The organism is Vibrio sp. 2-Bac 85 (assembly GCF_037546705.1).
GTDB lineage: Bacteria > Pseudomonadota > Gammaproteobacteria > Enterobacterales > Psychromonadaceae > Psychromonas.
In genome coordinates this window covers 1-115,343 of the sequence record NZ_JALAAB010000016.1, presented here as the reverse complement: position 1 = coordinate 115,343, position 115,343 = coordinate 1, and the positions used below count along the sequence as shown (strand labels likewise).

The 115,343-nt window shown below is 38.4% G+C and carries 83 protein-coding genes and 2 tRNA genes; 37 read left to right on the top strand and 48 right to left on the bottom strand.

Annotation, left to right across the window (positions count from 1 at the left end):
• Positions 1–48 precede the first annotated feature (48 nt).
• A complete protein-coding gene (locus MT390_RS15520) occupies positions 49–633 on the top strand; it encodes a thymidine kinase (protein ID WP_499442050.1) in 585 nt (194 codons plus the stop codon).
• A gap of 169 nt (positions 634–802) precedes the next feature.
• Here the strand turns inward: MT390_RS15520 and MT390_RS15515 are convergent, their stop codons facing one another.
• From MT390_RS15515 to tig, 6 genes are all read right to left on the bottom strand, one after another.
• Positions 803–2,701 carry a SurA N-terminal domain-containing protein gene (locus MT390_RS15515; RefSeq protein WP_499442049.1) on the bottom strand — a complete coding sequence of 633 codons (1,899 nt, stop codon included), beginning with the start codon at positions 2,699–2,701 and terminating at the stop codon, positions 803–805.
• Between the two features lie 80 nt (positions 2,702–2,781).
• Positions 2,782–3,057: an HU family DNA-binding protein gene (locus MT390_RS15510; RefSeq protein ID WP_028869511.1), complete on the bottom strand. Its 276-nt coding sequence runs from the start codon at positions 3,055–3,057 to the stop codon at positions 2,782–2,784.
• A 155-nt stretch (positions 3,058–3,212) separates the two neighbouring features.
• Positions 3,213–5,570 (bottom strand): endopeptidase La, encoded by a 2,358-nt coding sequence (gene lon / locus MT390_RS15505; RefSeq protein ID WP_166373214.1) that lies wholly within the window; start codon positions 5,568–5,570, stop codon positions 3,213–3,215.
• A 164-nt stretch (positions 5,571–5,734) separates the two neighbouring features.
• Complete coding sequence (clpX, locus tag MT390_RS15500; protein WP_166373216.1) at positions 5,735–7,030, bottom strand: ATP-dependent protease ATP-binding subunit ClpX; 1,296 nt, start codon at positions 7,028–7,030, stop codon at positions 5,735–5,737.
• Positions 7,031–7,049: 19 nt separating this feature from the next.
• Positions 7,050–7,673, bottom strand: a complete 624-nt coding sequence (gene clpP, locus MT390_RS15495; protein WP_028869508.1) for an ATP-dependent Clp endopeptidase proteolytic subunit ClpP — start codon at positions 7,671–7,673, stop codon at positions 7,050–7,052.
• Between the two features lie 114 nt (positions 7,674–7,787).
• The gene (tig, locus tag MT390_RS15490; RefSeq protein ID WP_166373218.1) at positions 7,788–9,095 is read right to left on the bottom strand and encodes a trigger factor; all 1,308 of its coding nucleotides are present in this window, start codon (positions 9,093–9,095) and stop codon (positions 7,788–7,790) included.
• 618 nt (positions 9,096–9,713) lie between these two features.
• Between tig and MT390_RS15485 the strand changes: the two genes are divergently transcribed.
• Positions 9,714–10,070: a VOC family protein gene (locus tag MT390_RS15485; protein WP_499442048.1), complete on the top strand. Its 357-nt coding sequence runs from the start codon at positions 9,714–9,716 to the stop codon at positions 10,068–10,070.
• A gap of 224 nt (positions 10,071–10,294) precedes the next feature.
• On the opposite strand, the gene MT390_RS15480 is transcribed toward MT390_RS15485, so the two are convergent.
• From MT390_RS15480 to recC, 5 genes are all read right to left on the bottom strand, one after another.
• Positions 10,295–10,918, bottom strand: coding sequence for a MarC family protein (locus MT390_RS15480; protein ID WP_166373222.1), 624 nt, complete (start codon positions 10,916–10,918; stop codon positions 10,295–10,297).
• 243 nt (positions 10,919–11,161) lie between these two features.
• Complete coding sequence (gene ybaK, locus MT390_RS15475) at positions 11,162–11,623, bottom strand: Cys-tRNA(Pro) deacylase (protein WP_166373224.1); 462 nt, start codon at positions 11,621–11,623, stop codon at positions 11,162–11,164.
• 114 nt (positions 11,624–11,737) lie between these two features.
• Complete coding sequence (gene recD / locus MT390_RS15470) at positions 11,738–13,918, bottom strand: exodeoxyribonuclease V subunit alpha (RefSeq protein ID WP_499442047.1); 2,181 nt, start codon at positions 13,916–13,918, stop codon at positions 11,738–11,740.
• Positions 13,912–17,850, bottom strand: coding sequence for an exodeoxyribonuclease V subunit beta (recB, locus tag MT390_RS15465; protein WP_499442045.1), 3,939 nt, complete (start codon positions 17,848–17,850; stop codon positions 13,912–13,914). The genes recD and recB overlap by 7 nt, the downstream gene beginning before the upstream one ends.
• Positions 17,851–17,852: 2 nt before the next feature.
• Positions 17,853–21,305, bottom strand: a complete 3,453-nt coding sequence (gene recC / locus MT390_RS15460; protein ID WP_499442044.1) for an exodeoxyribonuclease V subunit gamma — start codon at positions 21,303–21,305, stop codon at positions 17,853–17,855.
• Between the two features lie 824 nt (positions 21,306–22,129).
• On the opposite strand from recC, the gene MT390_RS15455 reads away from it, so the two are divergent.
• The 12 genes from MT390_RS15455 (at position 22,130) to MT390_RS15400 (ending at position 33,567) form a co-directional block, all read left to right on the top strand.
• Positions 22,130–22,651 (top strand): hypothetical protein, encoded by a 522-nt coding sequence (locus MT390_RS15455; RefSeq protein WP_499442043.1) that lies wholly within the window; start codon positions 22,130–22,132, stop codon positions 22,649–22,651.
• Between the two features lie 130 nt (positions 22,652–22,781).
• Positions 22,782–23,696 (top strand): hypothetical protein, encoded by a 915-nt coding sequence (locus MT390_RS15450; protein ID WP_499442041.1) that lies wholly within the window; start codon positions 22,782–22,784, stop codon positions 23,694–23,696.
• Between the two features lie 41 nt (positions 23,697–23,737).
• The gene (locus MT390_RS15445) at positions 23,738–24,121 is read left to right on the top strand and encodes a hypothetical protein (protein WP_499442040.1); all 384 of its coding nucleotides are present in this window, start codon (positions 23,738–23,740) and stop codon (positions 24,119–24,121) included.
• A gap of 916 nt (positions 24,122–25,037) precedes the next feature.
• A complete protein-coding gene (locus tag MT390_RS15440; protein WP_236546735.1) occupies positions 25,038–25,409 on the top strand; it encodes a type II toxin-antitoxin system RelE/ParE family toxin in 372 nt (123 codons plus the stop codon).
• Positions 25,402–25,704 (top strand): helix-turn-helix domain-containing protein, encoded by a 303-nt coding sequence (locus MT390_RS15435; protein ID WP_160062604.1) that lies wholly within the window; start codon positions 25,402–25,404, stop codon positions 25,702–25,704. The genes MT390_RS15440 and MT390_RS15435 overlap by 8 nt, the downstream gene beginning before the upstream one ends.
• Positions 25,705–26,416: 712 nt before the next feature.
• On the top strand, positions 26,417–26,929 hold the full coding sequence (locus MT390_RS15430) for a peptidoglycan-binding domain-containing protein (protein WP_499442039.1): 513 nt from the start codon (positions 26,417–26,419) through the stop codon (positions 26,927–26,929).
• Between the two features lie 1,063 nt (positions 26,930–27,992).
• Positions 27,993–28,172, top strand: coding sequence for a hypothetical protein (locus MT390_RS15425; RefSeq protein ID WP_499442037.1), 180 nt, complete (start codon positions 27,993–27,995; stop codon positions 28,170–28,172).
• Positions 28,139–29,089: a transporter substrate-binding domain-containing protein gene (locus tag MT390_RS15420; RefSeq protein ID WP_499442054.1), complete on the top strand. Its 951-nt coding sequence runs from the start codon at positions 28,139–28,141 to the stop codon at positions 29,087–29,089. Before MT390_RS15425 ends, MT390_RS15420 begins: the two co-directional genes overlap by 34 nt.
• Before the next feature lie 89 nt (positions 29,090–29,178).
• Complete coding sequence (locus MT390_RS15415; protein WP_499442036.1) at positions 29,179–30,123, top strand: transporter substrate-binding domain-containing diguanylate cyclase; 945 nt, start codon at positions 29,179–29,181, stop codon at positions 30,121–30,123.
• Positions 30,124–31,251: 1,128 nt separating this feature from the next.
• Positions 31,252–31,944, top strand: coding sequence for a hypothetical protein (locus MT390_RS15410; RefSeq protein ID WP_499442035.1), 693 nt, complete (start codon positions 31,252–31,254; stop codon positions 31,942–31,944).
• A 367-nt stretch (positions 31,945–32,311) separates the two neighbouring features.
• Complete coding sequence (locus tag MT390_RS15405; RefSeq protein ID WP_499442033.1) at positions 32,312–33,265, top strand: DnaJ C-terminal domain-containing protein; 954 nt, start codon at positions 32,312–32,314, stop codon at positions 33,263–33,265.
• On the top strand, positions 33,262–33,567 hold the full coding sequence (locus MT390_RS15400; protein WP_028870060.1) for a chaperone modulator CbpM: 306 nt from the start codon (positions 33,262–33,264) through the stop codon (positions 33,565–33,567). The genes MT390_RS15405 and MT390_RS15400 overlap by 4 nt, the downstream gene beginning before the upstream one ends.
• A 140-nt stretch (positions 33,568–33,707) precedes the next feature.
• Here the strand turns inward: MT390_RS15400 and MT390_RS15395 are convergent, their stop codons facing one another.
• From MT390_RS15395 to fdhD, 9 genes are all read right to left on the bottom strand, one after another.
• A complete protein-coding gene (locus MT390_RS15395) occupies positions 33,708–34,145 on the bottom strand; it encodes a DOPA 4,5-dioxygenase family protein (protein WP_499442032.1) in 438 nt (145 codons plus the stop codon).
• A gap of 65 nt (positions 34,146–34,210) precedes the next feature.
• Positions 34,211–37,354 (bottom strand): EAL domain-containing protein, encoded by a 3,144-nt coding sequence (locus tag MT390_RS15390; RefSeq protein WP_299660699.1) that lies wholly within the window; start codon positions 37,352–37,354, stop codon positions 34,211–34,213.
• A gap of 3 nt (positions 37,355–37,357) precedes the next feature.
• The gene (locus tag MT390_RS15385) at positions 37,358–55,768 is read right to left on the bottom strand and encodes a cadherin-like domain-containing protein (RefSeq protein WP_499442053.1); all 18,411 of its coding nucleotides are present in this window, start codon (positions 55,766–55,768) and stop codon (positions 37,358–37,360) included.
• A gap of 159 nt (positions 55,769–55,927) precedes the next feature.
• Complete coding sequence (locus MT390_RS15380; RefSeq protein ID WP_499442030.1) at positions 55,928–56,881, bottom strand: efflux RND transporter periplasmic adaptor subunit; 954 nt, start codon at positions 56,879–56,881, stop codon at positions 55,928–55,930.
• Positions 56,882–57,148: 267 nt separating this feature from the next.
• Entirely contained in the window at positions 57,149–59,305 is a 2,157-nt protein-coding gene (locus MT390_RS15375; RefSeq protein ID WP_499442029.1) for a hypothetical protein, read from the bottom strand.
• 3 nt (positions 59,306–59,308) lie between these two features.
• On the bottom strand, positions 59,309–61,093 hold the full coding sequence (locus MT390_RS15370) for an efflux RND transporter periplasmic adaptor subunit (RefSeq protein WP_499442028.1): 1,785 nt from the start codon (positions 61,091–61,093) through the stop codon (positions 59,309–59,311).
• A gap of 715 nt (positions 61,094–61,808) precedes the next feature.
• Positions 61,809–63,074, bottom strand: a complete 1,266-nt coding sequence (gene glyA / locus MT390_RS15365) for a serine hydroxymethyltransferase (protein ID WP_166372694.1) — start codon at positions 63,072–63,074, stop codon at positions 61,809–61,811.
• A 403-nt stretch (positions 63,075–63,477) separates the two neighbouring features.
• Positions 63,478–65,781 (bottom strand): FdhF/YdeP family oxidoreductase, encoded by a 2,304-nt coding sequence (locus MT390_RS15360; protein WP_499442027.1) that lies wholly within the window; start codon positions 65,779–65,781, stop codon positions 63,478–63,480.
• Positions 65,782–65,809: 28 nt separating this feature from the next.
• Positions 65,810–66,655 carry a formate dehydrogenase accessory sulfurtransferase FdhD gene (gene fdhD, locus MT390_RS15355; RefSeq protein WP_499442026.1) on the bottom strand — a complete coding sequence of 282 codons (846 nt, stop codon included), beginning with the start codon at positions 66,653–66,655 and terminating at the stop codon, positions 65,810–65,812.
• A 361-nt stretch (positions 66,656–67,016) separates the two neighbouring features.
• Between fdhD and MT390_RS15350 the strand changes: the two genes are divergently transcribed.
• The 3 genes from MT390_RS15350 (at position 67,017) to ettA (ending at position 71,383) form a co-directional block, all read left to right on the top strand.
• On the top strand, positions 67,017–67,967 hold the full coding sequence (locus MT390_RS15350; RefSeq protein WP_166372691.1) for a bile acid:sodium symporter family protein: 951 nt from the start codon (positions 67,017–67,019) through the stop codon (positions 67,965–67,967).
• A gap of 578 nt (positions 67,968–68,545) precedes the next feature.
• Entirely contained in the window at positions 68,546–69,235 is a 690-nt protein-coding gene (locus MT390_RS15345) for a hypothetical protein (protein ID WP_499442025.1), read from the top strand.
• 468 nt (positions 69,236–69,703) lie between these two features.
• On the top strand, positions 69,704–71,383 hold the full coding sequence (gene ettA, locus MT390_RS15340; RefSeq protein WP_166372689.1) for an energy-dependent translational throttle protein EttA: 1,680 nt from the start codon (positions 69,704–69,706) through the stop codon (positions 71,381–71,383).
• An 85-nt stretch (positions 71,384–71,468) separates the two neighbouring features.
• Here the strand turns inward: ettA and MT390_RS15335 are convergent, their stop codons facing one another.
• From MT390_RS15335 to tyrS, 10 genes are all read right to left on the bottom strand, one after another.
• Complete coding sequence (locus MT390_RS15335; protein ID WP_166372688.1) at positions 71,469–72,065, bottom strand: PEP-CTERM sorting domain-containing protein; 597 nt, start codon at positions 72,063–72,065, stop codon at positions 71,469–71,471.
• A gap of 305 nt (positions 72,066–72,370) precedes the next feature.
• On the bottom strand, positions 72,371–73,531 hold the full coding sequence (locus MT390_RS15330) for a cytochrome-c peroxidase (protein WP_499442024.1): 1,161 nt from the start codon (positions 73,529–73,531) through the stop codon (positions 72,371–72,373).
• Position 73,532: 1 nt separating this feature from the next.
• Positions 73,533–74,441, bottom strand: a complete 909-nt coding sequence (locus MT390_RS15325) for a sterol desaturase family protein (protein ID WP_499442023.1) — start codon at positions 74,439–74,441, stop codon at positions 73,533–73,535.
• A complete protein-coding gene (locus tag MT390_RS15320; RefSeq protein WP_499442022.1) occupies positions 74,431–75,462 on the bottom strand; it encodes a hypothetical protein in 1,032 nt (343 codons plus the stop codon). The genes MT390_RS15325 and MT390_RS15320 overlap by 11 nt, the downstream gene beginning before the upstream one ends.
• Entirely contained in the window at positions 75,459–76,859 is a 1,401-nt protein-coding gene (locus MT390_RS15315) for a di-heme oxidoredictase family protein (RefSeq protein WP_499442021.1), read from the bottom strand. Before MT390_RS15315 ends, MT390_RS15320 begins: the two co-directional genes overlap by 4 nt.
• A 136-nt stretch (positions 76,860–76,995) precedes the next feature.
• Positions 76,996–78,327, bottom strand: coding sequence for an imelysin family protein (locus MT390_RS15310; protein WP_299660737.1), 1,332 nt, complete (start codon positions 78,325–78,327; stop codon positions 76,996–76,998).
• Positions 78,328–78,473: 146 nt separating this feature from the next.
• Positions 78,474–79,346 (bottom strand): FTR1 family iron permease, encoded by an 873-nt coding sequence (locus MT390_RS15305; RefSeq protein ID WP_166372682.1) that lies wholly within the window; start codon positions 79,344–79,346, stop codon positions 78,474–78,476.
• Positions 79,347–79,350: 4 nt separating this feature from the next.
• Positions 79,351–79,767, bottom strand: coding sequence for a cupredoxin domain-containing protein (locus tag MT390_RS15300; RefSeq protein WP_166372681.1), 417 nt, complete (start codon positions 79,765–79,767; stop codon positions 79,351–79,353).
• 459 nt (positions 79,768–80,226) lie between these two features.
• Positions 80,227–80,907 carry a hypothetical protein gene (locus MT390_RS15295; protein ID WP_166372680.1) on the bottom strand — a complete coding sequence of 227 codons (681 nt, stop codon included), beginning with the start codon at positions 80,905–80,907 and terminating at the stop codon, positions 80,227–80,229.
• A gap of 11 nt (positions 80,908–80,918) precedes the next feature.
• Positions 80,919–82,190 (bottom strand): tyrosine--tRNA ligase, encoded by a 1,272-nt coding sequence (gene tyrS, locus MT390_RS15290; protein WP_166372679.1) that lies wholly within the window; start codon positions 82,188–82,190, stop codon positions 80,919–80,921.
• A 421-nt stretch (positions 82,191–82,611) separates the two neighbouring features.
• On the opposite strand from tyrS, the gene mtnN reads away from it, so the two are divergent.
• Together mtnN and MT390_RS15280 are read left to right on the top strand one after the other, a co-directional pair.
• A complete protein-coding gene (gene mtnN / locus MT390_RS15285) occupies positions 82,612–83,307 on the top strand; it encodes a 5'-methylthioadenosine/S-adenosylhomocysteine nucleosidase (protein ID WP_499442020.1) in 696 nt (231 codons plus the stop codon).
• Positions 83,307–84,293 carry a cobalamin biosynthesis protein gene (locus MT390_RS15280; protein WP_499442019.1) on the top strand — a complete coding sequence of 329 codons (987 nt, stop codon included), beginning with the start codon at positions 83,307–83,309 and terminating at the stop codon, positions 84,291–84,293. The genes mtnN and MT390_RS15280 overlap by 1 nt, the downstream gene beginning before the upstream one ends.
• A gap of 340 nt (positions 84,294–84,633) precedes the next feature.
• On the opposite strand, the gene bamJ is transcribed toward MT390_RS15280, so the two are convergent.
• From bamJ to MT390_RS15235, 9 genes are all read right to left on the bottom strand, one after another.
• Positions 84,634–85,248: a BamJ family beta-barrel-assembly machinery protein gene (gene bamJ / locus MT390_RS15275; RefSeq protein ID WP_166372676.1), complete on the bottom strand. Its 615-nt coding sequence runs from the start codon at positions 85,246–85,248 to the stop codon at positions 84,634–84,636.
• A 167-nt stretch (positions 85,249–85,415) separates the two neighbouring features.
• The gene (locus MT390_RS15270) at positions 85,416–85,976 is read right to left on the bottom strand and encodes a bifunctional adenosylcobinamide kinase/adenosylcobinamide-phosphate guanylyltransferase (protein WP_166372675.1); all 561 of its coding nucleotides are present in this window, start codon (positions 85,974–85,976) and stop codon (positions 85,416–85,418) included.
• Between the two features lie 96 nt (positions 85,977–86,072).
• On the bottom strand, positions 86,073–86,540 hold the full coding sequence (locus MT390_RS15265) for a DUF2127 domain-containing protein (protein ID WP_499442018.1): 468 nt from the start codon (positions 86,538–86,540) through the stop codon (positions 86,073–86,075).
• A 158-nt stretch (positions 86,541–86,698) separates the two neighbouring features.
• Positions 86,699–87,214, bottom strand: a complete 516-nt coding sequence (locus MT390_RS15260) for a DUF1003 domain-containing protein (RefSeq protein WP_166372673.1) — start codon at positions 87,212–87,214, stop codon at positions 86,699–86,701.
• 234 nt (positions 87,215–87,448) lie between these two features.
• Positions 87,449–87,539: transfer RNA gene (locus MT390_RS15255), tRNA-Ser, on the bottom strand.
• 215 nt (positions 87,540–87,754) lie between these two features.
• A complete protein-coding gene (locus MT390_RS15250) occupies positions 87,755–88,756 on the bottom strand; it encodes a hypothetical protein (RefSeq protein ID WP_499442017.1) in 1,002 nt (333 codons plus the stop codon).
• A 462-nt stretch (positions 88,757–89,218) separates the two neighbouring features.
• The gene (locus MT390_RS15245) at positions 89,219–89,452 is read right to left on the bottom strand and encodes a DUF4282 domain-containing protein (RefSeq protein ID WP_499442016.1); all 234 of its coding nucleotides are present in this window, start codon (positions 89,450–89,452) and stop codon (positions 89,219–89,221) included.
• 437 nt (positions 89,453–89,889) lie between these two features.
• Positions 89,890–89,980 (bottom strand) — tRNA-Ser (locus tag MT390_RS15240).
• A 131-nt stretch (positions 89,981–90,111) separates the two neighbouring features.
• Complete coding sequence (locus MT390_RS15235) at positions 90,112–90,750, bottom strand: PilZ domain-containing protein (RefSeq protein WP_166372671.1); 639 nt, start codon at positions 90,748–90,750, stop codon at positions 90,112–90,114.
• A 224-nt stretch (positions 90,751–90,974) separates the two neighbouring features.
• Between MT390_RS15235 and leuS the strand changes: the two genes are divergently transcribed.
• The 5 genes from leuS to ggt all read left to right on the top strand — a co-directional run bounded on the left by leuS (position 90,975) and on the right by ggt (position 97,806).
• On the top strand, positions 90,975–93,563 hold the full coding sequence (leuS, locus tag MT390_RS15230; protein ID WP_499442015.1) for a leucine--tRNA ligase: 2,589 nt from the start codon (positions 90,975–90,977) through the stop codon (positions 93,561–93,563).
• Positions 93,564–93,774: 211 nt separating this feature from the next.
• Positions 93,775–94,302 carry an LPS-assembly lipoprotein LptE gene (locus tag MT390_RS15225; protein WP_299660779.1) on the top strand — a complete coding sequence of 176 codons (528 nt, stop codon included), beginning with the start codon at positions 93,775–93,777 and terminating at the stop codon, positions 94,300–94,302.
• Between the two features lie 5 nt (positions 94,303–94,307).
• Positions 94,308–95,306 (top strand): DNA polymerase III subunit delta, encoded by a 999-nt coding sequence (gene holA / locus MT390_RS15220; protein ID WP_499442014.1) that lies wholly within the window; start codon positions 94,308–94,310, stop codon positions 95,304–95,306.
• Between the two features lie 24 nt (positions 95,307–95,330).
• Positions 95,331–95,978, top strand: a complete 648-nt coding sequence (nadD, locus tag MT390_RS15215) for a nicotinate-nucleotide adenylyltransferase (protein ID WP_499442013.1) — start codon at positions 95,331–95,333, stop codon at positions 95,976–95,978.
• Between the two features lie 34 nt (positions 95,979–96,012).
• Entirely contained in the window at positions 96,013–97,806 is a 1,794-nt protein-coding gene (ggt, locus tag MT390_RS15210) for a gamma-glutamyltransferase (RefSeq protein WP_499442012.1), read from the top strand.
• A gap of 12 nt (positions 97,807–97,818) precedes the next feature.
• Here ggt and MT390_RS15205 read toward each other — a convergent pair whose 3' ends face one another.
• Together MT390_RS15205 and MT390_RS15200 are read right to left on the bottom strand one after the other, a co-directional pair.
• On the bottom strand, positions 97,819–98,805 hold the full coding sequence (locus MT390_RS15205) for a lipid A deacylase LpxR family protein (RefSeq protein WP_499442011.1): 987 nt from the start codon (positions 98,803–98,805) through the stop codon (positions 97,819–97,821).
• A 106-nt stretch (positions 98,806–98,911) separates the two neighbouring features.
• On the bottom strand, positions 98,912–99,607 hold the full coding sequence (locus MT390_RS15200; protein ID WP_166372665.1) for a PilZ domain-containing protein: 696 nt from the start codon (positions 99,605–99,607) through the stop codon (positions 98,912–98,914).
• A 383-nt stretch (positions 99,608–99,990) separates the two neighbouring features.
• Between MT390_RS15200 and MT390_RS15195 the strand changes: the two genes are divergently transcribed.
• Entirely contained in the window at positions 99,991–100,302 is a 312-nt protein-coding gene (locus MT390_RS15195) for a hypothetical protein (protein WP_166372664.1), read from the top strand.
• Positions 100,303–100,688: 386 nt separating this feature from the next.
• Here MT390_RS15195 and MT390_RS15190 read toward each other — a convergent pair whose 3' ends face one another.
• The 4 genes from MT390_RS15190 to MT390_RS15175 all read right to left on the bottom strand — a co-directional run bounded on the left by MT390_RS15190 (position 100,689) and on the right by MT390_RS15175 (position 102,952).
• The gene (locus tag MT390_RS15190; RefSeq protein ID WP_499442010.1) at positions 100,689–101,111 is read right to left on the bottom strand and encodes a GNAT family N-acetyltransferase; all 423 of its coding nucleotides are present in this window, start codon (positions 101,109–101,111) and stop codon (positions 100,689–100,691) included.
• A 127-nt stretch (positions 101,112–101,238) separates the two neighbouring features.
• Positions 101,239–101,562 (bottom strand): putative signal transducing protein, encoded by a 324-nt coding sequence (locus MT390_RS15185; protein WP_499442009.1) that lies wholly within the window; start codon positions 101,560–101,562, stop codon positions 101,239–101,241.
• Between the two features lie 184 nt (positions 101,563–101,746).
• Positions 101,747–102,223 (bottom strand): acyl-CoA thioesterase, encoded by a 477-nt coding sequence (locus tag MT390_RS15180; protein WP_166372661.1) that lies wholly within the window; start codon positions 102,221–102,223, stop codon positions 101,747–101,749.
• A gap of 321 nt (positions 102,224–102,544) precedes the next feature.
• Positions 102,545–102,952 (bottom strand): MerR family transcriptional regulator, encoded by a 408-nt coding sequence (locus MT390_RS15175; protein ID WP_499442008.1) that lies wholly within the window; start codon positions 102,950–102,952, stop codon positions 102,545–102,547.
• Between the two features lie 109 nt (positions 102,953–103,061).
• On the opposite strand from MT390_RS15175, the gene MT390_RS15170 reads away from it, so the two are divergent.
• From MT390_RS15170 to MT390_RS15150, 5 genes are all read left to right on the top strand, one after another.
• Positions 103,062–103,697: a cation efflux transmembrane domain-containing protein gene (locus MT390_RS15170; protein ID WP_166372660.1), complete on the top strand. Its 636-nt coding sequence runs from the start codon at positions 103,062–103,064 to the stop codon at positions 103,695–103,697.
• 178 nt (positions 103,698–103,875) lie between these two features.
• Entirely contained in the window at positions 103,876–104,508 is a 633-nt protein-coding gene (locus MT390_RS15165; protein WP_499442007.1) for a glutathione S-transferase, read from the top strand.
• Between the two features lie 240 nt (positions 104,509–104,748).
• Complete coding sequence (locus MT390_RS15160; RefSeq protein ID WP_499442006.1) at positions 104,749–105,276, top strand: cytochrome b; 528 nt, start codon at positions 104,749–104,751, stop codon at positions 105,274–105,276.
• A 49-nt stretch (positions 105,277–105,325) separates the two neighbouring features.
• Entirely contained in the window at positions 105,326–105,889 is a 564-nt protein-coding gene (locus tag MT390_RS15155; RefSeq protein WP_499442005.1) for a YceI family protein, read from the top strand.
• Between the two features lie 374 nt (positions 105,890–106,263).
• Positions 106,264–107,697 carry an anti-phage deoxyguanosine triphosphatase gene (locus MT390_RS15150; RefSeq protein ID WP_299660828.1) on the top strand — a complete coding sequence of 478 codons (1,434 nt, stop codon included), beginning with the start codon at positions 106,264–106,266 and terminating at the stop codon, positions 107,695–107,697.
• 207 nt (positions 107,698–107,904) lie between these two features.
• Here the strand turns inward: MT390_RS15150 and MT390_RS15145 are convergent, their stop codons facing one another.
• Positions 107,905–108,858 (bottom strand): GlxA family transcriptional regulator, encoded by a 954-nt coding sequence (locus tag MT390_RS15145; protein ID WP_499442052.1) that lies wholly within the window; start codon positions 108,856–108,858, stop codon positions 107,905–107,907.
• Between the two features lie 99 nt (positions 108,859–108,957).
• Here MT390_RS15145 and MT390_RS15140 point away from each other — a divergent pair, with 99 nt between their 5' ends.
• The 5 genes from MT390_RS15140 (at position 108,958) to MT390_RS15120 (ending at position 112,372) form a co-directional block, all read left to right on the top strand.
• Positions 108,958–109,518, top strand: coding sequence for an HD domain-containing protein (locus MT390_RS15140; RefSeq protein ID WP_499442004.1), 561 nt, complete (start codon positions 108,958–108,960; stop codon positions 109,516–109,518).
• 402 nt (positions 109,519–109,920) lie between these two features.
• Positions 109,921–110,937: an IS110 family RNA-guided transposase gene (locus tag MT390_RS15135; protein ID WP_499442002.1), complete on the top strand. Its 1,017-nt coding sequence runs from the start codon at positions 109,921–109,923 to the stop codon at positions 110,935–110,937.
• A gap of 419 nt (positions 110,938–111,356) precedes the next feature.
• Positions 111,357–111,557 carry a transposase gene (locus MT390_RS15130; RefSeq protein ID WP_499442000.1) on the top strand — a complete coding sequence of 67 codons (201 nt, stop codon included), beginning with the start codon at positions 111,357–111,359 and terminating at the stop codon, positions 111,555–111,557.
• A gap of 31 nt (positions 111,558–111,588) precedes the next feature.
• Entirely contained in the window at positions 111,589–111,837 is a 249-nt protein-coding gene (locus MT390_RS15125) for a hypothetical protein (RefSeq protein ID WP_499441998.1), read from the top strand.
• Between the two features lie 358 nt (positions 111,838–112,195).
• Complete coding sequence (locus MT390_RS15120; RefSeq protein WP_166372648.1) at positions 112,196–112,372, top strand: hypothetical protein; 177 nt, start codon at positions 112,196–112,198, stop codon at positions 112,370–112,372.
• Positions 112,373–112,542: 170 nt separating this feature from the next.
• On the opposite strand, the gene MT390_RS15115 is transcribed toward MT390_RS15120, so the two are convergent.
• Positions 112,543–114,042 carry an FAD-dependent oxidoreductase gene (locus MT390_RS15115; protein WP_499441997.1) on the bottom strand — a complete coding sequence of 500 codons (1,500 nt, stop codon included), beginning with the start codon at positions 114,040–114,042 and terminating at the stop codon, positions 112,543–112,545.
• A 172-nt stretch (positions 114,043–114,214) separates the two neighbouring features.
• Here MT390_RS15115 and MT390_RS15110 point away from each other — a divergent pair, with 172 nt between their 5' ends.
• Both MT390_RS15110 and MT390_RS15105 read left to right on the top strand, forming a co-directional pair.
• Positions 114,215–114,418: a transposase gene (locus tag MT390_RS15110; RefSeq protein ID WP_205963096.1), complete on the top strand. Its 204-nt coding sequence runs from the start codon at positions 114,215–114,217 to the stop codon at positions 114,416–114,418.
• A gap of 349 nt (positions 114,419–114,767) precedes the next feature.
• Positions 114,768–114,905 carry a hypothetical protein gene (locus MT390_RS15105; protein ID WP_240923673.1) on the top strand — a complete coding sequence of 46 codons (138 nt, stop codon included), beginning with the start codon at positions 114,768–114,770 and terminating at the stop codon, positions 114,903–114,905.
• A gap of 23 nt (positions 114,906–114,928) precedes the next feature.
• On the opposite strand, the gene MT390_RS15100 is transcribed toward MT390_RS15105, so the two are convergent.
• On the bottom strand, positions 114,929–115,343 hold a 415-nt coding region (locus MT390_RS15100), incomplete at its 5' end, for a LysR substrate-binding domain-containing protein (protein WP_499441995.1).

The following is a 115,343-nucleotide window of genomic DNA, read 5'->3' as shown; positions in this document are numbered from 1 at the left end:
TTCTTTGCAGTTTGGGTATATTAATCAGCTTGATAACAGGACTTTATTTTGGCACAACTTTATTTTTATTACTCCGCAATGAATGCAGGTAAATCAACGTCACTATTACAATCATCATATAACTATCGTGAACGAGGCATGAATACATTTGTATTAACTGCAGCCATCGACAATCGCTCTGGTATTGGTAAAGTTTCATCACGACTCGGCATTGAAAGCGATGCGCATATCTTTGCAGCAACGGATAATTTAGCTGAAATGATCGCTGAAGTACATCTGCAGCAAAAACAACACTGCATTTTAATCGATGAGTCTCAATTCCTAAGTAAACAACAAGTTAGAGAGCTTACCTATGTTGTGGATATATTAGATATTCCAGTACTTTGCTATGGTATTAAAACAGATTTCCAAGGTGAACTATTTCCAGGCAGTCAATATTTATTAGCCTGGGCGGATAAATTGATCGAGTTAAAAACAATCTGCCATTGTGGTCGTAAAGCTAATATGGTTTTACGCTTGGATGGAAATGGTGAGGCAATTCAGGAAGGTGCTCAGGTTGAAATAGGTGGAAATGAAAGTTATGTCTCTGTTTGTCGTAAACACTTCAGGAAAGTATTTTGGGATAAAGAGTGATAAATTTTACTGAGTCTACATAATCTCAATTCGGGGTAATAAAACAAAATCAACAAGTTACACATTAAAAAAGCGACTCATTGAGCCGCTTTTTATTTATCTAGGTTTTATAGAATAACTTATTAATTATGAAAAATAGTTTATTAAGTCATTCATTAGACATTAGGACTTATTGTTCACCCGCATAGCTAATATCAGCATTGTCTAACAAGTACGTCACTAATGCTTGATAAGTCGCTTCAGAAGTACTGCGCTCTAACATAGTTGATAATTGCGTTTTAGTCTGCTCATTCGCTTCTGCATTATCCACATCAACAATGTCAGATAACTCAATAACTGCAAAATCACCTTGTGCAGTAACCACGTAATCACGTGTCACATTTTCAGCTTCTGGTTTAGCTAATTGGAACAAACGTTGAATAACCTGAGCATCATAATCGCGGCTATAGCGTGCTAGCGTCAACGGTGCAGTGAACGCGATACCTTTATCCGCTAATTCAGCTGCAATTGATTCACCAGCGTTTAATTTAGCCATTAATGACTCTACAAATTGTTGTGCTGCAGCTGCTGCTTTTTGCTCTTCAAGTTGTAATGTAATTTGCTCAGAAACGTCAGCTAATGGTTTAGTCGCTGCGTCTTTGTGAGCTTTAACTCGCACTACAATTGCTTGAGAATCATTAAGTTCAATAATCTCAGAGTTTAAACCTTCAGCACGGAAATCTTCACTAAACACTTGATTAAGTACATTACGGTTATCAACTGAACTTGGAGCATTATCAGCTGAGAAGAAACCTGTTGTTTGAATCGCTACACCAACTTCAGCAGAGGCTTCTTCTAAGTTATCAGGAGACTCGAATGCGACTTCACTTAAACGTTGGTATAAGTTGTCGTACATCTCTTTCATCTTATCGTTTTTAAGCGCGATTTCGATTTTAGATTTAACTTCATCCAACGGTAATGTTGCTTTTTCCTGTGCTTCAATTAATTTGATAATATGAAAACCAAATTCTGATTTAACAACATCAGATAGAGGCGCATCAGTTGTTAACGAAAAAGCACTTTTATCAAATGCAGGATCCATAACACCACGCTCGAACCAATCTAATTCGCCATTATTTTTACCAGAAAAGACATCATCTGATTTTGTTTTTGCTAATTCAGCAAAATCCGCACCCGCTTTTAATTCATCTAAAATAGCTTGTGCTTTATTTTTCGCTTCTTCTGAATCACCTTGAACCAGAATATGAGCTACTTTACGACGTTCAACACGTTGATATTGATCCGCATGTTGTTCGTAGTAAGTTTCAATATCTTTCTCATTCAGGTTAACTTCTGGTGCTAATGTTGCAGCATCTAACAGAATGTATTCAACATCAACTTGCTCAGGATTTTGAAACTGCTCGCTGTTATCTGCATAGTAGGTATTGATTTCATCTTCAGACACAGAATCTGTAGTCATAAAATCAGCACTTTTTATATTCAAAATACGTGCAACACGTTGTTGACCTTGCAATTGATAAGCTTGCTCGACTTCTAATGGTAAAACAAACTCACTACCCACTAATGATTCTAATAGTTGTAGTCGTACTAAGTCAGTTTTAAAGTTTGCACTGAATTGTGCTGGAGCTAAGTTATTGTTACGTAATAAAGACAAGTATAAGTTGTTATCAAATTTACCATCAACTTGGAATTCAGGCATATTTCGAATAGCTTCTTTAACTTGATCATCGCCGACACGTAAACCCATTTCAGTAACGGCTTGTGCAATTAAACGCTCAGTGATTAATGTCTGTGTAGCTTGAGCACGAATCTGTTGTGTAAAACCAGGTGTAGAAGCGATCAAGTCAAACTGTTCGCCGTATTGCTGTTGTAAACGCGCTCTTTCATTTTGATAAGCTTGTTCAACACTTTGTTGTGAAATACCTTCACCGTTAACCGTGACAACTGCACTTTCTGAAGTAGTCCCTAAATAGCTACTCACCCCCGCCAAAGCAAAAGACAGGATGATCACCACTAAAATACTTTTAGCTACGATCCCTTGAGAGCCTTCGCGCATTTTATCTAACATAATATTTTACTCTTTAAGACTTAAAAACAAAAAAGCGCATCATAGGACGCGCTTAATGCATAACGGTGCAATAAAAACGCTTATGCGTTGATAGCATCTTTTAATGATTTACCCGCTTTAAATGCAGGTACTTTTGCTGCTGCGATTTGAATGGGCTCATTAGTTTGTGGATTACGGCCTGTACGTGCAGCACGCTCTTTTACTGAGAAAGCACCAAAACCAATTAGTGATACGCTGTCGCCTTCAACTAAAGCTGTAGTAACGCTGTCGATAAATGCATCTAATGCGCGACCAGCTGCAGCTTTTGAGATATCTGCGCTTTCAGCGATGTTATCGATTAATTGTCCTTTGTTCATTTGTAAATCCCCTGTCTATAATAAATTGGTGCTATTTTAAGATTGAATGGCACATAGTAAAAAAATACAGGGCTAGGCTACTGTTCTATTCAAATTCAAGCAAGTAAATTTGAATAAAATTAGGTAGATAGCCCTTATTTTATGCGGTTTGTCACCTATTTTTCAGTTTTTCCGATAGAAAAACCTTTAATGCTATCTTGTAAAGCGATTTCTAATACTTCATCTATCCAACGAACTGGCTTAATTTCTAGTTGGTCCTTAATATTATCAGGGATTTCTTCTAAGTCACGTGTATTTTCAAACGGAATCAATACCGTTTTAATACCACCACGACGAGCCGCTAATAATTTTTCTTTTAGACCACCAATTGGAAGTACTTCTCCACGTAACGTAATTTCACCTGTCATCGCCACATCAGCACGAACAGGAATACCTGTTAAGCTAGAAATTAACACCGTACACATTGCTGCACCAGCACTTGGGCCATCTTTTGGCGTAGCACCTTCAGGCACGTGCACATGTATATCACGTTTTTCATGGAAGTCGCTATTAATACGCCATTCTTCAGCTTTCGCACGCACCACTGTCATCGCAGCTTGAATAGACTCTTTCATCACATCACCTAATGAACCAGTGTAAGTTAACTTACCCTTACCCGGTACAGAGGTTGCTTCGATAGTTAATAAATCACCACCAACAGATGTCCAAGCAAGCCCTGTAACTTGGCCAACTTGATTTTCAGAGTCTGCTTTACCGAAGTCATAACGACGTACACCTAAATAATCTTTTAGATTATCAATAGTAACATCTACTTTTTTCAGTTTTTTGTCTAATAAAATATCTTTCACAACTTTACGACAAATTTTAGAAATCTCACGCTCTAAAGCACGTACACCGGCTTCACGCGTGTAATAACGTACGATACCAATTATCGCGCTATCATCAATTGAAATTTCTGATTCTTTTAGACCATTACGCTTAATTTGTTTGCTTAATAAATGGCCATTAGCGATGTTAAGTTTTTCATCTTCTGTATAACCAGATAAATGAATCACTTCCATACGGTCTAAAAGTGGACCTGGAATATTCATTGAGTTAGACGTCGCAACAAACATCACATCAGAAAGATCGTAATCAACTTCAAGGTAATGGTCATTAAAGCTATTATTCTGTTCTGGATCTAACACTTCTAATAATGCAGAAGCAGGATCACCACGCATATCGGAAGCCATCTTATCAATTTCATCTAATAAGAATAATGGGTTTTTAACGCCCACTTTAGTCATTTTTTGAATCAACTTACCCGGTAACGAACCAATATAAGTACGACGATGACCACGGATCTCAGCTTCGTCACGTACACCACCTAATGCCATACGTACATACTTACGGCCAGTTGAGCGCGCAATGGATTGGCCTAAAGATGTTTTACCAACACCTGGAGGCCCCACTAAACATAAAATAGGGCCTTTCAATTTATTAATACGTGTTTGAACTGCTAAATATTCTAAAATGCGCTCTTTGACTTTTTCCAAACCGTAATGATCTTCATCTAAGATTTCTTGTGCTTTAGCTAAATTCTTTTTAACAGGACTGCGTTTCTTCCACGGTACATTCACTAAGCTTTCAATGTAAGTACGTATAACACTTGCTTCCGATGACATCGGTGACATCATTTTTAGCTTTTTAAGTTCAGATAACGCTTTTTCTTTTGCTTCAGCTGACATGCCAGCCGCTTCAATTTTTTCTTCTAATTGCTCAAGGTCACTTTGACCTTCTTCACTATCGCCGAGCTCTTTTTGAATCGCTTTCATTTGCTCGTTAAGATAATACTCACGTTGGCTGCGTTCCATTTGTTTCTTAACACGGCTACGAATACGTTTTTCAACTTTTAGAATATCTTCTTCATTTTCCATCATACCCATTAGATATTCAAAACGTTCAGTCACATTAGTTAACTCTAACGCCGTTTGTTTATCTTCTAGGCTTAATGGCATATGCGCTGCAATTGTATCTGCCAAGCGCTCTGGTTCGTCGATACCATTAACAGAAGCAAGTACTTCAGGTGGAATTTTTTTATTGAGCTTAATATATGACTCAAATTGTCCTAATACGCTACGTATCAGCGCTTCTTCTTCTTTCTCATCGACGCCTTCACTTTCTAGCAGCTCAACTTCAGAAAAGAAGTATTCTTCATGATCTATGTTACGAAGAATAGTGGCTCGTTGCACACCCTCGACTAGCACTTTGACCGTGCCATCGGGTAATTTTAATAATTGTAAAATATTAGCAACCGTACCCACTGAGTATAAATCCTCTATTTTAGGATCATCTAGTGAAGCTTCAGTTTGTGCTACTAATAATACCTTTTTGCCCTGCTCCATCGCAGCTTCTAAACAGCTGATCGATTTTTTTCTGCCGACAAATAATGGAATAACCATGTGCGGGTAAACAACGACATCACGGAGTGGTAAGACAGGTAGCGTCAACAGCTGGTCTGTTTCTAATTTCATATTGTCCCCAGAAAAAGTATTGAAAATAAATACATGAAATGAATGCACGCGTAAAAATATTTTTACTTGTATCCAATATTGGGGATGTTAAGTTTTTTTTCAAGCTTAGAAACAAAAAAAGAGAGCATAATGCCCTCTTTTTTTATTTTATTGTTATTAATTGCTTATTTATCAGACGATACGAGTTTATTTTCTTCTTCTGAGTAAATTAACAAAGGTGATGCATCACCCATAATAACGTTTTCATCAACAACCACTTTGATTACATTTTCAACTGAAGGCAGGTCATACATCGTATCTAATAACACAGCTTCAACAATAGAACGTAAACCACGTGCACCAGTTTTACGGTTCATCGCTTTCTTAGCCATCGCTGTTAACGCTTCAGGACGGAATTCAAGTTCAACATTTTCTAAGCCGAATAAAGCAGCATATTGTTTTGTAATTGCATTTTTAGGTGCAGTTAAAATTTCAACTAATGCTTCTTCATCTAATTCAGTTAATGTTGCAACTACTGGTAAACGCCCGATAAATTCAGGAATCAAACCATATTTTGCTAAATCTTGAGGTTCCACTTTCTTGAACGTATCACTTAATGACGCTTTAGCATCTTTATCGCGCACGGTTGCACCAAAGCCAATACCTGCACCGGTGTTAATACGTTGCTCAATAATGCTATCTAAACCAGAGAATGCGCCGCCACAAATAAATAATATTTTAGATGTATCAACTTGAATAAATTCTTGGTTTGGATGCTTACGCCCACCTTGTGGAGGAATAGAAGCAACGGTACCTTCAATCAGTTTCAATAATGCCTGCTGAACACCTTCACCAGAAACATCACGAGTGATAGATGGATTCTCAGATTTACGCGTTATTTTATCAATTTCATCAATATAGATGATACCGCGTTGCGCTTTCTCAGGATCGTAATCACATTTTTGTAATAGTTTTTGAATGATGTTTTCAACATCTTCACCCACGTAACCAGCTTCAGTTAAAGTGGTTGCATCTGCCATTGTAAATGGTACATCTAATAAACGAGCCATGGTTTCAGCCAGCAGTGTTTTACCACTACCAGTTGGACCAATCAGCAAAATATTAGATTTGCTTAACTCAACACCATCGGCGATATCACCGTGTTTTAAGCGTTTGTAATGATTATAAACAGCAACAGATAGCACTTTTTTTGCTAAATCTTGGCCAATAACATAATCATCTAATGACGCACGGATATCATGGGGTGTTGGTAATTTTTTATTGCTGTTAGTACTGGTTTCAGCATTACTTGTAAGCTCAGCAATTTCTTCTTTAATGATGTCATCACAAAGATCAACACATTCGTTACAAATATACACAGAAGGTCCTGCAATCAGTTTTTTAACTTCATGCTGACTTTTACCACAGAACGAACAATACAATAGGCTGCTATTAGCATCATTGTTGTTTTTATCGGACATAGTTATCGTTATCCCTTATTTATGCTCTGCGAGTTAAGATTGAGTCAACAATACCATAGTCAACTGCTTCTTGAGCTCGCATAAAGTTATCACGGTCAGTATCCTGAGCAATAACTTCAATATCTTTACCCGTATGGAATGCTAATAACTCATTCATACGCTGTTTTGTTGCTAAAATTTCTTTTGCATGTATTTCAAAATCAGAAGCTTGACCTTGGAAACCACCTAGTGGTTGGTGAATCATCACCTTAGCATTAGGTAATACATGACGTTTACCTTCAGCGCCACTTGCTAATAAAAATGCGCCCATACTAGCGGCCATTCCCATACAGATAGTACTTACATCTGGTTTGATAAATTGCATTGTATCGTAAATTGCCATGCCAGCGCTAATCGAGCCACCTGGTGAATTAATATAAATGTAAATATCTTTTTCTGTGCTTTCAGACTCTAAAAAAAGTAACTGCGCAGTGATCACGTTAGCCATGTGATCTTCAACAGGACCGGTTAAAAAGATAACACGTTCCTTTAATAGTCGAGAATAGATATCATATGAACGCTCACCTTTTGCCGTTTGTTCAACAACCATAGGGATAAGTGCGTTACTGATTTGTTCCGTATTTCCAGCAAATGGGTTAGTCATATTCCATCCTAATTATTTATTTTTATTGTTTGCGTTAAAAATGAAAATGGCCCGAGTGAAATCACCCGAGCCATTGAAATGTATAACCACTTGAATTAATAGTTAAAGAAACTATTAAGCAGCAGGTTTATTCATTACTTCATCGAACGATTTTTTTACTTCAGCTACTTTAGCTTTTTCAATGATAAAATCAACCGCTTGCTCTTCTAATGCAACATTTTCCATGTTTTGCATTAGTTCTTTGTTGTTTTTGTAATATTCAACAACTTCAGATGGGTTTTCGTAAGCAGAAGCAGCATTTTCAATTAATGCAGCAACTTTTTCTTGGTCAACTTTTAATTCGTTAACTTTGATTACTTCACCTAGTAAAAGACCTACTTTAACACGTTTTTCAGCTTGCTCAGTAAACAGTTCAGCTGGTAACTCAGGCAAGTTGCTTGGGTCCATTTGCTTACCGTAACGTTCCATAGCTTGTTTACGTAATACGTTAACTTCACCATCAACTAATGCTTTAGGCACTTCGATTTCGTTGTTTTCAACTAATGCAGTTAATACGTTGTCTTTAGCAGTATTTTTTAATACTTGCTCAAGTTCACGTTGCATGTTTTTCTTAACGTCTTCTTTAAGAGCAGCTAGGTCACCACTTTCAACGCCGAATTTTTTAACGAATTCTTCTGTTAACTCAGGTAATGTTTGCTCTTCAACTTTAGTTAAGTTGATTGCAAATTGTGCTGTTTTACCTTTTAACTGTTCTGCATGGTAATCTTCAGGGAAAGTTACGTCGATGTTGAACTCTTCGCCTGCTTTTTTACCAACGATACCTGATTCAAAACCAGGGATCATACGGTTACTACCTAAAACGATTTGGAAACCTTCCGCTTTACCGCCTTCAAATAATTCGCCGTCAATAGAACCTTCAAAATCAACAGTTACTTGGTCATCGTTTTGAGATTCACGCTCAACGTCATTCCATTCAGCATGTTGCTTTTGTAATGTTACTAACATTTTATCTAAATCAGCATCTTCAACTTCAGCAGTCACAGTTTCTACTGTTAATGCGTCTAATTCATTTAATGTTACTTCTGGGTAAACTTCAAATGTTGCAGTGAAAACAAAATCTTCACCTTTTTTACGAGCAACAGGAGCTACAGCAGGTGCGCCAGCTGGGTTTAATTTTTCAGCAACAATAGCTTCATAAAAGTTGCGTTGCATGATTTCGCCGCCAACTTCTTGCTCAACAGCTGCGCCAAAACGCTTAGCAATAACTGATGCTGGAACTTTACCTGGACGGAAACCATCAACACGTTGTGTTTTTGATAAATGACGTAGACGTCCGTCAAATTCTTTATCGAATGTTTCAGCAGCAACAGTAATTGTTAATACGCGCTCTAGGCCTTGTGTAGATTCAACAGAAACTTGCATTTTTATTCCTTTATCTTTTACGTTAAAAATTGTATTTACTGATAAAAGCCTATTTATTTATTCGCTTTCATCACTAAGGTGTATTTGCTTAGACTAACCGCATGATAAAATAACACCTTAATCAAAAATCATTTTATGATTTCTATAGTGAAATTTAAGACGCGCCATTATAGACACTGTTTTGCTGATAGTCGATAGGTAGCAGATAGTAAAAACCGAGTGCTAGCTCAGTTTTTTAGAAGATCAGTGCTATTTTTGGCAATTCATAAAAAAATAAGTGCTAAAAGAGCAAATAGTTTTAGACCTGTGATCGCTTTCTGTTTATAAATTTTATGATTCAGCGATAGTAACTGCTTAAATACTTGCAGGCCATTGCATAGGTACTTGTTTAGATACTTGTTTAGTAATTCGTAAATGCTTGCTTAAATAACGCTCACATTCAAAGTGGTTAGCAACTGACACCATCAAATATCTTTAATGTTCACCAGCATATAACAAGCGAGAGCAAGACTAAAAAAATTAAACCATGCTATTTAGGTAAATTAACAGCATTAACATTTTTAAAGCACCGGATTCAACATTGAAGCACTTATCATTTCAATCTAAGAGGGATAAGCCATGACTAAAAGCGACAAGATAAATTACCTTGAATATCCAGCGAAAGATTTAGCGGCCACTAAAACTTTCTTTACCCAAGTTTTTAACTGGCAATTTACTGATTATGGGCCAGATTATATTGCGTTCGTCGAAAAATCAGGACTTAACGGTGGTTTTTATCGTTCTCCGCTAATCTCAAGTTCTGCAAACGGCGCTGGCCTGACAGTATTTTACACTATGGAAATAGCTGCGCTTGAGCTAAAAATAGTGCAAGCCGGCGGTAAAATAAGTACCCCGCTGTTTGCGTTTCCGGGTGGTGTGCGCTTTCATTTTACCGAACCAAGTGGCAATGAATTCGCCGTTTGGTCTGAATCCTAAGAAAAGTAGCTCATTCAATACATAGCTTTAGTGACTAAGTCTAATCGCTTTAGCTAATAAGCCTATTAATGCGTTATTAAAGGGCTTGTTACAGCGCTTAGCGCAAGCTTTGTTAGCTCTTTCATTACATAGTTTGTTAAAAACATAGCTTGCTAAAAACAATTTTAAATAACGCTTAAATACTGTGTTAACTTTTTATTCAATAGCTAACACCGCACTATTTTTTATTGAGCGACCAACCCACCAACAAAAAATCCTTGGATCCCAGAGAATACAATTTGTGCGCCAATAGCAGAAACAAATAATCCTGTGATTTTAGGTAATACCTCTAAACCTTGCTGACCTAATAAACGTTGGATTTTATTAGAAAACAACAGCACAGCTGCCACCGAAACTACAGCAGCAATCAAGGCTAATACCACCACAATCGTATCGGCTAATCCATCTAACTCAGCACCAATAACCATCAATATACCAATCATACCTGGACCAACTGTTACCGGAATAGCTAATGGAACAATGGCAAAATCAACACCGCGTTTATTAGAGCCTTCTGGTCCTTCAGGCACTTCTGTGCCGCCTTTGATCATTTCTAACGCACTTAAAAATAACACAGTACCAGCACCAATTTTAAAGGCATCTAATGTAATACCAAATAAACTGAAAATATATTGACCGAAGATCAGGAATACTAAGCTAATGATGAGCACAGTAATGCTTAATTTAAGAATTATTTGCTTCTTTTCCGATGAGGTTAATCTTTTACTCATGATCAAAAAAACAGATAACACAAAAAACGGTGTCATCATAAAAAATAGTTTTAAATATAGGGTAATTACTTGTTCCATCTACTGTCTCATTAACAATTAAAAAAGTGTTTCCGACGCTACGCCAGAAAATTCAGCGCATGCTAACATAGACGTATTGAGAAGCTAGATAGTATTTAAAATAAATCTGTGTTTATGAGGAAATGAGTCAAGGTTTAAACCTGTCAGCGAAAGGATCTATTTTACGATCAACTGTCCCCTTCAACACAATGTAGATGCAGACAGAATCTAGACCGGAGCGCTAACAGGAGTAAATAAAAAACATTAAGTTAAATCAACAAAGCGAGCCGATAAAAGATCTGCTAAGTCTTGCGCTGCTAACTGTATCTCTAACCCTCTTTTACCTGCACTTACATAAATAGTTTGTTGTGCTAATGCACTTTCGTCAATCAAGGTTGGCAATTGTTTCTTTTGTCCAAGCGGGCTGACGCCACCCAGCACATAACCCGAAGAACGTAACACATCATTTTTATTCGCCATTTGCGCTTTCTTAGCTTTTAATGCCGACGCGACGGCTTTTAAATTAAGTTGTTCCGTCACTGGTAGTACTGCCACCACTAATTGTTTATCAACTTCAACCACCAAGGTTTTAAAAACTTGTAGTGGGTCCACATTCAATTTCTCAGCGGCTTCTAAACCATAGGATTCAGCTTTTTTGTCATGTTTATATTGATGTACTTGAAACGTTATTTTATTTTTTTCTGCTAATAATATTGCCGGTGTCATTTTTACTCGCCTATTATCAATAAATTAAGTATCTACCCATTGCCCAATTAAAACTGCTTGCTGTTTGCGAACATAACGGTTTGCTAAAATAGCTATTTTCTCAGTAAGTACTCATTAATTTGTGCTTAATCGTTCGGTTAAACGGCTATTTCTACTTGCTCTATTCCTCACTGAACTGGCTACTAATGAAAGATCAGCAATCAGCGTTAATTGTTTTTTTGCACGTGTAATACCCGTATAAATCAACTCCCGATTCATCACAGGTAACGCATAGTCAGGCAAAGCCAGCAAGGTATGTTTAAATTCTGAACCTTGGCTTTTATGCACCGTCATTGCAAATACCGTTTGATGAGTAGGTAATCGACTAGGTTGAAAGTCAGCCACGGAACCATCAGGCATCACGAAATAAACCCTTAATTGCCCACTTTGATCAGCTAAACACACGCCAATATCGCCATTAAACAATCCAAGGTGATAACTGTTTTCAGTCACCATCACAGGACGACCAAGATACCAAGTTTGTGTGAGGTCGAAACGACGTGCTAATAAACCCGCCTTTTGCAATATTTTTTCACAGCGATGATTTAGATTATCAACACCCCATTCCTGCTCACGCGTCGCACAGAGAATTTTAAAATCATTAAATTGCTGTAACAATTTTTTTGCTTGATCGCGGTTATCGTCATTAATCGCGCATATATCAGATAAATAAGGGCCATAACCCTCAATCACTAGCTGTTCAAAGATGGCATCACTTTGAGGATCATTAGGATAATAATTTAGATCATCGTATTGTTCACATAGTCGCAATAGTTTGCCTGCAGTAATACCGCCTTTATTGATCGCCGATGCTAAGTAACCAATGCCGGAGAATTGATCAAAACGGTAGCTCTTTTTCAATAAACATAAATTATCCGACATTCTTGTTTGGGATACTGCTGTTTGGGATATTGTAGTTTTAGTCGTAGCAGCTTCGGATGCAGCAGCTGTCGCAATGTTTGCTTGATCTAATAAACTATCGAAACCAGTTAAATCTGCTAATTGCTGTGCTTTTTGTTGGCTATAACCCGATTCAATAAACGAACAAATATCACCTAATACTGCGCCCGCTTCAACGGAAGCTAATTGGTCTTTATCACCGAGCAAAATTAAACGAGCATGATCCGGTAAAGCACTCAATAGCTTAGCCATCAAAGGTAAATCAACCATAGAGGCTTCATCCACCAGCAGCAAATCTAATACTAACTTGTTGTGTTCGTGGTGACGAAAATGGGCGCTATTATTACGTACGCCTAATAAGCGGTGAATAGTACTAGCATCAGTAGGAATGAGCTGTGCAACGGTTTTATCTAAATCCAAATCTGCTAATGCGTTAGTAATCGATTCCGTTAAACGTGCCGCTGCTTTACCCGTTGGCGCTACCATTTTTATCATTAAATCTGGCTCAGCATGTAATAACAAAGCCAAGAGTTTAACCACAGTGGTGGTTTTACCTGTGCCTGGACCACCTGAAATAACACAACGCGCAGAGGTTAACGCCAATGCCGCGCTTATTTTTTGCCAATCACAACGCACGTGATTGCTTATTAGTGTTGCTAATGAGTTTAAATCGTCCGCGCAGTTTGCTTTACTGAAAACAGCGGCAACCGCTCCCCAATCAACGACAGCATTATCGATAACATCTAAAAACTTTTCACATAAAATCTGTACCGATTGAGTGTTATCTTGTTGCCATGCCTGCCATAAATAAGTGTACTGAGGTTTAAACAACTGTTCTAAATATGCTTTGCTTTCTTCACTTACTTGTACAGCAATAGGCTGCAAAAGTTTATTTGAAATAAGTTGCTCAAATTCAGCGTAACGTGCCATGAATAAAGCGTCATACTGCAAGCGTAAAGGCGCATCGTCACCACAACAAATACTTTCATTTAAGGCATAATGCATTTGTTGTTGATCATGAAAAATACAAGACACCTGTAGACGTTCACTTTCAACCTTTGAATCGATACCAAGCTGCAAACAATGCTGATGGAACAAACTACCTATTTTATCGATAGGTAAACAAATATGACCGCCACCGAGTTGCTGGCTCACTAGCGCAGCCGCTAATTGCATTAAATTATCAGCCCCTAATTGCGCCATAAATTTTGCAAAATGGAAGTCTATTGGGCGAATTTGTTGATTTAACTGGCAGCGCTTTAATAACGCTAACATATCCTGTTCACTTGCGCTGAGCTGTTCGCTTATGATCCCTTGTACCGACTTAGTGCCAAGGTTATTATTTTTATCTAGCATGACAACTCCTCTCGCAGTTTTTCTGCGCTTAACTCACCGCTTAATAATTTATCTAATTTATCAATCAGTTCAAACTTTGGTTTAGTGAAATAAGAACCTGCATTGTGCTCTCCTTGCATTCCCCGTAAGAAGGTATAAAACACACCGCCAATATGTTGCTCGTAATCGTAATCATCTAAGCGTGATTTTAACAAACGGTGCAATGCCAAGGTATATAATTGGTATTGAAAATCATAACGATGCTCAACAATTGCATCGGCCATGGCCTGTTCACTATAATCCGCGAGACTATCACCTAAGTAGTTAGACTTATAATCCAATACAAAATATTGCCCTTGATATTCGAAAGTTAAATCAATAAAGCCTTTGAGCATGCCTTGCACTTGGTTGAACTGTAATAAACCCGCACGTGCCGATAAAGGGTCATAATGAGTAATCAACTGGTTCACCGATGACGCTTCAATCGGTTGCATCGGAATAAAGAACTGCATCTCTACTTTCTTTTGCGCTTCACTTAATTGCGACAGCGATAACTCAGGATATTCATTGGCAGCTAATTGGTGCGCTAAAATATGCGTTATCCATTCACTGACAATCGGTGCCCACTCTTCCGCTGGTTCATAACCATTAATAATTAAACGGTCCGTTAACCAAGGGATCAACTTATCTGCGGGGCTATCTTGAAAATCGAGTTCTTCAAACAACTCATGTAAAAAAGTACCGTGTTTTGCACCACGCGGAAAACTAAATACATTATTAACTTGCTGCTCTTGCGGTACTAGAGTCGGTTGTAGTAACGAAGGTTGCTGTAACTGTTCTAAGGTTTGAACACTTTCTTCTGGAATTTTTTTGGTCTGTTTATCTTCAATGGTTGGCGCGCTATGGAAACGAGATAAAGCCGAGTAACTAGTCACCCACCAATTTTTTTCAATGTGTCCAACAAACTGCTCAGGTGCAATTAATTCAGCCGCAGATTGACTGGTCGCTTGATAGGTTTCACTCAAGGGATTTGGTGTATTACGAATACCGATATTTTTCGACATGTCACACACACTTTTTAATAAGTGTTGCAGTTTTTGGTCATCACCGGCCTGTAACTCTTCACCCGCTTTAACACATAAATAACCCAACGCACTTTTGGTTAACGGTGAGACTTTAGCGCGTCCTCTTTTATAAGGGCCAATGCCTAAATAACAACGATAAACACTGCGCGTTAAACCGACATAAAGCAGTCGAATATCTTCCGCTAACAACTCTTTGGCAGTACTTTCTCTATTTGCCTCTTCGCCATTTAAATCAAATACTAAACGTTGTTGGCTATCGTGAAACAAACATTCTTTAGGTTCACGATATAAACCACTAAATGGAATAAATACAATATCGTATTCTAGCCCCTTAGATTTATGTAAAGTACTCACTTGCACTAGCTCTTTTTCACTTTCTAAGCGTTGTTTCTGCTCACCTTGCTCGTTTTTAGCATTATTTATCTGCTCGCTAAACCAACGTAATAACGCAAAGGCCCCTTCATACACCATACTGTTTTTTTGCAATAATTCAGCGAGATGTAAGAGATCCGTTAATGTACGCTCCCCTTGGTTTTGCGCTAATAAATTGGCGCTAATACCTTGCTCATGAAAACACTGTTGCAACATCACCAATATGCCACTTTCTTCCCATACGGTTTTATAACGCGCAAAGTCAGCAATTTTAGCTTCCCAACTGGCGGTGTCAGAAAAGGTAAAGTGAATTTGATAAGGGGTTAACGAAAACAATTTACAAGCAATTGCAGAACGTAAATAACGTTCATTACTTGGGTGCAAGCAGGCACTCAATAAACGCAACAAATCCTGCGCTAAAGTGCTTGCAAATACACTCTCCTTCAATGACAAATACACACTATTAATATTTTCTTCTAATAACGCTTTACGAATAATGTTGGCTTCGTTACCGGTACGGACTAATACTGAAATGTTATTCGCTAGAATAGGTGATTTATTACCTTCTGAGTCTTCTAAATAAGCTTGGTCTTGCTGCGCCAATAACAATAACGCCTTAACCTCATTCACTGCGGCTTGTGCACTTGCATATCGAAAGGCATCGCTACTTAAACCACCATTAATATGTAAAAACTGCAATGCTGTCTGTTGATCATCATCAGGGTTATTGACCACTAATTTTTTACGTTTAATGGGTGGCGCTTGTACAGGGAAAAAAGGAATATCTTGATCATAAATAAACGGTGCGACTCGATGTTGGAAAAAACCGTTTACCGCATCAATCATTTCCGCACTGGAGCGATAGTTATTATCCAAACTATAATGCGCGGTGACCGCATTACGCGCTTTCATATAAGTAAAAATATCTGCACCACGGAAGCTATAAATCGCTTGCTTAGGATCGCCGATCATAAATAAACCTGATTGGTCAAAGCGCGATAATTGTTCTACTTGATCTATTCGGCCTTGAGCTTTAGTGCCGTCTTTAATTTGATCCGACATATCATTCGCCGCGTCATCAATCGCATCATTAAGCGGATCGTTAAGCGGATCGTTAAGCTGATCATTATCAACACTAACTTGCGCATAAATCGTATCAAAAATACGGTATTGCACCGGGTCAGTATCTTGGAATTCATCAATCAAGGCGATCGGATATTGCTGCTTTATTTGTTGCCCTAAATGCCCTGCTGGCGACACCTGCAATGCATGATCTAAACGCGTTAATAAATCATCAAATCCTAACAACATGTGCTGTTGTTTGGTGTTCTGTAAATTCTCTTTTATCCAATGTGTCGCTTTAATCAATAAAGTATTTTTAATCGAAATGTCTTGCTCAAGTAAGGCTTCAACTAATTCAAATGTTGCATGCGTTGGCGCAGCACCTTTCTTCGTTTTATTAATTAATTCAGCTTGTGAAAACTTAGATAAACTTTTAGGTAGTGTTAAGTCCAGCTGGGTAGATAACGCCCATTCACTGACATTCTTAAACCAGTCCGGCAAATTACGTTTACTGTAACTTCGCTTGTCGACACCTGAATGCGTGATAATGTCTAGGTAATCATCCTTATCAGCATTCCAGGCTTGTTTTACCTGTGCAATGGCATTTAAACTTTTTTCATATTTACTTTGAAAATCAAAATCAGTAATAGCTGGAATAAACGTTAAATCATTGCGTGACAACCATTGCTGTAATTCTGATTTTAACGCTGCAGGGGTCGCCCAATAACCATAAATAACTTCCGTTAATGACGTAGATAATTGATAAAAATGTGCGCGCCAAAAGTCGTTACAGGCTTGGCTTAAAATTTCAGAATCGTCTTCTAATAAGGTTTGTTGAAATAAGCTACCTGACTCAAAGGCATTTTGCTGTAACATGCGCTGACAAAAACCATGAATGGTAAAAATAGACGCTTCATCCATTTGTAATTCAGCAAAACGTAGTAAACGAATATCATGTTCAAGGTTGGTGCTATCTTCAATCAATTGCTGGCAATAATCATCTTTACTACTGCCTGCAATAAACGCTAAACGTGTTTCACGAATACGCTCTCTAATTCGACTTCTTAGCTCTGCAGTAGCCGCTTCAGTAAAGGTCACCACTAAAATCTTATCTACGGTTAATGCCGAATAATGCGCAGTTTGGCTGCTAGCTTGACTAGTGCTTTGCATGGCACTTTGCTTAGTTTGCTCAGCACTTTGAATAACATTTGTATTATTGCCATCTAACGGGGCATCGCCTTGCTTACCATGACCTAACAGCAAGCGAATAAATAAACTCGCAATGGTATAGGTTTTACCCGTACCCGCTGACGCTTCTATCAATCGACGCCCAAACAGTGGAAAGGTTAACGCCTGTAAAGGGGTTACAGAAATATCGCTATTGATCTCATCATTAGCCATATCAAGGTCGAGGTTTAAATTTTCTTCTACCATGATTATTCCTCTCCCCACTGTTGATAAATTAAATCATTCAAATTGCATAATAACGGCATAAAGACCTGTAATGCGATGGATTCAAAAGCTTGCCAATGGTCTTCAATGTTATCAAAAAGACGATTAATATAAGGGTCATTGGCTTCGGCATAACCTCGACTATTATTAAACACTTTTAAAGCTGCTTGTTGGCCAGCTGCACGAGTATCAAAACTGAGTTCATCTAATACAAAAACATTAGCTTGTAATTGGCAAACGGCCTCACACCATTGGTAAGCGCTTTCAACAAAAAACGGTAAGGCTTGCTGTAACCCCTGCTCGTATAACGCTAACAGTTCCGATAAACGTTTATGCGCATAATCCGCGGGGATCTCTTCAAAATAGTGCCCCTTAGTTTGACCAAATAAAGTCGCATTGAGGTGTTGTCCGTGCACAATGCAATAACTCAAATGTTCAACCCAAAGTTTTAATAAATCTTTACCTTTAATATTGCCCGGTTTAATGCGTACTAATCCATTTTCACAGTGGTCATCTAATGCACCAATTAAGCGTTTATTATCAAAGGGAATATCGACCTGTATTTGCTCAATATCGCCAATGAAATAACCACTATATACTCCCGCTAAATCCACCATTACCTGCAAATCTTTATTAAAGATCAAGGTAGCAAATTCACCAACGGGTAACTTACCCTGTGCTTGTAAACCAACATATAACTCAGTTAATGCTTGATCATCTAATCCATTCTCAAATTGCTGCTTTTTAAGCATATATTGTTGCAGGTTATCTAAGGCAAAAGGTTCATCATTTTCTTGGTCAATTTCATCAATCTCAAAATACACATTCAAGCCTTGATTAAAAAATGCGCGACAAGGGTTTTGTAAAAAGCGAATCAATGACGTTAATTCAACGTGGTCACTTTGTAATAAAGGCAAGGGCTGGTTAATTTCACCTTCCGCTACAGGCGCTTTCGTTAATGCCTGCCACCAAGATTGTTGATAGGTTTTTTGCTTACCTTGAAAGTATTGCTCACTAAAACTCTGCATAGGATAGTGATGCGTTAATGAAGCTAATAACGCTTTTTCTAGTTGCCCACTTTCTAGCTCGCCGCTTGCAATTAAACTCACCGATTGGCTAGCAAGCCTGAAACTCTGCTGAATATAATTGAGCAATTCACTGACTAACACACTGGGCATTTTTTCGCTGTTATCACTGATATCTTTACCAATGTAACTAACATAAAAGTTAGATTGCGCCGATAACAACGCTTCTAAAAACAGATAACGATCTTCATCTCGACGTGAACGGTCACCACGCTTGCGGTGCCCAACCATTAAATCAAATCCCATGGGTAATAAAGAACGCGGATATAATCCATCATTCATGCCTAACAAACATACCACTTTAAATGGGATAGACCGCATTGGCATCAGCGTACAAAAGTTAACTTGCCCAGCTAAAAAACGTTGGCTGTTAGATTGGCTAGAAAGGTTTTCTTGTAAATACTCCACCAGCACCATTAAGGCTAAGGGTTGATCAAATTTAGCCTGCGCGGTTTGTTCCGTCAGCGCTTGCATTTGCTGACGGATTTGACTGAATAAAGCACTGTTATCTTCATCTTCAAGATAAAAATCATCAATCAACTGATTAATAAACAACTGCCATTCCGCGCAACTAACTTCTTGGTTTAAATTAGTTTCTAACACAATTAAAGTATCAACAAACTCAATAAAGCGGCCTAACAAATCTCCCTGTAAACCCTGCACTTCATCGTAAGGCGCAATGCCTTCAAATAGATTGTCGCTCATGGCATAACCGAGCAACATACGTTTTAAACCAAACAGCCAATTATTTTGTGTTAATGCAGGCAGCTCCCATTGGGTTGCCGAATTATCATTAAGTCCCCAACGAATCCCACTTTCAGTGATCCAGTGTTGTAATAAATCAAACTCATCTTGCTTAATAGCAAAACGATTTAAAATAGCCGGCACTTCTAGCAAGGCTAAAATATCTTCGCGTGTATAGCGGCTTTGTTGCAAGTTCAATAACTGTAAAAAACTCGCCAGAATAGGATTCTCTTGCTGCGCACTGACATCTGAGATAGAAAAAGGAATGCTAATACTGCTAGCCGAGCGACTGAACACGGCTTCAACATAAGGCGCATAGGCATCAATATTTGGCACCATCACAATAATATCTTTAGGTGTGAGCTTTTTATCCTGCTCAAACATAGTCAATAAATTATCGTGTAATACTTCCACTTCACGCATCACGCTGTGACAAGCATGTAAACTTAATGAGTTATCATCATCACTAATTTCAATACGCAGCGTAGGGTCAACCAAGGTTTGTGCCGAACTATCGGCTAAATCTAAAATGTCCGCCTGAATATTGTGTAAAAGACTATCACGGTCTATATCTACAAAGGCATCAATCTCTTGTTGTTCAAGGCTATATAATTGATATAAAAAATCACGCCCCATCTTACCCATTGACGCCAGTAAAGGGTTACCGACTTCACTTTCCACATCACCACTGCTCGCCCAGGCTAAATGTGCTGCATCTTTTTGCCAACTAGTCGCCGTTAATTCCGCCACCTCGCCTGCTTCAACACTGACTTTTGGACGCGATTGCGCAAAACGTTTTGCAAGCAGTTTAGGGTCAACAATGTCACCCCAATAATAACGACAAGGATTGGTTAATAAAAAATGCACATCACAATGTTCTGCCAAACCTAACAAGGCCTGCAGGTAAGATTCCGGTAGAGAGGAGATACCAAAGACAAAAATACGTTTTGGTAAATGGCTTAATTCAGCCGTTGTTTTAGTCTCGAGTGTACTTAAAAAGTCTTGGTATAAGCCCGCACGGTGATACGCTTTACCCTGTGCTTGAAACCCTTCTTTAATGCTACTAACCAATAAACGCCATAACTTAGCTTGCCAAAGATGTGCATCCAACCAATCTGGCTGTAAGTGCTCTAAACTTACTTGGTTATCTTCAAGTGTTTCCCAGTTATCAATCCACTCCGGTCGGTACACTAAATATTGGTCAAAAATATCCGCAATTTTACCGCTCAACTGAAAGCGTTTACGCAGATGGGTATCATCTTTTAAATAATCATTTAAGGCACTGAAATCTTCATCTTCTAAACAATCAGGCAACAACTTCATTATTTGCCAGGTCATGGATTGTTTATTAAAGGGGCTATTATCGGGTACATCTTGTAAAACATGTTTAAATTGCTGCCAAATAAAACTCGCCGGTAGCGGAAAATCGATATTCGCCGCGATCCCCGTTGATTGCGCAATCTCTAATTGCAGCCATTGTGCCATACCAGGGCTTTGCACGAGAACAGTTTCATTTTCAAAAGGATGACTTAATGGCGATTGCTTCATTAGCGCCAACACCAGCTCTTTCAGCAAGCTTATTTGATTGGAATGGTAAACTTTAAACACACGCGTCACCTTTTAAGAGAGTTGTTTTTACATCATACCCTTATATAACATAACTTTGCGTATAGTTTGAAGTAGAGTCTTTAGAGAAGTGATGGGAAAAGAATTTAATTGTTATTAACGGCTTTCCTGCCTTAGCTTTCTAAAGGCAGTGATTGATTTAGAAAAACTTAACGGGGGATTTATCACAGCCACGTTGAGCAAGGTTTTGTTATAACTACTGGTTACAACTCTTGTTAAGTTGTGGGGGCGCTGGGTGAATTAGCCGACAGGCTAATGTTATGAACGGAAGAGCTCTGCGATTCCTTTTTTTAGCCTGTTTATTTTGACTTCACCTCATACCCATGGTTCTCCGTGGGAATGCATAGCTTTTAATTTGCCTTGCTAGGTGCGAACTCTAGACTAGCTGAGACCTATACCCACAAAGAACTCAAAGAAACTAACACCAATCACTTCCTCCCCCCAAAAAAAGTACTGTTATAACGTATCTACTCTTGCTGGCCACTATGCCCAGACCGAACCTAAGCCAAACATCCTGTTTGTATTTTATTGATAAAATAGAAGAGCTATTCAATAGTTTTACAACAAAGAAAATATGTTTACTTGTAGATCCTATGGTATTTGCAATATTTTCGTCGTAAATATTACATTTTGTCGCCTTTCTACATGACTTATATTTCACATTTTATTTTAAATTGTTGATTAAAATGATAGTTGCAGTAGTCTAAGTCTATTATTAATCATTAAATGTTTGCCATCTTTCCGCGGGAAAGGTGACATTTTGTTATCTAATAAGATGTTAGATTCAGCCAAGTTGGGAGCTTAAATTGGATAAAGATAGCGCTCATGCACTTTCTTGGGTAATAGAAGATGCTGTTATTGATCTAATTGCTTGTAGTAAATTTTACCGAGAATGTGATGAGAAAGGAAATGACCCTTTCAACAATAAATATCACCTTGGCTTACTACGAATGTGTCACTCAACGGCAATTGTTACGTTGTCGAAACTGAGTGAAGCGTTTAATGGATTTGGGAAAGAAATTAACAAATGTCCTGATGATTTAGCTTCTCGAGTTCGAACCATCAAAATTAAAATTGAAAAATCAGGAGTATATAGTTTTCGGAGTAAATATACTGCTCATGTATTTGATGGCAAAACAAAAATGCCATTAGACTTACATGTCGGATATAAAGCACTAACGAAAATTGTTGGCGAAAATCCTAGTGAAGTTTTACAGTTTTACACTTGGCTATTTAGTCCGCATGAAACTACAAATGATGTAGTTTCTGTATTAGTCGACCTAAACGATTATGTTTCTAAATATACAGATCGAAAAACTCGCTATTGAAATCATAACAATACAAATTAATCAGACGCATAAACGGTTTTCATCATTTTTTCTAAAAAAAACGAGCAAAAACAACGCCAATCTACGTGCTGTTGTTTGTGGCGTTATATTTAAAAAACGGAGACTCATCATGAAATATTTATATGGCAAGAGCATATTTTTACTAGCTTTAACATTAATATCTTTTGGAGTTAAAGCTCTTGAAGATAACGAAGATGAAATTCTTTCTTTGGGTAACTCATCCATAAAATGGATAGATGATATCCCATTGAAACCAGAAGATTTGGTTGGTCGTGTATATTATATTTCTGACAAGGGATTTAAAGATTTTCCATTATCAGCTTTTCTCCCTGTTGAGGAAATTGATGAGCGTGTAGTGACCAAGAGTATAGTTAAAAAATCAACTGATTCTGGGGGTGTCTCTTTTGGAGGATTTTTTGAATTAAAAGGAGAGAAAGATAAGGCATTTGAGTTTCAAGTTGTTCAAGGTAAAAAATGGACAGCCTCTCCTAAAAGTAAAGAATACGAAACAGCTCTTTGGGATTTTATGGGGAAATTTAAAAATTTCGACAATAAAACAATCAAAGAAGTTTTTATGGTTCAAGCAGTAATAAAAAAGAAGGTTTGGTATAAAAAATATACAAAAAGTAGGTTTTCAGCTAATTCAACTTATTGGTTGAATGTTGGTAATGAATCATTTAGCTCATCAAGTGAATATGAGGAGTTGAACCAATATGGTTTATTACTTGTAACAATTAAGGATTCAAATTTTAATTTGACGGATGCTTTATTTGAAAAGGGTGTTGAGCTAGCAATTAATGATAGTAAGGTTTCTCAGAAATTATTAGATATTATACCCAATAGCGTAATAATGTTCGATAAAGGGCAATCCATTGAGAATATTAAAGCTATTGATTTTGATAAAACAATAAACCAGCTGGACTTTAGTGATTTAGAAAAAATACAAAATAAATTTGAAGAGTTAAAGTTAGATCAATTTAAGTCGGATAAAAATATAACAAGGCCAGTCAATGGGACGCGCTAACACGCGCCCTTACTGGTGGCGTTATATTTTATGAGTTAGATATGAATTTAGAAACTTTAATAAAGAAATCCAAAACTGAGTTGTGGACACTACTACCAGTTTTGTTTTTGGGGGTTACTATTCCTACGTTATGTTGGTTTGGTTTTTTTAAAGGTGCTATAGAACCTTCATCATGGTTTCAACGTAGCGGTTCTATAACAGTTCTTTTGGCTGTATGGGCAGAATTCAAAATATTTAAGCTTAATGAAAGCATTAACCCAAGAAGCAAAAGTGGTCAAACATGGGATAACCTAAAGCATGCTGATATTCTTCATAAAAAATTTGCTGGTTACTTGAATTCTTTCAAAGTAATAGCAGCGATGTTGGCTATTTCAGGCACTATAATTTGTGGTTATGGCGACCTACTTTATGAATTGTTGTATTAAAATATAAAAAAAATGGGGGTCAAGTCTTTCATTTTGAACCATCTTACAAGAGGAAAAATCTGCTTCTGCAACTTGGAAAAAGTGCTGGACAGCCATTCATTGAAATAAGCAATATCAAATAGTTACAATAAAAACCTTGCTCAATATGGCTACGTCCCCTCTCCCCGTTGAGTTTTTCTGAATTAATGATGACCTTCAAGCAAGGTAAGACATGGAGCTATTTATGTTACAGCATAGTTAAATGAGCGAGCTAAGCTCTGCGTGCCCTTTGCCGTTGCTGGCTCAGTTCGCCACATGGACGTGGCGTATGAGCGGTGCATTAAGAAGGTAGTTATTACTTTATTTCTAAAAGAGGTGATTTAAAAACGATCGGGGCCAGTCTCTTTGAGTTATTTGTAGGTATAGCTTCTCTGCTGGCAGAGAGAAAGTAAAGTCGCCAACAGGGTGAAAACACTGTCAATAAACATCAAGAAGACTCAACGAGCGCAGACGAGCGAAAACAAAAAGTGGCTACAACTCCCCCACCGTTAAACTTTCCCAAATAATCCTTTGCTTTTAGCAAATCCCAAACAAGATGTTTGGCTTAGGCTCGTTCTGACCAGAAAAAGTGGAAGACACCCATTAATTTTGATAGCTAGAAAACACAACTTTATAATACATATTGGTCTACTTTATTAGGGTTGAAATGGTCACTCTACGAAGGGATATAATTAAGTTATCAAAAACAATAAAATATATTTCAACTAGTATTATTTATATCGCAATGCACATATTACTTAAATTCAAGAATTAAAGAGCAGTAATAAATTGATATAAATCTTTAATCGACTGTGTTATCACTTTATTTTTACTCTTATTGAATTCAATTTTTATATAAGTTTATTTATATTGAAAACATACCCTTCTGGAGTATACTTTGATCTATAAAACCAAGGTTTTTGCTTCTTTAACAAAAAAAGAAGCTTTATCTGATAACGATCTTATTAACGCCTGTAAAGAAATGAGCCAAGGGCTTTTTGATGCAGACTTAGGTGGTAGTGTTTATAAAAAACGTATTGCTGCTGGAAATAAAGGGAAAAGTGCCGGCTATCGAACCATTATCGGGGCTGTTATCAACGATAAATATTTTTTCTTATATGTATTTGCCAAAAGTGACAAAGCGAATATTAACTCTAAAGAGAAATTAGCTCTAAAAGAGTTAGCTAAAGAATTTTTGGGATTTGATAAGAATGCACTAAACAAACTTGTCAATGATGGCGAACTTATTAAGGTAGAAAACGATGAGTGATATTTTAAAAGCGGTACATAAAACAGCTAAAGGCTTACAGAAATCTGGTTCGATAGATAAAACCACTATGCGCAAGTTTGATGCACTTTGTTTAACTAGTGTGCATGAGTTTACACCAGATCAGGTTCGAGCACTCAGGCTTAAAAATAAACTTTCTCAACCCGTATTTGCTCGTTATTTTAATGTGAGTGACAAGTTAGTAAAGAAATGGGAACAAGGAGACAGTAAACCTAGAGGTGCGGCCTTAAAAATGCTATCACTCGCTGAAAAAAAAGGCCTTGATATTATAGCTTGATCAGAATAAAAGTACTGGACAGAGAAAAAATGGGGATCAAGTCTTTCATTTTGAATCATACTACAATAGGAAAAATCTGCTCCTGCAACTTGAAATGCAGCAAAAACAATTGAAACAAGCAATATCAGATAGTTACAATAAAACCTTACTCAATATGGCTACAACTCCCCCACCGTTGAACTTTCCCAGATAATCCAATGCTTTTAGCAAATGCCAAACAGGATGTTTGGCTTAGGCTCGCTCTGGCCATCGATGGCCAGAGCGAGCCGGTGCGTTAGAAAAGCAATGGATTATTTGGATAAGAAAGTGATTCGGTGGTCAGTTTCTTTGAGTTGTTGGTGGGTCATCGGCTTTCTAATGAGTATCATTAATTTATCTATCAGGGGTGTTGTGGGTGGCCTTTGGTGGAAAGTGCTAGGTTACTGGTAAAAGTACTGCAAAGATCATCCAGTCAGGTATTGCCTTTTTTAAGCTAATTCTTTTAAGTTAACTCTTTTAAGTTAACTCTTTTAAGTTAACAAAAATCTTACCAACTTTTATTACGTCTATTCTCTCCGTTAAAAAGCAATGATCTTAGATTGTTTCATGTTGATAGGTATATCGACGACTTTTATCAATAACCATTTATAGGTAAAATAGAAGAAGATGAACTTATATCAACCCTAACTGCCTCAAGAAGGCATAATTAACTCTCTAGGAAGGAAAGCAATAAATGAAATATTCGACTTTAATCATTTTAGGTGGATTAATGCTTAGTCATCAAGCATTTTCTCAAAACAATGGACAAAACACATCTAAATGTTACACACAAAATTCAAAAAATAGTAAAGGATGCCAAGTAACTAATGGTGCGACTCAACAACAAAAAGCATCAAAAGCCAAAATACAAGGGCAGCAAAAAGTAGTTGTAAAAACACCACAAAAAACTGTAAAAAATCAGCAAAAGGTAATCGTAAAAACACCACAAAAAGTAGTCGTAAAAAAACCACAAAAAACTGTAAAAACTCAGCAAAAAGTAGTCGTGATTAAATCAGCGCCAATAGGTTCTAATTTAGTTTTGCAAACGCAACAACAATTAAACCGTCTTGGTTTTAATGCAGGCCCAGCAGATGGTCTTATGGGTAAAAAAACACGTCAAGCGATTAAACTTTTCCAAAAGAGAAACAATATCCATGTTGATGGAAAAAGCACATCAATATTGTTGATTAAGCTGAAAAAGAAATAACTCATCAATAGTCAAAGCATTAGACTTGATTGCAAAAAAATGCATTTTTTCAACAACAATTTAGTCGCTTTATCGAATATTGATGATGCAAAAAATGTAAACGAGAAGCTTTTAACTTCTCGTTACTTTGCTGTTTTTTTAATCAATTTCGTTAATAAGTTTTGTTAATAAACTTTTACTCTTGCTAGGTTAAAGATGAAAAAAGCAGGCTAAAGCATGCGCCCCAAATCAAAAAAAAGAGTTGGCAAAAAGAGTTGGACACCCAATCATTGAAGTAAACAATATCAAAAAATTACAATAAAACCTTACTCAATTTGGCTGCAACTCCCCCTCCGTTAAACTTTCCCGAATCGTTCATTGCTTTTAGCAAATCCAAACAGAATGTTTGGCTTAGGCTCTTTCTGGCCATGGATGACCAGCAAGAGCCACAGCGTTATAAAAGCAATTGATTATTTGGCTCAGAAAGTGATTCGGTGGTCAGTTTCTTTGAGTTCTTTGTAGGTATAGGTCTTTTCTGATAAAAGAAAGTTTGGTCGCCGACAGGGCGAAAATACAATCAATAAAAATCAAACAGACTGGATGAGCGCAAACGAGATAAAACAAAAAATACTGCAACTACCTCACCCTTGAACTTTCCCAAATTAGAAAGTAATTCGATGTCTCTTTGAATTATTTATAGCTTCTCTACTGGCTGAGAGAAAGTAAAGTCGCCGACATGATAAACCAATATTTATATCGCTCAAAATGACTGGGTGAGCGCAGAAGAAAAAATAAAAATAAGGAAACTTTTAAAACACATTAAATTCATGTTGCCATCATCGAATAAAGATTTAACACAAATTAATAATGCAAATTTAACGCGTTATATTTCTGTAGTGCTATAGTCTTGTTACTTTGATTTGAATCATTTTTTTAAAAAAACCATTAGCTTAATTGAAAAGTTAACGGTCTTCGATTTCATATCCTCAAGGCCCCTATTAAATACACTTAAAACTTAGCCTTTTAAAAAATATTAATAACCTAATCTAACAAGCAGAAAGTAATGAAGAAAATAATAATATTAATGACAATAATATTTAATATATCGGCATTTGCAGTAGAAGAAACTAACCTTTTTACTGCTTCAGAAAAAGCCTATATTGCATCTCATGTCTTTACGTTAGGCAGCATCTCCGATAATTATCCGTTTAGCTTTGAAGATAAAGGTAAATTATCTGGTTTTCAGATGACTATATCAATTTAATAAAGAAAAAAAGCGGATTACAAATAAAAATTGAGGTTGCAAGCTGGACTGAGACTCTTGGCAAATTTAAAGCTAAAAAAATTGATTTGATTGATCTTATCTCTTACAAAAAAAGCAGAGAAATATTTACAAATTTTACAAAGCCTTACTTTGAAATACCAAGCGTTGTCTTTGCTAGAAAAGGTGAGTTCAATAATTACATCGGATTCGAATCTTTAAGAGGCAAAAAAGTCGGTATCACTAAAGATCTTTATTATTACGATGACATTAAATCTCTGAATATTTTTGATATTGTCATCTTTGAAAATTCAAGAGATAAAATGAAAGCATTAGCTTATGGGCAAATAGATGCAATATTTAACAATCTCATTACAGGTCAAAGGCTCATTAAAAGTTTTGGGTTCTCTAACATAAAAATCCTTGCTGAACTTGATAGCCACCTGGTAAAAAAAGAAGACCTAAGATTGGGCGTGAAGAAAGAAGATCACATGTTATTTTCAATAATAACAAAGTCAATAAATTCAATTTCAAGAGAAGAATATGAGTCGTTAATTGATAAATGGTTTGCAGCTAAAGAAGCAGTGACATTAACTGATACAGGTTTAATTTTAACTAAAGAAGAAACAAATTATCTTAAAAATAAACAAATAATCACTATGTGTGTCTCTCCAGATTGGCTGCCTTTTGAACGAATCGATAAAGAAGGGATCTATAAAGGTGTTGGTGCAGATGTTACTAAAATAATATCAGAAAAAATTAATACCCCCTTTGTATTAGTACCAACCAAGAAATGGTCTGAATCATTGCAAAATATAAGAAATCGAAAGTGTGATATTTTACCTATTGCGATGGATGTTCCCTCTAGAAAAAATTCAATGAATTTACAGTCCCTTTTATATCAGAACCTTTTGTTATAGCCACAAAATCCGATGAACTATTTATTAAAGATATTGCGAGTATAGGAAGTCGTAAGGTTGGCATTGTTGAAAGCTATGCATTCTCTGAGGTGTTAAAAAACAATAATCCGAGACTTAATATTATTGATGTTAAAAGTGCTAAAGAAGGTTTATCTAAAGTTCAGAGTGGTGAGCTTTTTGGGTACATCGATATTATGCCAGCTGTTGGATATAACATCCAAAAATATTCTTTTGTTGATTTAAAAATAGCGGGAAGATTAGAACATAATGTTGATTTGAGCATTGCATCACGAAATGATGAACACCTTTTAAACTCAATAATGCAAAAATCATTAAATAGCATAGGTGAGAATAAGCTTAGAACCATAGTAGGAGAATGGATTAAAATAAAAGTAGAGCAATCTATTAACTATGAAAAACTTTTTTATATCTCAGCGGCTTTTACTGCTGTATTTTTACTCCTCTTACATAGAAGTCGCTCAATAAAAAAAACAAATTCGCAATTAGCATTATTAAATAAAGAAATAAAAGAAAAAAATATAGCACTTGAACAGTTAGCAAGAACTGACAAATTAACAGCACTCTATAATCGCGTTAAATTGGATGAAACATTAATTTCAGAAAGTAATCGGGCCAATCGATTTTCTCATAGTTTTGGAGTTATCCTGATTGATATTGACTATTTTAAGAAAGTGAATGATGAATTCGGTCATCAAATTGGCGATACTGTACTACAAGAATTTAGTCGTATTATTGAATCAAACTCAAGAAAGACAGATGTTGTTGGCCGCTGGGGGGGTGAAGAGTTTCTCATTATTTCGTCAGAAATAAACTTAGTTGATTTATTATCCTTGGCCAATAAACTACGTAAAGAAATTTGTAGCTATAAATTTGTAAATAATGAATATAAAACGGCTTCTTTTGGGATCTCTATTTATGAAAAAAATGAAAACATCAATAAATTAATAAAAAGAGTGGATGAAGCATTATACAAAGCAAAAGAAAATGGCCGAAACAGAGTCGAAATTGGTTAGAATAGCCTATTCAGTCAAGCTATTTGGATATAATTGATAAAGGTTTATACCACATATATCTTTATCATAGATCTCGAAATAATACAGAACAACATAACTCAACGCGGCTAGGTCCATTATTCTCGATGAGTTTTGTCTAAATTAATGATGACCTTCAAGCAAGGTCAAGTAGCGAATGATACGATATTATCATGTTTTATGAGTAGTGGTTGCTAGCTCTGTTCGCCACATGAACGTGGCGTATGAGCGGTGCGACAAGAAGGTAGACATTACTTTATTTCCAAAAGAGGTGATTAAAAAAATTTGGGTCGTATTTCTTTTCAATATCATTAACATATATTTTCTTTGAGCGCATATAGAATCTTGCATTTTCAGACTTCGAAACTACGTTTCGGTTCTTCAATCGGTACTTGCCGACAGAGCGAAAATACTGCGAATAAATATCAAAATGACTGGACGAGCGAAGACGAGCTAAAACAGAAAGTGCTGGATACCCATAAACCTCAACAGATAAATAATATTTATAATCAATTATTTAAATTAAAACTTCATGCAAAAAGCAAAGACCTGCTCCAAACCATTCTAACTGTTTTACCCCACTTTCTGTCATACGGATTAAGCCACCTTCACTTAAAAAATGAACCTAATCATTCTATCCAATAATGAATTTTTAGGGACGAGTAACGTTTCAACAGAATTAACTTAATATTCTCGAATTCAAGTAATAAGTGTACTCGAAATACAGATGACATGAATGCTTTGTTACTTATCTTTATAAACGAAATAAAAGCACCTTATTAGTCACATAATAATCAAATAAAAAGAAGTTTATAATATTTTTTAGATTATCATAAACGCGGTTTTATGATTTTTACTTATTTTATTAAGTTTTTCACTTTTTTATAATGCAACCATTATTTATTAAGATAAAACGAAATAATCATCAGAAAGCATACACGACTGTATATATAACATTATGATTTTAGGTTAAATACTTATGATTAGATGTAGTTTGATCTAGAAGCTCGCATGAGCTGAATGCTGAATCGACTATATCTTATTTGCAAAGTAAAGTTACCGTAGAAATTATTTCCTATAAAAAATAGTTACGTAACAAGGAATACTAGGATGAAATTTTCATTTACTAAATTAGCTGTAATAGCGGCATTATCGCTAACTTCATTTACAACTAATGCAACGATTATCATGGGCGAATTAAGTATTGAGGAAAACGGTACTAATTTAATGACAGCCTCGAATGGAAAAACTTATGCAGGATGGGGTGAAACTTTGCATTCAAGTTACGCGGAAACAAAGGCATTAACACAGACTGGAGGTTTGTACGAAGGTTTCTATATTGCAAATAGATCTGAAGCAGCAGATTTTTTCACTTTGGCAACAGGTGTTACAGTACCTGATCGGAGCGATCAACACTCGTCGCTTAGTGTGACTTTATCCGGTGAATTAGGGCCATATTGTGCAGGAGGGCAATATCAACCGAAAGTAGGTTGTGGTGATCAAACGCTTGGACACTCAAGTGAAGGTGATGGACTCACATTTTGGTTCGATGAAGGGACTACTGATGAGTACGGGAGAGCTAAAGTAGGAAGAATGACGCTATACGGGTATGTAAATCTATGGATCTGGCACGATAACCTTGATTATGACTGGGATTGCATTCCGGGTCCATGTGGAGTTGAAAGTTTTTACCCTAACAAGTCAAACTCAGCGTGGCTAATGGTACCTGCTCCAGCTACCTCGGCTATATTAGTAATAGGGCTTTTAGGTTTTAGATTAGCTCGCAAGCAAAAAAGAGTTTAATAGCGTCGAAGTTTTCCATATAACAAAGTTCTGTCCCCCCACAAACTTTCATAGATAAATGATATTTAAAATTAACTAATGATTAAAAACGGGGGGTATTATTTTTTGCTCCTTGAACCACTCCTACTCATACAGCATGATTCAACACGGCTACTACATTCCACTTTCGAGTTTCATTTAATGAAAACTCATTCTAGAAATCCCATTCAAAACCCATCAATTTAATCATATTTCCTTCAACTTTTCCATGATATTAATTTGTCTTTATGAATTTAAATAATTAATAAATTTATGGTCAAAATGCAATTAAAGCGTAGACTTATCTATATGTTTCACAGTGTTTGTGATTTTATTTTTAGGTTATTTTATGGAATTCAAAGATTATTATAAAATACTCGGTGTCAGCAAAAATGCTGATGTTAAAGATATTAAAACAGCCTACCGAAAACTTGCCCGCAAGTATCATCCTGACTTAAATCCTGCTGAAGGTGTTGGCGAAAAATTTAAAGAGATCGCTGAAGCTTATGAGGTATTAAAGGATGCAGGTAGAAGAGCAAAATTCGATGAGATCCTAGAATATGGGGATCAATCAAGCCAAGGATTTCAGCCTCCGCCGGGATGGCAACAAGATCAACATGCGTACCAAGGCGATCCTAACGCTGATGCACACTTTTCTGATTTTTTTAATTCCATTTTTAGTGGTGGATTTGATCAATCACATTTTCATGGACAGGCTCAGCAACATCATTCTAGAGGCCAAGATGTTGAAACGGAACTGGCTATGTCATTGCAAGAGACGCTGCATCAGCAAATTAAAACGGTTCACTTTAAATTGCCTGTTTCCGAAGGTGGAAAAACACATCAAATTAAAAAACAATTAAATATAAAAATACCGCAAGGTGTTATTAATGGTGAGCGTATTCGTCTTAAAGGCCAAGGAAAGCCGGGTTATGGCGGTGGTGAACCGGGTGATCTTTATCTGCATATTCGTGTAAATAACCATCCCCTTTTTGATGTTCAAAAACATGATTTAGTATTAACCTTGCCGCTTACACCTTGGGAAGCAGCGTTAGGAACTAAGGTCACTGTACCGACGTTGGATGGCAAGGTGACGCTAACAATCGCTGCCAATACTCAATCAGGCACCAAATTACGCGTTAAAGGTAAAGGCTTAAAAAGAAAAGATAAGTTGGGTGATCTGTATGTGGTTATTAATGTGATCATACCGCCTGTCAGCAATGATAAAGCAACCCTATTATGGCAAGAGCTTGCAAAAAATTCAGCTTTTGACCCACGGGTTTCATGGGGAGAATATCTATGATGCGCAGATTAACGGTGATTTCACTCAATGAGTTATGTCAATTAGAGAGAATTGAAAGTCATCATATTATTGAGATCGTTGAAAATGGCATTGTCAAACCCATTGCTAATGCCAACAGTAAGGACTGGGAGTTTGACACTTCGAGTGTTCATTGGATAAAAAAAGCGGTGCGACTCCACCAAGATTTAGAAATTGATTGGCTAGCGGTGGCCTTACTTATCGATTTAATTCAACAAAGGGATTCGTTACAAAGAGAAAAAGAGTTTTTTCAACAACAATTGAGGCGGTTTACTCAGCATTAATAAACCAATATAAATACACCAGTATAAATACACCAATAAAGAACGAGAAGTGATTGCTTTCTCGTTCTTTCTATAACCAACAAAAGCTCTTATTGCCGTCATAAAAAAGCAGGTAAGAAACGAGGTAAAAGTGATGTTACTTATAGAGCCTTTCGACGAAACATGTCTACCTTTAACTGACACTCATCCCCTAGCCAACATGCATATTTAGTATGATCGTCTAGGTCGTTTCCTGTTAAAGGGTGAACAAATATACTCAACCCTTGACGCGACTCTTCAAGCCAAGGAATAAGTTGTTCAAAATCATTCGATGCAAAAAGGATTTGGCAACTCCAGCATGGATGAGGCCCCACCAATTTTTGATGTACTCTACCTATTTTTAAATTGAATAAATCCCCTGCTTTTTCACATAATTTTGCTGCAAACTCTACTGTTGTCTGGTCAAAATAAACATGTGCATGATAATTATCATGAAGATTAATAGGTCGTTGAGGTTGGTTCATTTCGTTAATTCCCCCTATTTTACTTTGATTGTTAGCGTTTTCTATTGTTCGCACTATGTGATCAATTAATGGCAATCAATTTATACCCGATACCCATCATAAAGTCAGTGGTTATTACTGTCTATTAAATAGATGCTTAATCATATTCGTTCTTTAGGCATGTGATTAAGCACACCTGCTAATAATTCATTTTCTTGGGGCATTTCAATGGTTCGACTGTCCCACACTCTTTGACGAATATTGGCGGGGTTAGCTAACAGCGAAGTTGCTTGTTCACGAGTAAGTGGTTTACTAAATAAATATCCCTGAATTGCATCACACTTTAAGTTTTGTAATACATGTAATTGAATATCAGATTCAACACCTTCTGCAATCACATGTAAACCGAGACTATGAACCATAGCTATAATAGCGCTCACTATTGCGGCACCTTGTGCATGGTCGGGAAATTCTTTTAGGAATGATTTATCAATTTTCACCGTATCAATGGGGAATAGTTTTAAGTAACTAAGTGATGAATAACCAGTACCAAAGTCATCCAATGAAATACGCATACCTGCTTTATTCAATTCATTAAGATTCAACTCAACCATTTTAATATTATGGATCAATGCTGATTCGGTGATTTCTATAACTAATGAATCCGGTGTAAGGTTGGCTTGCTTGATCGTCGACAAAACTTTATTCGCGAAGTCTGGTGTTCGAAACTGTACTACTGAAAAGTTAACCGCTAAGGTTAGGTGCTGATGACCAATATCATGCCAGACTTTTAACTGTGTGCATGCTTTTTGAAGGACCCAGTTACCAATATCATCAATTAGCCCTACATGTTCTGCAATTGAGATAAACTCTTCAGGAGAGACTAAGCCCAGTTTTGGATGGTACCAACGCAGTAAGACTTCAAAGCTATCAATTCGCCCAGTTTCTAGTGTAATAACAGGTTGATATTCTATAGACAGTTCATTGCGTTCAATGGCACGATGTAACTCCCCTTCCATATATAATTGAGACTTGGCATGTTGATTTGTCTCTTTGCTGTAATACAGACAAACTTCCTTACCTAAGGTTGCTTTAGCTTCTCGTAATGCAATCCCCGCATGTGTGAGTAACAACTCCGTGTTTTCACCATCACTTGGATATACACTGGCACCGATGCGAGGATCTAAAAAGAGTTCAGTATCCTCCACTTCAACAGGTTTCTGCATACAACTAAATAAACGTTGGATTATCCATGTTGCTTCTTCCTGTTTTTTCATGTCTGTTAGTAGCACCACAAATTCACCACTATTGGTGCGAGAAAGATTACTTCCCATTTTTTCAACGTTATCAATCATTACAGAATCTGCAGATCGTAGTGTCTTTTTTAAACGCTTGGCGACTATATTGATGACTTTATTATTAGCAGCTTCTCCGAGCGTATTTTTAATGATTTGTGAAGCATCAATATCAATAATTAAGATTGCAAATAACGTATTTAAACGCAAGCTACGTTCAATACTTTGTTTAATACGGTCAATCAAAACTATTTGATTCGGGAAATCATTAATGTCATTTAAATCAAACTGATTCGTTTTTTTTGCGTAAATTAAAGCTTCTAGTTCTATTATACGATGATGTAAATTTTGGACTGTCGTTTGATCTGTTCGATTAAACTCAGGCACAGGGAGTATCACTAATTTAGACTCATTATTGCTCGCGATTACTTTTTCGCTATTTACGCTAGTTTTCTCTTGCGTTATTACACTGTTTCGCTTGATAGGTGGTGCCATTGCTTTGTCACCAGACTCAATCATAGACCAACGAACCACCTGATTACGCCCCGACTTTTTAGCAGAATAAAGTGCTTTATCGGCAATATCGATAATGAATTCCGGTGTGAATCCTCCTCCTGAAATACTTGAAACACCAAAACTAGCGGTAAATGGAATGATGCCATTTGCTTCACCACTTTTATCATTGTTAACCACTGAGCGAATACGTTCGGCAATATCAGCAGCTAGTTTTTCATCAACTCCTGGCAGCACAATACAGAACTCTTCACCACCGTAACGACCTACTAAATCGTCGCTGCGTGCAGTTTCACTTAAGATTTGAGCAAGTGATTTAATGACCATATCACCGGTGGCATGACCGAAACGATCATTGACTAGTTTAAAGTGATCAATATCTAGCATGATGCAACTAAGTGTCTCGTCATCCTCCATCTCACTCAATAAGGTTGCAAAACCTTCAAAGAGTGAACGGCGGTTTAGTAATCCGGTTAAAGGATCGCGTGTTGCTAATACTTGTAGTTTTTTATTTTGACGTGTTATTTCTTGTTGGCTATGTTTTATTTGGCTTAGTGCTCGCTCTAACACAACATTTTTATTTTCTAATTCGGTGATATCATCAAAGGTCACAACCACACCACGAATATCAGCATCGGCTGTTTGAATCGGTGCAATATTAACGGCAAAACTCAAGTTTTCTTTTAATTGGGTGCATAACTTTAAGTTTGAATGCTCTGTTTCAAAACCATCTAATAATAACTGCCAAGGCAAACGATAAGGCTCATCGCTTTTCTCATTATCTGTTGGGCTCCAATCAAAATCTGATAGATTTTTACCAATTAAGCTAGCTGAAGGCTGACCTAGTTTTTGTTCAAAAGCGGTATTAACAAAAACAATTCGTCCATTGTTATCAAGTATGACCAAACCTTCAGCGAGTATATTCAAGGCAGCACTAACACGGTCAGGAATTACGTTACTTGGGTCTAGTTCATTGAGTGCTCGTTTTAGGAATAACCAAAATACGAAAAATCCAACAGTTAATATAAATATAATAATGGTGATAATAGAGCCGGCTCGCTCAAATATAGTAGGGTTACCATTCAGCGGTTTAAAACTAACCTCTAACGCTCCCCAACGCCCTTCTTTCCCGTGAATAGGTACCAATATATTAGCAACAGTTGAAGCACTTTTATCAGTTAAGTGCCAAGAGTTAAGGTGATCCCCCGCACTCGAGATAAGTTGTTTATCGGAAGTTCGTAAACCCAGTGAGTTAATGCTTGTATTCTGCTGCTGAAGCGAATGCATTAATAACGTAACAGAGCGGATATCACCTTTCATTACATCTGCGGATACTTGTACCGCTAATGATTCAGCAATTACTTTACGTGCATTGAATTCAGCCAATTTTGAATTTGGAATAAAGCCCAAAAAATCGGCAACGAGTAACAAACTGACCGTGAGCATGCTAAGCCCAATAGCAAGACGAACAATAGGAGATATTACAGGTACTTTCATAGGTTATTTTTTAATCCTATCATCAGGTGATTGTACTGGACTTTGATCTTCAAATAATGCATCGATATTAGCGCCTGCTGCATCACCCCCTGCAGCATCAGGATCACTTGATTCAGCTGGGGTTAATGCCTCACTGGCCGTCAATATCGGTAAAACATCCAGCGAACGCCATGCAGGCATTGCGGTTAAAAGGCTAGCTAACAGAGAGCCCCCTCGTAATAACCAACTTACAAAAATAGCAGCACCAGTAATACCCACGCCAGCGACTGTTCCAACGTTCAGGTCTTGAATGATTTGGTTTTGTTCTGCAGAAGCATCTAAGTCTTGTTGCATTTTATCCAAATCATCTAAAAATTCAGGGCTACGTGAGCCAATATTAGCAACCGTTGTACTGAGCGGCGTTATAGTTTCTGTTTGTATTCCATTATCAATCCAAATTGAGGTTAATTCCTGAAGAAATGTTTGGCTTTGCTCTTCAACTAAGGAGGTATTATCATTATCGTCATTACTTGCGGGACGCTCAGAAAGCACACTCAGGAAGATATCTTCGTCCAATGGTGTGGTCATGAATCGGCCCTGTTCGCCTAATATGTCAATAGTAAGATCAACATCATTAACAGCTTCTGTAGTAATGTTGTTATCTACAATATCTTCAGGTAAGTCTGTATTGTCATCAGGAATTGGCGTTGGCTCAAGCATTTCAGGTTCATCTATTATCTCATTATCAGTAACGCTGGTGTCTGTTTCTCTTGTTCCATTAATTTGTATTGTTACTGTACTGATGGTTCCATCGATACTACTGACGTTAAAGGTTTCTGCATAATGTTCGCCCTCAATCAATTGATTAAATGCTGATTTTGCCGTAAACACCCATGCACCTGAGGCATTAATAGTGAAGGTACCATATTTGCCTACAATAGTATTTGCAGCAAAGGTATTCTCTTCATTATCAACATCACTAGCTGTTAATTGACCAGCAGTGGTGATCGGGGCATCTGTTTCATCTACTTCCAAACGCTGACTACTCACTACCGCGGCATCATTAGTACCATTAATTTGTATGGTAACGGTGCTGGCTGTACCATCGATACTGGCGACGTTGAAGGTTTCTGATATGTTTTCATTTTCATTCAAGGCATCAAAAGCGTCATTAGCGATGAAAGTCCAAGCCCCAGATTCATTAATATTAAACGTGCCGTATGTGCCGATTAGCGTATCAGAAATGAAGGAATTATCTTCATTATCTACATCACTGGCTGTTAATTTACCGACGGTAGTAATAGCCGAATCTGTTTCATTGATTTTCTGACTTTCGCTACTTACCGTAGCCGCATCATTAGTACCATTAATTTGTATGGTAACGGTGCTAGCTGTACCATCGATACTCGCGACGTCGAAGGTTTCTGATATGTTTTCATTTTCATTTAAGGCATCAAAATTGTCGTTCGCGGTGAAAGTCCAAGCACCGGACTCATCAATATTAAACGTGCCGTAGGTGCCGATTAGCGTATCAGAAATGAAGGTATTATCCTCATTATCTACATCACTGGCTGTTAATTTACCGCTAGTGGTAATAGCTTCATTCGTCTCACTTAAACTCTGACTTTCGCTACTTACCGTAGCCGCATCATTAGTACCATTAATTTGTATGGTAACGGTGCTGGCAGTGCCATCGATACTCGCGACGTTGAAGGTTTCGGATAAACTTTCACTTTCATTAAGTTCATTGAAAGCATCGTTCGTAGCGAAAGTCCAAGCACCGGACTCATCAATATTAAATGTTCCGTATGTGCCGATTAGCGTATCAGAAATGAAGGTATTATCCTCATTATCAACATCATTCGATGTTAATTGACCGCCGGTAGTAATAGCTTCATTTGTCTCACTTAAACTCTGACTTTCGCTACTTACCGTAGCCGCATCATTAGTACCATTAATTTTTATGGTAACGGTGCTGGCAGTGCCATCGATACTCGCGACATTGAAGGTTTCAGATATGTTTTCATTTTCATTCAAGGCATCAAAATTGTCGTTCGCAATGAAAGTCCAAGCACCGGATTCATCAATATCAAACGTGCCGTAGGTGCCGATTAGCGTATCAGAAATGAAGGTATTATCCTCATTATCTACATCACTGGCTGTTAATTTACCGCTAGTGGTAATAGCTTCATTCGTCTCACTTAAACTCTGACTTTCGCGACTTACCGTAGCCGCATCATTAGTACCATTAATTTGTATGGTAACGGTGCTGGCAGTGCCATCGATACTGGCGACGTTGAAGGTTTCAGATATGTTTTCATTTTCATTCAAGGCATCAAAATTGTCGTTCGCGGTGAAAGTCCAAGCACCGGACTCATCAATATTAAACGTGCCGTATGTGCCAACTAAAGTGCTAGTTTTAAAAGTATTATCTTCATTATCGACATCACTGGCAGTTAGTTGTCCGCTAGTAGTAATAGCCGAATCTGTTTCATTAATTTCCTGACTTTCGCTACTTACCGTAGCCGCATCATTAGTGCCGTTAATCTGAATAGTGACTTTGCTCGCTGTGCCATCGATACTCGCGACGTTGAAGGTTTCTGATATGTTTTCATTTTCATTCAAGGCATCAAAAGCGTCGTTCGCGGTAAAAGTCCAAGCACCAGACTCATCAATATTAAACGTACCGTATGTGCCGACTAAGGTTTCAGAAATGAAGGTATTATCCTCATTATCTACATCACTGGCTGTTAATTTACCGCTAGTGGTAATAGCTTCATTCGTCTCACTTAAACTCTGACTTTCACTACTTACCGTAGCGGCATCATTAGTACCATTAATTTGTATGGTAACGGTGCTAGCTGTGCCATCGATACTCGCGACATTGAAGGTTTCAGATATGTTTTCATTTTCATTTAAGGCATCAAAAGCGTCGTTCGCGGTGAAAGTCCAAGCACCGGATTCATCAATATCAAATGTGCCGTATGTGCCAACTAAAGTGCTAGTTTTAAAAGCATTATCTTCATTATCGACATCACTGGCAGTTAGTTGACCGCTAGTGGTAATAGGCTCATCTGCTTCAGTGATTACTTTAGTCTCCGAGCTAACCAATGCTGCATCATTTATTGCAGAAAATAGGATATCAGCAGTCATTTCTAAGGAATCGATTTGGCCATCATTAGCAACGACACTTAACTTAAAATAGGTATCGATTAAAGCATCGTTAGCCAGTGTTGCTTCACCTACTTCTGTTAATGTTACTGCGCCGCTATTAGCATCAATCGTGAAATAGCCATTTTCATTGCCACTACTAATACGATAAGTCAGTGCGTCGCCATCTAAGTCACTAGCTGCAAAGCTTGCGACTAGATCACCCGCTATTGCGATATTTTCAACCTGGGTACTACCATTTACCTTGTTAATGGTGGGCACATCATTAATCGCAGCAAACTTTATCGTTGCTGTCTCTTGCTCGGTTGTTAATTTGCCATCAGTGGCTGTAACGCCTAATGTGTAAACAGCGTTAGTTAAGGCATCGTTATCCAGTTCAACTTCACCAGCGTTCGTTAGGGTCACTACACCTGTATTAGTATCAACAATAAAGTAGCCATTATCATTACCACTGCTGATGTTATAAGTTATTGCATCACCGTCTAAATCGCTACCTGTAAAGGTTGCAACCACATCTCCCGCTGCTGCAATATTTTCAACTTGAGTGCTACCGATAATGGTGTTGATGGTTGGCGCGTCGTTGGTCGCCTCAAAATATATAGCAGCTGTAGCTTGAGCTGAGACAAATACACCATCAGTGGCTGTAACAGCTAAACTATAAACAGCGTTAACCAAGGCATCATTTGACAGTATTGTTTCACCTGCTTCTGTTAGCGTCACCACTCCTGTATTGCCATCAATAGTGAAGTAACCATCGCTGTTACCACTATTAATATGATAAGTCACCTTATCACCATCTACATCGCTGGCGCTGAAGGTGGCAACCACATCTCCTGCAGTCGCAATGTTTTCAACTTGAGTGCTGCCCACATTAGTTGTAATGGTCGGCGCGTTGTCATTTACATGGTTAATTACAATTATTGCACTGGCTTCGCTTGAACTGCTTATACCGTCACTGGCAGTCACACCTATCACTTGGTTACCGAGGTTAAGAATATCGTTTTCAATCGCTGCTTGACCAGCAGCAGTTAAAGTAACGTTGCCTGTGTTAGTATCAATCTCAAAGTAACCGTTGTCATTACCACTGGAGAGACTAAACGTCACGGTGTCACCGTCTGCATCACTAGCGCCGAAGATCGCGACAATATCTCCCGCAGCAGCAGTATTTTCAACTTGTGTACTGCCCTTAACGTTATCAATGATTGGTAGATCATTGCTTCCTGTTACCGTGATAGTGATTGTTTTTGTTTCACTCACACCGTTTTCATTATCGGTCGCAGTGTATGTGAAAGCCACATCACGGCTTGTATTAACAGCCAAATCATCAAAATCTGCATTTGGATTAAAAGTATAACTTCCATCTTCATTGAAGATCAGTTTGCCTATTTTTACATCATCAACCAGTTGATAGCTTACTATCGTTCCATCTACATCGCTCGCCACGGGTACACTGCTGTTTAAGATGCTGTTTTCATCAGTGGTGACTGCATCATCAAAAGCGACTGCTACATCATTTACGTTTGTAATAGTTACATTCACTGTGCCAACTTGGCCTTCCTCATTTGTGTAAGTGAAGCTATCGCTACCGTTAAAGTTAGTATTCGAGATATATTTAATTGTGCCATCAGTATTGATTGAGACATTACCGTTAATACCCTGTGTGACAGAGGCCACTGGCGAAATCGCAGCATCAGTGCCATCAGCCGTATCGGTGTCATTGGCTAACACATCAATATCAATCGCAGTATCTTCGTTCACGCTGGCGATATCGTTATTCACAATAGTTAAATCATTCACGGCATCCACGGTGACATTAACCGTGGCTTCTTGGCCTTCTTCGTTGGTATAAGTGAAGCTATCAGTGCCGTTAAAGTCTGCATTGGGTGTGTATTTCACCGTGCCATCGGCATTGATCGTCACGATACCGTTACTACCTTGGGTAACAGAGGCTACTGGCGAGATCGCCGCTGCAGTGCCATCGGTTGAGTCATCATCATTTGCAAGCACATCGATATCAATCGCCGCATCTTCGTTAACGCTGGCGGTATCGTTAGCTACGACGGTTAAATCATTAATCGCATCCACCGTGACATTAACCGTGGCTTGCTGACCTTCTTCGTTGGTATAAGTAAAGCTGTCGGTACCGTTAAAGTCAGCATTCGGTGTATATTTCACTTTGCCATCGGTGTTGATCGACACGATACCATTCGCGCCTTGGGTAACAGTGGCCACTGGCGAAACTGCCGCTGCTGTGCCATCAACTGTGTCGGTGTCATTGGCTAACACATCGATATCAATTGCCGCATCTTCATTAGTCGTCGCGGTATCGTTAGTCACAACCGTTAAATCATTCACGGCATCCACCGTGACATTCACTGTTGCCGTCTGACCTTCTTCATTGGTATAAGTAAAGCTATCCGACCCGTTAAAGTCTGCATTCGGTGTGTATTTCACCGTGCCATCGGCATTGATTGAGACTGAACCATTAGCGCCTTGAGTCACGCTTTCTACCGGCGAAACCGCTGCTTCAGTGCCATCGGTTGAGTCATCATCATTTGCAAGCACATCGATATCAATTGCTGCATCTTCGTTAGTCGTCGCGGTATCGTTAGCTACGACGGTTAAATCATTCACGGCATCCACGGTGACATTAACCGTGGCTTCCTGGCCTTCTTCATTGGTATAAGTAAAGCTATCCGTGCCGTTAAAGTCTGCATTCGGCGTGTATTTCACTGTGCCATCGGTGTTGATTGACACGCTGCCGTTGGTGCCTTGGGTAACAGAGGCTACTGGTGAGATCGCTGCTTCAGTGCCATCGGTTGAGTCATCGTCATTTGCAAGCACATCGATATCAATCGCTGCATCTTCGTTAGTGCTTGCGGTATCGTTAGCTACGACGGTTAAATCATTAACCGCATCCACGGTGACATTAACCGTGGCTTCCTGGCCTTCTTCATTGGTATAAGTAAAGCTATCCGTGCCGTTAAAGTCAGCATTCGGTGTGTATTTCACCGTGCCATCGGCATTAACTACTACTGAACCATTAGCGCCTTGAGTCACACTTTCTACCGGCGAAACCGCCGCTGCAGTGCCATCGGTTGAGTCATCATCATTTGCAAGCACATCGATATCAATCGCCGCATCTTCGTTAGTCGTCGCGGTATCGTTAGCTACGACGGTTAAATCATTAACCGCATCCACGGTGACATTAACCGTGGCTTCCTGACCTTCTTCGTTGGTATAAGTAAAGCTATCCGACCCGTTAAAGTCAGCATTTGGTGTGTATTTCACCGTGCCATCGGCGTTGATTGAGACTGAACCATTAGCGCCTTGAGTCACGCTTTCTACTGGCGAGATCGCCGCTTCAGTGCCATCAACCGTATCGGTGTCATTCGCAAGTACATCGATATCAATCGCTGCATCTTCGTTAGTGCTTGCGGTATCGTCAGCTACAACCGTAAGGTCGTTCACGGCATCCACGGTGACATTAACCGTGGCTTCCTGGCCTTCTTCATTGGTATAAGTAAAGCTATCCGTGCCGTTAAAGTCTGCATTCGGTGTGTATTTCACCGTGCCATCGGCGTTGATCGTCACGATACCGTTACTACCTTGGGTAACAGAGGCTACTGGCGAGACCGCCGCCTCAGTGCCATCGGCCGTATCAGTGTCATTCGCTAACACATCGATATCAATCGCTGCATCTTCGTTAGTGCTTGCGGTATCGTTAGCTACGACGGTTAAATCATTAACCGCATCCACAGTGACATTAACCGTGGCTTCCTGACCTTCTTCATTGGTATAAGTAAAGCTATCCGTGCCATTAAAGTCAGCATTCGGTGTGTATTTCACCGTGCCATCAGCATTAACTACTACTGAACCGTTACTACCTTGGGTAACAGAGGCTACTGGTGAGATCGCCGCTGCAGTGCCATCAACCGTATCGGTGTCATTTGCAAGCACATCGATATCAATCGCTGCATCTTCGTTAGTGCTTGCGGTATCGTCAGCCACAACCGTTAAATCATTAACCGCATCCACAGTGACATTAACCGTGGCTTCCTGACCTTCTTCGTTGGTATAAGTAAAGCTATCCGTGCCATTAAAGTTCACATTCGGTGTGTATTTCACCGTGCCATCAGCATTGATTGAGACTGAACCATTAGCGCCTTGAGTCACGCTTTCTACTGGCGAAATAGCCGCCTCTGTGCCATCGGTTGAGTCATCATCATTTGCAAGCACATCGATATCAATCGCTGCATCTTCGTTAGTGCTTGCGGTATCGTTAGCCACAACCGTTAAATCATTAACTGCATCCACGGTGACATTAACCGTGGCTTTCTGCCCTTCAGTATTGGTATAAGTAAAGCTGTCGGTACCGTTAAAGTCAGCATTCGGTGTGTATTTCACCGTACTATCGGTGTTGATCGACACGATACCATTCGCGCCTTGGGTAACAGTGGCCACTGGTGAGATCGCCGCTTCAGTGCCATCGGCTGAGTCATCATCATTCGCAAGCACATCGATATCAATCGCGGCATCTTCGTTAGTGCTTGCAGTATCGTTGGCAACGACAGTTAGATCGTTCACGGCATCAACCGTGACATTAACCGTGGCTTCCAGGCCTTCTTCATTGGTATAAGTAAAGCTATCCGTACCGTTAAAGTTCGCATTCGGCGTGTATTTCACTGTGCCATCAGCATTAACTACTACTGAACCGTTACTACCTTGGGTAACAGTGGCCACTGGCGAAACTGCTGCAGCTGAGCCATCGGCAGTGTCGGTGTCATTGGCTAATACATCAATATCCACAGCTGCATCTTCGTTCACGCTGGAGATATCGTTGACAACAACCGTTAAGTCATTAACCGCATCCACGGTGACATTTACCGTGACTTCTTGGCCTTCTTCATTGGTATAAGTAAAGCTATCCGTGCCGTTAAAATCTGCATTTGGCGTGTATTTCACTGTGCCATCGGTGTTGATTGACACGCTGCCGTTGGTGCCTTGAGTCACGCTTTCTACCGGCGAGACTACAGCAGCACTGCCATTATCGACGGCATCAGTACTATCATCATCATTCGCTAACACATCGATATCAATCGCTGCATCTTCGTTAGTCGTCGCGGTATCGTTAGCGACAATCGTAAAGTCGTTCACGGCATCCACCGTGACATTAACCGTGGCTTCTTGGCCTTCTTCGTTGGTATAAGTAAAGCTATCCGTACCATTAAAGTTAGTATTCGGGATATATTTAATTGTGCCATCAGTATTGACTGATACTGAACCGTTGGTTCCCTGTGTTACGCTAGCCACTGGTGAGATCGCCGCATCAACACCATCAGCCGTATCACTATCATTGGCTAATACATCGATATCAATGTCAACATCTTCGTTGGTCAAGCCTGAATCAGCATTCACAACCGTTAGGTCATTAACCGCTACGACTTTAACCGTCGTGCTAGCCAGATTGCTTGTATAGGTTCCATCACTCACTTCGAACGTAATAACACGTTCGGATTCATCTGGGGACTGCGAATTATTGTCATAGGTAACTGTTCGTAAAACCTGTTGATAGTTAGCTAGGCTGTCTGGACCGGAAAGGGTGAGGACACCAGAATCGTAACTGGCAGTGATCGATGTACCGGTTGTATCTACAGAGAGCGTTTCTGAATTAATATCAAGCAGGTTTGTGAGTGTGATGGTTATCGATGTCAAGTTCGAACTGCTGTCGCTTCTGTTATCGATGATTGTTGCATCATTATCCGCAATCAAAACGGCACCACCGTCTTCTGTCCAAGTCGTCTCAAAATCTGATACTGTTGCAGCTGATGAGTCGTCCGCATCCAGATCCAACTGCAGTCTAACAAGGTTATCGCCCTCAATTGTCCAGCCGTGGTCGGTAATCAGTGAACTCCTATCAGTAGCAGAGGCATTATAATACAATCCACTTGCACCGAGAGTAACTCCAGACTTCACGTCCTGTGCAGCCCAACCAGTCAAGGTTGCATCATAATTATCGATCGATAAACCTGATGAACTTAACATGTTGCCCATATTAGTTACGTTATTGATCTTCCAACTGCCAATGTCCTGATCAAAAGCACTCGCACGCAAGAACATATTTCCCATCGTCGTAATGTTAGAGGTATCCCACTTCCCTATATCTTGATTAAAGATACTGTTATCGCGGAACATATTTTGCATATCCTTAACACTAGAAGTATCCCATCCCCCTATATTCTGGTTAAAGGCATTGGCAGCCCAAAATGTAGACTTCATACTGGTGACATTAGAGGTATCCCACGCCCCAATATCTTGATTAAAAGCAGTGGCTTGGGCGAACATGCCATGCATAGTGGTGACACTGGAGGTATCCCAGTCTCCAATATCCTGGTTAAATTGAGTTCCTTGGAACATATTCGTCATATTTTCGACACTTGAGGTGTCCCATTCACCAATCTTGCCATTAAATGAAGTAGCGTACTTAAACATATCAGAAAGATTGGTTATTGCAGATAAGTCAGGCGCATCTGTGGCATTGATAACAAGATTATCCGCACCTTCAAAGGCATCGTCTAAATCCTGCCAAGCGATATTGCCCCATTGCTCGATGGTTAATAACTTGTCAGCATCAGTGGAAGCGGGGTTATTATTCTTTGTGTTGGAGTCGTCGAAGTTAATACCAGGGAAGTCACCGACAATTGAAACGGTATAGGTGCCTGCTATATCATATTGGTGTTCTGCTGGACCAGATGTGTGCGTTGAGGATGTGCCATCTCCCCAATAGACAGTAAAATTAATATCTCCAGAGCCTTTGGTCCCAATTGGAATACTAATTTGGTTATCATCAGATGTGCCAAAATTATCGGTTTTCCAGGTAGTAATAAAACCAGTCAGAGCCTCTAGATTAACGGGTTGTGTCGTTGCTGACGTATCACCCGTATTTGAAGCAGCTGTTACTATAAAGTCAGGGAGATCTTCCCCTCTGTTCACCAAGGTTACCCCGGCATTCGTTAAGGTTACTTCACCCGTTACGCTATTAATTTTATAGTTGGTTCCATCTGCCGCGCTCAAACCGTAACTAATATCACCACCATCCTCATCAGTGGCGCTAACAGTTGCAATTATTGTGTCAGTTTTAACCGTATCTTCGTTTAAGATATCAATCAGATCGACCGTTAATAAAATCGGATCATTGATGGTGTTGGTGGTAACAGTATTGGTTGCGGTCACACCATCACTGGTGGTTAAGCTAATGTTCGCAAGTGTATTGCCCGCATCTAAATACGCTTCACCGGCCGCGGTTAATTTAACGTCGGTGCCATCTAGTTCATAGTGACTGTTTGTATTAGTGCCTGCGGTAAAGTCAACCGTTAAGCCGCCCTCTTCATCGGTCAGCGTGTAGCTTCCCATCACGGAGCCAGCAACTGTTTTATCTTCGGTCACCGTAACATCGGTCAGGCTCAAGGTTTCTACTTCGTTGACATCGGTCACCAAAATTGTGAGCTGTTGGTTCGTCGATGCACCTTCTTTGTCAGTAATGACGACGTCGATGGTGTGCGAAGTATTGCTTTCGAAGTCGAGAAGACTGCCATTGGCGACAGTGAGCTTACCGCTAGGATCTATTGCGAATCGCCCGCCAGCATCATCTGCCAGCGAGTACATAAGTACGTCTTCTCTGTCGACATCGTATCCGGTCACGAATTCAACGACAGTGCCGTTGGCTGCGTTTTCTATGACACTTTGTGAAGCGGCTATTCCATTTACTAAGCGGGCATTGGCCCAAACTGCATGATCTGCATAGTTACTTTCATCTGCATTATTAACTTCCAGTCGTAATACTGCACCGTCTGTTACATCAATAGATATTTCAATCGCATCGTCAACGTAATAAACTATTCCACTGTCGTACTGCAAAACGTCATCGACGAATACTCGAAAGATAACTTCCCCCTGGTTGCCAGATGAATCTGCTATGCCAATGGTCGCAACAAAGCGAGTCGCACCATCAATATTGTAATTAATCTTAGCGTCTTTCGGTTGAGAAGGATGAGTCGTCACACCATAGTCATACTCAACACCGCTAAGACTAATCTTGCCATCCTTGTAATCGGTATCAAACTTAGCTTTACCAGTGATATCACTTTGGCTTATTGGTGTTAACTCAGACAGATATTTCCCAAACTCGGCACTCCTCGGTGAATCGTTTGTACCCGTTACGATAATGGTTGCTGAGGATGTTGAAGTCTCGCCATTTTCATCTTTCATGACATAAGTCACCACAACATTTTCCGTCTCGCCGGCTTGTAAGTGATCGAAGTCAGTAGCCTTTGCTAAAAAGACTAATTTATTCGCAACGATTGAGACCGAGCCTTGATTCGCTGAAACGGACTTGAGAGTGAAGGTATGGCTATCATCTACATCGGTATCATTGGCAAGCACATCAACGGTGACACTTAAATTCTCATCCACCGCAGCGGTATCTATTACTGCGACTGGTGCATCGTTAGTCCCAACTATGTTAATCGTAATGACTTGTTCAGTGCCGTCAGTTGCAGTATAGGTAATAGTATCTTTAACGGTATCAGTTGAGCTTAAGTGTTGAACAGCACTTTGGTCTAGTGTGTAGACCCAAGTACCCGAAGAAAGAGCAAAAGAGCCAAAGCCATTATCCCCTGTTGTAGCGCCTTGATCGGCAAAGCTTGGATTTGCCGTTGCATCAGCATCTGAGATACTAATGTCACCTGAAACGGTACTAGGTGCATCACCGATGTTTCCTTCATTGATGCTAGCAGTTACCGTACCCGATACAACAGGGTCATTGTCGTCCACATCGTTAATATTAATAGTGACTATTTCATTGATAACGGCTGTATTAGTGCCGTCAGAAACGCTGAGTGTTAGTTGATAACTGGCCGTGGTCTCTCTGTCTAGATTACTATTATCGGCAATGCTGATTTCACCTGATCCGCTGTTGATTTGGAAAATGCCAGCATCATTGCCCGCGGTGATGACCCAGTTCTGGGTAGGTGATTCAGAAACCTGAACTGTGCCCACAACGGCATTATTATCTGCATCTTCGTTAACATTAAAACTCTGGCCTACAGTAATCACAGGTGCAGCCATGTCTGTGGTTTTTAGGGTAACCGTGGCATTATCTTCATTTAAATTGCTGACCTTATTACCAGCGAGATCGGCTAAATCGGCATCTGTGCCCTCATCTTGGGTATAAGTTACTTTAGGCGTCGCGCCGGTATCAAGCACGCCATTGAAAGTGATGTAAATGTCGGCATCGTTTGCCGTGTCGCCATTAGTGGTTGAGCTAAACGCTTCACCGGTTACACCAGCCACATCCCAATCGTTAGCGATAACGGTGTCGTCGTTTATTGCTTCAGAAAAGGTCACATGAATTGCATCGATAAAACCATCACCATCGAGGTCAACGGTTTCGAGCGCTGTGATGATAGCTTCTTTCGTGTCGATGCTGTAGTTGTCTGTATCACGACTCGTTTGTAACGCGTTACCGTTAAGATCAGTTAACGCGGTACCAATACGGATGATATTACTGGTATCTTCTAGGTCATCCGTTGGGGTAAAAGTTCCAGTCCATGATTTGCCGCCATCGGAGCTAATAATGGATGTCAGAGTGCCGTTTTCAAGGGTTATATCGTCATTGCTAAAGTTAGTTACGGCTTCAGAGAAAACAATATTTAATGTTGCTGTTTCCCCCACCTTCAATGCATTGTCAGATAACGTGACGCTAGTGACTACCGGCGCAGCTTTGTCGGTGGTCGCCACTGAGCTGTCAGTATTGCTGATAAAATCGCCCAGTTTATTACCATCTGTATCTGCTACTGAGCCTTGGGTATAACGAACCACTGGCGCCGCATCGCTACTAAGTACGCTACCTTTGAAGGTAATATAGATATCTGAATCATTGACGGTATCACCGTTGGTGTTAGCAATAAAAGCTTCCTCAGTAACACCCTCGATATCCCAATCGTTAGCGATAACGGTGTCGTCGTTTATTGCTTCAGAAAAGGTCACATGAACTGCATCGATAAAACCATCGTTATTTAAATCAACCGTTTCAATGGCCGTGATGGTTGGGCTGTCATCAATAATCGTAGCGACGGCTGTCGCCTGACTACCAAACTCAACATTTTGCTCACCCTCCTCAGCTTCAAGCGCTAAGAGAATGGTTTCATTGGTTTCGGGGGTCGTATCGTCAATAAGCGTGATCGTCTGCGTTTGTAACACTGAGGCTGTATAATCACCCGCTTGAATGGTGATAGTGACAGGCGTATCAAAAGCGTAATCATCGCCAGACGTGGCTGTACCGTCAGTAACCGTAAAAACAAAACCCTTAGCGGTAGTACTTTCAAACTCAGAGGTGACTATATAGCTGATGGTCATCGTTCCATCGTTTTCATTTGCACTGTATACAGCAAATTCGAATTCAATGGTCACTACACTATCGATTTTTGCACCACTAATTGTCAAACCATTAGGGATTGAGGCTGCCTTGCTATAGTAAAGCCCACTTGCACCGAGAGTGACGCCTGTCTGCATCACCTGTTCAGTCCAACCGCTGAGAGTGTCATCGAAATTGCGAATAGACAAATCACTATTAGTCAACATGCTGGCCATGTTAGTAACGCTTGTTACGTCCCAATTACCAAGATTTTGGTCAAATGAAGACGCGTTGTAAAACACAAAGCCCATGTTGGTGACTTTAGCGGTGTTCCAATCGCCGATATCTTGATTAAATGAGGTTGCGTCATAGAACATGTACAGCATACTGGTGACATTGCCAATATTCCAGTCACCAATATCTTGGTTAAATTCTTCTGCACCGAAAAACATCGCTTCCATGGTTGTGACATTTTCCGTATTCCATGCACTAATATCTTGATTAAAAGCGTCTGCTCCATTGAACATATGTTGCATGGTAGTCACACTTGACGTATTCCAGCCGCCAATATCTTGATTAAAGACATTTGGATTTTCGGCACTAGCACCTTTAAACATACTGCTCATATCAGTGACACTTGACGTATCCCATGATCCAATATCCTGATTAAAGGTATTCGCATTATAAAACATGCTTTGCATGTTAGTGACACTTGACGTATCCCATGAGCCGATTTCACCGTTAAAAGATGAAGCATCTTGGAACATCAAAGACATGTTAGTAACTTGAGAAGTATCCCATGCGTTTGTCTCTGAATTAAAAATGAGGTCTTGATTAAAAGCACCAGCATTGCGAAACATAAAGCTCATATTAGTGACGCTAGATGTATTCCAATTACCAATATCTTGATTAAAGTTGGTCGCATTGTAAAACATATATTGCATGGTAGTAACGTTGTCGGTATGCCAATCCCCAATATAATGATTAAAAGCATTAGCATTGAAAAACATAGCACTCATGTCTAAGACCTTAGCAACGTTCCACTTACTAATATCTTGGTCAAAAAGGCTAGCATTGGTAAACATTCCTCGCATGCTAATAACTTTAGATGTGTCCCAATTTCCAATATATTGATTGAAGATGTTAGGGGTGGAAATATCACTAGTATTTAGGGGATCAACGCCCCTAAACATATAACTCATATTAGTGACACTTGAGGTATTCCAGCCACCAATATCTTGATCGAAAGAACGAGCATTCTCGAACATACTACTCATGTCGGTAACGTTGGTTGTTACCCAATTACTGATATCACCATCAAAAGCGATGGCTCCATCAAACATCCCGACCATTTTCGTTACGTTTGATGTATTCCAACTGTTGAGGTTTTGATTAAAAGCGCTAGCATCACGAAACATATTACTCATTGAAATAACGTTTTCAGTATTCCAATTATTAATATTTTGATTGAAATATTGTGCATTTCGGAACATAAATTCCATATCGACGACACTTGAAGTATCCCATGCACTTATATCCTGATTAAAATCAGTAGCGCCATAAAACATGAACCCCATGTTATTAACGCTGGAGGTATCCCATTCACTAATATCCTGATTAAAATTAGTGGCTCCGTTAAACATTCCATACATGTTTGTTACAGTTGAAGTGTCCCATTTACTAAGGTCGGTGTTGATACTGGAAGCATCTTTGAACATCTCAGATAAATTAGTTATTCCAGATAAATCAGGCGCATCGGTCGCATTAATAACAAGGTTACTCGCACCATCGAAGGCATCGTCTAAATCCTGCCAGGCGATATTACCCCATTGCTCGATGGTTAATAGTTTGTCGGCATCACCGCTGCCGTTGAAGTTAATGCCGGGGAAGTCACCAACAATGGCCACTTTATATTCGCCTGCTGAAGCATAGGTGTGACTAACCACCTCTCCTTCGGTATAGGTTGTTGAAGCTCCATCTCCCCAATAAACAGTAAAATTGGTAATGCCGGAGCCAATTGGGATAGTGATAGTTTCATCTGCACTGGTCGTTTGCCAAGTAGTCACAAAGCCACTAGCTTCTGCTGTAGTCTGATCATTACCCACCGTTAAGTCGACTGTTCCCGTATCAGTATTTCCGTTGTCATCTGTAACTACATAATCAAAGCTATCAGTTCCTGCACTGGTAGCGGTAACTTTAAGGCGGCCATCTTCGCGTAGTTCGATAACCGTGCCAGATGCTAGTGTGATTGGTGTCCCTGTAACCAGATCGGCTGTAGCATTGCCATTAGCAGTATCAATGATTTGGGTAATTATTAAGGTATCACCGTCCGCAACGGTGTCATTACTCAGCGGGTCAACGGTAACTGGAACACCAGCGGAGAGAGTAAAGGCATCATCGACGGCTTCTGTGGTTAAATCATTAATGGCCAACGTGACAGCCTGCGTATCACTTAAGGGGTCAGTGTCATTATCATCAGTAGCAACCACATTAAAACTATAAGCCGATTTAGTTTCAAAGTCTGGATTATTGGTTAACGTGACTTCACCAGAACTACTATCAATAGTAAATTTGAGGGCATCAGTACCTGATAATGAATAGGTAATGGTAACGCTATCAACATCGGTTGCCACGGCGGTATAAACAACTTGTCTTGCACCACTATTTTCATTAATGGCAGTCACGGTGTCACCAGAAGTAATAACTGGCGCATCATTTACAGCTGTGACCTTCAAAGATCTAAATAATTTGTTACTTTCGCCTCCATCTCCATCTGTGACAATCATTGAAAAACGACGTATTAGTGATTCCGTTGGATTTTCCGATGTATTTTCGTATGATATATTTTGAAATGTCGCTTCCACTGCTTCAACGGTCGCTGAAGAATTGAAAGTGACCACCAGCGCAGTGTTTCCTGTGGTAGACCCAGTATAACTACCAATAACTATGCCGCCATAGGTTATATCAAAATTATTTACGCCAATTTGCCCCGTCGCTGTCCCTTGATTACGTATATCCAGACGGTCTTCCATTTCTTGTGCTTGAATTGTATTTGTGAAAGACAGTTGGCCGCCATCGAAGTTAACTGAATCATCATCATCTAACGTTGTTTCGCTTGCTATTAACACGATTCCATCGTTTTCGGTATATTGGAAAGTCGCACTTGTGTTACGTATTACTGGACTATCATTAACGGGTGTAACAGATGGATCAACATCTCCAGCAATTCCATCTGTTGTTCCATCATTTGGTGTAAGTGTAAATGCAGGTAAATCCATCCCTGCATTAACTAATTCGAGACCATTGGATGTTAAAAGAACTTTCCCGACATCATCGCCAGTGCCAAGAGCATAGTTTGTAGTATCGCTTAAAGTCACTGTGACTGTATTTCCATCTACATCACTGGTACTAAATGTAGCTACAATAGAACCGACCGAGTTGGTATCAGCATCTTCAACAAAATTGTAAGTGGTAACTTCAATATCAGGCGCATCGTTGACGGCTGTAACTTTGATTGAAGGTATAGTAGTTTTACTACTAAAAGCCGTACTACCACCGTGTGAAGATGAATCGACTTTTTCTTCATGTAAACCAGAAGTCTGATCCCAAGCGACTAATTGAAGAGACGTTTCTGTTCCATTAAAATTGTCATTAGGCACAAAACGTAAACTATCAGTATCGGCCAATAAAAGTGTGACTGTTTGACTGGTTTCTCCAATATTAGTCCAATCATCATCGTTAAACGTTTCATTAGAGCCTAAATGATATTGCCATGTTCCGTTTGAACTTGAACTTGCGATTATGCCAACACCTTCTTTCGCATCTGTATCTGCATCAGTTATAGCATCATCGGCGGCACTTTTAATGATTTCAGAAACGAGATTACCTACATTATTAGCGTCATCTTCTTGAATATCAGTCAATGACCAACCGCTGTCAATGGCAATAACGGGCGCAGTATTCTCTGCTAATAAATAACCCCACTCTTGCTGGGTATCGACATCAATAACCACATCGGTTTCTATTGTTCCCGACTGATATTCAAGATCCCAGTCACCACCAAGATCAGTGTGTCCAGTTGCATCATCAGATGCGGCCACATCGGCATCGGTTAATTGTGATAGCGCATCAATAAACGCGACACCTTGCGCATCAACTGCTAAATCACAGCCATAAATGAGCCAATCACCCTCGGCTGAAAATGCATTCCCCCACTGGCTTATTGTCTGTGAGTGTTGAGTTAATTCGCTTTGGCTTAATTGGCTGTTACCGACCTGCACTGAACCTGATGACCCATGAGAAATAAGGTGAACAGCATCTAGATTTTGTTGGTCTGCGAGGATTTCACTGATTTGCTCAATACCATTACGGTTTGAGTCTAGAATGATCACTTCAAGAGTGACTTCATCATCGGCTTGCGATTGTAAGCTGTCGACTAACTGTTGATAATCTTCTACATCGGCATCAATAATGACCAGTTCGTGACGAATATCGGTTGTTTGTGACGTTGACTCAATCAATAATTCGGAATGGTCATCTTGAGCATATTGATTGTTGTCTTGACTAGAATCATTGATAGCAGTGGTTTGTGACCTTGACTCAATCAGTGATTCGGCTTGGTTAGCATCATTAATAGCGATATCTTGCGCATCAATATAATCAAATTCTGTTTGTGCATCGCGTAAAATATCTTCCGTTGACATGTGATCAGGTAAATCGAGATCACCAGCAGATAGATCTAACCCCGGTAAGTCAGCTGACAGTAAAATACGCGGCTCAAGCCCTTCAATAACAGGCGCGTTATATTTACGTTTTTTAATCGATGTCGATTTTTTCATCACAAATTTCATCACCACTACACCCCTAATTCTGAGGAGTAATTAGTAGTAGCAGTGGCTATTAAGTAAGACAGTGAATAAGGTTGATTCCACTGAAAAGCGTATTTTGTATAGCCTTTGAAACCCGTTAGTAATAAAGGCATTAGATTCGCAATATACTCTTCTCTGTGTTTAATGATGGTCAACAAAAGAGTGCTCCTCTTCTGCGACTAGATCATGAGAAACCGACACTTGTTCGGTAGAGTGATGAGTAGATTGAGTGACGCTAGCAGTTTGAGTTTCCGTTGCGTTATCTTGCGATATAAAACTAACTTTACAGCGCAGACCCGCAGGGATTTCATAATCTGGGTTATCTAATGTAAGACGAACGCCGTAAGTGCCACTGGCGACATCGGCAACGCGATCAATACGGCTAACGGTTGCTTGCCATGTTTGATCGACCGCATCTGACCTTACGTCTGCTAACATTCCTTTTTCTACTTTGCCCATTTGCTCTACTGGAATAATGACTTCAACATTTAAAGGAGAGAGTTGTGCGATACGAACAATAGGTTGATCGTCAACATATTCACCTAGTGTTTTAAAGCGGTCCATGATGAAACCAGTTATTGGGCTACGAATAGTATGGCGATCCACGACTTCCTTTGCGCGTGCATATTCCAGTTCAGCTAGCTTTTGATTATCAAGTGCCTGATTGAGTTGTAGTTGAGTCAATTTAGTTTCGGTTTGCGTTTGATCCATCTCTTTGCTCGATATCATTGAGCGTTTATACAGATCTTCAATACGCTTGCTTTGTCGTTCGCCAAACTCTGCATTGGCACGTCGTAATTCAATTTCAGCTGTCAATGAGACACGTGTACGAGCGAGTTCAAGTGATGCCATATCGACTTTTGATTCAAGTACTGCTATCACGTCTCCTGCTTTAACAAAATCGCCGCGGTCAACGTTGACTGATTGTAATACACCTGGAATATGGCTACCTAGATCAGCTGTCTCACTGGGGTCGATAACACAATCTAAAAGCTCTAGATCATTGAGTAAGGGATCTGTTTCTTGCGCTACCACTAAGGCAGGTAACCAAGTAATCTGTAAAATTAATAGTAAAAAGCCATGTTGAAGTCTCATGCGACTCATAAATATTCTCACATTTTTATATGATATTACGCTGTTGCTCACTGGCCTTCATCGGCCATGTTGAGATCTGATATAAACAGCTAAAAAGTAACAAATAGTTGAAATCTATATTTCAACTTTACGTATATTAAAAATAAAATAACCTTTTTAATTCAAAGAATTGTTAAGGTTTATTGTGCAGAACCTGAGCATGGTATTGTTCATGTTCAGCACTTGAACTTGTTCGACCTATCCACCAAAACATTGTATGTAATGTGTTTAGGCCGTTAAGGGTAGTAAATATCTTAAAAATAATCGTTGTAGGCCCCTCATCCATTGCCCCCACAAAGATTCTGAACCATGGTTAAAGCGTATATAAGCTCGCTCACCAATACCTGTCACTTTTGTCCCTTCAGGTAGTGCAATATCTAACTGAAAAACATTTTCAGTGGCCGTTAAGCCTGTCTCGTCTCGCATGTCGACACTAATTTCACCACCTCCGAGTGCACCAAGCGCAATACTAGGCAGTGATGAACCACCAGCAGGGACTTCGCGTATTAATATCCCTTGAATAGAGTCAGTCATTTGTCCGGGCAGTTTGACCTCAATGGAATCAGGTTTTGAATGTAATAAATCTGCATATTCTTGTTTTACTACAGCACGTACAATCGGTTGTTGATCTTGAATAACGTAGCCTAATATGTCGCCCTGATTGACAAATTCACCTCTTAGCTGATGCGGATCATGTAAGATAAAACGACCTTTAACTGGGCTTATTATCTTTAATGAGCTTACCTGTTCGCTGACTTTATTTAATTCTGCAGTAACTGCTTTAATGTCATCTGCAACCATCGCACCACGAACCCGACTGTTATTTCTCTCAGAGATCTGTTTTGTGCTCAATTCTCTTAGTCGAGCTTCTAATATAGTACGTTCTGTCAACAATGATTGATCTTTTAGTATTATAAGTAGCTCTCCTGCTTGAACCTCAGTGCCTGAATTGACCACAACCGATTCAACAAAGCTATTAGAAGGGCTTAGGATCTTACCATTATCATCGAACCAGATAATCCCTTGCGCTTGAGTGGTGAGTGACACGGGTATTTGTACTAAACCTGCACATACAATAATAATTAACCCAATGGTCGATATAGCACGTAGACGACGCGCCTCAAGACGAGGGCTAGTCAGCAGAAAATACAATGTTTGTAATATCGGTTTAAGTATTTGCTTGAATATCGCCCAGCTCGCTAAAATAACACCGATAATAAAAAATTCACTGGGTAAGTACAGGGCAATACCTATCAACACTATCAAGCGATAAAGTGGTGATGCTAAACCATAAAAAAGGAACCAAGCTGACTCACCATGCGCGGTAACAGGTGAGCGTAATCCCTTTATTCCAAGTGCATATTTCTGCATTAAGTAGAGATAAAACTGGCTTGCACGGGAGGCTAAGTTTGGAATTTCAATGAGGTCGGAAAGCACATAATAACCGTCATAACGTAATAGTGGATTACCGTTAAATAACAGTGAAGATACACCACTAATAAGCATTGTATTGAAGGCTATTTCATGAACAAGGCCGGGTTCGCTAAGCAGCCAAACAAATAACCCTAATGCTGCTAAAAACAATTCAACCAATATGCCCGCAGCGGCAACTATCGCACGACGGCGTTTATCGCGAAATGCCCAAGATGCAGATGCATTAATATAGGGTACGGGCATAAATAATAGCAGTGTAATACCGGTATCATGGGACTCGCCCCCACCCGCTTTAACCGCCATACCATGGCCTAACTCATGCAATATTTTAATCACGGGGTAGATCAACCAAAAGGCGATTAACTCCGAGGGGCTGAGACTTTTATCTGCAACTGCCGCTACGATCGATTGCATATTGACTACCACTAAAACAAGTGCAATAACGATTGTTATCAGCCAAATCCAAAGCCCTTTTACTGAAAAAACAAACCTTGCTAAGGGGGCTAAGTAGTTCAACAGTCGATCAGGATCAAACAATGGAATTCGAATCGCCAGTGGGTTACTTATCACTGAACGCTTTGAATGTCGGGTTTGATAATAGCGGTTTAGCACCTCTTGCTTACCAACAGGAAGGCCGTTACGTAATACTTCGGCACGTTGTAATTGTGCCAAAATATTTAATATATCTTCAATTTCAAGTAATTCATCAATTTCTCGGTTTTTATTAACCAAGTACATGATTTCCTGCATTGAGAAATCACCATTTAATCTGCCAATCACTTCATAGGCAGTGGCATTAAATCGGGTAAATTTACCACCTGATTGATCATGCAGAAGGTACCAACGTTCCCCTCGATAATCCTGCACAAGAATTTCTACGTGCTTACGCAGATAAGGGCGTAATTCTGCTACATGTTGCCAAAGGGATGAAGTTTGCTGTTGTTTATTCATCGCTTAGAAACCCAAAGACCAAGCCCAAAGGCGTAATCGAGAAACGAGCGAATCAGTCCAAACACTTAATAAACTCCCACGACCAACGACTATCTTTGCGGTTCCCTGCATACCAGGACGCAAACCTTCGGTGGAGTCGATGATGTCAGACTCTACTCGAAAATTATTGCTACCCTGCGTCACTGAGGCGATGGGAAAGATCTGTGAGATGCGTAATTTAATTAATTGATCAGATAAACCTGTTAAACGTAAATTTGCATTTTGTCCCAACATCAGATTAGCAACATCATGCTCATCTACTTGTAGTGTTACACGGTAATTTTTAGCCGGTATTACCTCAAAAAGTAATTGTCCGCGCTCAATCGGTGCGCCAAGCGATTGGCTCCAGTCTCCACTAACTAATAAACCACTAAATGGTGCCTTTAATTGAGTATGCAGCAATCGCTCCTCAATACTCTCCAATTGCGCATCAGTTTGTGCGATGCTAGCTTTCAATATGCTGATTTGAGCACGGTCTCGTTGTGCTAAAGCCTGATGGTATTCTTTCGCTTGTTTGTCTCGTTCGCTAGACCACTTATCATATTCAAGCTGTAAATCTCTATCGTCTAAAGTTGCCAGCACTTGATTTTTTTCTACCAAATCACCCGCTCTCACCTTAGCGGTTGCAATATAACTGCTGAAAGGAGCAACAATCGACTGTTGTACTTTTCCTTCCACCGAAGCTGGCGCAGTAATAATATGATCCGTTTGCAACAGTGTTAACAGCCCTATCAGAATGATACTTGTAAGCGTGATCACTTTAGTACGAAAGTACCCAGGACCGATTAATCGATTTAGTTGCTGTTTAATATTATTCGCCGCTTTTTTCCAAATCGGTAACGAATTATTAGTATGTAAACGAACCACTGGCGCGATACTATCAGCAATAGTAACAAGTCTTTTAATCGCTTCGGCGTTAAAGCGATTACTCTTCTGAGAAACGAGTGTTAATACCCCTATCGGGCTTACATCATCACGTAAAATAATCGAACAAACTGCGCCATTTTGATCATTGAGTAGCTGCTGGGTATGTTTATGAATGACTGAGGTTGTTTGTTTTGAATTAGCTTGAATAATAATATTTTCATTCTGTTCGACACACTCCTCCATCGCAAATTCAACTTGTCTAATACGCTCAATACGACGGTCGAAATGAAGTTGATGTGATACGCTTAGTACTTGCACTTGTAAGCCTTTAACCAAGCCGAGTTCTACTCTGGCACAGTCAAAATGTTCCGCAATAAAATTACAAAAATGGTAACTGCTTACCGGCAAAGGTTCATTTACAGCAAGTAATGCAACAGCATTTAAAGCAAGTGTTGCGTCGCTATCCTGTCGTTCACTTTTACGTTCCAACATTTTTTCTAGGAAAACACTACCCCATTGTAATAATTGCAATACAGCTTGGCATTGCTGCTCTGACCGAACAGCAACAGCGAGAACAACAACACCCACAACTTGCCCTTGCTGGACTAGTGGATTAGAAATATAATCAATAAGTTGTGAACTATCATCAAGCGCTTTATTGACTCCTCCTGTAGCACTCTTAATAGTATTTACTGCAATATTGGTAAGTGTTGAAGAGAAAGAATCAGCATTAGGCCAAAGGGCGATACTTTGCAGATCTTCTTGGTCTGTCTTGGTTAGAAATATGCTTCCACATTTAACATTTGAGATCATGCTACATTGCCAGTCTAGCCAATGTGAAGCCTCATTTGAAAACACGGTTGTCGTTACAAGTTTAGTCAATCTATTTTCTCTACATTCTCTAATTTATTAAAATATAATTTTGCTTATCCACTTACTTATTTTAAATCTAAGTAGCTTAAACGGGTGAATTAACTTTATTATTTGAAAGCCTTAGAGAAAACAACCTATTTTAAGCAGTTTAATCACTATGATTTATTATTGTAATATGATTAATAAAACCGTTAACCTTGAAAAAAGCTAACCTTTTATCGATTAAATAGATTTAAATCACCTATATAAAAACATCAAAAAAATAAAAAAACAGAGACTTATTAATTGTATTTTAACACTTCAAAAACACCTCTCCCTATTAAGAGTTATTTTTATATGTAAATATTTGATAAATATAGATTCGATAATAGGAGCAAGCAAGTTTTTTTTTAAAAATAACAAAAAAATTACTTGTTTTGTTAAGCAGATTTTTTATTTATAAAATGTAATTGATAACTATTTATGAAATTAAATATAATTTAGTGCAACTGTTACTTTATGTTGTGTTTTTGTCTTATAAATAACAGCCCTATTATTGAACAGTAAACAATAGAAATGAATAAGTAAGTTCCTTCGACGTCCAACTAAACCTCAACATTCAGCTAAACGATACTAAAAATACAATAAAAAAATCCGCACTTGTTTAACAAGTACGGATTTTAAAAGTCGTTTATCGGTTATTTTTACAGTCTAACCAATAAAGTGATTCAGATAAGCATCGAGTTTACGCGTAAACAGGGTGTGCACTACAGAATTTAGCGACTTTCACTTTAACAGCTTCGATTGTTGCTGCTAGTTTTTCTTCATCTTTAATCGCATCAAGTACGTCACAAATCCAAGCCGCTAATTCAGCAGCGTCAGCAGTGTTTGCACCACGACGAGTGAATGCAGGAGTACCGATACGAAGGCCAGATGTAACAAATGGAGAACGTGGATCGTTTGGTACTGAGTTCATGTTCACTGTGATGTGAGCAAGACCTAGCGCTGCATCAGCTTCTTTACCTGTGATGTCTTGAGCAATCAAGTCAACTAGGAAAAGGTGGTTTTCAGTGCCGTTAGAAACGATTTTGTAACCGCGTTCTTGGAATACTTTAACCATTGCTTTAGCGTTGTCTAATACGTTTTGTTGGTATTCTTTAAACGCAGGTTCAGCACATTCTTTAAATGCTACTGCTTTAGCAGCAATAACGTGCATTAATGGACCACCTTGACCGCCAGGGAATACAGCTGAGTTTAATTTTTTCTCAAGTGCTGGGTTCGCTTTAGCAAGGATAAGACCGCCACGTGGACCGCCTAATGTTTTATGTGTAGTCGTTGTTACAACGTCAGCAAATGGTACAGGGTTAGGGTAAAGACCCGCAGCCACTAAACCAGCAACGTGTGCCATATCAACAAACAGGTAAGCACCTACTTTGTCAGCGATTTCACGGAATTTAGCCCAATCTACGATACCTGAGTATGCAGAGAAACCAGCAACAATCATTGTTGGTTTGTGCTCAATTGCTAGACGCTCAACTTCAGCGTAATCTAAAACACCTGTGTCTGGGTTGATACCGTATTGAACAGCGTTGTAAACTTTACCAGAGAAGCTAACTGATGCACCGTGTGTTAAGTGACCACCGTGAGCAAGGCTCATACCTAAAACCGTATCACCAGGAGCACATAATGCAGCGTAAACAGCACTGTTTGCTTGAGAACCAGCATGTGGTTGTACGTTTGCGTAGTCTGCACCAAATAAAGATTTAGCACGTTCAATTGCTAAAGATTCAGCAACGTCAACATATTCACAACCACCGTAGTAACGCTTACCAGGGTAACCTTCTGCGTATTTATTTGTTAATTGACTACCTTGTGCTTCCATAACACGTGGACTAGTGTAGTTTTCAGACGCAATAAGCTCGATGTGATCTTCTTGGCGTTGTACTTCATCAGTCATTGATTTCCATAGTTCTGGATCGTAATCAGCAATATTCATATCTCGGTTAAACATGTGCATCTCCTGGTAGGAATTATAGTGTAAGTCAATTTATGATGCGCATTTTACGCAATCTTTGCGCTATTGCATAGAGCAAATAGTGTGAAATATAGCGAACATGAACTTGAATAAAAGTAATGCTAATTAATTTATGTTGAATAAAGATAATAATTACACTTATTATGCGGATCTAGAAATAAACAATTGCGCACAATACTCTCTCTTAATTAGGACAAAGGGTAAAGTAAGCATTACACGAATGAAAGCGTCAAGGTTATGTTTAAGCGTCAAATGCTAGGGCTAATAGATGAATGCTAAGTACTAGGACTAATAGATAAGTTAGTACTAAAAAGGTTATTAACGTATTGCTAATAACCTTTTGTTGTTTTATCACCCTCTCAATACAGGGAAAAACAGTTTATACAATACGCTCTGGTAGCGGATTTTTAGCTGCGGTGATCACTATCGCAATCGATTTTGAGTTAGGTGTGAAGGTAAAATCACCATAGTTAGCCAGCGCCACTAAAGGATTCGCTTCTGGATAATAAGCGGCAGCATTACCCGTCGGAATATCATAGGCAAGCAAAGTGAAATTAGTCACTTCTCTCACGACTTCATCTCCCCAGAGCGCTTCAATATCGACTTTATCACCGGTTTTTAATCCTAATGCGGTTATGTCATTTTCGTTAAGAAGAATAATATTACGATCACCACTTAAACCACGGTATCTATCTGTGAAACCATAAATAGTTGTGTTGTATTGGTCGTGAGAACGCAGTGTTTGTAAAACAAAAATACGGTTTTTAGTTAACGCTCGTTGCGAGGCTGAAATAATTGCATCGGGTAAAGGTGCACTATGAAATTGTGCTTTTTGATCGCTCGTATTCCATTCTCTTCGCCCAGCAGCATTACCTAAATAGAACCCACCTGGTGCTTGCAAACGTTGGTTCATGTCGCTAAAGCCGGGAATAGTTTGACTAATATAATCACGAATAAGATCATAGTTTTGAACCGTATCTAACCAATTGATTGGAGAGCTACCCAATGTGGCTTGCGCTATGCCCGCAATAATCGCAGGCTCAGAACGCATTTGTCTGGTGTCACTTTTTATTACACCTTGCGAACTGTGCACCATGGAAAATGAATCTTCCACTGTGATTTTTTGAGATTCCCCCGCCTGTAAATCGATATCAGTTCGGCCTAAACAAGGTAAAATCAACGCTGACTTGCCTGGGTATAAATGAGTTCGATTAAGTTTAGTCGCAATATTAACGGTTAAATCACAGCGACTCATTGCTTGGCGCGTGATCTCAGAATCCGGCATTGCCGCCACAAAGTTCCCACCTAACCCGATAAACACTTTGCTGTCGCCACGTAACATCGCTTCCACGGCTTGTACGGCATTGTGCCCATGCTCCGCGGGAGGCGTAAAGTTAAAGGTTTTTTCTATGTTATTAAGCAATGTGGCATTAGGTTTTTCATCGATGCCCATGGTGCGATCACCTTGCACATTAGAGTGACCACGTACAGGACATAAACCCGCGCCTTTTTTACCAATGTTGCCAAACAACAATTGTAGATTGGTCATTTCATAGATCGTAGGCACTGAGTGCTTATGTTGAGTAATTCCCATTGCCCAAGTAAAAATAACACGTTTTGCTTGTTGGTAAATATCTGCCGCTGATTTTATCTGCTTTTTAGATAAACCTGATTGCTCAGTAATTAATGACCAAGGCGTTGCATCTACTTGTTCTAAGTAGGCATCTAAACCGCTAGTATGCTGTTCAATAAATTTAACATTGAATACATGATCACCATTTTCTAGTGCTTGGTTATGACGCTTTAACAAGACTTTAACTATGCCGCGCACGGCAGCCATATCACCGCCTAAATTAGGCGTATAATATTGACTGGTCAGCTTCGTTTCACCACCAAGCACCATATGCGCTGGTGATTGAGGATTAGCAAAGCGTTCTAAACCACGCTCTCTTAATGTATTAAAGGTCACAATACTTGCGCCACGTTGTGCAGCATGGCTTAATGTATGTAGCATACGAGGATGGTTGGTCCCTGGGTTTTGACCAAACACAAAAATGGCATCGGCATGGTCAAAGTCTTCTAGTGTTACTGTACCTTTACCTACACCAATACCTTGTTTTAATGCATAACCACTGGCTTCGTGGCACATATTTGAGCAGTCAGGAAAGTTATTAGTACCAAACTTTCTAACCATTAGCTGATATAAAAAGGCAGCTTCGTTACTTGCTCTGCCAGAGGTATAAAACTCTGCTTGATTAGGGTTTTCTAAGCCATTTAGGTGCTGTGCAATCAATGAAAAAGCATCATCCCAGCTAATGGGTACATAGCAATCTGTTTCTGATTGGTACAGCATAGGGTCTGAAAGACGCCCTTGATCTTCTAAATAATAATCACTTTGTTTACGTAAGGCAGACACACTATTATTCGCAAAGAATTCAGGTGTTAAACGGCGAGAAGTTGCTTCCCAGTTAACGGCTTTTGCGCCATTTTCACAAAAGCGAAAACGTTCTTTTTTACCTTCTTCACCCCAAGCGCACCCAGGACAATCGAAACCATGATCTTGATTGGTTTTGAGTAAATTCAAAACGTTTTTTGCTACGTTCTCACTGTGTAATAAATGTTTGGCTGTACTTGCAAGTGAACCCCAACCACCAGCTGCTGCTGTATATTTTTTAACACTCATAATGCCTACCTATCATTTGTAATGGTTATTAATGTTGTTTTTGTAAACGAAAGTCACCGTGGTAGACATTAAAAGTATGCTCACTAACAAAGCCTATTAAAGTGATGTTAAATTGTTTTGCTACTGCTATCGCTAAACTTGATGGCGCGCCTATCGCAACGACCACAGGTATCTTTGCGGCAACCGCTTTTTGCATAAGTTCGAAACTGATACGTCCACTGAGCATTAAGATAGATTGATGATCAAGCTTACCCTGTGTCAATAAATCGCCAACCACTTTATCAACTGCATTATGTCGGCCCACATCCTCTTTCGCTGACAAGCAAGCTTGCAAAGAGAATATGCCAGCACTATGAACGCCACCCGTTAAAGAAAATAAAGACTGTTGTTGCCGTAATTGCGTTGAGAATGTAAGTAAAGCAGAGACAGGCAACCACTGTGGCATTTCATCGATAGTGACATTAAAAGTATGCGCTAGCTTCTTCACATTACTGGTGCCACAAACACCACAGCCTGAATGGCTAATAAAATGACGCGTTAAGGATTCCCAATCTAACACAACCGATGTTGCTAAGGTAATGTCACATTGATTAAGTTCAGAACTAATAATTGATTGTATTTGATCTGCATGTTCGATAACTGCATGCGATAGTAATAATCCAGTCACTAACGAAGCATCATCTCCGGGGGTTCTCATGGTGACCATCAAGGTTTTTTCAAGCAGTTCACCCGTTTCCTGGCATGTCCAATGCAATACGATGTTGAGAGGCTCTTCACTGATCACCAAATCTTGACTCAAACGCATCTCAAAGGAACCATCCTCTGCTAATCGATAACGTTGCCGATTAACAGTTTGGTATGGTTTTGTGCTCATTGCTTCACCTTAGCGATTGCTGTTTTTATTAATTGATATGCTGATAATTGAAAACGTTGAGACGGATGTCTAACTCATTAAAAAGTAAAATATTTTACAAGTTTAAAAGTGAATAACGATTCAGAGGAGGTCTTTATAACATATTTTTTATAAGGATTTCAGCAATAAAATTTATTTTATTAAAAATATTTATGGCATTGAAAAAGCACCAACCAAATTTACTTTTTAACATTTAATTTAGCCACTAAATACATTTTAAATTCTGTTGATGCACAACTAAATATATACGTTTTTTAATTTTATGATAAATTCATCTTCCCTATCTCATTAATAAAAATTAAATAATTATAAAAGGATTTAAATGTTGAATAAACTAATCAAGCTATTTCCCGTTTGGGCCATTCTTTTTGCTGGCGTCGCTTTTCTTTCTCCACAACTATTCGTTGGGATAAAAAGCTATATTGTTCCATTACTGATGCTGATCATGTTGAGTATGGGCCTGACATTAACGCTGCAAGATTTTAAAAATGTCATTAATAAGAAATCAGCAATCGGTGTTGGCATGTTATTACAATTTACCATTATGCCAATTACGGCTTTTTTAGTGTGTTATTTTTTGCAATTAGACACAGAATTAACCGTTGGTATGATTTTAGTGGGTAGTGTTGCAGGTGGTACATCATCAAACGTAATGTGTTACCTAGCAAAGGGTGATGTTGCATTATCAATCACCATGACTGCGTTATCAACATTAGTTGGCGTGGTATTAACTCCCGTCATCAGTGGTTTATTAGTGGGTCAAAGCGTTGACTTCCCGATGTTACCCATCTTTATTAGTTTACTTAAAATAGTGGTGTTACCGATTGCGATTGGTATCTTAATTAATTCATTTTTAAATAAACAAGTAAAAGCTATCTCTTCTCTATTACCGCTTATTTCAATGCTATCAATCGTGATAATTATTGCTATTGTGGTTGCACTAAACGCGGGTAAATTAACAGATGTCGGTCCGATTGTGATGTTGGCAGTGATTATCCATAACAGCATCGGCCTGTTTTCTGGCTATTTCATTACCAAGTTATTAGGGTTTGATGAAAAAACCAGCCGTACCATTGCCTTTGAAGTAGGTTTACAAAACTCAGGTCTTGCAGCTGTTTTAGCAATGAAGTTCTTCTCGCCTGCTGCCGCAATCCCTGGCACAGTATTCTCGCTATGGCACAATATTTCAGGGTCTATTCTATCTGGATATTGGGCTCAGAAAGGCCTAGAAACAGAAGAAAAAATAACGGCTGCACCGGTAACAGAGTCTTAAGAAATTCGATATGTACTCGTTACCATTCACAATGCTGCCGTAATCAATAGTTTGTTTAGATGTTAGGTTAGGTGTTAAAGCAAAATAGAAAGAATATGATTCCGTATATTAGTTAAATTACGGAATCATTTTTTAATGCTCAACAATGACTCAATTATGTAGCAAATTGATAAACCAACTAGTTCTTTTAAGTAGTGAAATAACTATGTTGCAATAGGGTTATAACTGTTGGCGCGTTATCCCCATTATTAAGTGACATGCCGATGTTACTAATAAATCACTATTATTAGACATTTTTATAACAGCGATGCTTTACCTTAGCTCCCCTTATTAATAGATCATCGAATGCATAATCGAACTAATAGAAAGTTGTAAGTTAAATTGTACGTTTGAGCCTTGATATTGGTATTTAAAACCGGTAGTTTGATTGTTCAACAAAATCCTCTATTTATAGATCTACACAACTACACACAAAACACTACACAAGTAATTTACATTCATTGAAAACCTTCTTTTTATACCTAAACAATACCTAATCTAAGGAATTAGTCTTTGAATGTATTCAACATTAAGGAAAAATGATGACCTTTAGAAGCTATTACACCCCACCAACAATGGGACGACGTATTTTAACTCCTCACCAAACTGCTATATTAATTTTGAAAAATAACAAAAAAATAGCTAAAACCACCAATAACGATGCATACAGCAAGTTTAAAATGCTAGAAACACAGATAGCCTCGATATCAGGCAGTATTTTTTCAGCAACAGAACGTTGGGCTTTAATAGAAGCAATGAATGAACTCGGATGGCAAGTTGCCATTTGTAGAAATTATTGGACATTTATTCAAACTATTATTGTCGACCGATGGCCAACATTAGACCATCAGGAAATAGTCGATTTGGCGACAACAGTAAGTCGAACCCCAAATGATAAGCAACATGGACCATTATCTGAAGCATTTGAGTCCTTTGATATTACCGAGCTAACCAAGTTTTTCTATAATAAAAAAGAGCTTAAAGATGCAGTGCAAGCAACCGTTGATGAACGTAATTGGGAGAAAAACAAACATAAAGTAGAACTTGATTGGGATAAGCAACGAGAAGAAATAGAGCAATATATTAGCCAAATTGATATGACGTCAAATGATTTAAATGAATACATAAGAACTGATGAATTCACTATCTGGGAATATCTCTATTATGACTTGTTTAAAAGCAATCTAATTTTGGATGTACTTCAACTTAAAGCAAAAATAGAAAAATAGGTCATATTTTTTGCACTTAAAAGTTCCTATGAACCCCTTTAGGACAGGACTCTGTCGTATTTATTATCTAATCTAAATAGATAAGGGAATTTCATCTAGCACTTTATTCATCTATCACTGTAAGACCCTGTAAATGTAGACTGAACCAGCTCGGTTAACAATCTATCTAATACTCTATCCAATAGCCCCCTATAAATAATACGATTATATTTCACTTATCAAATAGGGTTAACACCATGCTTATTAGGGTTCTTATTTGTCACACTGCTAAATATCCTACTACTCAACTTAGTACAAAGCTTAGATGGCTAAACAAGGTAAGCAGTTAACTATTAAGCGCTCATTTTTTTACTCATTAGTGTGCTTTGGTTATTTTTGATGACCTAAGCCATTACCATCTGTTGCTTGTTGATTAGTAGATACTCTACAATAGCTCTCAATTATTTTATTCATTATAAAGGATCCCCCATGGCTCAACCATTGCCTGATAAGTTCATTTATTCTATGTCTCGCGTTTCTAAAATAGTGCCACCTAAGCGCACTATTTTAAAAGATATTTCATTAAGCTTTTTCCCTGGCGCTAAAATCGGTGTTTTAGGTCTGAATGGTTCAGGTAAATCGACCCTGTTACGTATCATGGCCGGTATCGACCAAGAATTTGATGGTGAAGCACGCGCATTAACCGGTACTAAAATTGGTTACTTACCGCAAGAGCCTGTATTAGATCTTGAAAAAAATGTCCGTGAAGTCGTCGAAGAAGCAGTTTTTGAAGTTAAATCTGCGTTAACAGAGTTAGATGCGGTTTATGCTGCATACGCAGAAGAAGATGCAGACTTTGATGCCTTAGCAAAACGCCAAGGTCAACTTGAAGATATTATTCAAGCCCACGATGGTCATAACTTAGATAACCAATTAGAGCGTGCTGCCGATGCACTACGTTTACCGGCTTGGGATCAACCTGTTAAAGTCCTATCTGGTGGTGAACGTCGCCGTGTTGCGTTATGTCGTTTATTACTTGAAAAACCTGACATGCTGTTACTAGACGAACCAACTAACCACTTGGATGCAGAGTCTGTTGCTTGGTTAGAACGTTTCTTACATGATTATGAAGGAACTGTTGTGGCGATTACCCATGACCGTTATTTCCTTGATAATGTAGCAGGCTGGATCTTGGAATTAGACCGTGGTTACGGTATTCCATGGGAAGGTAACTACTCGTCTTGGCTTGAACAGAAAGATGAGCGTTTAAAACAAGAAGCCGGACAAGAGAAAGCACGCCAACGCCAAATTGAACAAGAGCTGGAATGGGTTCGTTCAAATGCTAAGGGTCGTCAATCTAAAAGCAAAGCACGTTTATCACGTTTTGAGGAGCTTAATAATCAAGACTTCCAAAAACGTAATGAAACCAACGAATTATTTATTCCAACTGGGCAACGTTTAGGTGATCAAGTAATTGATGTCAATAACTTGACTAAATCCTTTGATGGGCGTGTATTGATTGACGATTTAAGCTTTAGTATTCCTAAAGGTGCTATCGTCGGTATTATCGGTGCCAATGGTGCGGGTAAATCAACGCTGTTTAAAATGTTGGACGGCACAGAAAAACCAGATTCAGGTGAAATCATCATTGGTGAATCGGTTCAAATGGCCAGTGTTGACCAGTTCCGTGACCACATGGATGACAAGTTGACAGTATTTGAAGAAGTGTCTGGCGGTAGCGATATTATTCAAGTTGGTAATATTGAAATTCCTAGCCGTGCTTATTTAGGACGTTTTAACTTTAAAGGTTCTGACCAATCTAAAATAGTAGGCGATTTATCCGGTGGTGAGCGTGGCCGTTTGCATTTAGCTAAACTGCTTAAATCTGGCGGTAACTTGTTACTACTGGATGAGCCAACCAATGACTTAGATATCGAAACCTTACGTGCACTAGAAGATGCCCTATTAGGCTTTGCTGGTTGTGCCATGGTTATTTCACATGACCGTTGGTTCTTAGATAGAATTGCAACACACATTATTGATTACCGCGATGAAGGTCAAGTTAACTTCTACGAGGGTAACTACAGTGATTATGAAGCGTGGTTGAAGAAAACCTTTGGTGCAGCAGCGGTTGAACCTCATCGTATTAAATACAAACGTATTAGTTAAAATAAACTGAAAACATAAAAAAACCATTCAATATTGAATGGTTTTTTTGTATATCCGTTATCATGCAAGTTACTAACAGTTGTAATTATACCTGTTTTCTACGGCGACTAACCATCAATCCAACTAATGCCACTGCCAATATACCGAATGAAGCAGGACTTGGTACAGATACAGGATTGGACACTGAAATATTGTTCACTGTTAATGTTGAATTAGCAAAAGAATCTTTAACGTTAAATACACCAATGGTATAAGTTAACCAACCAGATTCTGCTGCGGTCCAAGCAAAGCTGCCTGTTGTATAGTCAGGCGTCGACGTATCAGCAAGCCAATCTAGACTACCTAAGCTCAAGTTAACAAATGCAAAATCGTTGTACCAAGAGTTTGAACCCTCATTACTCAACCATTTCCAATCAAATGAAAAAGTTGAACCTGCATCAACTGCAACGGTATTTTTATAAGCTGAGCCAGATGTTACGTTGCCCGTCGCAATACTATTAAAAGCGTTCTTTTCTACGCCGGTCAATTGCGCTACTTTATTTTTATTTTTGCCATTGCTTGAATCTATAATAAAACTACCATTATTAGTAGTTACAGCACCAATGGTTTCAGCACTCATCAATGTTGCTTGGGCAGTTACTGAAAATAATAACGGCACCAAAATTAAGATTATTCTTCTCATTAATACATTCCTTTTAAATTAAATAAGCAGATATCTACCTACAAAGGATTAAAAGCACTAATCATGCCAAGAAATAAAGGTAAAGCACTATGACTGACACTCTCTTGAAAAACACCGCATTGCAGCAATAATATTTTTGTGGCCTAAATCAACTATTTTAATGTGTGCTATCACTATGATGTAACCCGTTAACTCTTAAGCTTGACGCCTAAAATAGCTTCACTTCAGACTTGCTGATTGTTGTAGTTTGAATAGTAACGGGTATAAAAGTATTAATTATCATAACAATAATTACTGAGTTAATTTTATTTCGACTTCTTATCAAGCATCAATAAAGGTTCGAAGCGTTTATCCGTTAACGTTTTCATAAAGGCAACTAAGGCATCTATTTTCCGATCTGTTAAAGCATGAGCGGTAAGATCTTCTTTATCAACGGTCGTAGGCACTTCTGGTGAACGCCAAGGTTTACCAGTTTCAGGATTAATAGTGCGTTCTGTATTATTGTAATGATCATAAAACTCCATCACCGTTCGCAACTCTTTAAACACACCATTATGCATGTAAGGTGCTGTCACTGCGACATTACGTAACGACGGGTTTTTAAACTTACCATCATATTTTGGGTCATCAACTGCTGGGTTCTCTAATAAACCGTGGTCAATAAAGTCTTCTTTTATATGGCCTAATGCTATTAATTGATCATTAGAAGGCACACCTATATTACGATACTGATGATTCGTAAACGGTTCTTTTGGGCTGTCTTCAGTTTTTAACATGTGGCAACTATTACAGTTAACATTGTTATTCGAGAAGAATAAAGTACGCCCAAGATCTTCTAAGACTGTCAGGTCGTACTCGCCTTTTAGGAAGCGATCATATTTACTGTCATAACTAGAGAAGGCATCTGTTTTTTCAAATGCTTGTAGTGCACGTGAAAAACCATCAAAAGCAGGCAAAACTGAATCTGATTGCTTTGAGTCAAATACGGTTTCACCGTATAAGCGCTTAAAAGTAGACACGTAGAAAGGGTTTTCTTGTAAGCGTTTAACGAGCGTTTCGGCATCGGGTAAGGCCATTTCAACAGGGTTAAGTGGCGGCCCCATTGCCTGGTCAGATAATGTGTTAGCACGACCATCTAAAAATTGCCCTCCAACATACTCTTTTAATACTTCATCAAAATGAAATGATGGTGATGTGTTGGCGTATGTTGCCATGGGAGTATTACGCGTACCGAGAGATTTAGTGTCGTCTCCTAATGAAACCATACCAAGTCCTACATTTTCACGGTGGTCACTAAAACTTTTTGAAGGATCATGGCAAGTTGCGCAAGACATAGTACGATTAACAGAAAAGTTAGAGTCAAGAAACAAGATCTGTCCTAATTGTGCTTCAGTCAATTGACCAGCGGCGTTAGCTACGTTTGTGCAAGCGATTAATGCGAGTAAACAATAAAATATTTTTTTCATTTCAATTCCGTCTAATACTTCTGTAAATATCAAAAAATGGCTGAATAATAATTTTTATAATGCCATCAAATTTTTGCCTTTTATCGCGCCCTAAACCAAATTTTTGATCTAAAGGAACGTCTTTTGATAGCCTTAATGTACCAAAGAGCCAATCCCACAAAGCTAAGATGCTGCCTAAATTTTTGTGTATGTATTTCTGTTGATGGTGCACCTGATGTTGTGCTGGCGATATTAATAAACGCTCTAGCCAACGCCCATAACTCAAGCGAATATGGCTATGTCTCAGGTTGCCAGTAAAAGAAAATAGGATCACAACAAAGGCATTTCCACCTAATACTGAGTAAAGATTAATACGCGCGCCAAAACAAAAAACAAAAATGCCTGTAACAACACCAGCAACCAATGCATTACGTAGTGCAAACAACATAATTTCCACAGGATGTAAGCGATAAAATGTCAATGGGTTCAATGATTCAGCACTATGATGTACCTGATGAAATTTCCATAACCATCGATTAGTATGTAGCCAACGATGCAACCAATAGCGGCTAAAATCCCCAAGGACAAATAAGCTAAAAGTGTACGCAACAATAATATCGCGATAATACCAAGACAAAAACAAGGGATCCGATATCGAGTTCAACCAATTCAGCGTCGATAGCGCAACCGTGTTCGCTGACAGTAAAACAGGCACAATAAACAGTGCCTTGAATACCCAATTAAATACAAAATAACGATAATCTAATTTTGAGTCAGCATTAAACCAATAAGCCTTTAATTGGGGTGCTGAAATAGCACCCACTTTGAAGACATACCAAACAATGGCAATGATCCCGCTAACAACAAGGTAGCCCCAGAATATGCGGTCACTACCATTCATAAATGCCGCTAAAGGTGTATCAATCGCCATCTGCATCGATTAAATTCGCCGATACGCCAATCTGACTCACTAAATGTCTATAAAAGGCTTTTTGAACATCTAACAACCCCTGGAAAATTGGGATCATGTCGTTTAAATTAAAATTATGGTCTGCAGGTGTGTTTTTATAAGCAAGTAATGAGTTTTCTAACGCGGCTTGCACTGCATTAATCCCCTCTTTACCATGTTTTTCATAGGCAATAGTTGCCACGTTAGGTTGTTGGTCTTCCGCTAACAATTGTCTATTAGTTTCTAAAACCCCACCGATAAATGCCCAAGACGCTTCGCTGTAAGGGTATTGTTGATGCTCTGGTTTAGTCTCACCAAGATTAGCTTTTGTTAACCCACTGACTTGAGCAATACGCCAATCTCTTGTTTTATAAATATGCTCAATCTCAGCATTCACAACTAAAGACAAACCTCTATCTACATCAAAAAGAAATTCATCACGATTGGCTTTATAACCATCACTAATTTGTATAAATCGCTTACAAACGTTCGCGACCATTACTTCAGCAAAGGCTTTTCTGCGTTCAGACCATTCACCGCTGAACATAACAGAGTCGATTGCGCCCATGGTTTTATATGAATTTTTATATAATGCGGTTGACGGTTTTGAGTCACGCCCCACTAGACGTTCAATGCTTTCATGAATATCTTCATTACCACTATGGAAGTAATCCACCATTAATGGGTAATCCATTGCATTCATGTCGTAGTCACCAAGAATATAACTAGCTTGTACTCGTCCCCACCCTTCCGCAAGTTGCACAAATGCTTGGTGACGCACATCACTTGATTTGCTTTCTAACGAAGTTTGTAACTCTGCGCAATATAGCACTGCGTTATCGGCATTATGCTGCAGCACATTGTCGTAAATAGACGCATAAGGGTCTTTCACCACTTCATTATTGACCTCTGCATCATTGACCACCGTATTAGTCTGCTCAGCATAACTTAGCGCTGGCACACTCAGTAAACACAGAATTGACAGGGGGGTAAAAATTTTCATAATTGCTCCAAAAAGTGTAACAAGGCCAAGCGCTGTGCTTGGTCTAATTGTATAAATGTTGATTTTGCCTTTTCAGCTTCTCCACCGTGCCAAAGAATTGCCTCTTCCGGTGTTTTCGCGCGTGCATCATGTAAAAAACGATGTTGCGCTCGAACCCGTTCACCTACTCCCCATAAAGGCGCAGTGCGGTACTCACGCTCAGTGGCAAGGAATTCTGGACGCCCATCTTTTAACAGTTCCCCCATATCATGCAACAGTAAATCAGAATAAGGATGGAATTTAACACCCTCCTTTGTGCTTAATGTCGAACGATGACAACTAGCACAGCCAATTTCTGTAAATAGTTTTTTACCCTGCTGACCTTGTGCATCTAACCTGACGGTTTTAGGTGCTTTATGGTCTCTAATAAAAGAGGTAATCGCTTGTAAACGCAACATAGGTAAGTCTAAACTTCCTAACCTTGTATTGTCTCCTTTAGGTGCCGCTATACAGTCAGCTTGTGCAGGTTGGCAAAGCTCATCAGGAAAAGAAGGGTTAGTTAAACCAAGATCATGTGCTGCAGCATTTGCCGTTTGCGCAATAATATTGGCAGCACTAGCTTTCCAATTCATTCGCCCTAATATTTTTTCATCTTGCTGTGGGGAATTTAACCAATTCGCACGGCCACTAATTCCGTCAGCATTATCATCTGATGGGTCTTCCCACGCAAGGATATCTTCATTTGAAACTTGCTCTATTAATCGTAAACCAGCCAAAACAGGAGGTTGCCTTAGCGAAATAGTTGTTTCTTCAGCTAATGGCCCATAACCTAACTTATCTAAATAAGGAATAAACTTAGTTAACATAAGTGATTCACCATCAGGATATGTAAAAGGTATTGATTCGATTTTTAATCTTGTTTGCGCTTCTGGTTTTACTTTACCGTTGCCTCTTATTGATACCTGCACACCATAAATGGGATCCGGCACATTATCATGCATAGGGGTATCTATATTATTTACTAACCAACGTAATGAATGTTTACTTGGCTGAGTTAACTTGAAGACTAAACTGCGTAAGGGTTGGTTTGTATCACTGAGCGTCGGCGCACTACCGTTGTTGATGTGACAACTGGCGCAGGTATTGGCGCTAAAATGAGGACCTAACCCGTCTCGTGCAGTAGTTGCACTCGGTGCTTCAACCCATGGGATAGTGAAAAAAGAACGTCCCAGAATATACTGGTCAAACTCTGTATCTGTCATCTTAATAGGATGAGAAAAAGGTTTACTACCGGCCGTATTAGTAAATTGTTCTATATTGACATTGCTCGCTTCACTATGGGCAAAATGGCTGCATGCTAAAAACAAAAATACACTTCGAAGCAGATACTCCGAGACCTTACTACCATTAATTTTCATACATCACTTTCAAAATAAATGACTGGGAGGAGAAACGCCACCGACCGATTTCGGCTAGTGGCGTTTATCATAATGCCCTTCTAATTAATGCTAGAAGGTCATTAACTTCAATAACAACGACTACGATATCTTCGCTTTATAGTTGTGTTTCTTCTGCATCGGTAACATCATTTGTTGTTAACGAAATACCGTAGGCTTTAGAAACAATCACCATTTGATCACCTAGACGACGTAGTTGGTTTTTAAGCGTAACAATGTTTTGTACACTTTCTTCATTTTCTGGACGAATCTGGTAATCAAAATGCATAGTCGTTGTTGCTAATGTATTAATTTTAGCAATACGCATTTCAATATCAGCCATCAGTTTAGCAATTTCAGCTTGCTCTTCATCTGATACATTATCGATAAAAGCAGGACCTACTTTTTTACCTTTGTATTCGCCTAATAATACGTTTTTAATACCTTGGTAGTTTAATGCGATATCACGGTGTGTATTATCAGAGAAACATGAATGCTCGTCTTCTTCACTTGGCGTTAATACTGCAACGGCAATACGTTCGTTAGCTAATTCTGATTTAGAGAAAACACCAACACCGGCAAAAATTTGTTTTAAAGAGGTAGCAGGTTCAATGTTTTTAGATTTTTGTTCGCCTGTTAATTTATCTAATAAAGCAGCACGGTACAGCCCTTTATCACCGCTTACGTTGTCTTCCCAAGCGCTAGATACGACTGATAAATCATCAACCATTTTAGCTGCGACAGCATTAAGGTAATCAAGACGACGTTTTGCTAATTTATCTGTGGTGAAGTCAGACAGAGGACGCTGTCCAGCAGTCATTGCACCGTTGCTGATAGCATCTTCAATCATGTTATTGTAATCTTGATCTTGTCCCCAGAGCATAAATTCAATGGCGTGGTAACCTGCTGCAACGTTTGCATCGCCACCATTTGTGTTTAAGTCGCCTAATACCGCAGGTGTGATTGTTGTCACGTCTACCGCAGTAACATCTTCTCCACCTGGCGTGAATAAACCTTTAGTATCAATAATATTGCCACTAGTACGCTTGTTATTAGCATCAATTGTGTAATCGATCATGTTTTCATCTAGCGGCCAAGAGTTAAGCTCACCTTCAACACCACCATAGGTTTCAGCTACCCAACCATCTTCAGCATCGATAGGACCATTTGAAAGGCGGAAAATTTCTGTTGTACCGTAGCTTTCACGAGACACTAACCAAGCATCTTTAGCTGCTTGTAATGATTCTGCAGTTGGTTTTGCAGTAAAAGCACTAATCGCAACTTGTAATGCTTTTGCATCTTTAACAGCATCTGAATAGTTAACAGAAGCAATGCTTGCATAGGTAGACAAGGTTGCTAATTTATCACTCTGTGAAACAGCTGCTTGGCTTGGTACAGAAAAAGCTAATACAGCGCCTGCGATAATGGTACTTAAAATTGTTTTCTTCACTTTCATTACTCCTGATGTACATTAAAACGTTAGTGAGTTTTAAATTGATGAATAAAACTCACTGGGTTAATTGCTTCCTGCAACTTAGTTAATTATGTTCTGCAACTTAGTTAATCGTATTCTGCAATTTGTTATAAATAGTTTGTTTAAACTTGTTCTGCTGTCACTTGAGCAATAGCAATAGTTTTGTCTTTAGATTGCCACTTCAGTATTACCATGACCACCAGCCAATAAGTACCTAGCACTGCCACATCCCAACCAATGGGTTGTGAACGATAAGCAAATAACGAAGCCAGTAAGTTCCCAAAAATAGAACCATCGCTTAATACACTGCTCATGTCCCACATGTTGCTGTATAACCAACTCGGTAAATCTGTCGCCGCTAAAGGGCCGCTTAATAACTTTTCTGATGCAGTCAAAAACAGTGCCGAACCAAGGAAAAGCAACATAATTTCGGTTACGCGAAAGAACCATTTCCAAGAAATAAATCGACCGCCTATTTGCAATGCATAGAACAACACCATCGCAAGTGCTAGACCAATTGCCACCGCAGTGAAAAAGCTAATGTAAGAAGCAAGCGTACCAAGTTGTAAAAGAGAGCCATAAAGGAACATAACGGTTTCAGAACCTTCACGACCTACCGCAATCATTGCTAAGAAAAATACGCCCCACCAACTTTTTTTACCTTGCAGGCTTTTTTCTAATCCTGTTTCCAGCTCTTTTTTCAAGGTGCGACCATGAACCCGCATCCACATCACCATTTGGACAATCAAGGCACTGGCAAATGCCAACATGCCGATTTCAAACCAAGCACGCCCTTCACCGCCTAATAAGTCTGATACACCAATCAGTGTTAACGTCAATAATGCCGCCAAACCAAAACCAGCTAACACGCCGGAAAACAACCATTTCTTACCTGTTGTAGCGTCCGCTCTTCCATCCATCCAAGCATAAAGAATTCCGATCACTAAGAGTGCTTCAATGCTCTCTCTACAGACAACAAAAATTGTTTGTCCCATTTATTTACCCTTTTGCTTTAACAATAATTTTACCGTGTGTTGCTGGCGCAAAATCATCAAAATAATCATAACTGCCAGCATCTAATGGGATAATCACTAAGGTTGTCTCCGCCCCCATGAATAACACTTTTTCTTGGCGTAATTGATTGCTTTCAAATTCCGCAGGTTTATTACCAATATTACGGACCACAAGACGAATTTTAGTTTTCTCTGGGATCACTAGTTGTGCAGGGATCAACTCACCGTCTTTCATTTCAATAAGGTAAGTTTTTAATTTGGTATAGCGAGGGTCATTAAAGGTTTGGCTGAAGCCATTGCTATCTGTTTCTACACTTGTTGTGGATTGGCTCGTTTCAGCCGATGATTTAGTGGTAATAAGTGCAAAAAATAATGCGATAAATACAGTTTGGGTAAACTTCATTAAAAATATCCAAATATTGTCAGTGAAAAATTGTTTATAATGTAAGATGATAAAAACCGAACTCTCACAAAGCAACATGATAACGATTCCGATTATCATTAGCAATACCGCGCAAGTAAATACACGCCTATTTTTTATCGATGATTAATATTATTTATGAATGATTAATAATAGTTAAGTGCATTTAAGCTAATTCAATTAGCTTTTACATTAGGTAGGACTTAGCATCACGTTTAATCCAATACATCGATTGAAGTGATTAGCTATTTTCTTTAGTCAGGTTTTAACGCTGAACTGACACCAATCTTAAATCGGTCATTTAAAATTAGATGCTTAATATTATTTATTTTAAAGCAAAAAAAAACCTGAATAAGATTCAGGCTTTTAATATTGGATGTACAATGTTTAATTAACACAAGGCTTAATTTAACATTGTCCGCTTAGTAGAACGGCTATCTATTAAAAAGCAAAGGTAACGTTAGCGGTAAATTCTTCATCGTCATTAGCACTTAAACTAACCCCAAATGAATCAGACAATTGTGCACCGGCATCAATGGTTGCTGTCCACTCGTTGAAATTAACGCCCTTCATACCATGCGCATAGGTTGGTGTAATACCAACCCAAAAACGACGGTCAAAGCTATAACGCGTTGTCGCATCAAATTTTACATAAGTTGTATCTTCCATGTGGTTTGCCCACATAAAACCAACACTTATTTTAGGATAAAAGTTTAAACGGTTATTCAAATAACCAAGCTTAGCAAATACACCGGCAGAGGTATCATTCACATCATCATAATCAGTATGATCTATACGAATATCTTTATCCCATGTGCTATCAAAAGTGACACCTGATTTAGTGGCTGAATTTAATAACAGATAATTGACTTCATAAAAATCAAAATCTTGCTTGGCTGCAACGGTAAAGCTATGTTTATAAACACCACTTAAATAACCACCGTAGGTAGCAGATAAATCAATACCTTCATTACCACCACCAATACTCGCATTGGAGTAAACTGCAGTCGGGTCACTCATATCAACCCAAGTGTCAGTATTATCAGCAGCGATCGCCGATAAAGAAAATGCACTAACTAATGAGCCGATTGATACTTTTAATAATGAGTTTTTTAAAATCATATTATTCACTTTTATTTCCAAATAAATAAGTTAAATAAACGCTTACCACGTTTTATTAATGTGTAACGAGCAAATAAAGCATCTACTTTTTCGATAGTTGCTTCTGTATCGGTGACTTTGTCACCATTAACCATTACAGCACCATTATTAACAAATTCGCGGGCCATTTTATTTGATGCCGCTAATTCACAACTTGTTAATAATTCAACAATTGAAGCACTGTCTGTCGTTACTTCAGTCGCTGGTAGTCCATCCTGTGCTAATTGCGCTAAATCAGACTCACTTAAGCTACTTAAGTTCCCAGAGAATAATGCTTCAGTAATACGCTCTGCAGATGCTAACCCTTCTTCACCATGTACTAAACGTGTTACTTCTCGCGCTAAAATAGCTTGGCCTTGTGGACGCCCTTTGATTGTTTTATCTGTCTCTTCTATTGCTGCAATTTCTTCAATTGATAAGAAGGTAAAGTAGCGTAAAAATTTGTAAACATCAGCATCTAGTGTGGTGATCCAAAATTGGAAAAATGCGTATGGCGATGTTTTAGTCGGGTCTAACCAAATAGTACCAGACTCAGTCTTACCGAACTTAGTGCCATCTGCTTTAGTCACTAATGGCATAGTAATACCAAACACTTTTTCTTGATTCATACGACGAGTTAAGTCGATACCGCCGGTAATATTACCCCATTGATCAGAACCACCGATTTGTAACGTACAGGCTTTTTCTTTATTCAATGCAGCAAAATCATAAGATTGTAATAACATGTAGCTGAATTCAGTAAATGAAATACCTGCACCTTCACGGTCAATTCGTTGTTTTACAGATTCTTTTTGGATCATGGCATTAACACTGAAGTGTTTACCTACATCACGTAAAAATGAAATGCTATCCATTTTCCCGATCCAATCTAGATTGTTCACCACTTCAGCTGCATTATCGTGCTCACCAAACTCAATAAAAGCACTAACTTGTTTTTTAATTGAATCCACCCAGTTACCGACAATCTCATCACTGTTTAATTTACGCTCTGCCGCTTTAAAGCTTGGGTCACCAATTAAACCAGTTGCACCGCCCACTAAAGCTAAAGGTTTGTGGCCTGCTTCCTGAAAACGTTTAAGGATTAATAGAGGCACTAAGCTACCAATGTGTAAGCTATCAGCAGTAGGATCAAAGCCACAATACAAAGTACGGCTCGCACTCGATAAATGTTCATGTAGTTCTTCATCTGCGGTTGTTTGGGCAATTAGGCCGCGCGCTTTTAAATCTTCGAGTAAGGCATTCATTTATTTTTTCCTAGTTTGCTAGTTTACTGCTTATAATATAAATAATTATGCGAGATTTTACACAGATAGTTGCCACAAAAAAACCTTAGAGTGAAGATATAACAAACTATATACCCGTTACTAATCAAAATGTATTATTCAGTCACTAACTCGGACACCAAGACAAGGCGTAACATGAAGAAAATGGCCATTCCTTGTCGAATGTTACAACACAGGATTGGTTTTCGAGTTATCGACCCGCAGGGCAAGTTTTGAAGTGGACATATTTGATTCTGTTATAAATATCATAATTTAAGCTACCAGACTTTCACCTTTATGCTCAGAACCCACCCACTTCACGGCTTGCTGATTTTTGCATATTGAATGGTAACGGGTATATGTTAGCATTACGCTTTAATTAAGATAACAAAGAGAAGAAGATATGAAAATAGGCATTATTGGCGCAATGGATGAAGAAGTTAACATCCTTAAATCCGCGATGAATAACGTGATCACCACAAAAGTGGCGGGTTGTGAGTTTTACCAAGGTGACCTTAACGGAAAACAAGTCATTCTAACAAAATCGGGGATTGGTAAAGTAGCAGCTGCAGTCGCAACTACCCTATTATTAGAAAAATTTGCACCAGATACCATTATTAATACAGGTTCTGCCGGTGGTTTTGATCCTGCTTTAAACGTCGGTGATATTGTCATTTCAACAGAAGTGCGTTTTCACGATGTAGATTTAACCGCTTTTGGTTATGAAATAGGACAAATGGCACAATTACCAGCCGCTTTTGAAGCAACACCTGCTTTGATTGACGTAGCAGAGCAGGCTGCTAGCACATTACCTGGATTGAATATTATTAAAGGGTTAATTTGTACCGGTGATATTTTTATGGCTGATCCAACCAAAGCGGCTATCGCACGCGAGAACTTCCCTACTATGGCAGCGTGTGAAATGGAAGCCGCTGCGATAGCGCAAGTTTGTTTCCAATTTTCAGTACCTTTTGTGATCATTCGTTCTCTCTCTGACATTGCCGGTAAAAAATCAGAACTGTCTTTTGAAGAGTTTTTACCTGTTGCCGCTAAAAATGCTTCTATTTTAGTCGCTGCGATTGTAGATAGATTGAATTAATGGAAACTGCTTTAGCGCTATTTGAACAACACAGCATTTACTTCAGCTTTATTTTTGCTGCGCTGTGTTCGTTTTTCTTTTCACTACCTACCGACCTTAACCCACTTTCGGCTTTTTCACTTATTTTTCAAGAAATAGGTAAGAAAGTGAATTTACCGGAACGCAGTGATGGGTATAAGCGCTTAGCGAGTTTACTCGCTTTTTCACTCATTTTCTTTCCCATTGTATTGATCATAAGTCAGCTATATTTAGTGGTTTATAAACCTTTTATTATCGACTTTGTTGTTATCTATGTACTGTTATCTTGGCACGATAAAATACAAATATATCAAAGCATTAGTAATAACTTACAAGGTAATAACTTAGCAAAAGCAAAGTTATTACTCGCACAACTTACTTTACGTGATACCAAACCACTTTCGCTATTAGGCATTTACAAAGCGATGATTGAATCATTGGTATTACGTCTTGCTAATGGTTGGTTCGGTGTGATTTTTTGGTACTTGGCGAGCGGCATTTACGGTGCATTATTTTATCAATTACTCACAATATGTGCTCAACAATGGAATTGTAAATTAGCTCAATTCGACGTGCTTGGGCAAATACCTTCTTTTATCACCACACTACTACAGATGCCAGTACACCTATTATTAAGTTTTACTTTTCCACTCTACGACAGACCCTTAACCGGAATCGTCACTAAGTTTAAGCAAAGCGCAGATTGGCATCACTTTTCCTCTGGACTTCTACTTAGTAGTTTTGCATTAAGTATTCAAACGCAATTAGGTGGGGTAAGGATCTATGAAACCGATAAAATTACGTTTACTAAACTAGGCAATACTAGCGCCCAAAACAACACACCTGATTTAGAGACACTATCATTAGCAGCACAGCGCTTAAGTTTAAGTGCGTGGTTTTGGCTGCTGTGCATAACCGGCTATGAGTTTTTACCACAGCTACTTGAGTATTTTAGCGGTGGGTATTAACAGTAACTAAAGTAAACTCAAAATAATGGATGAGTGGTTATCAACAATAACCAAACTTAACCAATCTCAAGCAGGTTAATTTAGGCAGTTAACAGCGTATTAATGTAGATGTATCGACTACCAGTTTAAGTATTTAAAAAGTAACGTTAAGTGATTAGGAAGACAGAAATATTTAACGAGATACATTGTGATAGAGATAAAAAGTTAACAGATGCATCAATAAAGGTTTTAACCGTTCCTCCATTAAATTTACCTATAAAAAAACCCTTAACGGATAACCAATAAGGGCTTTTTTGATTCGTCTAACACATCATGTTAGAAGATTAATTTAATCAATCAATTATTTGATTGCTAATAATTCAACTTCAAATACTAATGTTGCATGTGGACCGATTGCAGCACCTGCGCCACGTTCGCCGTATGCTAGGTCTGCAGGGATAGCTAATTTCATTTTGCCACCAGGAGACATTAACTGTAGTGCTTCAGTCCAACCAGCGATAACACCGCCAACTGGGAATTCTGCAGGTTGACCACGTTCAACTGAACTGTCAAATACAGTGCCATCGATTAAAGAACCGTGGTAATGAACGCTTACTGTAGATTCAGCTGTTGCTTTTTCGCCTTCGCCTTCTGCAATAACTTCATATTGAAGACCAGATTCAGTTACAACAACGCCTTCTTTCTTCGCGTTTTCAGCTAGGAATGCTTCGCCAGCTGCGCCTAATACTTTAGCTTGCTCTGCCGCAGCTGCTTGCATACGTGTAGAAATCACTTGGAAAGCCGCTTGTAGATCTTCTTGAGAAACTTTACTTTCTGCGCCAGCAAAAGCATCAGCAATACCAGCAGAAACTGCTGAGATCTCTAGGCCTTCAAAAGGATTTGAAGCAAGTTGCTCACCCATTTGTAAACCAATACCGTAACTTGCTTGTTGCTCTTGAGTCGTATATTCAGACATAATATTTCTCTTTTTTTAATGAATTTTGGGTTTCCCCATCTAGGTTAATTAATAATATGGGGAGCAAAAATAAGATTTAAAGGGAAAAATCACAAAAAATTATATTTTTTTAAAATAATTAAATTTATGTGCCCGACATTAAGCAATCTTAATAAGACTATTCGCTTTTATTTAAGCACTTGTTGAATACCCGCGGTTAATAAAAAAACATGTTCAGACAAGGCAGCGACTCTTTGATTTAATTCACCTAATTTATCAGCATAGCGTCTTTGTAAAGTAGTTTCACCAATTAAACCGCAACCAACCTCCCCTGTTACAATCACTATATGGCATTGTGCTTGTTTCAGAAAAGTGAGAAAAGCTTCCTGTTGAACACCAAAAACTATCAAGTTGTCTTGCAAAGAATCACTTACCGTCAAATACCAACCAACCCATGTTGAAAGACATTCGATGAGCACAATATTTTCAGGATGATTCAGCTCGGCCAATACAGACAATAAATCTTTTTGTAAATAATTTAGCTCATAGGTTGTCACTGCCTGTTGAAAACGCTTCTGGCGCATTACTTTATGACTTTCTATCCGTTCAATGCTTTCCTCCCCTACACTTAAACTTGTGGCTATATAGGCTGGTTTTAAAATTGGGTTTTGTTCTAGTAGCATATTGACTAAATTCTCAGCAGCATCACTTTTACCGCTTCGCACTCCGCCAATAAATAATTGGATCATGCTCATTCCTTTATTTATTAACTAAACCATTTTTTATTATAAAAATGTGGTTGCCTACAGATCAAACATATTTTTGATATCATTGCTAATAGTTTACTAAGTAGGTCTACGATGTTGATAACCCTGCCACAATGTCTGCGCCATATACCAAACTACGACTATATTAATTAAAAACATAGCAATAGCTAAATAACTCAGGTGAGCCACTATTTCATAAATTTCGAAGGGTAAATAAATGGCGCCACTTAAAAATGCAAACCATTCAATCCATACAAAACTACGCCATAAACCATAGGCTTCAATAAAACGTACAACCGAATAAAATATCGCCGCGATGGCAAAAATTTTAACGTTACTGTTTGTTATTGTGCTCGCTGCATGAATAAATATGCTTGGTAATTCACTAGTCGGGTTTAAATGTAAGTGATTCACAATCGCTTCGGCTATCATTTGTAAGTTTTCACCAGCCAACACGTGTAACCCCAATCCGACTAATAATGCCAGTATGCCTTTTGTTGCTTCTAAAATAGCAACGGCTTTTAACCCTTTTTGGGGTGATGCCATAATAATCTCTTTATTAAACAATCACAAAGGAACAAATTAAAACGAAAAAGCAGCTTGATACGTGGTAGCTTTTTTCGTAACGCCTTTCGCAAAATTTACAACACAAAACGTCAATAGTTTGATTCATCAAACTAATAAAATTATTTACTGTGATTGAGTTAGTTATCTTTGACTATACGCTTGTGAATTTCCTGCGTTAATAACTCAACACGTTCACTTAACTCCCTTGTCACTTCCGTGAGCATAGTATTCTGTTCCATCAACTCAAGCAATTTCTCTGTTTGCTGATTAGATAATAATTCTCTTTTTTCACTTGCTAACGATAACTCTTCTCGATGGAGTGCATCAGCTTCCGCTTGTGCTTTATCTCTATCCGCTTGTCTAGTTTGTGCTAACAATATCAACGGTGCAGCGTAAGCCGCCTGCAAACTAAACGCGAGATTTAATAGAATAAAGGGATATAAATCAAAGGAAAACACACCCAGTAGATTCAATGCAATCCAAGCAGCCACCACCACCGTTTGAGATACTAGAAAAACTGGTGTACCAAAAAAACGAGCAAACTGCTCTGCTTTTAGAGAGAACCAATCATTTCCAAATACAGGAAAAAGGTGTGCAAAGGGTTTATGAAACCGAAATTGATAACGATTATTCTGTTGTGGTTCCTGCGCCATTTTGACTCCTAGTTATGAAAGATAGGGAGAACAAAATAACACAAACAAAATGCAAACCATACAAATGTAGACGGGAGACAAAAAATAAAAAATCGTTTAATTTAACATAAGAAAAAACTGATGATTATATAAATTTATGAACATTAAACGGCAGATAATTTGGTTTTAAAGCAGTAGGTAATAATCTTTTAAAACGAAAAAAGGCTTCTCAATGAGAAGCCTTTTTTCTTAATGTGGCGGAGGAGGAGAGATTTGAACTCTCGGAGAGCTATTAACCCTCGCTGGTTTTCAAGACCAGTGCATTCAGCCGCTCTGCCACCCCTCCGCAGAACGAAAGGAATAGTATAGTAAAATAATTTGAGTGTAAAATAATTGAGCCTTAAAAGAGACTAACTGTCGAATAAACCAACAGCATTAATAAATTACCCCTTATTAGCCTTTTATCCATGAGAAAAAACAGCCATTATATTTTTTGTGAGAATGCAGTACGAAAAATAGAAGTCACACTAGATGATTTAGGGCTGTAATTTATTGCTAAACTCATTCTTCTATTTTTACAGGTTCATTTTTTATAGATTCATCTTTTACAGGCTCATTTTTCACATCGTATTTAATTACTTCCTTCTTAATTACTTCCTTCTTAATTATTTTTTCTTTCTTTACTTTATCGAGTTGAATCATGTAATAGTTGCGCCCTATTCCATTGAATTCTTCATCAGTAAAAATAACCGTATTATTATCAAAAAATGTAACCGCTTCTTTTTGAGTAACGATTCCTAAATTTATTTTATAGGCCTCACCTGAGAAAAAGTCATCACCTTGCCAATTTTCAAATAACCATAACCGTTCTGAATCCAATAAAATTAATTTAGTTCTATCAGGGCTCAATGCAGCCGACGTTATCCAGCAAAGCTCTTCTAAAGTTGTGCAGGTATTAAAGTTACTAACAAACTCGGCTTCATAGTTATCGGCATGGTCCCCTATTCGATATAAATTAGTATCACCATCGAAAGGTTTAGTGCGATTTTTTGAAAACATATAAAGATGTTTTTTGTAAAAGACAAAGGCTTCAAAATCAAAGTTTTTCTCTGAGGCTTTAGGGGGGTAATGTAATTGTTTTGGAAAAGTAAACTTAATTATTTCAGCTTCAGTCTCAGTGCCTTTAATATCAATAGGGCTTTCAATTTTATAAATAGTAAACCATTTTCGTATATTGTCATTATTACCAAAATCGCCGATAAAAAAATGGCCAAAATCATCTTGAGTCATATCTTCCCAATCTAGATTTTTAGCATTAGTAATAGTAATACTTCTACTGACGCTACCATCTTTTTCTATTTGATGTAATTGCGCACTATTATCCCCGTCATTAATCCCCCACAAATTGCCATTTTTATCATATTCAATACCAGATATCTCTTTAAGTGAAATATCTAACGTACCTACTTTCGAACTATAAAGTTGCTGAGTAGCAATCGCCGCTAGTATGACGACAATAATAATACTGACGAAAGCAATTGAATAAATGGATCTTTTTATCATTAAATACCTTACAAAAGTAAATTAACTAAAAGGAGAGACCTAAAGCGAAATAATTAAAAAAGTATAACGAATAAGCGCAATTACATTAGGCCTACTTTTTAAATTTCACACTGAAAAGTCATTTAATATAAATCGGAAATGGATATAAATACTTATTCTCTTTATGAGCCCACCAATAAATAAATAGAAATTATTAACCTAAAAAATTAATAGTTCGGTTTTATATTATAAACAACTGAATTTAAAAGGCTAAAATATTAAATGAAATCGTAGTAAAGAACAAAATAACACATCGAGTATATATGGTTCATTGTTAAAAATACTCATTAGCTTTAACAAGGCTAAAAATATTATTATTCAATTAAGCTCAACTAATTAGTATTCTGCATTTGATAATTTAACGAAATAAAGAAGGAGGTTTAAAGGTGTCGATAAGCGACACCTATTTAGATATGAGACTAGTTACTCTGACTTATTAGCAATTTTCTGTAAGTTTTCGTGAATTTTAAATAAGACAATCAGTAATTCACACCAAATTCGTGCGCCAACAGCCCCGCCAACCATATATAGCATTCCCATTAGAAAAGTAAAAAATGTTAAACCTGAGTAACCACTAAACATAGTGATAACACCAGTGATGACTGCTGGCAATAAAAGTAGCCAATATATAAATGTAATTATTTTAGGTGTAAGCATTGAATCAAAAAAAATATATCTTTCACAGGTAAATCCTTTTTAATTAACTCCAGTCTATTTAGGTCAGGCTGTGGAGTTATTATAATCCCAATATTGATTGAGCTTATAAAACAACATCTTAACTAAGAAAAGTAGGGGGAAATTGATAATTTAAAAGAATTAATATATTACTTAACTTTCATATTAAGGCAACAAATAAACCACCTAAAAGTAAATAAAATAACAAATAATGAACATTTAAAGTGGTAGACAGTTCATTATTAAGGTTGGATACAATGCAGAAATTATATTTTAACGATTAAGGAGATTAAGATTACTAGAAGATCATTTTAAAGAAGATGATGTTGGAGAGATTTGAATTTTTTAATTGTTTTAAAATTTTATATTCAAAAAGCAAAAAACCACTTGCAGTAAAACTGTAAGTGGTTTTTTTAATGTGGCGGAGGAGGAGAGATTTGAACTCTCGGAGAGCTATTAACCCTCGCTGGTTTTCAAGACCAGTGCATTCAGCCGCTCTGCCACCCCTCCGGAACGAGACGAATAATACAGACTTAAAGGCTTGCTTGTAAAGTTTATTTTAACAAAAAAAAACTGTTTGCCGAATAATCGAACAAACAGTTTAAATAAACAACATTGAGATTAAATTACAAACAAAACAATTACTTAAATCGACTTATATGCGCTTCAGGATGTTGCTCCGCATGGCATTCGAATAAGTATTCAGTTAATGAAGATAACACCTCATCGTCTGTTCCTTTACCCAATGAATAAGCAACAGTATGTTGATCGATACGTCGAATTTGCGAACCACAAATAGGCAGGCGTTCACGGTCTGGTAATTGTAGATACAGGTTATTAAGGACTTCGGGTAGTGCAGCATTCTCATCATCTTCAATTAATAATGAAATACCTGACGCGGATAAGTCTTTAACATGATAAGGCAAGAGCTCACCTGCCTCATTAACAATACTCATGGTTTTGTCGGCAGCTAAACGCCAAGAACGTAAATGTTCACCTGTTTCATAAATTTTTGGAGACTTTAATGACATGCTAAAATTACTGAAGTCACCCATTTCCATTTGTACTGGAAAAACAAGGTGGTGATCGCCGTAATTTGCAACTAATTGCAAATCATCTGCTAACCCAAGCTGAAACAATAGCGCTTCTTTGCCACCGGATTGACCTGAGATATCATACTTATGTTCTTTACCATTCATGATTTCAGTTTCAAGCAACATTTCAGATAGCAGCTCGAACTCTTGATCGTTTACTAGTAACTCTTGATGTAATTTAGCCACGTGGCCTCCATGTTTAAAGTCGGGGAAATCCTTAACTATATAACCTTACGACAATTTTCAGATATTATGATCAATTAATTATCATTTTTGACCGTTCTTGTTCTCATTAATTCATTTTTTTTAAAAAAATCAGCTTCATTCTTCATAAATATTGTTGCCAAGCGCCTGCTCCTGTATCCTAGCGCATCATTATCATTCCATTTTTGATTGCAGGCAGACTGAATATGCAAGAATTATACAACCCTAAAGAAATTGAAGCGAAATTCCAAAAGTATTGGGATGACAATCAATCATTTAAAGCGACAGAAGATCCATCAAAAGAAAAATATTACTGCCTCTCAATGTTTCCATACCCAAGCGGCAAGTTACACATGGGACACGTGCGTAATTATACCATAGGTGACGTAGTTTCTCGCTTTCAACGTATGCAAGGAAAAAATGTAATGCAACCAATGGGTTGGGATGCATTTGGCTTACCTGCAGAGAACGCTGCACTTAAAAACAACACTGCACCAGCAGGTTGGACCTATGAAAACATTGCTTACATGAAAACACAGCTTAAACAGTTAGGTTTTGGTTATGACTGGAGTCGTGAGTTAGCAACATGCCAACCGGAATATTACCGTTGGGAACAGTGGTTTTTCACTAAATTATTAGAAAAAGACTTAGTGTACAAAAAAATGGCAACGGTTAACTGGGATCCTGTTGACCAAACTGTACTCGCTAACGAGCAAGTTATCGACGGTCGCGGTTGGCGTTCTGGTGCAGTTGTTGAGCAAAAACAAATTCCACAGTGGTTCATAAAAATTACTGCCTATGCACAAGAATTATTAGACGATTTAGATCAACTAGACGAATGGCCTGAGCAAGTACGTACTATGCAACGTAACTGGATTGGTCGCTCAGAAGGTATTGAGATGGAATTTAAAGTAGCAAACAGCGATCAAAGTTTCTCTGTTTATACTACTCGTCCAGATACCGTTATGGGAGTAACTTACGTTGCTGTCGCTGCACAGCATCCACTTGCTCTAGAAGCTGCAAAATCTAATCCGGCATTAGCCGCATTTTGTGAAAGCTGTAAGAACGTTAAATTAGCGGAAGCTGAATTAGCAACTATGCCTAAAGAAGGTGTTGATACAGGCTTAAAAGCGATCCACCCGATCACTGGACAAGAAGTACCTATTTGGACGGCTAACTTTGTATTAATGGGTTACGGTTCTGGTGCGGTTATGTCGGTGCCGGCTCATGATCAACGCGATTACGAGTTTGCCAAAGAGTACGGTCTGGATATTAAAGCCGTGATCAAACCTGCTGATGCAGAGGTAGATGTAAGTAACGAAGCTTATACAGAAAAAGGTGTTTGTTTTAATTCTGGTGAATTTACTGCATTAGATGGCTTAGACTTTACTGCAGCATTTGATGCGGTAGAAACACGATTAGTAAGTGAGAATAAAGGCAAAAGACAAGTTAACTTCCGTTTACGTGACTGGGGTGTTTCTCGCCAACGTTATTGGGGTGCGCCAATCCCAACATTAACACTTGAAGATGGCACGGTTGTACCTGTACCCGAAGATCAATTACCGGTTGTGTTACCTGAAGATGTCACCATGAACGGCATTGTTTCGCCTATCAAAGCGGACCTGGAGTGGGCTAAAACGACTTATAACGGCCAACCTGCGACTCATGAAACTGATACGTTTGATACCTTTATGGAATCAAGCTGGTATTACGCACGCTATTGCTCACCGCAAAGTGACGATAAAATGTTAGACCCAGCTAAAGCGAATTACTGGTTACCGGTTGATCAATACATTGGTGGTATTGAACACGCTATTTTACATCTTTTATACTCACGCTTTTTCCATAAATTACTACGTGATTTTGGACTAGTAGATTGTGATGAACCTTACAAAAAATTGCTAACGCAAGGTATGGTATTAGCAGATGCTTATTACTATGAAGATGCTAAAGGCGGTAAAGTTTGGGTATCTCCAACTGAAGCAATTACGGAAACTGATGCTAAAGGTAAAGTTATTTCTGCTAAGACAGCCGCAGGACAAGTCCTTATTTATGATGGCATGAGTAAAATGTCTAAATCAAAAAATAATGGGATTGACCCACAGGTGATGATTGATAAATACGGCGCAGACAGCGTACGTTTATTCATGATGTTTGCAGCACCTGCAGAACAAACATTAGAGTGGTCTGACTCCGCATTGGAAGGCTCATTACGTTTCCTTAAACGCTTATGGAGATTAGCATTTGAACATGTAGCGTTAGGTGAAGTAGCGACCTTAGATATTAAAGCGTTCAACAATGATCAAAAAACTTTACGTCGTGAGTTACATAAAACTATTGCTAAAGTAAGCGATGATGTCGGTCGTCGTCAAACCTTTAATACTGCGATTGCAGCAGTTATGGAGTTGATGAACAAACTAGCTAAAGCGCCAACTGAAGCAGCGCAAGATCGTGCTATTTTACAAGAAGCATTAGTAGCAGTGACTAAAATGTTATCGCCTATCACTCCACATATTTGTGCTGAGTTATTCACCCTACTAGGCTCAGAAGATGACATTTTGTCAGCACCTTGGCCAACGGTTGATGAATCAGCACTAGTTGAAGATTCAAAACTGATTATTGTTCAGGTAAATGGCAAGCTGCGTGCAAAATTAACTGTCGCTGCTGATGCAACACAAGCAGATGTTGAAGCACTTGCTAATGCAGATGAGAATGTTAGCAAATTTACTGAAGATAAAACGGTGCGTAAAATTATTTATGTACCCGGTAAACTACTTAACATTGTTGCCAATTAATCGTTGCTAATTAATCATTGCTAACGAGCTGTTAGTAAGTAGAATTAATGAGTAATTAACGTTAATAAGTAATACTTTAATAGCGAGCATTACTCGTTTATTTTAACAAACCTCTCACTTTATTTAATTAGATTGAGGGGTTTGTTCTTAAATAGAATAGCAAACGTCGTTTGTTCTCTAACCTCAATTAAATGCTATCAAAAGGCTGTTTATGCACTCATTTAACCTTCAAGCTTTGTATCGTCATAGATTGTTTTTAACAACCTTAGTCATGACTCTTTTACTCAGTGGTTGCGGATTCCACCTTAAGCACAACAATGGTTTAGTTGAAAAATTTCCAGAAATTTACTTACAAACTAATAATCCAAAGGGTGAATTAGCTCGCTTAGTGAGATTGCGATTACGTGGTGCAAACATTAAAATTTTAACTGAATCATCACCAAGTTCTGCAATATTACACCTTAAGTCAGAACGTCAAAGTGAACGTACCATCTCTTTATATGCAAATGCTCAGAATGCAGAAAAAGAAATTGGTTATGTCATGACGTACTCTTTGAAGTTGCCTAATTATACTCCACGTGATTTTAACGTTAATTTGTATCGAGATTTTCTAGACGATTCAACACAAGCCTTAGCTAAATCTAGAGAAGCGGAATTGTTGACCAAAGAGCTACGCGCAGTGGCAGCAGATCATGTTATTTCGACTATGTTAAGCATGCAAGATCCATCGGCTGAGTAATTTCAATGCGCATTTATCCAGAGCAATTAAGCAGCCATATTCAAAAAAAACTGCCCAGCTGTTGTTTAATCTTCGGCGATGAACCTTTATTGTCCATTGAAGCTTTTGAACAAATTCAATCTCATGCCAAAAATCAAGGCTTTCTAGAACGTTTTAGTTATAGTTTGGATGGCAGCTTTGATAAAGACCAAATATTTAGCCAGTTTAATACCCTATCTTTGTTCTCTGAAAAGCAAATTATTGAACTCACCCTGTCTAAAACAACAAAAGAAAATACTGACTTTATTCGCGAAATAACCCCGCTATTAAATACAGATATTCTATTGGTGTTAAAAGGCCCTAAGCTGAATAGTCAGCAACTAAAAAGTGTATGGTTTAATAAATTAGAGCAACAAGGTTTATTTATTTCAACCAATGCCCTATTACCACAGCGCTTTCCACAATGGTTATTTCAGCGCCTTAAATTTGTTGGCTTAACTGCTAATTCGGAAGTCATCGATTTTCTAGTGTTACATTTTGAAGGTAATTTATTAGCCGCCAAACAAGAAATAGAAAAACTCTCTATTTTATTTCCTAAGCAACATTTACACCTTGCGCAAGTGGAACAAAGTATTACTACCCATAATCACTTTAGTTTATTTCAGTGGGTGGATAGCCTCTTGGCTGGTGATAAAGCACGTAATGCACGTATCATTAAACAATTGCATGCTGAAGGCACTGAATTATTGTTACTCAGTGCAACGATAAGCAGTGAAATACAAAAACTACTTTCCTATGCTTATCAACTCAAAAAACAGCCACTAACGACTTTATTGGCGCAACAAAAGCCAAAACTGTGGCCTGCGAAACAAACCTTACTCACGAATGCTTTAACCCGACTAAACACCAAGCAATTAGAAAAAATGCTTATTCAATGTGCGCAGTTAGAGGTCTCGGTTAAGGTTGAAAATAAATCTGATACTTGGTTACAGTTAGATGCAATCTGTTATCAATTTTTAAAATAAAGCCATCCCTAAGGACACCTTGCGATGAACAAAAGCAACCAAACAGCAATAGGTTTTTTAGGCGGTACCTTTGATCCCATTCACTTTGGACACCTACGCCCTGCACTCGAAATTCAGCAAGCTTTAAATTTACAAGCTTTGTACTTAATGCCTAATTATATTGCTCCTCATAAATCTAAAAGCTTGGCAAGTGCGCAACAACGTATTGATATGGTGCAATTAGCGATTCAAGATACACCCACTTTGCAACTCACAACACAAGAACTTTTACGACCTTCTCGCAGTTATACGATCGACACCTTAAAACTGCTAAGACAACAGTATCCCGAGACTCCTTTGTGCTTTATTATGGGAATGGATTCACTGATTCAATTTGATTCTTGGTATCGATATCAAGAAATATTGAGCTATTGTCATATAGTTGTCAGCCATCGACCCGGCTGGGAGCCACAATTTAATAGTGTTGTCAGTGAATTATTAAGAAAACATCAAATAAGTGACCCTGCCCAATTACATCAGTTTTTGTCGGGTCATATTTATTTTCAAAGTACAACACAGTTGGCTATATCGTCATCTGAAATACGCGATTTACTCGCAACAAATAAAAGTATTAACTTTTTAACTCCACAACCTGTATGCGCTTATATAAAAGAACAACGATGTTATAAATAACCTATCGCACCACTGCCAAATAAGGAACAACATTATGTTAGCTCTGATTAAAAAGACAGTAAGCAAGCCCCTCAACAATATCGTCATATCCTGTTTGTTATTATCCGTAAGCCAAAGTGTATTTGCAGTCACCTCAGTGGTGACTGAAACACCAATCATTACGCCTCCTGCTTCGCACCCCGCTATTTATAGCCAAATGTCTATTCATCACCCAGTGTGGGCAAGAAGTGGCATGGTCGCAACACAAGAGGCATTAGCCACTCAAGTAGGTCTCGATATTTTAAAGCAAGGCGGTAATGCAGTAGATGCAGCCGTTGCAGTGGGTTATGCACTAGCAGTCACCTTGCCAAGAGCAGGTAACCTAGGCGGTGGTGGTTTTATGTTGGTCTACCTTGCAGATAAAAAACAAGTGATCGCCATTGATTATCGAGAAAAAGCCCCTGCTAGCGCATCACGTGATATGTATCTTGATGCAGAAGGTGAAGTGGTACCTGACCTTTCTAAATTTCATGGTCTAGCGATTGGTACTCCGGGCACAGTGATGGGCTTAGAGCATGCCCGTAAAACTTACGGAAGCTTATCTCGTGAACAACTGATGGCACCTTCGATTAAGCTAGCTGCACAAGGCATCGAGGTAACTGCAGACTTAGCTAACTCGCTGACAGCAATGCAACAGCGTCTTAGTCAATGGCCAAACACGCGTAACATCTTTTATAAAAAAGATGGCTCAAATTATCAAGCGGGTGATCTACTCAAACAAACTGATTTAGCAAAAACATTAACTTTAATCAGTGAACAAGGTGAAAAAGGGTTTTATCAGGGTCCTGTTGCAAAAGCGATTGCTAACAGTATTAAAGAAGCTGACGGTGTGGTCAATGAAGAAGATCTAGCCAATTATAACATAGTAGAGCGTGAAGCCATTAAAGGCACTTACCGTGGTTATCAAGTTTTCTCTATGCCACCACCTTCTTCAGGCGGCGTACATATTGTACAGATTCTTAATATGCTTGAAAATTACGATATCACCGCAATGGGACACAATAGTGCGCAACATATACATACATTAGTCGAAAGTATGCGCCGTGCTTATGCAGACCGGAGTTTACACTTAGGTGATAGTGATTTTGTAAAAGTACCAGTAAAAACATTAATCAGTAAAAAATATGCAAAACAGTTAGTTGCGGCTATTAACCCAGATCAAGCAACATTAAGCAAAGATGTACAACCTGATGCTAACTTACCCTATGAAAGTGACCAAACAACACATTTTAGTATTGTCGATAAATGGGGCAATGCAGTAACTAATACTTATACGTTAAATTATAGTTACGGGTCGGGTATTGTTGCAGAGGGAACAGGTGTTTTATTAAATAATGAAATGGATGATTTTTCAGCTAAACCCGGCCATGCTAATGGTTATGGTTTAATTGGTGGAGAAGCAAATGCGATTGCACCAGGTAAGCGCCCACTTAGCTCAATGAGTCCAACGGTTATTTTAAAAGATAACGCGTTATTTATGGTGACAGGTACACCCGGCGGTTCTCGTATTATTACCACCACATTGCAAGTTATCTCTAACGTTATCGATTATGGTATGAATGTCGCAGAGGCAACCTCAGCAACACGTATTCACCATCAATGGTTACCCGATTATATTCGTATTGAATCAGGTTTAAATGCCGATACAATCAAACTATTAGAAGCGAAAGGACATAAACTAAAACTTCAATCTACCATGGGTAGTACACAAAGTATCATGAAAAAAGACACCGGATTATTTGGTGCTTCCGATCCCCGTACCCCTTCTTCATTAAGTATGGGTTATTAGTTTATTAGTTTATTAAAAGTGATAGGCCGCTGAAAGTGTGCCAAAACGACTATCTTCCGACTGATCTTTATATTGGTCGGAAGAATAGGTCAGACTATACATCAAGTTCCAGTGAGAAATATTAAACACCGCCCCCACCGTTGCTGCAGTTTGCCAATGAATTAAATCCACATGATGACTACTGTTAAAAGTATTACCATCGATAAAGATGTCATTTAATACATAAGACCCTGATAAATTAGCAAATATATACCAACCAGCTGCATTAGGCGTTTGCCCTTTTAATTGCTGTATCGGAAAAGGCGTGCTCGAAGCAAAGCTCGATTGTAATTGCTGTCCCCAGCGAACCCCAACCCCAACACTTGCATCGGATAATAAGTTCCCCGCTCCTGCACTAAGGCCAGAAATAAAATCAATCTCAGAACTTTCAAAGTCAATGCTAGCATTACGCCATAAGCGCTTTAGTTGTAACCTTACAACAGCTTCATTATCTATTTGATTATCCCAGCCCATGGGCTGATTGGCACTGAGTTGTTCATGGACGGACTTCTGTACCACTTTGGCACCTGCCGCAGGACCTACAATGCCAATTGTTAAACTGAGATCATCGATAGTAGATTGATTATAAGCAAGTATATTGACTTCCCAAGCTAGAAGACCAACATAGGGAGCATCTTTTTCAATGAGTGTGGTTTGTTTAATATCGACAGGTGTTTGAATAAATTGACCTAGATTGTAATGAATTGCGTATTGTCTATTTGTTAGGGAGCTTAAATATGTTCTATCCGTTAAATATGCGATCCAATTAGGCAAGCTATCATTGTCTAGGGCATCGATATCATAATAACCCCAGTTCACCATCAATCCATTGCTATAGCCTCCATCGTCATCAAAAAAGATGTCATTTTCAAAACTAGCGCCAAAATAATCAAGTTCCTCGCTTGAAGCAATAACCGGCATCGTGAATAGACTGATGATAAATACAATAAAATAGTTCATAAACTTCCCTGTATTAAAATAATGAGTAACTTCAACTTGAGGATTTTTAATTTAAGCTATATTAGCATCGCGATACAGCTTCAAATAATGATTGAGAGAACTAATGCTATTTTTGTAAATGGTGTAAAAGTAATTTTTGAATGCTTACTTTGGTCTCTTTTTCTGGGGTCATAAAAGCAAGTCCATACTGTGTATGGCCATTGGCAATTGATGTTTGAATATTTTTTAAAGCCACAGATAGCTGAACACTTTTATCTGCACTACTGTTAGCGCTTTCATCTTCAATGGAGATCGAAAGACGGTATAAGTTATGTAAGTCTAATGCTTCTTTTTGACGAGTAATAAAAGCACAACCTTGAATAGAAATATCACTTAAAAGACCAGTAACAAGGACTGAGTTAGCATCACTATCTAGTAAAGAAGCTTCTATTTTTACAGCGACTCTAAGATGTTGGCGTAATTCGGCAGATTCAATAGCTTTAGGGTAGTCTAAAACTAACCAACGCCCTGCAATGGTCATTATTTTTTGTATTGAAGAGCGGAATGCAATCACACTGGCTTGTTGATCTTCATTATTCATGAAGCGCACAATAACGTCTTTTGATTCTTTAATATGAGGCGCGGCTTTTTCCCAGGTAGCATCGTTACCAAATGCCAAAATAACTGACATATTAGGATCAACACCAATTAAACGTGTTTTTAAACGTATCGGTTTAGTGGCGGTAATAATTTGTAAATGTACAAGCTCACCACAATTCACTTGGTTTAAGCGAACAAACTCCCGATTATCTATTTCAGCCACTAGCATCCCTTCATTTTTGTTGTTACTGCTTCATCAATTAATTTATTCAATCACTTATCATCATTACTGAACAAATTAACCTTGTTCTACAAAAGAGATTCAAGGTGAAAGTGATGTTTCAGTAAGAGATAGTCGTTAATTATGCCTAAAAAACCCATTTGCGCATAATAGTTCCTTGAATAATAGAGGCTTAAATACGATATAAATCATAAATAAGTACGTTAAAGCAATATTAACTATTAGCTACCTTACACAAACATCGATTTCCCTCCTTTTAGACTTGGTTAAATGGCATGGCCATGATCAGCAATTAGTTATCACGCCTATGATCAGTTATGATCGACCTTAATGACCAATATTCAAGACCAGCAGAGAGATACAAAATGACTCAACCTATTGTTACAAAAAAACAGCTGATTGATACCCTGACCCTATGGGAACAAAGCAAAATTGATAATGAACAACTTCAAGACTGGATGGTGACACACTTTGATCCACCAGAAACCTTGATTGGTGAAGATGAAGCAGAGCTAGTACAGGAAGCAATGCATATCATTATGAATGAGTATGAATTAGCGAAGCTTGATAAATTTAAACCAGAGGGATATAACTTTGCGATGCAATTTTTACAATGCACAGAGGAAAATTTTGTGCAATTAAGAAAGCAGTTCATCCACCAAGGTTTTAGTGACTAACTTCTATAAGATTTAGCTATTCCTTTATTATATCAACTTGCAATTTCAGACCAGCTGCAAGTTGATAACTTCGTATACTTTGATCTACAGATAATTTGTTCAATAGTTTCATTGAGCACTGAAGTCAAATATTCAACTTATTTAAATCGATTTTGCATTATAAAGTTAATATTAGAGAGTAAGTAATAGGCAAATTAAAGCTGGAATATATAAAGTTTGGAACTTATATAAGTGAAATAGGTAAGCCCTCTATTACCCGCTAACTAATAACTTATAAACTTATAACCTACCAACCAATTACCCACTAAGCATTAAAACCAGCGATAATTAAGCTTAATTGCACCTGATATGTGCGTTAACATTTATAAGCGACGGGAAAAAATACTTTAAAGATCAATGTGCATTTTATAATAGGGTACGGTTTTTTTATAGAATACATCACCACTTTGGGTACAACCAAAACGCTGATAAAATGGTAATGCAGAGGCTCTTGCGTCAAACCATAAATAGTTTATATCCACCATTTTTAATGATTCAATCAGGTGATTTAACATTAATGAACCGATCCCCCTTCCTTGATAAGATTCAAGCGTTGCAAACTTCCTCAATCTCGCTCTATTTTTTTCAAGGTAAAGTGAAGCTACACAAATTATCTGCTCATTTAATATCACGCCAAAATGTAATGCTTCTGCATCACCTTCTACCTGACAGAATTCAGGCGATTCGTTAGGCCATAGCACCTGATGTCGAACAGGGATTGTTTGTTGCCAGCTTAGCTTGATAACTTGAGGATTGAATATATTTGCCATCTTAATTTTTCGAAATAGTTATTTGTGGATAAGTTACTTAAAGACTAGTTACTAGCGGAGTCATTACTTTCAAAGCCGATACTTTATAAAATAATCACTTGTAAAATAGTTACTTGTAAAATGAAACTTACTGATCATTTACGTTAGTGGCTTTATCACATTGACAACGCCAACAAATATCAAAAGAAGATGCATTGGTTTCATTACAATTTTTACAAACCCAATCGGCTCCTGATTTTTCAGACTGTGCTTCATTGGCAATAGCTTCTGCTTGTTCAAAATCAGCATCATCAAACACCCAAACTTCAGGCCAACAATCGAATGCGGCAGTCTCACCTAAGGCACCCTGTGCAAATTCATTTTTGATAAATACTTGGATCGATTGAGCTTCAATTAAGTTTTTTACGTTATTAACAATAAAGTGGTTTTCATTACTGAATACTAATTTCATTTTTTATACTCATCATTTTATAGTTCAGATTACCAACCATATTTATTGAATCTAGGCTCATTTATCGATGATTAAACAGGCAGTGATTATTAATCTTTGTATAACCAAAGCTTCCAATAAGTAATCAGCCAACTAAATTTAACCTAATAATTTTAATTGGCTCACTAATTTTCAAAGCAATTAATTAATCAACAAATATTTCCATTTCTTCACCAATTTGCTTACGCATATCCATTAGTTTCATGGCGGTATCATGCTGCTTAATATCAGCTTCTGTTTCTGGTATCCATTGTGGTACTTGCTCTGATTGACCATTCTGATCAACAGCAACCATGATCACAATACAATGTGTAGTTGTTCGTTTGTTGAGAGACTTTGGATCACAAGCATTCACTTCTAAGGCAATGTGCATCGATGACTTACCGGTATAAATTACCTTTGCAAGTACTTCTACCAAGCTGCCAACATGAATTGGTGCAACGAAACGAATACCACCCGCGTATGCTGTAACACAATAACGACCACTCCACCCTGCCGCACAGGCATAAGCTGCTAAATCGATCCATTTCATAACAGCACCACCGTGAACTTTGCCTCCAAAGTTAACATCTTGTGTTTCAGCTAAAAATCGAAGGGTAATATCGCGTTGCGGTTTTTTCATAGGTATTCTCTAAATAGGGTAAGTTAAATGAGTTTATAGTCTAGATGAATTTATCGTCTAAATAACCTGTTAGCAAATAATTAATTATGCTATTCATCAATAATTAGTAATATGACTCGCTTATAAGAGAAGATTATTAGTAGAATCGGCATTGATTCTTAAATTGATGAATAAAGTACTAAGACATAGTTACTTCATATAGTCGATTTAGCCCCCTTCTTATTCATCAAATTTGTAACTTCACATATTATTTCCACGATAAAAAATTACTCACCACTTTTGTTGATTACAAGATTAAGTTAATCACTTATTATTTAAATCTCAGTTTTTCTCAGGCACATCGTTTAAACGTTTCAAAACTAAACAATCTTCAGCATCTTCACCTGCACAATTATCAATCATGGTTAATAACTCTTCCTCTAACGCCTTTAACTGCTCAATTCTTTTTCTCACATCAGTTAAGTGATGTTGCGCGACTTGATGTGCTTGGTGAGGGTCATGACGTTTACAGTCTTGCAAATGGATCAATTGTTTAATTTCGTCGAGACTAAAACCTAATGCACGGCTGTGGCGAATAAAATGTAATCGTTGGCATTGTGAACTTGTATATTGCCGTTGATTACCAGCACTGCGCATTGCTTTATCTAACAACCCAATCTCTTCGTAATAACGAATGGTGGGTATTTTACATTGTGTTTTTTTACTTAATTGTCCAATCGTATAAATCATTAGATGCCTATATATTTTAAAATAACTAAATAAAATGCTTGAACCTCTAGTTACTAGAGCTTATATATTAAATTCATAAAATCATTTTACAATCTAAAAGGGTTATTTTATGGCAGGATGTTGCAATCATAAGGCAGATTTTACAGGTATGGATCCCGCTTATAAACGAATATTAGTGGCTGTGATCCTTATTAACGCAATCATGTTTTTTGTGGAAATGTTTGCGGGAGTAAAATCAAACTCTCAAGCACTACAGGCTGATGCCTTGGATTTTCTAGGTGATACGCTAACCTACGGTATTAGCTTATGGGTGATCGGCAAATCATTATCTTTACGTAGTCGTGTTGCATGGTTAAAAGGCGTTAGCTTATTAGCCATGGCAATATGGGTTTTATCATCCACATTGTATAAATTTTGGTTCATAGAAACCCCCGATGCAAGCATTATGGGCAGCATCGCTATTCTCGCTTTTATCGCGAATGTGGTCAGTGTTTTATTACTCATGAAATATAAAGATGGAGATGCCAATATACGCTCTGTTTGGTTATGCAGCCGTAACGATGCAATTGGTAATTTAGTAGTATTAGTGGCTGCCTCCGGTGTATGGGTCACAGAAAGTGCGCTACCAGACTTAATCGTTGCTGCATTTTTAGCGACTTTATTTTTAAGTTCAGCAAAGCAAATCATTCAACAAGCTAATAGCGAGAAAAAACAACAGGCGGATGCCAAGCATCATCAACATTAACCACTTCTAAAATAAGAAATGTACCAACTTTTCTCATTCACTATTGAGCAGTTTTAGCTGAATGAGAAAATATATACCCAAATTAATGAATAACTTACCCCCACTTCAGAAATATTTAACATGCACTTATGATCGTAATTTGCCACAATCAATTATCACTTTTTTGAAGAGAGCACTTATGATCCCTATTTTATATTCATTTCGTCGCTGCCCTTATGCCATGCGCGCAAGGTTAGCTATTGCGGTTAGTGAGCAAAAGGTACAATTAAGAGAAATCGTATTAAAACATAAGCCACCAGCTCTACTGGCTATTTCTCCAAATAAAACAATTCCTGTGTTACAGATTGATCAAAATCAGGTGTTGATTGAAAGTTTGGAGATAATGGTCTGGGCACTCTCTAAGCATGATCCTGAACGTTGGTTAACGGATCAATTACCGCAGATGCTAACTTTAATCGATAGCAACGATTATGAATTTAAACCATGGTTAGATAAATATAAATATGCCGATAGACATCCAGAACAAAGTGAAGCTTATTATCGTGAGCAAGCTGAAGATTTTATAATGGAGTTAGAGCTACGATTAAATCGTCAACCTTACCTTTTTGCCGAACATATCACGCTTGCCGATATGGCTATTTTTCCTTTTATTAGACAATTTGCCAGCGTCGATAAAACTTGGTTTGAACAAAGTCCGTATCCTCAAGTCAAACAATGGTTAGCAGGTTTAATGGGTAGCGATTTATTTAATGCTTGCATGAAAAAATACCCGACGTGGTTAGATTCAGGTAAAGCAGTTGAATTTCCTTAACCATTATTTGACTTAATTTGAACGCTTAAATATCACAAATTTTATGTCGTGAACAAAACACCACACAGTTTAAAAATAACTTATTGTTTTATTTATGAAATTTATAAGTCCACAATCCGTTCTTTAGTAATAAGAAAAGTAAACGTTTAGTGGTGATAGTATTTTTCTTAACCTTTTTTAACCTTTTTTAACCCAAGGTTAACTACTCTCAATGATTGATTTTATGGACAAGGTTTTAAAATGAGCAACTCACTCGCAACATATAATAAACTAGCCAAGCTATTACATTGGTTTTCAGCCATTATGGTCATTGGATTATTTGCAGCAGGTTACTGGATGGTAGACCTTAGCTATTATAGTGAATGGTATCAAAAGGCACCGCATTGGCATAAATCATTTGGTTTATGCTTTGTGGTGATCACCTTAGGACGATTGATATGGAAGTTAATATCGAATGCACCTAAAATTGAAGGTTCAGCTTTTGAAAAAAAAGCCGCAACCTACGCACATTATTTGGTATACATATTGTTATTCACCATGTTTTTATCTGGCTATTTAATATCAACAGCAGATGGGCGTGGTATCGCCGTCTTTAATTGGTTCGAAGTGCCTGGATTAGGCTCATTTATTGAAAACCAAGAAGATCTTGCAGGGCAAGTCCATGAATATGCAGCTTATATATTAATTGGTTTATCAGGCTTACATGCTCTTGCTGCTTTGAAACACCATTTCATTGATAAAGATAATACACTGAAAAAAATGCTTTAGTTATTTCAAACCCAGTTCTACGTTAAATTTACTCAACAAGGAAAACACCATGAAAAAAGTACTCATCGCGTCAGCTTTAAGCGCAGCAATGGCTTTACCAATGAGCGCAATCGCAGCAGATTATAAAGTAGATACAACCCATGCTTTCGTTAACTTTAAAGTTAGTCATTTAGGTTACAGCTTTATTCAAGGACGCTTTAATAAATTTGAAGGACAGTTCAGCTACGATGACAAAAATGTAGCTGCGTCTAAAGTCTCTATTAACCTTGATACAACTAGCTTAGATACAAACCATGCAGAGCGTGATAAGCATCTTAAAAGTGATGACTACATTAACGCGGGTAAATTCTCTACGGCAAAATTTGTTAGTACAAGCGTTGCTGAAACAGCTGATGGCGGTTTAACAATTACTGGAGATATGACTTTCCATGGAGTGACTAAACCGGTTGTTGTTGATGCTAAAGTGATCGGGCAAGGCGACGACCCATGGGGCAATTACCGTACGGGTTTAGAAGGAACAACACGCTTAGAATTAGCTGATTTTGGTATGAATGTAAAAGGTGCATCAACTTACGTTGATTTGGATATCGTTTTAGAAGGTATTCGTCAGTAATATAACAATAGATTCAAATCTTAATAAGTTAATAAAAAGAGCAGCAGAAAGCTTTCTGTTGCTCTTTTTATATATTATTTTTTAATAACCACTTTCTACATCTAAAAAATATATTGACTGTTTATTAGCGACATCTGTTATCCAGATAAATGCTTAGCTACTTTCAGCTTTCCCGCTGTCCTTACTCAATGGTATTGAACGATATAATTTGACTATATTATTTGACTATATAATTTGACTATAAAATTTGACCTTGATCCTTTCTAGCGCCTTTATATTTTCTGTTACAACCACTTGTTACAATAACTTAGTGGTATTTTTCAGCATAAAAACACGTTACACTTTTTGTGTACTTAGCAAACAACGGTGGAAATATGAGTTTAGAAAAAAATACCGCTATAGATAAAAATACTATTTCAAATAAAGTTGATGCTAACAGTCATCAGTTAACTTCACCGCTTTGCGTTTCTGAGCAATGGCTTGAACGTTTAATTGAAGAACCCAATAAAAAAAGACGTTTAGACCAACGCACTCCCTTTCAACGAGATAAAGCGCGCGTGCTACATTCTGCTGCTTTTCGTCGTTTACAATCTAAAACCCAAATTCATAATAATGGTCTCAGTGATTTTTATCGAACTCGCTTAACACACTCCTTAGAAGTCGCACAAATAGGCACTGGTATTGTTGCTAATTTAAAAATTATTCAACCACAGTTTGAAGATATTTTACCCGGCAATAACTTAATCGAAACTATCTGCTTAAGCCATGATATTGGGCACCCACCATTCGGTCATGGCGGAGAAACCGCACTTAATTATATGATGATTAAACACGGTGGATTTGAAGGTAACGGTCAAACCTTTAGAATATTAACTCAACTTGAACAATACACAGAGCATAACGGCATGAATTTGACGCGTCGTAGTTTGTTAGGTTTGTTAAAGTATCCCGTTTGCTTGAGTGAAATTAGCAACTCCTATCCAGTGGATAATAGCCGTAACTTTCGCCAATTAAAAACCGAAGAATGGATGCCAGCTAAAGGTATTTATGACCACGATAAAGCACTATTAGAGTCTGTTCTTGCACCTTTATGCAGTAGTGATCGACTTTTATTTGGTAGTAAAAGAACACCTGTTAATGATTCAAAACAGCACCATAAATCTAAGTACAAATCATTAGATTGTTCAATAATGGAAATTGCAGATGATATTGCCTATGGCGTACATGACCTTGAAGATGCAATTGCAATGGGCATTATTAATAAACCATTATGGCAAGAAAAGGTACTCAACCAGTTATCCTCCATCGAAGATTTTTGTTTGCGCGATAACCTGCAAGAGATCACTGAGAATCTATTTTCATTGCAACACTTTAAACGTAAAGATGCGATTGGTGCTTTAGTTAATGCCTTGATCACATCAATCAGTATTCAGCGTGTTAATAAACAATTTATCGAGCCCTTATTAGCCTACAACGCCTACTTAGATCCAGCGATGTTTAAAGCATTAGAGATACTAAAAGGCTTTGTTTTAAACTATGTGATTAAAAGTCCAGATTTACAAATATTAGAATATCGTGGTCAGCAAATTGTGATGGAACTATTTGAAGCATTTAAGGCAGGACCGTTACGCTTTTTACCGGAACGAGCAAAACAACTATGGAAAGCTCAAAATGGTGATACATCACGTGAACAACGAGTTATCGCAGATTATATATCTAGCTTAACGGATAACCATGCGCTGCGTTTACATGCCAGCTTGTTTAGTAGCAATCAAACCGCTCCAATGATTGGCGAACATGCTTTTTAATCGAGAAGAATCGTTTTCGCCCCGAAACGACACAGGAGGCTAACGCGAAAACGCCCCTATTGCGAGTTACAGAATTGAAATCAGTAGTCAATATTATCTAGTCTCAACAGCCAGGAAAGCAAACAAAAAACCACTTTCTCATCACCGGTGTTTTTCAAGACATTTAAAATGAAAATTTTTATAAAACAATCACTAACAATAGGTTGTTCACTCATTATTTTTGCTTCTAAACAAATTTCGCCAAGCATTAGGTGTTGTATCAAATCGCTGTTTAAAGTGTTTACGAAATATTTGTTCAGAACTAAACCCTGCTTGTTCTGATATATGAGTAATAGACAAGGCTGTTGACTCAAGTAACTCCTGACTACGATTTAGTCGCAAATTATTCAACCATAGTTTGAAACTGATCCCTTGGTTAGCTTTAAAGTAACGACTAAAGCTTCGAATACTCATTGCACAATATGAAGCCACCCATTCTATTGAGTAATCATCAGTTAAGTTTGTCTGGATGTATTCTATTAATTTAACTAAGCGCTCATCACTCGCTCGTTCAATGGCTGGGTGTTCAATGTATTGGTTTTGACCACCATCCCTTTCAGGTGATGAAACCATCATCCTAGCTATGTGATTTGATTTTTTTATACCGTAAAAATATTTAACGATATATAAACAACAGTCTATCGCAGCGGCACTGCCAGCAGAGGTAATAATATTGTCCTGCACTATAAATAATGGGTTACTTTCAAATTGAACTTGAGGAAACTTTAATGGAAAATCTTCGCTCATTTTCCAGTGAGTTGTTGCACGCTTTTTAGTTAATAGACCTGAATAACCAAGCGCATAAGCCCCCAAACATAAACCGACTACCATTTTATTATTTCTAGAGAGGTTTGTTATGAGATTAATAAGTCTTGTACTAGGTCGAATTTCAGGCTCCCAACTGGGAAAGATAACTATATCAGCATGTTGAATAATGGAAAAATCCTCTTCAACAATGAAACTAAGACCATTAGCGAAACTTAATTGCCCTTTCTGTTCTGCACATATTTTTACGTCAAATAATTTTTCACTATTTAGTGCCGCATCGTTGAAAATAGCCGTAGGGACAGATAAGTGAAACATGCTAATTCTATTGAAAACCACTATCACCACGTTGATCATATAGACTGGCCTAAAAGTAATGTTATGTGTCATTTTGACCATTATAGCCTTAACTAAAAGACTTTAAACTTACTTCATTGAATTAATAGAGGTGTAACAATGAACGTTGTAATGAGCTATTCGCTGGCAGATGAGATTTTAGAAACGTATAAACCTGTCATAAAAAATGACTTTAATGGCTATCGTAACCATGTGACCCGAATGCTAAATTTTTGCCATTATTTAATGCCAGATATAACAATGGAAGATAGTAAAAAAATACAAATTGCGGCGGCCTTTCATGATATTGCATTATGGACGCATAACAGGGTTGACTATTTAGTCCCATCATATCAAGACTGTCATCAATATCTTGAACATGAAGGCTTAGAGGATTGGAAGGAAGAGATTCAAATTATCATTGATATGCACCATTTACTCTTTACTTATAAAGGGCCGTATGAAAAGTTAGCTGAAGTATTTAGAAAAGCCGATTTAATTGATTTCTCATTGGGTCTCGTTAAAAATCATATCGACAAGGCTTTTATCAAGCAAGTACGAAATGCAATACCCAATGCAGGGTTTCATAAGACATTAATGCGATTTACCGTGGTTCAACTTAGTCGTAACCCGCTCAATCCAGTGCCCATGATGCGCTTTAAAAATATCTATAAAAAATAATATTCGAGCAAAAGTTTGTGTTTCAAAACCCAATGGACGGTCGCTCAAAGTGGATGCGAGGCTCACTGAGTAGCAAGTCCCTCCCCTTTGTGCAAAAGCGATCATCTTAGGGAAGCTTATTTATGACAGCAATGTGATCATAACAGACGTTTATAGTGGCTTATTAATTTTAACCACTAATACAAAGAATATTAGTTTATTTTTTAAGGTATTTGTGCCCCTTTGCGAGTTATGAAGCTAAAGCACTATCGCCCCCATTGCGACTTATATCAGAACCTAATTACTAAAGAATGCAAAATGAAAGACTTGCAAAATGAAAGACTTGATAATCATATAGTAAGTTCCTACCATCATTTCAAGCCTAAAATGTATGTATACGCATAACTAAATGAGGGCTTTAACATGAAACTATATGGCGGTATTGACTTACATTCAAATAACAGCGTTTTTTCAATTAAAGATCAAACTGGTGATGTGATGGCGAGACGTAAATTACCTAATGACTTAACTCAAATATTTCATTTTCTTGAGCCCTATAAAAAGCAATTAACCGGCTTAGTTGTGGAGTCTACCTTCAATTGGTATTGGCTAGTTGATGCCCTAAACGAAGCTAAATTCGAAGTGCATCTCGCTAATACAGCAGCTATCCAACAATATTCTGGCTTGAAATATGCGGATGATAACAGTGATGCTGACTGGCTTGCTGAAATGCTACGGTTAGGCGTATTACCTGAAGGTTATATTTATCCAAAAGAACAACGAACAGTCAGAGATTTAATGCGTAAACGTATGCAACTGGTTCAACAAGCCACTCAGAATCTCTTGTCTATTCAAGGTTTATACATGCGTCATTTGAGTTATAAAATGAGCAATAATAAGATAAAACAGTTAACGCCAGAAGAGATAACGACTCACTTCTCATCTACAAATACAGCACAAGCAACTATTTGTAATCTGACGGTTATGAAGTGTCTTAAAGAGCAAATCAAACTCTTAGAAAAGGTTGTATTAACACAAGTGAAACTCACCGCGGATTTTCAACAACTGACCAGTATTGATGGGATAGGTAATATTCTTGCACTTACAATTATGTTAGAAACGGGTGATATACAACGCTTTAATAAAGTAGGAAATTATGCATCATATTGCCGTTGTATCGGTGGTGCTCGTTATAGTAATGGTAAAAAGAAAGGGAAAACCAATTCCAAAAATGGCAATAAATACTTAGCCTGGGCTTTTGTAGAAGCGGCCAATTTTGCCATTCGTTATAACAAAACCGTTAAAAGTTACTATCAACGAAAATTAGCTAAAACAAATCAAACCGTTGCGATCAAAACGGTAGCACATAAATTAGCCAGAGCTTGTTTTTATGTTTTGCGAGACAAAGTTCCGTTTAATGCAGAAAAAGCTTTTTGTTAAGAATTTGGCATCGTTCATGAGTTACACGTGGGGTTGGTAAAACCATTAGACTTGATTGAGCCTTGAACGATACCATCTTATTTATTGTAAAAAGATATGCCCAACATTAAAGCCACAACGGGTTGGACGGCTTGAATAGAGCCGAACCATAGACTTGTTAAATTGCAGAAAAACCTGCAAAGAATTGGATTAACGTTGGCACTAAATAATTACTGAGGCTTTTAAAGCCAAGAGCCGTAGCCATACAACATTGCATGACTACACCGCTTTAATTCAGATGGGTGACTGGTGCATATTGACACCAACATTGTGATTTTTAGGCGTGTATTAATAAACAATAAATAAACTGTTCATGGTCGACTTAATACTTGGTTAAAAAACCAAGGAAACTTGCATACCAGCTTGACCGGAACTAACTAATGGGTGACCCCATTGTGCATTACAAAATGAAAGACCTGACCCCATTGTGCATTAATTACACATACAAACTTACCGGAACACTTTGGGAAGGTCGTTTCAAGTCTTGCTTAGTGCAAACCGAAGAATATTTAATCCAACTATATCGTTATATTGTACTCAACCCTGTGAGAGCCAATATGGTTAATGACCCTGCCGAATAGGTATGGTCAAGCTATCAAATCAACGCCCTAGGTGAAACCTCTCAGCTTTGTACTCCACATCAGGTTTACTTCAATAAGTAACGACTCTCAAGCAAGGCAATCATCTTACCGAGCCCTATTTCAACATCAATTAGATGCAAAAATGATTAACGATATTCGTCAAGCAACCAATAAAGGCATGGTAATCGGCAGCGACACATTTAAAGACCAAATAGAAAAACTAACAGGTAACAGTATGCATCCAAAGAAGATGGGACGCCCTTTTAAGGTAATAGAATAAAGTTTACTCTGACCCTACTTATTTACACTCCTCACCAATAAAACCTAACATACCCGAGAAAAACCTAAGTGATTTTTAACAAGTAATGAAACCATTTGCATCTTATTTTTGGCGTAACATCATGCGTTGCGTGGAAGTATATATTCAATTATTTCAAATATTAAAAAACTAAAATTGCACTTATTATGCGAATCTAGGAAGTAATTGGTTACACGAAATAATAAAAAATAAACTGAGATACTATAATACAGAAATAACTATTTTTCTCGTTCCCATGGTCTCCGTGGAAATTTTTTGCCGATTCATTAATTGAATATACTCTCATTCTCATGGTCTCCGCTGTCTCTTATGCACAATTATGAATCAACCAAGATCGAGTCCTTTTCTTCGTGCCCTCAGTGAAGCGAAGCGTCTTCGCGATGAGTTTGGTATTTTTTTTGAGAAACGAGAATCAATGGGGTCGTGTCTTGCCTTTTGCTACTTACGCTCTCTATTGGGAGAAAGCGAGCGTAAATATGGTGATCTCAATAAATAAATAATGCAAAATTTCTAAGTAGCAATGTTCTCCTCTCCGCCTTACAAAGCTAACTCACTAACGCCCCCCCCGTAGCTAGTTTTATTTCATGCCAACAACACAAGAAAATAAGCAACATTGTCACTTTTATTGGTAAAGACTATGCTTATTTAATGATCTATTGATAGCAATTATTTCGGTTTACCGTCATGTTGCTCTTTATTCTTTTTCATTTTTCCTTTTCTCTTTAGGCACCGTCCTCTCGGTTCGTCGCCCTCATGGAGCACGACTTCTGAATGCAGAAACTGTGCAGCCTCTGCAGAACCCTTAACTTTAATAGCACTGCGCTCTAACATTTCTGCTTCAAACCCAGTCAATACACTTTCCCTCACGCCTGCTTTTCGCCATTTCGATAAGGGTCTACACCCTTTTTTGATCCCCCTAGCCAGTGCCAGCGCATCCAGCAAAGCTTGATTTGCACCCTGCCCTTTGAATGGACTCATCGGGTGAGCCGCATCTCCGATCAAGGTCACCTTATCCCCTTTCGCCAATAAGTCAGCCTCGATTGGTGCTCGATCATAAACGGGATAACCAGAAATCTGATTTACCCGCGTCGCTGTTAAAATCTGGGGAATAGGATCGTGCCACTGACATCGCCGACATGCTTCTTCCTTGAGTGCTTGAGTTCCTTGAGCACTCAACGCCTTAGCCTCTTTTTCTGACAGTGGGAAGCTCAGCTGCCACATCACCGAGTTTGATGTATAAGGCATCATATAGATCCGCTCATTACCATTGGCTGTTTGGAATACCGTGGCCGAATCCAGCAAAGCACTATCAATACCTTCTCCCGCACCTTCAATATCAGCCAAAGGACAAATCCCTAAAATCACAATACAACCTAAGTAACATAATGGGGAAACCTCCTCACCAATCAACAACCTGCGCACCGAACTACGAATGCCATCCGCCCCCACAACAAGATCCGCATTGGCGAGCTTCATCTGCCCATTTACTTGAAAGCTCAAATCCACACCTTCGTCTTGACGTTCTGTAAAATCCACCAAATGGTGCCCCCACTGCACCGCATCATCTCCACCTAACTGCTCAAGCAGAGCCAAGCGCAACGACTGCCTGGCTATATGCACATTGGTACGCTTCGGTGAAGTTTTCTCATCTGACAGCCCCAACTTTCTTTTCCCCCATTCACCGACCACTTTGCCTTCTATCGTATGAACCACATGTCGAGTTGAAATGACTCCCTCTTCTAACGATAAAATTCCCAATCCATCGATCGCTCTAGCCGCTTGTTGCAGCGTGAGCCCATAGCCCTGAGAACGAGTATCGAAGGCGCTATCACGTTCATAAAGAGTAAAAGGAATTCTACGGTGCAAACAAGCTACGGCAAGAGCCACCCCGCCCATTCCCGCGCCAATAATGGCAAGGTGTGGGTAGTTTTCTTTATCAGCTAAAGGAAGAGTCGCAGAATGAATCAACCCTGATCCTTTACAGTTCACGCATGTATCGCGGTGACTCTTAGGACGAACGGGTGCTGCCCCTTGGCTGTTGGTTTTTTCAAATTGCGCTAACTCGCTCTGGTAGCGGAGTCTCACTTTCTTGCGCAGCCCCTTACTTTTTGTGCCACATCCCTGACATTCAGGACAAATAGTCCAGTTATCATCTTCATTTCTCATCAATTCTACCCACTATTTATTTAATTCCCTTCAATAAGAAAAATATCAGCCGATACGACTGACGTTGAGGCTAGCTGTTAATTTAAGTCAGTTGTAATAAATGGGGTCAGAGTAAACTTAAATTTATCAGCTATACTCTCTAGTTCAAGTCATTTTAACAGGGAAGTTGCACATGCCAAGATCCCAAAGAATTTGCCCAATCGGTATTCCTCAACACGTTATTCAACGAGGTAATAATCGCCACCTTTGTTTCACGTCTGAACAAGACTTTAAAGCATATGCTAGATGGCTAAAAGAGCATTCACGTAAATTTAATGTTGAAATTCACGCGTGGGTATTGATGACAAATCATGTTCATTTGCTTTTTACTCCTTAAAAAAGCCAATGCTGTTAGCCTTATGATGCAATCACTTGGTAGACAATATGTCAGATATTTTAATTACACATACAAACGTACCAGAACACTTTGGGAACGTCGTTTCAAATCTTGTTTAGTGCAAACCGAAGAATACTTAATCCAACTATATCGTTATATTGAACTCAACCCTGTGAGAGCGATATGGTTAATGCCCCTGCCGAATACGTATGGTCAAGCTATCAAATCAACGCCCTAGGTAAAACCTCTCAGCTTTGTACTCCACATCAGGTTTACTTCAATAAGCAACGACTCTCAAGCAAGGCAATCATCTTACCGAGCCCTATTTCAACATCAATTAGATGCAAAAATGATTAACGATATTCGTCAAGCAACCAATAAAGGCATGGTAATCGGCAGCGACACATTTAAAGACCAAATAGAAAAACTAACGGGTAACATCATGCATCCAAAGAAAATGGGACGCCCTTTTAAGATAATAAAATAAAGTTTACTCTGACCCCATTTATTTTATGGCTCAACTTGAAGCATAGATATCACCCAACGTTGCAACGCATCTTCACTGTAGCGCGGATGCCAAGCAGCGATAACATCGAATTTATCGGGAGACTCTTCAAGTTTTATTTCAATTAAATCCAATCCTTTAATTGCACGCGAGGGCAAAAAAGCAATAGAGTCCGTTGTTTCAAGGTACATTGGCACTATTGAAAAACAAGGTGCAGAAACCACTACATTTCTTTTAAAACCAAATGTTTTGAACCAATCATCAATAGAGCCTTTAAAGTTAGGCCTTGAAGGAGATGCGATAATGCTTGGATATTGAGCAACCTCAGCTAACGAGGGCTGACTTTGTAAAATAGAAGCGCCCGGTGAAGCGACACAAACATGGTGTTCTTCAAATAATTTTAAAATGGGATAACTATCT

Excerpts from the sequence above, each read along its gene's own strand:
- MT390_RS15335 (WP_166372688.1), bottom strand. The coding sequence starts at position 72,065 with ATGAGAAGAATAATCTTAATTTTGGTGCCGTTATTATTTTCAGTAACT.
- MT390_RS15320 (WP_499442022.1), bottom strand. The coding sequence starts at position 75,462 with ATGAAAATTTTTACCCCCCTGTCAATTCTGTGTTTACTGAGTGTGCCA.
- MT390_RS15175 (WP_499442008.1), bottom strand. The coding sequence starts at position 102,952 with ATGATTTATACGATTGGACAATTAAGTAAAAAAACACAATGTAAAATA.
- nadD (WP_499442013.1), top strand. The coding sequence starts at position 95,331 with ATGAACAAAAGCAACCAAACAGCAATAGGTTTTTTAGGCGGTACCTTT.
- MT390_RS15435 (WP_160062604.1), top strand. The coding sequence starts at position 25,402 with ATGAGTGATATTTTAAAAGCGGTACATAAAACAGCTAAAGGCTTACAG.
- MT390_RS15280 (WP_499442019.1), top strand. The coding sequence starts at position 83,307 with ATGGAAACTGCTTTAGCGCTATTTGAACAACACAGCATTTACTTCAGC.
- MT390_RS15295 (WP_166372680.1), bottom strand. The coding sequence starts at position 80,907 with ATGATTTTAAAAAACTCATTATTAAAAGTATCAATCGGCTCATTAGTT.
- MT390_RS15360 (WP_499442027.1), bottom strand. The coding sequence starts at position 65,781 with ATGAGTGTTAAAAAATATACAGCAGCAGCTGGTGGTTGGGGTTCACTT.
- glyA (WP_166372694.1), bottom strand. The coding sequence starts at position 63,074 with ATGTTTAACCGAGATATGAATATTGCTGATTACGATCCAGAACTATGG.
- MT390_RS15350 (WP_166372691.1), top strand. The coding sequence starts at position 67,017 with ATGTTGAATAAACTAATCAAGCTATTTCCCGTTTGGGCCATTCTTTTT.
- MT390_RS15515 (WP_499442049.1), bottom strand. The coding sequence starts at position 2,701 with ATGTTAGATAAAATGCGCGAAGGCTCTCAAGGGATCGTAGCTAAAAGT.
- MT390_RS15155 (WP_499442005.1), top strand. The coding sequence starts at position 105,326 with ATGAAAAAAGTACTCATCGCGTCAGCTTTAAGCGCAGCAATGGCTTTA.
- MT390_RS15375 (WP_499442029.1), bottom strand. The coding sequence starts at position 59,305 with ATGAATAAACAACAGCAAACTTCATCCCTTTGGCAACATGTAGCAGAA.
- leuS (WP_499442015.1), top strand. The coding sequence starts at position 90,975 with ATGCAAGAATTATACAACCCTAAAGAAATTGAAGCGAAATTCCAAAAG.
- bamJ (WP_166372676.1), bottom strand. The coding sequence starts at position 85,248 with ATGTCTGAATATACGACTCAAGAGCAACAAGCAAGTTACGGTATTGGT.
- MT390_RS15300 (WP_166372681.1), bottom strand. The coding sequence starts at position 79,767 with ATGAAGTTTACCCAAACTGTATTTATCGCATTATTTTTTGCACTTATT.
- MT390_RS15430 (WP_499442039.1), top strand. The coding sequence starts at position 26,417 with ATGAAATATTCGACTTTAATCATTTTAGGTGGATTAATGCTTAGTCAT.
- MT390_RS15165 (WP_499442007.1), top strand. The coding sequence starts at position 103,876 with ATGATCCCTATTTTATATTCATTTCGTCGCTGCCCTTATGCCATGCGC.
- MT390_RS15270 (WP_166372675.1), bottom strand. The coding sequence starts at position 85,976 with ATGATCCAATTATTTATTGGCGGAGTGCGAAGCGGTAAAAGTGATGCT.
- MT390_RS15410 (WP_499442035.1), top strand. The coding sequence starts at position 31,252 with ATGAAATTTTCATTTACTAAATTAGCTGTAATAGCGGCATTATCGCTA.
- MT390_RS15140 (WP_499442004.1), top strand. The coding sequence starts at position 108,958 with ATGAACGTTGTAATGAGCTATTCGCTGGCAGATGAGATTTTAGAAACG.
- MT390_RS15195 (WP_166372664.1), top strand. The coding sequence starts at position 99,991 with ATGACTCAACCTATTGTTACAAAAAAACAGCTGATTGATACCCTGACC.
- ettA (WP_166372689.1), top strand. The coding sequence starts at position 69,704 with ATGGCTCAACCATTGCCTGATAAGTTCATTTATTCTATGTCTCGCGTT.
- MT390_RS15480 (WP_166373222.1), bottom strand. The coding sequence starts at position 10,918 with ATGGAACAAGTAATTACCCTATATTTAAAACTATTTTTTATGATGACA.
- MT390_RS15380 (WP_499442030.1), bottom strand. The coding sequence starts at position 56,881 with ATGAGACTTCAACATGGCTTTTTACTATTAATTTTACAGATTACTTGG.
- ggt (WP_499442012.1), top strand. The coding sequence starts at position 96,013 with ATGTTAGCTCTGATTAAAAAGACAGTAAGCAAGCCCCTCAACAATATC.
- MT390_RS15120 (WP_166372648.1), top strand. The coding sequence starts at position 112,196 with ATGAATCAACCAAGATCGAGTCCTTTTCTTCGTGCCCTCAGTGAAGCG.
- MT390_RS15445 (WP_499442040.1), top strand. The coding sequence starts at position 23,738 with ATGAATTTAGAAACTTTAATAAAGAAATCCAAAACTGAGTTGTGGACA.
- MT390_RS15225 (WP_299660779.1), top strand. The coding sequence starts at position 93,775 with ATGCACTCATTTAACCTTCAAGCTTTGTATCGTCATAGATTGTTTTTA.
- MT390_RS15315 (WP_499442021.1), bottom strand. The coding sequence starts at position 76,859 with ATGAAAATTAATGGTAGTAAGGTCTCGGAGTATCTGCTTCGAAGTGTA.
- MT390_RS15160 (WP_499442006.1), top strand. The coding sequence starts at position 104,749 with ATGAGCAACTCACTCGCAACATATAATAAACTAGCCAAGCTATTACAT.
- MT390_RS15400 (WP_028870060.1), top strand. The coding sequence starts at position 33,262 with ATGATGCGCAGATTAACGGTGATTTCACTCAATGAGTTATGTCAATTA.
- tyrS (WP_166372679.1), bottom strand. The coding sequence starts at position 82,190 with ATGAATGCCTTACTCGAAGATTTAAAAGCGCGCGGCCTAATTGCCCAA.
- tig (WP_166373218.1), bottom strand. The coding sequence starts at position 9,095 with ATGCAAGTTTCTGTTGAATCTACACAAGGCCTAGAGCGCGTATTAACA.
- MT390_RS15485 (WP_499442048.1), top strand. The coding sequence starts at position 9,714 with ATGACTAAAAGCGACAAGATAAATTACCTTGAATATCCAGCGAAAGAT.
- recD (WP_499442047.1), bottom strand. The coding sequence starts at position 13,918 with ATGCTAGATAAAAATAATAACCTTGGCACTAAGTCGGTACAAGGGATC.
- MT390_RS15385 (WP_499442053.1), bottom strand. The coding sequence starts at position 55,768 with ATGAAATTTGTGATGAAAAAATCGACATCGATTAAAAAACGTAAATAT.
- MT390_RS15510 (WP_028869511.1), bottom strand. The coding sequence starts at position 3,057 with ATGAACAAAGGACAATTAATCGATAACATCGCTGAAAGCGCAGATATC.
- MT390_RS15390 (WP_299660699.1), bottom strand. The coding sequence starts at position 37,354 with ATGAAAGTACCTGTAATATCTCCTATTGTTCGTCTTGCTATTGGGCTT.
- clpP (WP_028869508.1), bottom strand. The coding sequence starts at position 7,673 with ATGACTAACCCATTTGCTGGAAATACGGAACAAATCAGTAACGCACTT.
- MT390_RS15425 (WP_499442037.1), top strand. The coding sequence starts at position 27,993 with ATGACAATAATATTTAATATATCGGCATTTGCAGTAGAAGAAACTAAC.
- clpX (WP_166373216.1), bottom strand. The coding sequence starts at position 7,030 with ATGTCCGATAAAAACAACAATGATGCTAATAGCAGCCTATTGTATTGT.
- MT390_RS15205 (WP_499442011.1), bottom strand. The coding sequence starts at position 98,805 with ATGAACTATTTTATTGTATTTATCATCAGTCTATTCACGATGCCGGTT.
- mtnN (WP_499442020.1), top strand. The coding sequence starts at position 82,612 with ATGAAAATAGGCATTATTGGCGCAATGGATGAAGAAGTTAACATCCTT.
- MT390_RS15170 (WP_166372660.1), top strand. The coding sequence starts at position 103,062 with ATGGCAGGATGTTGCAATCATAAGGCAGATTTTACAGGTATGGATCCC.
- MT390_RS15265 (WP_499442018.1), bottom strand. The coding sequence starts at position 86,540 with ATGGCATCACCCCAAAAAGGGTTAAAAGCCGTTGCTATTTTAGAAGCA.
- MT390_RS15305 (WP_166372682.1), bottom strand. The coding sequence starts at position 79,346 with ATGGGACAAACAATTTTTGTTGTCTGTAGAGAGAGCATTGAAGCACTC.
- MT390_RS15110 (WP_205963096.1), top strand. The coding sequence starts at position 114,215 with ATGCCAAGATCCCAAAGAATTTGCCCAATCGGTATTCCTCAACACGTT.
- MT390_RS15260 (WP_166372673.1), bottom strand. The coding sequence starts at position 87,214 with ATGGCGCAGGAACCACAACAGAATAATCGTTATCAATTTCGGTTTCAT.
- holA (WP_499442014.1), top strand. The coding sequence starts at position 94,308 with ATGCGCATTTATCCAGAGCAATTAAGCAGCCATATTCAAAAAAAACTG.
- MT390_RS15190 (WP_499442010.1), bottom strand. The coding sequence starts at position 101,111 with ATGGCAAATATATTCAATCCTCAAGTTATCAAGCTAAGCTGGCAACAA.
- MT390_RS15185 (WP_499442009.1), bottom strand. The coding sequence starts at position 101,562 with ATGAAATTAGTATTCAGTAATGAAAACCACTTTATTGTTAATAACGTA.
- MT390_RS15345 (WP_499442025.1), top strand. The coding sequence starts at position 68,546 with ATGATGACCTTTAGAAGCTATTACACCCCACCAACAATGGGACGACGT.
- MT390_RS15145 (WP_499442052.1), bottom strand. The coding sequence starts at position 108,858 with ATGATCAACGTGGTGATAGTGGTTTTCAATAGAATTAGCATGTTTCAC.
- MT390_RS15245 (WP_499442016.1), bottom strand. The coding sequence starts at position 89,452 with ATGCTTACACCTAAAATAATTACATTTATATATTGGCTACTTTTATTG.
- MT390_RS15135 (WP_499442002.1), top strand. The coding sequence starts at position 109,921 with ATGAAACTATATGGCGGTATTGACTTACATTCAAATAACAGCGTTTTT.
- MT390_RS15325 (WP_499442023.1), bottom strand. The coding sequence starts at position 74,441 with ATGGCGATTGATACACCTTTAGCGGCATTTATGAATGGTAGTGACCGC.
- MT390_RS15450 (WP_499442041.1), top strand. The coding sequence starts at position 22,782 with ATGAAATATTTATATGGCAAGAGCATATTTTTACTAGCTTTAACATTA.
- MT390_RS15105 (WP_240923673.1), top strand. The coding sequence starts at position 114,768 with ATGATTAACGATATTCGTCAAGCAACCAATAAAGGCATGGTAATCGGC.
- MT390_RS15150 (WP_299660828.1), top strand. The coding sequence starts at position 106,264 with ATGAGTTTAGAAAAAAATACCGCTATAGATAAAAATACTATTTCAAAT.
- recB (WP_499442045.1), bottom strand. The coding sequence starts at position 17,850 with ATGGTAGAAGAAAATTTAAACCTCGACCTTGATATGGCTAATGATGAG.
- MT390_RS15405 (WP_499442033.1), top strand. The coding sequence starts at position 32,312 with ATGGAATTCAAAGATTATTATAAAATACTCGGTGTCAGCAAAAATGCT.
- lon (WP_166373214.1), bottom strand. The coding sequence starts at position 5,570 with ATGAAATTAGAAACAGACCAGCTGTTGACGCTACCTGTCTTACCACTC.
- MT390_RS15130 (WP_499442000.1), top strand. The coding sequence starts at position 111,357 with ATGGGTGACCCCATTGTGCATTACAAAATGAAAGACCTGACCCCATTG.
- ybaK (WP_166373224.1), bottom strand. The coding sequence starts at position 11,623 with ATGACACCGGCAATATTATTAGCAGAAAAAAATAAAATAACGTTTCAA.
- fdhD (WP_499442026.1), bottom strand. The coding sequence starts at position 66,655 with ATGAGCACAAAACCATACCAAACTGTTAATCGGCAACGTTATCGATTA.
- MT390_RS15250 (WP_499442017.1), bottom strand. The coding sequence starts at position 88,756 with ATGATAAAAAGATCCATTTATTCAATTGCTTTCGTCAGTATTATTATT.
- MT390_RS15180 (WP_166372661.1), bottom strand. The coding sequence starts at position 102,223 with ATGAAAAAACCGCAACGCGATATTACCCTTCGATTTTTAGCTGAAACA.
- MT390_RS15115 (WP_499441997.1), bottom strand. The coding sequence starts at position 114,042 with ATGAGAAATGAAGATGATAACTGGACTATTTGTCCTGAATGTCAGGGA.
- MT390_RS15330 (WP_499442024.1), bottom strand. The coding sequence starts at position 73,531 with ATGAAAAAAATATTTTATTGTTTACTCGCATTAATCGCTTGCACAAAC.